Origin of the sequence: Nocardiopsis algeriensis (assembly GCF_014203695.1) — a bacterium.
Taxonomy (GTDB): domain Bacteria; phylum Actinomycetota; class Actinomycetes; order Streptosporangiales; family Streptosporangiaceae; genus Nocardiopsis; species Nocardiopsis algeriensis.
Genome location: NZ_JACHJO010000007.1, coordinates 115344 through 230686, shown reverse-complemented (window position 1 = coordinate 230686; position 115343 = coordinate 115344). Strand labels below are relative to the sequence as shown.

At 71.2% G+C, this 115343-nt stretch carries 95 protein-coding genes and 1 pseudogene (2 of these 96 cut by a window edge); 46 read left to right on the top strand and 50 right to left on the bottom strand.

From position 1 onward, the window contains the following. On the top strand, positions 1–568 hold the end of the coding sequence (gene hrpA, locus FHS13_RS13080; protein WP_184291979.1) for an ATP-dependent RNA helicase HrpA. Its footprint begins 3383 nt before the window's first position; 568 of the gene's 3951 nt are visible here — the last part of the coding sequence; the start codon falls outside the window, past its left edge; the stop codon is at positions 566–568. A 78-nt stretch (positions 569–646) separates the two neighbouring features. Here the strand turns inward: hrpA and FHS13_RS13075 are convergent, their stop codons facing one another. Beyond that, a complete protein-coding gene (locus FHS13_RS13075; RefSeq protein WP_184291977.1) occupies positions 647–1132 on the bottom strand; it encodes a GNAT family N-acetyltransferase in 486 nt (161 codons plus the stop codon). Between the two features lie 7 nt (positions 1133–1139). Then, positions 1140–1412: a type II toxin-antitoxin system TacA family antitoxin gene (locus FHS13_RS13070; RefSeq protein WP_184291975.1), complete on the bottom strand. Its 273-nt coding sequence runs from the start codon at positions 1410–1412 to the stop codon at positions 1140–1142. 223 nt (positions 1413–1635) lie between these two features. On the opposite strand from FHS13_RS13070, the gene FHS13_RS13065 reads away from it, so the two are divergent. The 5 genes from FHS13_RS13065 (at position 1636) to helR (ending at position 7646) form a co-directional block, all read left to right on the top strand. Then, positions 1636–2697: a lactonase family protein gene (locus FHS13_RS13065; RefSeq protein WP_343065012.1), complete on the top strand. Its 1062-nt coding sequence runs from the start codon at positions 1636–1638 to the stop codon at positions 2695–2697. 170 nt (positions 2698–2867) lie between these two features. Continuing rightward, positions 2868–3752 (top strand): Imm49 family immunity protein, encoded by an 885-nt coding sequence (locus tag FHS13_RS13060; protein WP_184291971.1) that lies wholly within the window; start codon positions 2868–2870, stop codon positions 3750–3752. 104 nt (positions 3753–3856) lie between these two features. Further along, positions 3857–4234, top strand: a complete 378-nt coding sequence (locus FHS13_RS13055) for a DUF6507 family protein (protein WP_184291969.1) — start codon at positions 3857–3859, stop codon at positions 4232–4234. A 465-nt stretch (positions 4235–4699) separates the two neighbouring features. Then, the gene (locus tag FHS13_RS13050) at positions 4700–5134 is read left to right on the top strand and encodes an antitoxin YezG family protein (RefSeq protein ID WP_184291967.1); all 435 of its coding nucleotides are present in this window, start codon (positions 4700–4702) and stop codon (positions 5132–5134) included. Between the two features lie 358 nt (positions 5135–5492). After that, the gene (gene helR / locus FHS13_RS13045) at positions 5493–7646 is read left to right on the top strand and encodes an RNA polymerase recycling motor ATPase HelR (protein ID WP_184291965.1); all 2154 of its coding nucleotides are present in this window, start codon (positions 5493–5495) and stop codon (positions 7644–7646) included. A 133-nt stretch (positions 7647–7779) separates the two neighbouring features. Here helR and FHS13_RS13040 read toward each other — a convergent pair whose 3' ends face one another. The 3 genes from FHS13_RS13040 to FHS13_RS13030 are packed head-to-tail and all read right to left on the bottom strand — an operon-like array spanning position 7780 to position 8845. Next, the gene (locus FHS13_RS13040; protein WP_246405266.1) at positions 7780–8118 is read right to left on the bottom strand and encodes a hypothetical protein; all 339 of its coding nucleotides are present in this window, start codon (positions 8116–8118) and stop codon (positions 7780–7782) included. Next, positions 8115–8342, bottom strand: coding sequence for a hypothetical protein (locus FHS13_RS13035; RefSeq protein ID WP_184291963.1), 228 nt, complete (start codon positions 8340–8342; stop codon positions 8115–8117). The genes FHS13_RS13040 and FHS13_RS13035 overlap by 4 nt, the downstream gene beginning before the upstream one ends. Further along, complete coding sequence (locus FHS13_RS13030) at positions 8339–8845, bottom strand: ATP-binding protein (protein WP_184291961.1); 507 nt, start codon at positions 8843–8845, stop codon at positions 8339–8341. Before FHS13_RS13030 ends, FHS13_RS13035 begins: the two co-directional genes overlap by 4 nt. A 218-nt stretch (positions 8846–9063) precedes the next feature. Here FHS13_RS13030 and FHS13_RS13025 point away from each other — a divergent pair, with 218 nt between their 5' ends. The 6 genes from FHS13_RS13025 (at position 9064) to FHS13_RS13000 (ending at position 14066) form a co-directional block, all read left to right on the top strand. Further along, a complete protein-coding gene (locus tag FHS13_RS13025; RefSeq protein WP_343065011.1) occupies positions 9064–9984 on the top strand; it encodes a helix-turn-helix domain-containing protein in 921 nt (306 codons plus the stop codon). Between the two features lie 279 nt (positions 9985–10263). Then, on the top strand, positions 10264–10785 hold the full coding sequence (locus FHS13_RS13020) for a hypothetical protein (RefSeq protein WP_184291959.1): 522 nt from the start codon (positions 10264–10266) through the stop codon (positions 10783–10785). A gap of 315 nt (positions 10786–11100) precedes the next feature. After that, complete coding sequence (locus tag FHS13_RS13015) at positions 11101–11727, top strand: biotin transporter BioY (protein WP_184291957.1); 627 nt, start codon at positions 11101–11103, stop codon at positions 11725–11727. Further along, positions 11727–12407: an energy-coupling factor ABC transporter ATP-binding protein gene (locus FHS13_RS13010; protein WP_184291955.1), complete on the top strand. Its 681-nt coding sequence runs from the start codon at positions 11727–11729 to the stop codon at positions 12405–12407. Before FHS13_RS13015 ends, FHS13_RS13010 begins: the two co-directional genes overlap by 1 nt. Then, a complete protein-coding gene (locus FHS13_RS13005; protein ID WP_184291953.1) occupies positions 12404–13054 on the top strand; it encodes a CbiQ family ECF transporter T component in 651 nt (216 codons plus the stop codon). The genes FHS13_RS13010 and FHS13_RS13005 overlap by 4 nt, the downstream gene beginning before the upstream one ends. A gap of 67 nt (positions 13055–13121) precedes the next feature. Next, a complete protein-coding gene (locus FHS13_RS13000; RefSeq protein ID WP_343065010.1) occupies positions 13122–14066 on the top strand; it encodes a serine hydrolase in 945 nt (314 codons plus the stop codon). A gap of 157 nt (positions 14067–14223) precedes the next feature. On the opposite strand, the gene fabG is transcribed toward FHS13_RS13000, so the two are convergent. Further along, on the bottom strand, positions 14224–14982 hold the full coding sequence (gene fabG / locus FHS13_RS12995; protein ID WP_184291951.1) for a 3-oxoacyl-ACP reductase FabG: 759 nt from the start codon (positions 14980–14982) through the stop codon (positions 14224–14226). A gap of 335 nt (positions 14983–15317) precedes the next feature. Between fabG and FHS13_RS12990 the strand changes: the two genes are divergently transcribed. Then, positions 15318–15815, top strand: a complete 498-nt coding sequence (locus tag FHS13_RS12990; protein ID WP_184292141.1) for an ATP-binding protein — start codon at positions 15318–15320, stop codon at positions 15813–15815. 253 nt (positions 15816–16068) lie between these two features. Continuing rightward, positions 16069–16917 (top strand): annotated as a pseudogene (locus tag FHS13_RS12985) (helix-turn-helix domain-containing protein). A gap of 194 nt (positions 16918–17111) precedes the next feature. Here FHS13_RS12985 and FHS13_RS12980 read toward each other — a convergent pair. The 5 genes from FHS13_RS12980 to FHS13_RS12960 form a co-directional block, all read right to left on the bottom strand. After that, positions 17112–17342, bottom strand: a complete 231-nt coding sequence (locus FHS13_RS12980; protein WP_184291949.1) for a DUF397 domain-containing protein — start codon at positions 17340–17342, stop codon at positions 17112–17114. Between the two features lie 338 nt (positions 17343–17680). Further along, entirely contained in the window at positions 17681–18673 is a 993-nt protein-coding gene (locus tag FHS13_RS12975) for a metal ABC transporter substrate-binding protein (protein ID WP_184291947.1), read from the bottom strand. 91 nt (positions 18674–18764) lie between these two features. After that, positions 18765–19439, bottom strand: a complete 675-nt coding sequence (locus FHS13_RS12970; protein ID WP_184291945.1) for an NAD-binding protein — start codon at positions 19437–19439, stop codon at positions 18765–18767. A 29-nt stretch (positions 19440–19468) separates the two neighbouring features. Next, positions 19469–20908 carry a TrkH family potassium uptake protein gene (locus FHS13_RS12965; protein WP_184291943.1) on the bottom strand — a complete coding sequence of 480 codons (1440 nt, stop codon included), beginning with the start codon at positions 20906–20908 and terminating at the stop codon, positions 19469–19471. Positions 20909–20972: 64 nt separating this feature from the next. Beyond that, positions 20973–21881: a cation diffusion facilitator family transporter gene (locus FHS13_RS12960; RefSeq protein WP_184291941.1), complete on the bottom strand. Its 909-nt coding sequence runs from the start codon at positions 21879–21881 to the stop codon at positions 20973–20975. Between the two features lie 121 nt (positions 21882–22002). Between FHS13_RS12960 and cmtR the strand changes: the two genes are divergently transcribed. The 3 genes from cmtR to FHS13_RS12945 all read left to right on the top strand — a co-directional run bounded on the left by cmtR (position 22003) and on the right by FHS13_RS12945 (position 26282). Beyond that, positions 22003–22368 (top strand): Cd(II)/Pb(II)-sensing metalloregulatory transcriptional regulator CmtR, encoded by a 366-nt coding sequence (cmtR, locus tag FHS13_RS12955; RefSeq protein WP_184291940.1) that lies wholly within the window; start codon positions 22003–22005, stop codon positions 22366–22368. A 364-nt stretch (positions 22369–22732) separates the two neighbouring features. Continuing rightward, complete coding sequence (locus tag FHS13_RS12950; protein WP_184291938.1) at positions 22733–25936, top strand: efflux RND transporter permease subunit; 3204 nt, start codon at positions 22733–22735, stop codon at positions 25934–25936. A 139-nt stretch (positions 25937–26075) separates the two neighbouring features. Then, positions 26076–26282 carry a hypothetical protein gene (locus FHS13_RS12945; protein ID WP_184291936.1) on the top strand — a complete coding sequence of 69 codons (207 nt, stop codon included), beginning with the start codon at positions 26076–26078 and terminating at the stop codon, positions 26280–26282. Positions 26283–26373: 91 nt separating this feature from the next. On the opposite strand, the gene FHS13_RS12940 is transcribed toward FHS13_RS12945, so the two are convergent. Continuing rightward, positions 26374–26841, bottom strand: a complete 468-nt coding sequence (locus tag FHS13_RS12940; protein ID WP_184291934.1) for an ATP-binding protein — start codon at positions 26839–26841, stop codon at positions 26374–26376. 830 nt (positions 26842–27671) lie between these two features. On the opposite strand from FHS13_RS12940, the gene FHS13_RS12935 reads away from it, so the two are divergent. From FHS13_RS12935 to FHS13_RS12915, 5 genes are all read left to right on the top strand, one after another. Next, on the top strand, positions 27672–28652 hold the full coding sequence (locus FHS13_RS12935; protein ID WP_184291932.1) for an ABC transporter permease subunit: 981 nt from the start codon (positions 27672–27674) through the stop codon (positions 28650–28652). An 82-nt stretch (positions 28653–28734) separates the two neighbouring features. Further along, positions 28735–29673, top strand: a complete 939-nt coding sequence (locus FHS13_RS12930; RefSeq protein WP_184291931.1) for an ABC transporter permease — start codon at positions 28735–28737, stop codon at positions 29671–29673. Next, positions 29670–31853 carry a dipeptide ABC transporter ATP-binding protein gene (locus FHS13_RS12925; RefSeq protein WP_184291929.1) on the top strand — a complete coding sequence of 728 codons (2184 nt, stop codon included), beginning with the start codon at positions 29670–29672 and terminating at the stop codon, positions 31851–31853. Before FHS13_RS12930 ends, FHS13_RS12925 begins: the two co-directional genes overlap by 4 nt. Positions 31854–31924: 71 nt before the next feature. Further along, positions 31925–33625 carry an ABC transporter substrate-binding protein gene (locus FHS13_RS12920; RefSeq protein ID WP_184291927.1) on the top strand — a complete coding sequence of 567 codons (1701 nt, stop codon included), beginning with the start codon at positions 31925–31927 and terminating at the stop codon, positions 33623–33625. A gap of 188 nt (positions 33626–33813) precedes the next feature. Next, positions 33814–34890, top strand: a complete 1077-nt coding sequence (locus FHS13_RS12915) for a pectate lyase family protein (RefSeq protein WP_184291925.1) — start codon at positions 33814–33816, stop codon at positions 34888–34890. Between the two features lie 299 nt (positions 34891–35189). Here FHS13_RS12915 and FHS13_RS12910 read toward each other — a convergent pair whose 3' ends face one another. Together FHS13_RS12910 and FHS13_RS12905 are read right to left on the bottom strand one after the other, a co-directional pair. Beyond that, a complete protein-coding gene (locus FHS13_RS12910) occupies positions 35190–36020 on the bottom strand; it encodes a hypothetical protein (RefSeq protein ID WP_184291923.1) in 831 nt (276 codons plus the stop codon). Positions 36021–37101: 1081 nt separating this feature from the next. Beyond that, entirely contained in the window at positions 37102–38169 is a 1068-nt protein-coding gene (locus FHS13_RS12905) for a VldE C-terminal domain-containing protein (protein ID WP_184291921.1), read from the bottom strand. A gap of 250 nt (positions 38170–38419) precedes the next feature. Here FHS13_RS12905 and FHS13_RS12900 point away from each other — a divergent pair, with 250 nt between their 5' ends. Next, positions 38420–39412: a hypothetical protein gene (locus tag FHS13_RS12900; RefSeq protein WP_184291919.1), complete on the top strand. Its 993-nt coding sequence runs from the start codon at positions 38420–38422 to the stop codon at positions 39410–39412. 134 nt (positions 39413–39546) lie between these two features. On the opposite strand, the gene FHS13_RS12895 is transcribed toward FHS13_RS12900, so the two are convergent. From FHS13_RS12895 to FHS13_RS12875, 5 genes are all read right to left on the bottom strand, one after another. Next, positions 39547–41970 (bottom strand): glycosyltransferase, encoded by a 2424-nt coding sequence (locus FHS13_RS12895; RefSeq protein ID WP_184291917.1) that lies wholly within the window; start codon positions 41968–41970, stop codon positions 39547–39549. A 357-nt stretch (positions 41971–42327) separates the two neighbouring features. Further along, the gene (locus FHS13_RS12890; RefSeq protein WP_184291915.1) at positions 42328–43110 is read right to left on the bottom strand and encodes an aggregation-promoting factor C-terminal-like domain-containing protein; all 783 of its coding nucleotides are present in this window, start codon (positions 43108–43110) and stop codon (positions 42328–42330) included. 61 nt (positions 43111–43171) lie between these two features. Next, positions 43172–43699, bottom strand: coding sequence for a hypothetical protein (locus FHS13_RS21500; RefSeq protein ID WP_246405265.1), 528 nt, complete (start codon positions 43697–43699; stop codon positions 43172–43174). Between the two features lie 6 nt (positions 43700–43705). Then, the gene (locus FHS13_RS12880) at positions 43706–44695 is read right to left on the bottom strand and encodes an OmpA family protein (RefSeq protein ID WP_184291913.1); all 990 of its coding nucleotides are present in this window, start codon (positions 44693–44695) and stop codon (positions 43706–43708) included. Positions 44696–44822: 127 nt separating this feature from the next. After that, positions 44823–45038, bottom strand: a complete 216-nt coding sequence (locus FHS13_RS12875) for a hypothetical protein (protein ID WP_184291911.1) — start codon at positions 45036–45038, stop codon at positions 44823–44825. Positions 45039–45522: 484 nt separating this feature from the next. Here FHS13_RS12875 and FHS13_RS12870 point away from each other — a divergent pair, with 484 nt between their 5' ends. Continuing rightward, the gene (locus FHS13_RS12870; protein ID WP_184291909.1) at positions 45523–46620 is read left to right on the top strand and encodes a DUF2207 domain-containing protein; all 1098 of its coding nucleotides are present in this window, start codon (positions 45523–45525) and stop codon (positions 46618–46620) included. Between the two features lie 156 nt (positions 46621–46776). On the opposite strand, the gene FHS13_RS12865 is transcribed toward FHS13_RS12870, so the two are convergent. After that, on the bottom strand, positions 46777–47787 hold the full coding sequence (locus FHS13_RS12865; RefSeq protein ID WP_184291907.1) for an LLM class flavin-dependent oxidoreductase: 1011 nt from the start codon (positions 47785–47787) through the stop codon (positions 46777–46779). 138 nt (positions 47788–47925) lie between these two features. On the opposite strand from FHS13_RS12865, the gene FHS13_RS12860 reads away from it, so the two are divergent. From FHS13_RS12860 to FHS13_RS12845, 4 genes are all read left to right on the top strand, one after another. Continuing rightward, on the top strand, positions 47926–48312 hold the full coding sequence (locus FHS13_RS12860) for an ArsR/SmtB family transcription factor (RefSeq protein WP_184291905.1): 387 nt from the start codon (positions 47926–47928) through the stop codon (positions 48310–48312). A 474-nt stretch (positions 48313–48786) separates the two neighbouring features. Next, positions 48787–50817 (top strand): serine/threonine-protein kinase, encoded by a 2031-nt coding sequence (locus FHS13_RS12855; protein WP_246405264.1) that lies wholly within the window; start codon positions 48787–48789, stop codon positions 50815–50817. Positions 50818–51222: 405 nt separating this feature from the next. Beyond that, entirely contained in the window at positions 51223–52185 is a 963-nt protein-coding gene (locus tag FHS13_RS12850; protein ID WP_343065009.1) for a nitroreductase/quinone reductase family protein, read from the top strand. Positions 52186–52533: 348 nt separating this feature from the next. Beyond that, positions 52534–54309, top strand: a complete 1776-nt coding sequence (locus tag FHS13_RS12845) for a PKD domain-containing protein (protein ID WP_184291901.1) — start codon at positions 52534–52536, stop codon at positions 54307–54309. Positions 54310–54414: 105 nt separating this feature from the next. On the opposite strand, the gene FHS13_RS12840 is transcribed toward FHS13_RS12845, so the two are convergent. From FHS13_RS12840 to FHS13_RS12805, 8 genes are all read right to left on the bottom strand, one after another. Then, a complete protein-coding gene (locus FHS13_RS12840; RefSeq protein ID WP_184291899.1) occupies positions 54415–55326 on the bottom strand; it encodes a type II secretion system F family protein in 912 nt (303 codons plus the stop codon). Positions 55327–55339: 13 nt separating this feature from the next. Beyond that, positions 55340–56272, bottom strand: a complete 933-nt coding sequence (locus FHS13_RS12835; protein ID WP_184291897.1) for a type II secretion system F family protein — start codon at positions 56270–56272, stop codon at positions 55340–55342. A 28-nt stretch (positions 56273–56300) separates the two neighbouring features. After that, complete coding sequence (locus tag FHS13_RS12830; protein WP_184291895.1) at positions 56301–57629, bottom strand: TadA family conjugal transfer-associated ATPase; 1329 nt, start codon at positions 57627–57629, stop codon at positions 56301–56303. 14 nt (positions 57630–57643) lie between these two features. Continuing rightward, positions 57644–58018 carry a TadE/TadG family type IV pilus assembly protein gene (locus FHS13_RS12825; RefSeq protein ID WP_184291893.1) on the bottom strand — a complete coding sequence of 125 codons (375 nt, stop codon included), beginning with the start codon at positions 58016–58018 and terminating at the stop codon, positions 57644–57646. After that, positions 58015–58371, bottom strand: a complete 357-nt coding sequence (locus FHS13_RS12820; RefSeq protein ID WP_343065022.1) for a pilus assembly protein — start codon at positions 58369–58371, stop codon at positions 58015–58017. The genes FHS13_RS12825 and FHS13_RS12820 overlap by 4 nt, the downstream gene beginning before the upstream one ends. Positions 58372–58432: 61 nt before the next feature. Next, entirely contained in the window at positions 58433–59836 is a 1404-nt protein-coding gene (locus tag FHS13_RS12815) for a CpaE/TadZ family protein (RefSeq protein ID WP_184291889.1), read from the bottom strand. A gap of 3 nt (positions 59837–59839) precedes the next feature. Next, positions 59840–60616: a Flp pilus assembly protein CpaB gene (gene cpaB, locus FHS13_RS12810; protein WP_184291887.1), complete on the bottom strand. Its 777-nt coding sequence runs from the start codon at positions 60614–60616 to the stop codon at positions 59840–59842. 58 nt (positions 60617–60674) lie between these two features. Then, positions 60675–61733, bottom strand: a complete 1059-nt coding sequence (locus tag FHS13_RS12805) for a hypothetical protein (RefSeq protein ID WP_246405263.1) — start codon at positions 61731–61733, stop codon at positions 60675–60677. 691 nt (positions 61734–62424) lie between these two features. Here FHS13_RS12805 and FHS13_RS12800 point away from each other — a divergent pair. Both FHS13_RS12800 and FHS13_RS12795 read left to right on the top strand, forming a co-directional pair. After that, positions 62425–62799 carry a DUF1232 domain-containing protein gene (locus FHS13_RS12800; protein WP_184291885.1) on the top strand — a complete coding sequence of 125 codons (375 nt, stop codon included), beginning with the start codon at positions 62425–62427 and terminating at the stop codon, positions 62797–62799. Positions 62800–62967: 168 nt separating this feature from the next. Continuing rightward, positions 62968–63387 (top strand): VOC family protein, encoded by a 420-nt coding sequence (locus tag FHS13_RS12795; protein WP_184291884.1) that lies wholly within the window; start codon positions 62968–62970, stop codon positions 63385–63387. A gap of 12 nt (positions 63388–63399) precedes the next feature. Here the strand turns inward: FHS13_RS12795 and FHS13_RS12790 are convergent, their stop codons facing one another. Next, positions 63400–63810: a YciI family protein gene (locus tag FHS13_RS12790; protein WP_343065007.1), complete on the bottom strand. Its 411-nt coding sequence runs from the start codon at positions 63808–63810 to the stop codon at positions 63400–63402. Between the two features lie 412 nt (positions 63811–64222). Between FHS13_RS12790 and FHS13_RS21495 the strand changes: the two genes are divergently transcribed. After that, positions 64223–64831, top strand: coding sequence for a hypothetical protein (locus FHS13_RS21495; protein ID WP_246405262.1), 609 nt, complete (start codon positions 64223–64225; stop codon positions 64829–64831). A gap of 60 nt (positions 64832–64891) precedes the next feature. Here the strand turns inward: FHS13_RS21495 and FHS13_RS12780 are convergent, their stop codons facing one another. Together FHS13_RS12780 and FHS13_RS21755 are read right to left on the bottom strand one after the other, a co-directional pair. Beyond that, positions 64892–65524, bottom strand: a complete 633-nt coding sequence (locus FHS13_RS12780) for an ATP-binding cassette domain-containing protein (protein ID WP_184291881.1) — start codon at positions 65522–65524, stop codon at positions 64892–64894. A 9-nt stretch (positions 65525–65533) separates the two neighbouring features. Next, a complete protein-coding gene (locus FHS13_RS21755) occupies positions 65534–65659 on the bottom strand; it encodes a hypothetical protein (protein ID WP_281388783.1) in 126 nt (41 codons plus the stop codon). Here FHS13_RS21755 and FHS13_RS21750 point away from each other — a divergent pair. Further along, positions 65658–65786 carry a hypothetical protein gene (locus FHS13_RS21750; RefSeq protein WP_281388782.1) on the top strand — a complete coding sequence of 43 codons (129 nt, stop codon included), beginning with the start codon at positions 65658–65660 and terminating at the stop codon, positions 65784–65786. The two genes, FHS13_RS21755 and FHS13_RS21750, sit on opposite strands and share 2 nt — an antisense overlap. Positions 65787–66010: 224 nt before the next feature. Here the strand turns inward: FHS13_RS21750 and FHS13_RS12775 are convergent, their stop codons facing one another. The 3 genes from FHS13_RS12775 to FHS13_RS12765 form a co-directional block, all read right to left on the bottom strand. Then, positions 66011–66958 carry a hypothetical protein gene (locus FHS13_RS12775; RefSeq protein ID WP_184291879.1) on the bottom strand — a complete coding sequence of 316 codons (948 nt, stop codon included), beginning with the start codon at positions 66956–66958 and terminating at the stop codon, positions 66011–66013. A gap of 28 nt (positions 66959–66986) precedes the next feature. Further along, on the bottom strand, positions 66987–67547 hold the full coding sequence (locus FHS13_RS12770) for a hypothetical protein (protein ID WP_184291877.1): 561 nt from the start codon (positions 67545–67547) through the stop codon (positions 66987–66989). A 203-nt stretch (positions 67548–67750) separates the two neighbouring features. Next, the gene (locus FHS13_RS12765; protein WP_184291876.1) at positions 67751–68299 is read right to left on the bottom strand and encodes a hypothetical protein; all 549 of its coding nucleotides are present in this window, start codon (positions 68297–68299) and stop codon (positions 67751–67753) included. Positions 68300–68510: 211 nt separating this feature from the next. Between FHS13_RS12765 and FHS13_RS12760 the strand changes: the two genes are divergently transcribed. Continuing rightward, positions 68511–68684, top strand: coding sequence for a hypothetical protein (locus FHS13_RS12760; RefSeq protein WP_221442844.1), 174 nt, complete (start codon positions 68511–68513; stop codon positions 68682–68684). A gap of 5 nt (positions 68685–68689) precedes the next feature. Here the strand turns inward: FHS13_RS12760 and FHS13_RS12755 are convergent, their stop codons facing one another. From FHS13_RS12755 to FHS13_RS12720, 8 genes are all read right to left on the bottom strand, one after another. Beyond that, complete coding sequence (locus FHS13_RS12755; protein WP_184291872.1) at positions 68690–68878, bottom strand: hypothetical protein; 189 nt, start codon at positions 68876–68878, stop codon at positions 68690–68692. Then, a complete protein-coding gene (locus FHS13_RS12750) occupies positions 68875–70524 on the bottom strand; it encodes a TRAFAC clade GTPase domain-containing protein (RefSeq protein ID WP_184291870.1) in 1650 nt (549 codons plus the stop codon). The genes FHS13_RS12755 and FHS13_RS12750 overlap by 4 nt, the downstream gene beginning before the upstream one ends. Beyond that, the gene (locus tag FHS13_RS12745) at positions 70521–72944 is read right to left on the bottom strand and encodes a GTPase-associated protein 1-related protein (protein WP_184291868.1); all 2424 of its coding nucleotides are present in this window, start codon (positions 72942–72944) and stop codon (positions 70521–70523) included. The genes FHS13_RS12750 and FHS13_RS12745 overlap by 4 nt, the downstream gene beginning before the upstream one ends. Next, entirely contained in the window at positions 72941–74140 is a 1200-nt protein-coding gene (locus tag FHS13_RS12740; RefSeq protein WP_184291865.1) for a TRAFAC clade GTPase domain-containing protein, read from the bottom strand. Before FHS13_RS12740 ends, FHS13_RS12745 begins: the two co-directional genes overlap by 4 nt. Positions 74141–74339: 199 nt before the next feature. Further along, a complete protein-coding gene (locus FHS13_RS12735; protein WP_184291863.1) occupies positions 74340–77651 on the bottom strand; it encodes a SaeA-related protein in 3312 nt (1103 codons plus the stop codon). 40 nt (positions 77652–77691) lie between these two features. After that, complete coding sequence (locus FHS13_RS12730) at positions 77692–79317, bottom strand: Hsp70 family protein (protein WP_184291861.1); 1626 nt, start codon at positions 79315–79317, stop codon at positions 77692–77694. 13 nt (positions 79318–79330) lie between these two features. Beyond that, complete coding sequence (locus tag FHS13_RS12725; protein ID WP_184291859.1) at positions 79331–79924, bottom strand: nucleotide exchange factor GrpE; 594 nt, start codon at positions 79922–79924, stop codon at positions 79331–79333. A 502-nt stretch (positions 79925–80426) separates the two neighbouring features. Beyond that, positions 80427–82475, bottom strand: coding sequence for an acyltransferase family protein (locus FHS13_RS12720; RefSeq protein ID WP_184291857.1), 2049 nt, complete (start codon positions 82473–82475; stop codon positions 80427–80429). A gap of 260 nt (positions 82476–82735) precedes the next feature. Between FHS13_RS12720 and FHS13_RS12715 the strand changes: the two genes are divergently transcribed. Continuing rightward, complete coding sequence (locus FHS13_RS12715; protein ID WP_184291855.1) at positions 82736–83740, top strand: hypothetical protein; 1005 nt, start codon at positions 82736–82738, stop codon at positions 83738–83740. Between the two features lie 31 nt (positions 83741–83771). Here FHS13_RS12715 and FHS13_RS12710 read toward each other — a convergent pair whose 3' ends face one another. The 4 genes from FHS13_RS12710 to FHS13_RS12695 form a co-directional block, all read right to left on the bottom strand. Continuing rightward, complete coding sequence (locus FHS13_RS12710) at positions 83772–84800, bottom strand: STM4015 family protein (RefSeq protein WP_184291853.1); 1029 nt, start codon at positions 84798–84800, stop codon at positions 83772–83774. Between the two features lie 114 nt (positions 84801–84914). After that, the gene (locus FHS13_RS12705; protein ID WP_184291851.1) at positions 84915–85574 is read right to left on the bottom strand and encodes a response regulator; all 660 of its coding nucleotides are present in this window, start codon (positions 85572–85574) and stop codon (positions 84915–84917) included. Further along, positions 85571–86725, bottom strand: a complete 1155-nt coding sequence (locus FHS13_RS12700; protein WP_184291849.1) for a sensor histidine kinase — start codon at positions 86723–86725, stop codon at positions 85571–85573. Before FHS13_RS12700 ends, FHS13_RS12705 begins: the two co-directional genes overlap by 4 nt. Next, the gene (locus FHS13_RS12695) at positions 86722–87558 is read right to left on the bottom strand and encodes a CPBP family glutamic-type intramembrane protease (protein WP_184291847.1); all 837 of its coding nucleotides are present in this window, start codon (positions 87556–87558) and stop codon (positions 86722–86724) included. Before FHS13_RS12695 ends, FHS13_RS12700 begins: the two co-directional genes overlap by 4 nt. An 828-nt stretch (positions 87559–88386) precedes the next feature. Here FHS13_RS12695 and FHS13_RS12690 point away from each other — a divergent pair. Then, positions 88387–89589, top strand: coding sequence for an alpha/beta hydrolase family protein (locus FHS13_RS12690; protein ID WP_184291845.1), 1203 nt, complete (start codon positions 88387–88389; stop codon positions 89587–89589). 94 nt (positions 89590–89683) lie between these two features. Here FHS13_RS12690 and FHS13_RS12685 read toward each other — a convergent pair whose 3' ends face one another. Then, the gene (locus tag FHS13_RS12685) at positions 89684–90952 is read right to left on the bottom strand and encodes an MFS transporter (RefSeq protein WP_184291843.1); all 1269 of its coding nucleotides are present in this window, start codon (positions 90950–90952) and stop codon (positions 89684–89686) included. 100 nt (positions 90953–91052) lie between these two features. On the opposite strand from FHS13_RS12685, the gene FHS13_RS12680 reads away from it, so the two are divergent. Further along, positions 91053–92063 carry a GlxA family transcriptional regulator gene (locus FHS13_RS12680; protein ID WP_184291841.1) on the top strand — a complete coding sequence of 337 codons (1011 nt, stop codon included), beginning with the start codon at positions 91053–91055 and terminating at the stop codon, positions 92061–92063. A 337-nt stretch (positions 92064–92400) separates the two neighbouring features. Further along, entirely contained in the window at positions 92401–94491 is a 2091-nt protein-coding gene (locus FHS13_RS12675; RefSeq protein WP_184291839.1) for a prolyl oligopeptidase family serine peptidase, read from the top strand. Between the two features lie 68 nt (positions 94492–94559). Here FHS13_RS12675 and FHS13_RS12670 read toward each other — a convergent pair whose 3' ends face one another. Continuing rightward, the gene (locus FHS13_RS12670) at positions 94560–95030 is read right to left on the bottom strand and encodes a DUF6194 family protein (protein ID WP_184291837.1); all 471 of its coding nucleotides are present in this window, start codon (positions 95028–95030) and stop codon (positions 94560–94562) included. Between the two features lie 63 nt (positions 95031–95093). Between FHS13_RS12670 and FHS13_RS12665 the strand changes: the two genes are divergently transcribed. The 6 genes from FHS13_RS12665 (at position 95094) to FHS13_RS12640 (ending at position 109916) form a co-directional block, all read left to right on the top strand. Next, positions 95094–95894, top strand: a complete 801-nt coding sequence (locus tag FHS13_RS12665) for a MerR family transcriptional regulator (RefSeq protein ID WP_343065006.1) — start codon at positions 95094–95096, stop codon at positions 95892–95894. A 7-nt stretch (positions 95895–95901) separates the two neighbouring features. Further along, positions 95902–96942, top strand: coding sequence for an ArsO family NAD(P)H-dependent flavin-containing monooxygenase (locus FHS13_RS12660; protein ID WP_184291835.1), 1041 nt, complete (start codon positions 95902–95904; stop codon positions 96940–96942). A gap of 269 nt (positions 96943–97211) precedes the next feature. Further along, positions 97212–98756: an integrin alpha gene (locus tag FHS13_RS12655; RefSeq protein WP_184291833.1), complete on the top strand. Its 1545-nt coding sequence runs from the start codon at positions 97212–97214 to the stop codon at positions 98754–98756. Positions 98757–98794: 38 nt separating this feature from the next. Next, positions 98795–102364, top strand: coding sequence for a LamG-like jellyroll fold domain-containing protein (locus tag FHS13_RS12650; RefSeq protein WP_184291831.1), 3570 nt, complete (start codon positions 98795–98797; stop codon positions 102362–102364). Positions 102365–102369: 5 nt separating this feature from the next. Continuing rightward, positions 102370–109260: an RHS repeat-associated core domain-containing protein gene (locus FHS13_RS12645; RefSeq protein WP_184291829.1), complete on the top strand. Its 6891-nt coding sequence runs from the start codon at positions 102370–102372 to the stop codon at positions 109258–109260. 11 nt (positions 109261–109271) lie between these two features. Continuing rightward, complete coding sequence (locus FHS13_RS12640) at positions 109272–109916, top strand: hypothetical protein (RefSeq protein ID WP_184291827.1); 645 nt, start codon at positions 109272–109274, stop codon at positions 109914–109916. Positions 109917–110263: 347 nt separating this feature from the next. On the opposite strand, the gene FHS13_RS12635 is transcribed toward FHS13_RS12640, so the two are convergent. Beyond that, positions 110264–111571, bottom strand: a complete 1308-nt coding sequence (locus FHS13_RS12635) for an FAD-dependent oxidoreductase (RefSeq protein ID WP_184291826.1) — start codon at positions 111569–111571, stop codon at positions 110264–110266. Between the two features lie 95 nt (positions 111572–111666). Between FHS13_RS12635 and FHS13_RS12630 the strand changes: the two genes are divergently transcribed. From FHS13_RS12630 to FHS13_RS12620, 3 genes are all read left to right on the top strand, one after another. After that, positions 111667–112506: a helix-turn-helix domain-containing GNAT family N-acetyltransferase gene (locus FHS13_RS12630; protein WP_184291824.1), complete on the top strand. Its 840-nt coding sequence runs from the start codon at positions 111667–111669 to the stop codon at positions 112504–112506. A 132-nt stretch (positions 112507–112638) separates the two neighbouring features. Then, the gene (locus tag FHS13_RS12625) at positions 112639–113559 is read left to right on the top strand and encodes a universal stress protein (protein ID WP_184291822.1); all 921 of its coding nucleotides are present in this window, start codon (positions 112639–112641) and stop codon (positions 113557–113559) included. A 100-nt stretch (positions 113560–113659) separates the two neighbouring features. After that, positions 113660–114937 (top strand): hemolysin family protein, encoded by a 1278-nt coding sequence (locus tag FHS13_RS12620; RefSeq protein ID WP_184291820.1) that lies wholly within the window; start codon positions 113660–113662, stop codon positions 114935–114937. 196 nt (positions 114938–115133) lie between these two features. On the opposite strand, the gene FHS13_RS12615 is transcribed toward FHS13_RS12620, so the two are convergent. Continuing rightward, a protein-coding gene (locus tag FHS13_RS12615; protein WP_221442842.1) for a hypothetical protein crosses the window boundary here: on the bottom strand, positions 115134–115343 show its 3' end. It continues 570 nt past the right edge of the window; the window shows 210 of its 780 coding nt (coding positions 571–780); its start codon lies beyond the right edge, outside the window; its stop codon occupies positions 115134–115136.

The window sequence follows — 115343 nt, the reverse complement described above, 5'->3', positions numbered from 1 at the left end:
CGTCGACCACCTGCTGGAGCGCGAGGGCGGCCCCGTCTGGGACCAGGCCGCCTTCGAGCGCCTGCGCGAGGCCGTGCGCGCCGACCTGGGCGACACCGTCGCCGAGATCCTGCCCAAGGTCGCGCGCGTGCTCGTGCTGTGGCGCAAGGTGTCCAAGAAGGTCAAGGGCACCACGTCCCTGGCCGTCCTGCCCTCGCTCAACGACGTGCAGGGCCAACTCGCCGGCCTGGTCGGCGACGGCTTCGTCACCCGCACCGGCGTGGGGCGCCTGGACGACCTGCACCGCTACCTGCGCGCCGTCGAGCACCGCCTGGACAAGCTGCCGGAGAACCCGCGCCGCGACCAGATCGGCATGTCCAAGGTCGAGCAGATGCGCCAAGCCGTGGCCAAGGCCAAGGGCGGCCTCAAGCCGGGCCGCGAGTCGGACCCCGACGTCGTCGAGCTGCGCTGGATGCTGGAGGAGTACCGCGTCAGCCTCTTCGCCCAGGGCCTGCGCACCGCCTACCCGGTCTCGGACAAGCGCATCATGAAGGCGGTGGAGGCGGTCAGGGCGGCGGACCGGAAGTAGTTCCTGCGGAAACGGGCGCCGCCCCTTGTCCCCGACGGGCCCTTCCCTTGTGTGGGAAGGGCCCGTCCGGCGTCTCCGTCATGCGAGGGTCTTGGCGATGTCGCTCATCTCGCGGTACAGGCGCATACTCCCGGGGATCCCGCGGAACCCGTGCTTCTCGTAGAAGGTGTGCGCGTCCTCGTCCATGGCGTCGACGACGAAGAACCGGACCGCGAAGACCTCGTTTCCCACCAGGGCCCGCTCGAAGGCGTCCACCAGCAGTACGGGGCCGAGCCCCTGCCCCTGGTAGCGGGTGTGCAGCGCCAGCCGTGCCAGCAGCACAGCGGGGATCTTGTGCATGCTGGCCATGGCCATGGCCAGCTCTTCCCTCTCCAGGGTCATGGAGGTGAAGGAATAGTAGGCAGCCACCTCCGTACTGCCCTCCTCACACCAGACGAAGGTGGCGGCGGTGTTGTTGGCCCGCGCGTGCAGCGCGCTCCTGCGGAGCCATGAGTCCAGCTCCTCCTTGCCGCAGGTGAAGGAGTCGGTCCGGTGCTCCTGGTTGAGGGGCCGGCAGACGAACACGGTCGGCTTACCTCTTCACGACGGAGCGGTGCCTGCGCACCGCGGAGGCCAGCTCCTCGATCGGCTGCGCGGGCTCTTCGAGGGACTCGACCATGGCGTCGAAGAACGCTGCGGGGACCGTGGTGGTCCGCTCGCGCTCCATGACCTCCTTGGCCGCCTCCCGGGCTGCCCGGACGACGAACTTGGAAGCGGACTCGTGGCTGATACGGGCTGCCTCGAGAAGCAGGGCTCTGTCCTCGGGCGTGAGACGGACTTCCATCCGCTCTGTGGCAGTGCTCATGGTTTTCAAAGCTCCCGAAAATTTTTTGGGCTTCGCAACCGTCACGCGAGCGTCCTCGGGTAGGTGGCATCGATTGTACGGCACTTGTACGGAACCGGCGAGGACCGACCGCTGAAGCCGGCCCGCTGCGGGTCGGCCTTTCCGGCCCGAACCCCGGACCGGTAGCATGCCGCCCGGTGGTGTAGACCACCGAAGGCACGACCCTCCTGGAAACGAGGCCCCTGTGGACGGACGACGGCTCCTGCTCGTGGGTACCTACACCCCCGACTCCGAACCGCCGGGGGAGGGCGAGGGCATCTACCGGGTGGAGTTCGTCCCGGCCACGGGCGAGCTGGCCACCGCGGCCCTGGCCGCCCGCACCCCGGGACCGTCGTTTCTGGCCTACCGCGCGCACCCGCCCACGGTGTACGCGGTGGGGGAGAAGGCCGAGGGCACCGTCACCGCCTTCCGCGTCGACGGCCGGGGCGAGCTCACCGAACTGGCCGCCGCCTCCACCGGCGGACCCTCGCCCTGCCACGTCCTGGCCCACGGCGACCGGCTGACGGTGAGCAACTACGCCAACGGCGTGGCCGCCGTCTACGACCTGACGGACGAGGGCCTTCCCGGAGAGCGCACGGAGGCCGCCCACAGCGGCACCGGCCCGGTCTCCGACCGCCAGGAGGGCCCCCACGCCCACAGCGCCGCCGCCCCGGACGAGCGCCACGTGCTCGTGGCCGACCTGGGCACCGACGAGCTGCGCGTCCTACGCGACGGCAAGCCTGCCGGAACCGTCGCCCTGCCCCCGGGCACCGGGCCTCGCCACATGGCGGTGGCGGGGGAGTACGTGTACGTCGCCGGCGAGCTCGACTCGCGTGTGCACGTCCTGCGCTGGAACGCGCAGGAGGGCACCGCCGAACACCTGGGCTCGGTCTTCGCCACCGGCGAGGAGGCGGCCGGAAAGAACTTCCCCGCCGAGATCCTCGCTCACGAGGGCCGCGTCTACATGTCCAACCGAGGCGCCGACTCCGTCGCCACCTTCACCGTCCACGACGGCGGCGCCCGCCTGGAGCACACCGCCAACACCCCCGTGGGCGCCTGGCCCCGCAACTTCACCGTCGTGCGCGGCCACCGCGACGAGCCCGACCACCTGGTCGTGGCCGCCCAGAACGGCGACGAACTGCGCTCCCTGCGCATCGACCCGGCCACCGGGGTCCCCGAGGACACGGGCCACCGCCTGGAGATCCCCGTCCCGGTGTGCGTGCTGCCCGTCCCGGTCAGGCGCATCCACCGAGGTGACGAGGGGTAGCGGGGAAAACGTCCCAACGGCGGGCGGTCAGGTGCCGAGTACACCTGACCGCCCGCCGTTCGTGTTGGGATCACCCTCGCCGACAAAAGGTCTGAAGTCACTCATCGAGTGTCGTGGCGCCGCGCTACGGTGCGGTCACAGATCTTCGGTGTTTCAGGGAAGAAGCCTGCGTGAGTGCATACATCGCCCGACATGAGATGGCGCATGGAGTTAGTCAGAAGTACATCGACCATAAGACAGGGCGCCGGAAAGAACTTTTCTCTGAACTGGAGCGGGATTGCTCCAACATCGATTTGGATCTCTTCCCTGTCCGCGACCTGGCCGAGACGATGATTCTGCTGGATCCGCAGGCTGCGATGGTGGAGACGTGGGAGTCGTGGACTGCTGCCATGCAGCTCCATAGCGCGGTGTTCGCTCTTTCCGAGGCGGAGAAGGGTTCTGTGGTCGAGTGCCTGATCGATCACAAGGTGCGTCGGCTCAAGGCTCCGGGGATGCTCTACTGCGCTGATCCCGACAACTGGGAGAATGCCTTCCTCCTGGCGGTGGTGTGCCGTGACAACGCGCGTGCTGAGGCTCTGTGCCGTGTGCCGGTGGAACGTCTGCGGCAAGCAGCCGAGGGCGCGAAGGTGACCTACAACGAGTACACCTACCACTGGATCTCGGCGCTGCAGGCGTATGTGAATGGCACACCGGACCTGGTGGATGAGCTGCGCCGGGCGATGGAGCTGTCGAGCCCGAGCAGGGGCGCTTTCGGCGGGGATGCGCTCGACCTGTTGGCTTTCCCGCCGATGGAGGTCTTCCGGCGTTTGTTGATGGGGGATTCGGACAAGTTCAACGAGGCCCTCGTGTACGCGCTGGAGAGTCACAAGCGCTACTACGACGAGCGCAAGGACGACAACAGAGTCCGGGGTATCGTCCCGCTGTCCCTGTTGGCGTGGGCGTGCTTGGCCTATGACAAGTCCCAGCGGTCGCCGGACTTCCGCCTGGAAGTGGAGTCGGAGTACCTGCCCAAGCACCTGGTGGAGCGCTCCTGGTACGGCGAGTTCCCCGTCTGACCATGTCTGCCCGGCCCCCGGGGCCGGCCCCGCTCCCGCCTCCGTATCCGGTGCGGGGGCAATCCATCCCCTTTTCGTCCGCGACGATGTGAGGAGCCGACCACGTGTCCAGCTGGGACATCAACCCTGTCGATGTGGGCAGTGTCCTGTCCGCGACCGCAGGGCACATCGGTGAGGAGGGCGGTACCGATGGCCTGGTCGGGCACATCAGTGCCATCGAGGAGTGCCTGATGTCGTTGAGCACCGATACCCACAGCACGCCGATCGCCATTGCCCTGGGGGAGTTCGCCGGGCACTACTTCGGGGTCATGGGTGACATGGTCGCCCTGACCTGCAGCGGTATCACGGGTGCCAGCGATGCCACTACCGCCTATGTCAACGGCAACCATGAGATGGCGCTGGAGGCGCAGGAGAACGCCGGTGTGATCCCCGATCCGCCCCCAGCCCCGACCCAGGGCGGCGGACCCAACATGATCCTGTAGCACTTGGCCGCGCTTCGCGGGGACCGCGGAGCCTCGCCGGGCCGGGTTCGGCTCCGCAACCCGGCCCGGCGGTCGCTCTGTCCGGAAGGTGCGCGCTCACAGACCCACCGAGAACGCTGTCGGCCTGATGAGAGGCGCCCTGACCTGGATGATCTTGTACTTATAGCTCGGTTCGATGTTCCAAGCGAGCTATAAGTACACGGTCAGTGTGGTGAGACAGTGAGCCTTCCCGGACGTGGCCCTCGTAGTGCCCGTCCCAGCGGGGCACCCCGGACCCGCCCCAGGAACCGCAGCTCGCCGATGCGGGCGAGGGGCGTCGAATGCCTCGCGTCGCCGCTGCAGTACGCGTACGACAGGTCGGTGCGGGCCATGGGGGCGGGCACCGTAACCCTGCCGTCCAGGTGGGCAGAGCCAGACGTTCGTGCACTACGAGGCCCCCTCGGGGGAGGTAAGAAGGAGAAGCCTGTGGATGCGTCCAGACAGGAAGAATTGATTCGCGAGATGGCTGCGGAGCTCATTGACTCCGTACCCGGCGGCTGGAAGGAAATGAACTACAGGTATGAATATATCGGAGGGGTTGCTGCGAGCGAAAACCTTGTGACTCTCGAAAGCGGGGAGACGGTACGGAAACGCCACCCGGGTTCTGTGAGGGAAAAAGCGAGGTCACTCAAAGAGGGAATGTACCAGGAGGGGAAGGGTACGTGGCTCTCCATGGTGATCAACATAGCCCGGCCTGGGAGATTCAAGGCATCGTTCAATTATGACGGGGAAGTGGGAATCCACCCTCTCCCTGCGGACCCGGGTAGCTATGCCTTAGAGCTGCGGAAGTTTCCTCGCGACCCCGAGTACATGTCTGACTGGCTGCGGGAGAAACTTCGCCAGGCACAGGAAGAGCAGTGATCCTCTGAGGGAAGGTCCACGCTGAGGCCTTCCACCCGGTAGGCGGGCGGGGCGCCGTTCCGGCAGGTCGGTCCCGGCCAGGACACCAACCGGTGGCCGGGTCGTGGACAGCGACCGATCCTGCTGCGGCCCTCGGGAAGAGGAGGGGAAACACCCGCCCTCCATGCACTGCACGGATTTTTCGGGGACATCCCGTCCTGCCGCCGGTACCGCTGCCGTCAGCGGACAAAAAAGAAGAGAGGGTTCTGGACGCCTCTCTCCACTCTCAATCTATAGCGCACACCGGGGCTTGCGGCAAGACCCCCGTCGTACCGCACAATCGTCGACCGTGGCCGGAAAAAATGACACGGGAGACACTGTGAAACCAACGACGGACAGTGCGTTCGACATCCCCGAACGCCTGGCGGCCAAGGCCGATCCCGTGCTGATCGCCGAGGACGAGCGGCACTTCACGGCCATCGCGGAGAGCCTCGAGCAGAGCATTGCCGACCTGTCCGACCGCCTCGATGCCGCACGCAGGACCTCCGGCGGCAACGGCCGTGAGGTCGTGGAACGGGACATGGAGGTCCACCGCCTGACAGCGCGCCTGCGCGCCCTGCGCCGCTTCGGCCTGGACCTGTGTCTCGGCCGCATGGTCGCCACGGGCAACTCCGCGCCCGTGTACATCGGGCGGCTCGGCCTCACCGACGGGGAGGGGCGCCGACTCCTGGTCGACTGGCGCTCCCCGGCGGCGGAACCGTTCTTCGCGGCCACCCATGCCAATCCGATGGGGTTGGCCGGCTGCCGCAGGTACCGCTGGACCCGCGGCCGGGTCAGCGACTACTGGGACGAGGTGTTCACCGAGGACGGGTTCGAGGGGCATGCCGCGCTCGACGACCAGTCCGCCTTCATCGCGAGCCTGGGCGCCCACCGGTCGAGCCGGATGCGCGACGTGCTCGGCACCATCCAGGCCGACCAGGACGCGATCATCCGGGCGGGCTCCCGTGGCACTCTCGTCGTCGACGGCGGGCCGGGAACGGGAAAGACCGTCGTCGCCCTGCACCGCACCGCCCACCTGCTCTACTCCGATCCCCGGCTCGGCCACCGGCGGGGCGGCGTGCTGTTCGTCGGACCGCACCAGCCCTACCTGGCCTATGTCGCCGACGTCCTCCCCAGCCTCGGGGAGGAGGGGGTGCGGACCTGCACCCTGGAGGACCTCGTCCCCGAGGGGTCCTCGGCGGGGGCCGAGAGCGATCCGGACGTGGCCCGCCTGAAGTCGTCCGCAGACCTGGTGAAGGCGATCGAGCCGGCCGTCAGGTTCTACGAGCAGCCGCCCGCCGAGGGGATGACGATCGGGACCGAGTGGGCCGATGTCCGGCTGAGCGCCGAGGACTGGGCCGAGGCGTTCGAGGCGCCCGGGCCGAACACGCCGCACAACGAGGCGCGCGAGCAGATCCTGGAGGAACTGGTCGCGATCCTGGTGGACAAGCACGGCGACGACGGCGACGTTCCGCCCGATCTGCTGCGCAGGTCGCTGATGCGGAGCACGGAACTGCGCGGGGCCCTCTACCGCGCATGGCCGCTGATCGAGGCGACCGACCTCGTCTCGGACCTGTGGACGGTGCCCGCCTACCTGCGCAAGTGTGCCCCCTGGCTCGACCCTGCCGACATCCGCGCGTTGCAGCGCGAGGACGCCCAGGCCTGGACGGTGTCCGACCTGCCGCTCCTGGACGCGGCGCGCCGCCGGCTCGGCGACCCCGAGACGTCACGGCGCAGGCAGCGGCACGACGCTGTCGTCACCGCGGAACGCGAGCGCATGGCCGACGTCATCGACAACCTGCTCGCGGCCGACGACGACGGGGAGGGCGTGGTGACGATGCTGCGCGGCCAGGATCTCCGGGACAGCCTGGTCGACGAGGGCGCGCTCCCCACCGCCGACCCCGACCTGCTCGTCGGCCCGTTCGCACACATCGTCGTGGACGAGGCCCAAGAACTGACCGACGCGCAGTGGCAGATGCTGCTGGCGCGCTGCCCGTCACGGAGCTTCACCATCGTCGGGGACCGCGCCCAGGCCAGATCGGGGTTCGCGGAGTCGTGGGAGGAACGGCTTGAACGGGTCGGGTTCGACCGGATCGAGTCGGCCTCCCTGCGCATCAACTACCGGACACCGGAAGAGGTCATGGCCGAGGCCGAGCCGGTCATCCGGGAGGCGCTTCCGGATGCCAACGTGCCGGTCTCCGTCCGCAGCAGCGGTATCCCGGTCGTGTACGGATCCGTCTCCGAGCTGGGCACGGTCCTCGACACCTGGCTCGCCGGGAACGCCGAGGGCGTCGCCTGCGTCATCGGCGCACCGGAGTTCCGGGCGACGTCCCGGGTCCGGTCGTTGCCCCCGGAGCTGTCGAAGGGGCTGGAGTTCGACCTGGTCGTCCTCGTCGACCCGCAGAAGTTCGGGGAGGGTGTCGAAGGAGCGGTCGACCGCTATGTCGCGATGACCCGTGCGACACAGCGGCTCGTCGTCCTCACCAGCTCCTGACGGTGCCCCGGTCCCGGCAGCCTCGGCCGTCACCGCCACCACCGGCTTTCCCGGCTCCCGGGCGCGCCGGGACACCAGGCGGCCCGGGAGCGCCACCGTCTCCCGGGCCGCAGCGGTCAACCGCTGTCTGCCGTCACGTCCTGACGGCTGCCGTTCCGTGCCAGGCCCGGGAGCCGCGGGGCAGGGGCCTCGGGGACAGGCGCAGGGCTCCGGTCCGCCGGGCCTGGACCAGGCGGGCCAGGGTGGTTTCCGACGGTCGGCTGCTCTGCTCCAGACATTCGATCCTGGCTTCCAGCTCCTGGGCGCTGTCACCGCTCAGGATCACCATCTGCCCGGTGTGCGCCGCCCAGTACTGTCCGGTCGCGTTGCCGTGCCACAGGGTCCAGCCCCGGTGCCGGTACGCGGCTCGCAGGCGGTGCAGCTGGTGGGTGACGGACGTCTTCGGCGCCCGCGTCGTCATGGTCGCGCTCATGCCGCGCCACCCCCGAGAACGCTCAGCGCCTGCCGGAGCTCCTCGGCGCCCTCGCGCACGATCAGCTGGGGCCGACCGCCGGCGGTGGCCGGGTCGCTCGTCGCGATGAAGTAGGAGCGCCCCTGCTCTCCGCTCAGCTCGCAGATCAGGAAGTGGGGGAACTCCTTGCGCAGCCGCACCACGGTCTCGCTGGGCCTGAGGCTGTATCCCTTCACGGCACTCACCGACCGTTCCGGGGGAGGGGGAGGACGTTGTCGAGGACCTCGGGGCTGTCCCAGCGCAGTTCGAAGAACACCCCCGGCCCGTTCACGGACCGGAAGCGCCCCCAGCGGGAGGCGAGCGCGTTCACCAGGAACAGGCCGCGTCCGTTCTCGGCGCCGGCCTCGGGGCTGACGATGCGCAGGGCAGGGGTACGGCGGTAGGCGTCGAGGACCTCCACACGCAGCCACCGGTGGAAGAAGAACACGCGCACGTAGAAGTCGCCGCGGCCGGCGCTGTTGGTGCTGTCGGTGGGAGCGTGGCGGATGTTGTTGGTCGCCAGCTCCGAGAGGAGGAGCAGGGCGTTCGCGGTGGCCTCTTCGGGGGCGCCGGAGACGGTGAGCTTGCGCTCCAGCCAGTCGCGGGCGTCCTTCACGCTCTCGGGCCGTCCGACGAACCGGAAGGAACAGCGCCGCAACGGCAGACGCCGCCGACGCTCGGAGGGAGTAGGAACGGTACGGTTGGACATGGGTCCTCACCTGTCGTCTCAGGTCGGGGGCCAAGGCCCTGGCCGGGTGCGGTAACACCTGGTCAGGGCCGTTTTTTTATGGAAGATGCCCTGCTCCGATGCTCCCTGCCATAGCTCAGGGGAGGAGCGACATCACTGTTAGTATGCATCTCAATGCAGCCACCTGCAAGGCTCTCTAGAAGATTCCTCTAAATCACAACTTGTGAAAAGTTGGCGCCGTGTATTGGTTCAACGACACTGAGGACGTCCATGTCTGCATTGGGAGGTGTCGGGTGGCAGACGCCAGCCCCACGGTTGCGCGCAGAACCCTGGCCAGGTGGTTGCGGCAGCGCAGGGAAGGCGCACGCATCACGGCGGCGAAGGCGGCCGACCACGCAGGCATGCACGCAGGGACACTCAGCCGTATCGAGAGCGGCGTGACGCGGGTCCAACCCGGCTCCGCCCAGCTCCTCATGAAGTTCTACGGAGCGTCGGAAGAGGAGTGCGAGGCAGCTTTTCAGCTGGCCCACACTGCCCGCCGGCGGGGCTGGTGGCGTTCCTACAAGTCGATTCCCGACTGGTTCGAGCCCTACGTGGGACTGGAGACCGAGGCCTCGGTCATCCGCGGCCACCAGGTGGAGGCCATCCCTGCCCTGTTTCAGACGGAGGAGTACGCCCTTGCCCTTGAGGGGGTGGCCGGCGCTTCCTCCTCTGAAGAAGGGGCTCGTGAGCACGCGGCTCTGCTCAAGGCCCGTCAGGAGCGGGTGACCGCGAAGAACCCGCCTGAGCTGTCTGTGGTCCTGAGTGAGGCCGCGCTCCATCGAGAGATCGGTGGAGTCGAGGTCATGGAGGCTCAGCTGAGGCGGCTTCGGGAGTGCTGCGACCTGCCGAACGTGGCATGCCGCGTTCTGCCGTTCACAGCAGGGGCGAACCCGGCCGCCTTCGGCTCGTTCACGGTCTTCTCGTTTCCGGATTCCGGGCTCGATCCGATCACGTATGGCGACGTCGCATACGTGGAGTACGGCCTCGGCGCGCTCTACTTCGAGGATCCGGCCGAGGTCGCCTACTACACGCAGGTCTTCGACGCCCTGAGCGAGAAGGCGCTGGACCCGCAGGCGTCAGCGGCTCTGGTCGAGCGCGCGCTCGCCAAGTACTCCTGAGGCCAGGAGCCCGGGTAGCCGCACCCGTGCGCGCCCTTGCGGACCTCCTCGGGCACGTGCACACCAGCGGCCCGTCCCGCTCCGCGGTCATTCCCCCTGCCGTGATCTTGCTCCTGGTGGTGGTGTCGTCGCTCGGTATCACCGCCACGAGCAAGATCACGGCGGTACGGGCACGGCCCAACTGCACGCCGTCGGGTGGTCGGCGGCCGGTTCCGGCCGCAAGGCCGTTGCGGGGAGGAACCCGGCAGCCGCCTCGACGCCCCGAGCGAAGGAGTCTTGATGAGCAGAACCACCGCGGTCAGCGACCTCGCCGTCCGCATCCATGCGATCGACTGGAGCAGGAACCTCGACCGCACCCGGTCGCGTGTCGCGCTGATGCGCGAGTACCTGCGCCGTGCCGCCGTGTGGACCCGGACCCTGGAGGCGCAGGGCTGGCCGTTCTACGACATCGCCGAGTTCGCCGCGCCCGGAGTGCGCGCCGCGGACGAGGTCGTGAGCGGTGTGCTGGAGAGCCCCGCCCTCGTCCGGCAGTTCTACACCGTCGGCCACACCTGCGTCTGGGCGCTGCACCTGGCCGCGGCCCGGGACGAGGGAGCCGTGCTGCCGGACCTGCCCGACCCGTTCGAGCCGCTGATGCGCATGTACGAACGCGGCGGCGGCTTCGCGCTCTCGACCACGGGCACGATCGATGTCGGCAGAGCGGCCGTCTACCGCGGCACCTTGCTCGACCATCTGGGTGACATCCCCAAGGCACCCGAGAGCGACGCCGAACTGGACGCCCTCGACGCCGCCGGCAGCTGACACGCTCCGGGAGCGTGCCCCCGGCACACCTTCCCCACCGCTTCCACACCACCCCCGCACCCGGGCGGGGGCTCGACCGCCTGTGCCTTCCGCCTGGTCTCCGGGCCCCCGGTCGCCCGCCCGGCCTCCGGGACCGGTCCCCGCGCCCCCGCCGGTCCCGGGCCGCGTTCACCGCCCGGCCTCCGGTGTGACCCGGGTCTCAGGCCGATGTCCACAAACCCGGCCCGCGCGCTTCTGTGCCCCCCGCCCTCCCCCGGGCAGGTGCGCGTCGCCGACAATGGGGATGTTCCGCCCGCCTCACGAGGGGAAACACCCATGCCCACCGCCGGGACGAAGAAGCACGTCAGGTACCGGGGCCTCACCGCCCGCGACCTCGGTCTCATCGCCGTGTTCGCCGCACTGGTCGCGGCCATGAGCGTGGCCGTGGCCATCCCCATCCCGTTCTCGCCGGTGCCGGTCACCCTCCAGACGCTCGGCATCATGCTCGCCCCCGCCCTCCTCGGCTGGAAGCGGGGCGCGCTCGCCGTCGCCGCGTTCCTCGCGCTTGGTCTGGCCGGGCTTCCCCTGTTCGCCGGCGGGCGCGGCGGACTGGCCGTGCTGGCCGGGCCCTCGGCCGGATTCGTCGTCAGCTGGATCTTCGCCGCCCTGGTCATCGGCCTGCTCACCGACCTGATGGTGCGCGGCGGCCGCTACCGCCTCTGGATGGGTCTGGCCATCAACGTCGTCGGCGGCATCCTCGTCATCTACGCCATCGGCGTGCCCTGGATGGCGGTGGCCTTGGGCGACGGCGTCCTGGCCGCCGCCTACTCGATGCTCGTCTTCCTGCCCGGCGACCTGGCCAAGGCCGTCGTGACCGCGCTCATCGCCGCCGCCGTCCACCGCGCCTACCCCCTTCCCCCTGCCGGGCGGCCCGTCCTGGAGGAGAAGGGCGAGTCGGCCTGATGCTGCGCCTCGAAGGGGTGTCCCACTCCTACGGCGACCGCGTCGCGCTGCGCGAGGTCACCCTCGACCTCGCCGAGCACCGCATCGGCGTGATCGGGGCCAACGGATCGGGCAAGTCCACGCTGGCCCGCACCCTCAACGGCCTCGTCGTCCCCGACGAGGGCCGAGTGACGCTGGGGGAGTGGGACACCCGGCGCCACGCCCGGCACATCCGGCGCCGGGTCGGCTTCGTCTTCTCCGACGCGGCCAACCAGATCATCATGCCCACGGTCGCCGAGGACGTCGAGGTGGGCCTGCGCTCCCTCAAGCTGGGCCGCGCCGAGACGGCGCGGCGGGTCGACGCCTATCTGGAGCGCTACGGCCTGGCCGACCACCGCGACCACCCCGCGCACCTCCTGTCCGGCGGGCAGAAGCAGCTGCTGGCGCTGGCCTCGGTCCTGGCCACCGAGCCCCAGGTGCTGGTGTGCGACGAGCCCACCACCCTGCTGGACCTGCGCAACACCCGCATGGTCCACCGGGTCCTGGAGGGGCTGGAGCAGCAGGTCGTCCTGTTCACGCACGACCTCGACCTGCTTCCCGGCTTCGACCGGGTCCTGGTCGTCGACGGCGGGCGCGTGGTCTTCGACGGTCCGCCCGCCGACGCGGTCGGCCACTACACCGAACTGATGGACGCGAGGTGAACACGGTCGGCCTCTACGTCCCCGGCAGCGGCCCCCTCCACCGGGTGCCCGCCGGGGCCAAGATCCTGGTCCTGCTGGCGGTGGGCGTCGCCCTCGTCGCCTTCGCGGACCACCGCGTCGCGGTCGGCGCGCTGGCCGCCGCGATATCGCTTTACCCGGTGGTGGGTCTGCCGCTGCGCCACGCCGGGGGAGTGGTGCGGTCACTGTGGCCGTTCGTGCTGGCCATCGCCCTCTTCCAGACCTTCTTCGGGGACTGGCAGACCGGTCTGCGCCTGGCCGCCCAGCTTTTGGCGCTCGTGCTGCTGGCCAACGCCGTCACGCTCACCACGCGTGTGCGCGAGATGCTCGACCTCTTCGAGCGCGTGTGCCGCCCCCTGTCCCGGATCGGCGTGAACTCCGACCGCGTGGCCCTGGTGCTGGCGCTCACCGTCCGCTCCATCCCGATGGTGGCCGCGGCCTGGCGCGCGGCCCGCGAGGGCTACCGGGCGCGCGGCCTCTCCGGGAGGCCCCACCTGCTCGTGGTGCCGGTGATCGTCCAGCTGCTGCGGATGGCCGAGGCCACGGGTGAGGCGCTGGTGGCTCGCGGCATCGACGAGGACACGCGAGGCGAATACGGTTCCCGTACCGATCGGGTATCGGCTGACTGATTTCGTCCGTTTCGTTGGATAATGGGCCGAGTCCGTTCCCCCGACCGTTCCGCGAGACGGTGATCACGTGCCCCGGCGTTCCTCCACCGCCGCTGCCCTGTCCACCGCGGCCACGGCCGTCGCTCTGTGCCTGGCCATGCTGCTCGGCCTGTCCGGGGCCTCCTCCGCGGCCGGGGTGCCCGAGCCGGCCCCCGAGGCCGCCGTCGCGTTCGCGCCCCCGATGCCCCTTCCCGCCGAACCCGTGGCCGCTCCCGGGAGCTCCGTGCTCACCTCCGCGCAGCGGGACCGGTTGGCCGACCGGGTGGACGCGGCGGGGGAGGGCACCGGCGCCCGCTACGCGATCGCCGTGCAGGACCTGCGCACCGGCACCGCCTTCAGCCACAACTGCCAGGAGCAGTTCGCCACCGCCAGCGTCTCCAAGCTGCTCATCCTGGCGATGCTCCATCTGCACGCCCAGGAGGAGGGGCGCGAGCTCACCGAGGGAGAGCTGTGGCAGGTGGAGCAGATGATCCGCTACAGCGACAACGAGGTCACCAACGGCCTCTACGCGCGCATCGGCTACAACCCCGGCTTCACCGAGGCAGCCGCCCGGTTCGGCCTCACCGGCACCGACCCGCACCCGCGCGCGGTGTGGGGCGGCACCCTGACCACCGCCTGCGACCAGATCCGGCTGCTGCGCGCCCTGTACACCGACGAGGGCCCGCTCACCGCGGACAACCGTGCCCACATCCGCGGACTGATGGAGTCGGTGGCCCCCGAACAGGCCTGGGGTGTCTCGGCCGCGGCGTCGGAGGGCGACACCGTCGGCCTCAAGAACGGCTGGACGCCGCGCGAGTCCGACGGCGGCCTGTGGGCGATCAACAGCGTCGGCTACGTGGCCGGCCCCGACCGCGAGTACCTCGTGGCGGTGCTCTCCGACGGCCACGCGGGCTACGGACCCGGCATCGACCTGGCCGAGGAGCTGATCGGCGCGGTCACCGGAGCCATGGAGGAGCCGGCGGAGATCCCGTGACCGCACGCCGCGGGGGAGCGGCCGCCGGCCGGTTCCCGGAGGGGGCGCCCGGACGGCCCCCTGAAAGCAGTCCGGCGCCGCGGGACATGTCGTCCCCGCGGCGCCGGAGCGGTGTCCGGGAGGAGCGGCGGCCGTCAGGCCACCGGTCCCGGTGGCGTCAGCAAAGCGGGCCGCCGGCCACGTACAGAACCTGGCCGGAGACGAACCCGGCCTCCTCACCGGTGAAGAAGGCGACCGCGTTGGCGATGTCCTCGGGCACGCCCACCCGCTGGACGGGGATCTCGGCGGCCTTGAACGCCTTCATGTCCTCGTACTTGATCCCGATGCGCTCGGCGGTGGCCGCCGTCATGGCGGTCTCGATGAAGCCCGGGGCCACGGCGTTGCAGGTGACGCCGAACTTGCCCAGCTCGATCGCGAGGGTCTTGGTGAAGCCCTGGAGGCCGGCCTTGGCCGCGGAGTAGTTGGCCTGGCCGCGGTTGCCCAGCGCAGAGGAGCTGGACAGGTTGACGATGCGCCCCCACGAGGCCTCGACCATGTGGGACTGGACGGCCCGGCTCATGAGGAAGGCGCCCCGCAGGTGCACACCCATCACGGTGTCCCAGTCGGAGGCCGACATCTTGAACAGAAGGTTGTCGCGGAGCACGCCGGCGTTGTTGACCAGGACGGTGGGCGCCCCCAGCCGCTCGGTGACGGTGTCGACCGCGGCCTTGACCTGGTCCTCGTCGGAGACGTCGCAGCCCACCGCGACGGCGCGGCCGCCGGCGGCGGTGATGCGGTCGACGACCTCCTGGCCGTCGGCCTCCTTCAGGTCCAGTACGGCCACGGCGCGGCCCTCACGCGCCAGGCGCTCGGCAGTGGCGGCGCCGATACCACGGGCCGCTCCCGTCACGATGGCCACACGAGGCGTTGGGGACATGGTGTTACCTCCATTGTTCACGTGGTGGGCGCGAAGAAATCCTAGGACATTCCGACCGGTCGGTAACCCGGCGGGGGTGTGATGGAGGGAGGTTCCCGACATACTCCACCTGCTTCCCGGCGGCGTGACCCGGATTTCGCATGGCGCCGGGTCCGGCTCCCGCGTTTGCCTGCACGGCGCCGGAGGTTGGCCTACGATGTCGGTACAAAGCCAGGATGCACGTGCATTCGATCTGTGCAGAAGCACGGGCTTTATGTGATCCGCGTGTGACATGCGGATGTGCGGTCCCTGCGCGGTACCGGTCGTGCACGGGGCATCGGGGAGGAGTGGAAGGCATGGAGTGCGCGGAGGCGGTGGCGGAGCCGGTCGGGGGCTGGTGGTTCAGCGTTCTGACGCAGGGGTCCCGCCGCTGGAACACGCCTGTCTGCGGTGACCGGCACGATGCCCTCACCTGGACCTTCGAGCCGAAGGCGCACGCGGTCGCCGCGGCACGCGAGATTTCCGGGGCCCTCCTGAGCGAATGGGGGATGGAGCGCCTGTCGAGTGATGTCACCGTCGTGGTTTCCGAATTGGTGACCAATGCGGTCAGGCACGGCAGGCCCCTGCCCTTGACCGGTCACGGTGACGGGGGTATTCAACTCTCGCTCATGCGCAGCGGGGGAGAATTCATCTGCGCCGTTCGCGACGGCGGGGACGGTCTCCCGCGCAGGCGTGAAGCAGATCCGGTCCTGGAAGGCGGTCGCGGGCTTGCCCTCGTGAGTGCTTTCGCGCAAGAGTGGGGAGTGATTCCCACGCCACCGGGCGGAAAGTTCGTTTGGGCGCAATTCGTGTGAGTCGGCGTCTCCGCACCCGCCGGCCGTGCAGCCGCCCTGCGGTCGGACCCCTCCGAGGAGGGGCACCAGGGGTGTAGGAGAAGCGGAAGACACCGGTCCGACGGGGTACCGGATATATCGTGTACACGGATGTCGGTCCATACGGCAAAGGTGTCCCGGGGAACGGGTTACCCTTGTCCGGAAGAATAACAAGGAGGCGGCGAACGTGGATATCGCTCGACTGCGCAAGGGGAGTGGGCCCACAGTGCGTCGCATGCTACTCGGACACGAGCTCCGGAGCCGTCGCGAACAGCGCGGTATCAGTCGTGAGGAAGCGGGGAACCGGATTCGGGCCTCGGCGTCCAAGATCAGCCGGATGGAACTCGGCCGCGTCGGTTTCAAGCTCCGCGATATCGAGGATCTCCTGAAGTTGTACGGCGCCGACCGCCGCACGATCAAGGAAATGCTCGAAGTCGCCAAGGAATCCAACAAGCCGGGGTGGTGGAAGGAGTACGGCGACTCCCTCCACAAGTGGCTGACCCATTACATCGGTTTTGAGGAGGCCGCCGACCAGATTCGCATCTACGAGTCGCAGTTCGTGCCCGGCCTGCTCCAGACCGAGGAGTACGCCCGCGAGGTGATCTTCAACGGCGTGGAGGTCGAGGCCGTCGCCGAGCAACGGCTGGAGGCGCGGCTCAAGAGACAGAGGCGCGTGGAGACCGACGACACCATGCGCATGTGGGTCATCCTCGACTAGGCGGCGGTGCGCCGTCCCATCGGCATCGCCACCAAGGGCCCCGGCGTCATGCGTCGCCAGATCGAGCACCTGATCCGCCTCAGCACGACCAAGGACAACATCACCCTCCAGATCATCCCCTTCGAGGTGGGCGCGCACGCGGCCGAGGCCGGCTCCTTCACCCTGCTGCGCTACTCCGACTACGAGCTCGCGGACATGGTCTACCTGGAGCGCCTGCACGACGGCGAGCTCAACGACAAGCGCTCCGTGGTCGAGGCCTACACCAAGGCCATGACCCGCCTGAGCGTCTCCGCCGCCACCCCCGACGAGACGGTGGAACTGCTCAAAGGCGTCCTCGCCGACCTCCCCCGCTCCGAGAGCACCTGACCCGAACCTCCTCCCGGCGGCCCCGCAGGGCCGCGCCACCCCGAAAGCAAAGGGGCCCGCGACGAAAAAGCGGGCCCCTTCGGCGTTCACCGACCCCGAGAGGGCACAGGGCAGCCGGGTCGGCGCAGGCGGGAGGACCTGCCCCGCGGGCGGTCCTTCCCGCGGATACGGGGGTGATGCCGTGTTCTTCCCGCTCAGCTCAGGAAGTTGTCGAAGTCGCCGTCCTTGGCGCCCAGGATGAGGCAGTCGATCTCCTCCTGGGTGTAGACCAGCGCCGGACCGGACGGGAAGCGTGAGTTGCGCACGGCGATCGCTCCGCTGTCCAGTCGGGCCATCTCCACGCAGGCGCCCTGGGAATTGCTGCGCTTGGCCTTCTGCCAGGCGACACCGGTCAGCTCGGAGGCGCTGATGCCGTTGTGGGCCATGTGTTGCTCCTTCGGATCTCGAGGGGGTGCATGAATGTGCTTCTGCACTGCCATATGCACGTGCATAAGCAATAACGCGGTCCCCAGCATAGCGTGATACCCACCACCTGTAGGAGGGTTTTCGACTCAGAAGCAAGTACGTGACCCAACCGTCTGCGGTCGGTGATGTGGGGGGCTGCGCAAACGGGTTGAACAGGACAAACGGTGCTACGGGAAGTGCGCGAACGGGCCCCTCCGGGGTGGATCGCTCCACCCCGGAGGGGCCCGTTCGCAGGTTCTCTCCGCGCCTGTCGCGGCGAAAGATGCTGAAAGCTATGACAGAGGATGATATAGGGGGTTCAGGAACAGCCCAGTGCCCCGGCCAGCGCCTCCAGGTTGCCCCGCATGACCGACGGGTAGTCGTCACCGGGCGAGTCCTCGGTGATGCCCTCCAAGGGGTCGAGCACCTTCACGTCCGCGCCGGTCTCGGCGGCGATGGTCTCCGCGGTCGAGGCGGGCATGAGCGGCTCGGTGAAGACCGTGTCGATGCCGTGCTCGTCCACCGTGTCGGCGATGGCCGCGATCTGGGAGGGGGCGGGCTCGCCCTCGGGGTCGGTCCCGCTGATCCCGATCTGCTCGAGGTCGTGGCGCTCGGCGAGGTAGTGGAAGGCGCTGTGCCCCACGACGAACTCGCGCCGCTCGCAGGAGGAGAGCCGGTCGTCGTACTCCTGGCCGATCGCCTCCAGCTCCGCGACCACGGCCTCGGCGTTGGCCCGGTAGGCGTCGGCGCCGGCGGGGTGCGCCTCCGCCATCCGGTCGGCCAGCGCCTCGGCGGCCTGGGCCATGAGCTCGGTGTCGAGCCAGAAGTGGGGGTCGTGCGGGCCGTGGTCGTGGCCGCCCTCCTCCTCGTGCCCGTCCTCCTCCTCGTGCCCGTGTTCCTCCCCGCCGTGGTCGTGGCCGTCGTCCCCGGCCGGGTGCAGCTCGACGACGTCGGCGATGTCCAGGGCGCGCTCGCCGCCCTGCTGGGCCACGGCCTCGTCCACCGCGGGCTGGAGGCCCGAGACGAAGAGCGCGATGTCGGCCTCCCCCACGGTGCCGATCTGGCGCCCGGTCAGCTCCAGGTCGTGGGGCTCCGCGCCCGGCTCGGTCAGCTGCGTCACGGCGACGCGGTCCCCGCCCACCTGCCGGGCCAGCCATTCCAGCGGGTAGACGCCGGTCACGACGGTCAGGTCGGTCTCCTCGGGGGAGGGGTTGTCCCCGCCCGCCTGCCCGTCGCCGCTTCCGCAGGCGGTGGCCATCATCAGTACGGCGGCGCCGAGGGCGGCGGTCCGCAGGGTCGTCCCAGTTCGCATGGGTCCATTTTCAGGAAAATGAAAACGGTTGTCAATTTGCCCGCTTGGTCCCGGGATCGCACGGTCGCGGACGCGGGCGGTCCGCCGCCCGTCAGTTGACCTCGGCGAACCGCTCCACGTCCCCCGTGCGCCCCGCCACCACGATCACGTCGCCCTTGTGGAGCACGGTCTCCTCCGTGGCGTAGGTGAACTCCGTGTCGAGCCGCTTGACCGACACCACCGTGATCCCGTACTTCTGCCGGACCCCGGTCTCCCGCAGGGGCCGGCCGATGAGCTCCTTGGGCGCGCGGGTCTTGCCCAGCGAGAAGCCCTCCTCCATCTCCACGTAGTCGAGCATCCGGCCCGAGACCAGGTGGGCCACCCGCTCGCCCATGTCGTGCTCGGGCAGCACCACGTGGTGGGCGCCCACCTGCTCCAGGATGCGCCCGTGGCGGCGGCTGACGGCCTTGGCCCAGATGTCGGGAACCCCCATGTCCACCAGCAGGGACGTCGTCAGGATGCTCTCCTCCAGGTGGGTGCCGATGGCGACCACCGCCCGGTGGAACTGGTTCGCGCCGACCTGGATCAGCGACTCCTCGTCGGTGGCGTCGGCGATGACGGTGTGGGTGAGTGCGTCGGCGTAGGTCTGCACCAGGCGCGGGCTGGAGTCCACGCCCAGCACCTCCCAGCCGTGGTTGACCAGCTCCAGGGCCAGGGAGCTGCCGAAGCGGCCCAGGCCGATCACGAGGATCCTCTTGTCCTTGGCCTTGCTCTGCTGATGGGGCACGGGTGCTCCTCGGGTGTCGTGGGGGCGGGTCAGCCGATGACCGGGCGCGCCTCGGCCAGGTCGTAGCGGCGCTTGCGCTCGCGGAAGGCGATCGCGGTGGCGAAGGTGATGGGCCCGATCCGTCCCGCGATCATGAGGACGGCGAGCAGGAGCTGGGCCCAGGGGGCCAGTACCGGGGTGATGCCCGTCGACAGGCCCACCACACCGACGGCCGAGACCACCTCGAAGAGCACCTCCACGAACGAGAAGGGGGTGGTGTGCATGAACACCACGGTGCTCACCGCGATGAAGGTCATCGACAGGAAGGTCAGACTCAGGGACTGGCGGACCACCTCGTTGGGAAGCCTGCGGCCGAAGACGTGGATGCGGTCGTGGGCCCGCACCTCCGACCACACCACCAGGAAGATCACGGCGAGTGTGCCGACCTTGATGCCTCCGGCGGTGCCGCCGCTGCCGCCGCCGACGAACATCATCATGATCGTCAGCAGCAGTGTCGAGTCGTGCATGGCTCCCGTGTCGACGACGTTGAACCCGCCGCTGCGCGGCATGATGCCGTGGAAGGTGCCGTCGGTGATCCGGGCCCACCAGCCGAGCTCGCCGAGGGTCCGGGGGTTGCTCCACTCCATGAAGACCACCAGAACGATGGTGATCAGGAAGAGGATCGCGCTGGTGGTGACGGTGAGCTTGGTGTGCAGGGTCCAGCGCCGCGGGGTCCGCAGGTGCCGGCGCAGCTCGATGAGGACGGGGAAGCCGATGCCGCCCAGGATCACGGCGCCCGCGAGGGGGAACAGGACGAACGCGTCCCCGGAGAAGCGGGTGAGGCTGTCGCCGTACAGCGACAGTCCCGCGTTGTTGAAGGCCGACACCGCGTGGAACACGGATGAGTACAGGGCCTCGTGGAACGCCATGTCGTAGCCCAGCCACATGCGCGGAAGGACGAGCAGTACCGTGATCCCCTCGATGGCCGCGCACGTCTTGATCACGCGCATCCCGATGCCCGCGGTGTCGCCCATGGCCGGGGACCGGCTCTCGGCCTGCACGCCCAGGTCCATGCGCAGGCTGGAGCGGTGGATGATCGCGGCGCCCATCAGGGAGGCCATGGTCATGATCCCGATGCCGCCCACCTGGATGAGGACGAGGACGACGAGGTGGCCGAAGGCGGTCAGGTCGCGGCCCAGGTCGATCACGCTCAGACCGCACACGGCCAGGGCGGAGGTCGAGGTGAAGAAGGCCTGGACGAAGGTCAGGTCGCCGGCCAGGGGCGTCATCAGCAGCGCGGTCCCGGCCAGGTCCACGGCCAGGAACAGGAGGACGAAGAGCCGCGCCGGCTTCCACCAGCTGTTCTGGCGCACCGGGATGTCCTCGCGCCGCTGCCTGCGGCGCGGCAGCAGCCCCCGCGGACGGAACCCCTTGACGAGGGCGAGGACCCGGGCCGGGTGGGCTCTGGCCAGGTCGAGAACCTGCCTCATGATCGCATCCGCCGATTCGCACGCGCCTTGCTGAACAGACCGATTGTGCCAGCCCCTGGAGAGGTCAGGCGTGGCGGGCGCCCTCGTGGTCGGCGTGGCCGGGCGGTTCCAGCTGCAGGGTGGAGTGTTCGACGTCGAAGTGCCCGGCGAGGCACTCGTGGAGTTCGTCCAGCATGCGGCCGGTGTCGCTCAGGTACTCCTCGGGGACGACCACGTGCGCCGACATCACGGGGACGCCCGAGGTGATGGTCCACACGTGGAGGTCGTGGACGTCGACCACACCGGGGTGTTCGAGCAGGTGCCGCCGTATCTCGGCCAGGTCCACGTCGCTCGGGGCCGCCTCCAGCAGCACGTGGAGCGCCTCGCGCAGCAGCGACCAGGCCCTGGGCACGATGATGGCGGCGATCAGCAGGGAGACGAGGGTGTCGATCCGGTGCCAGCCGGTCAGCCACACGACGAGGCCGCCGGCGATGACGCCGGTGGAGGTGAGCGCGTCGCTGATCACCTCCAGGTAGGCGCCCCGGACGTTGAGGCTCTCCTTGGCTCCCGAGCGCAGGACGAGTGCCGCTGCGATGTTGGCGACCAGGCCGACGGCGGCGACGGCGGCCATGCCGGGGCCCGAGACCTCGGCGGGGGAGCGCAGGCGCTCGAGCGCCTCCACGACGATGAACCCGCACAGGACGAACAGGACGACGGCGTTGGCCGCCGCGGCGAGGATCTCGGCCCGCTGGTAGCCGAACGTCCTCGGTTCCCGGGGCGGGCGGGCCGCGATCCACACGGCGATCAGGGCGAGGGCCACTCCGAACGAGTCGGTGACGGTGTGCCCGGCGTCGGCGAGCAGGGCGAGGCTGTCGCTCAGGGCCGCGCCGATCACCTGCACGACGGCGACGGCGAGCATGAGGCCGAGGACCACCGCGAGGCGTCCCCGGTTGGCCGCTCCCGCGGTGACGGAGTGGTCGTGCCCGGCTCCCATGGTCTCCCCCCGGTGGTGTTCTCCGAAAAAGTTCAGTGCTCACTGTTTGTACAGTGGGCGCTGTCTCTACCCTTTGTACAGCCCATGCTGTCTATACAGCAAACTATGTACAATGGTTTTCATGTTGACCTCCGAGCAGCGGCTCGACGCCATCCACCGCCTCGGCCGAGCCCTGGCAGACCCCACCCGCTCCCGCCTCCTTCTCGCACTCCTCGACGGGCCCAACTACCCCGCAGTGCTCGCCGACCAACTCGGCCTCACCCGGCAGAACGTCTCCAACCACCTCGCCTGCCTGCGCGACTGCGGTCTCGTGCGCACCCAGGCCCGGGGGAGGCAGGTGAGCTACGAGCTCGTGGACGATTCCCTCGTCCACGCCCTCGACGACCTCCTGAACGTGGTGTGGGGCACCACGCGCCCCCATCCTCAGGAAGCCCCGGCCGTACGACTTCGGGAGGAGTCGTACGACTTTGGTCAGGGGTCGCCCTGACGGAAGACTGAAGCGTCCCTGAAAGCCCCCTGAACAGAGGGAGGGTGGGACGGAATCCGATATAACGCGACGTATTGTGGAAAGCGCGCCCGGCGGAGACGGGGACCCGAGACCTCCGCGGGAGGGGCGCGCAGACCGCAGCCCCCACGTCGGGGCCTGCGAGACATCAGCATCGCCGCCACACATCTTCGAGGACCGGTTTCGCGACCGGCCCGACGCGTCCGCACGTCCGGGATATTCCGGACGCGGCACGTCCGTGCGCCGGCCCACGGTCCCAGCGAGCTAGGAGCGAGTTTCCCCTCATGCCCAGATCGGTCACCCAGGCCCCCGGTGCGGGGCCGCACACCGCGGAAGGGACGGCCCGATGAACCGTCTAGCGGTCATGTCACTGAAGAACCGCGCGCTGGTCCTGCTCATCACCCTCGCGGTCCTGTTCTTCGGAAGCCTCGCCGCCACGTCGGCCAAGCGCGAGCTCTTCCCGGACATCTCCCTTCCGATGGTGATGGTCACCGGCACCTACCAGGGCGCATCGCCCCAGGTGGTCCAGAACCAGGTGGCCGAGCCCCTGGAACAGGCCGTCCAAGGTGTCGCCGGCGTCTCCGGCATCACCTCGACCTCCTCCAGCGGCATGGCGCAGGTCATGGTCGAGTTCGACTACGGCAGCGACCAGGACGACCTGGTCCGCAAGACCCAGATCGCCATCGACCAGGTCTCGGGCATGCTCCCCGAGGGCGTCGACACCAGCGTCATGTCCTTCAGCACGGACTCGCTGCCGGTCCTCATGCTCGCCGCCGGCACCGACAGCGGTGACGACCAGTCCATGGTCGAACCGCTGTCGACCCACCTCATCCCCGAGATCGAGTCCGTCGACGGCGTCCGCATGGCCAGCATCACCGGCGCCCGCGACGTCGACGTGGTCGTCACCCCCGACAAGGACGAGCTCGCCGACGCGGGCCTGACCAGCCAGGACGTCACCCAGGCCCTCCAGTCCAGCGGCCTGCTCGTGCCGGGCGGGGACGTCGACTCCGACGGCCGCAGCCTCAACGTCACCACCGGCCAGCAGTACACCTCGATCGAGCAGATCGAGGAGATCTGGCTCCAGCCCTCCGCCCAGGGCGGCGCGGCCGCCGCGGTGCCCGGGATGCCCGCGGCCCCGTCCGAGCCGGTCCAGCTCTCCGAGGTGGCCTCCGTCGAGGCCGTCCAGGACCCCGCCACCACGCTGTCGCGCGTCAACGGCGACCCCAGCATCGGCATCATCGTCATGAAGACCCCCGACGGCAACACCGTCGAGGTCGCCGAGGCCGTCAAGGCCGCCGTCGACGAGCAGTCCGAACTGCTCGACGGCATCGAGCTCACCGTCGTCTTCGACCAGTCGCCCTACATCAACGAGTCCATCCTCGCGATGGCCGAAGAGGGCGGCATGGGGCTGATCGCCGCGGTCCTCGTCATCCTGGTCTTCCTGCTGTCGATCCGATCGACGCTGGTCACCGCGGTGTCCATCCCGGTGTCGGTGCTGATGGCGTTCCTGGGCATGCAGCTGTTCGACTTCTCGCTGAACATGCTCACCCTGGCCGCCATCACCATCTCCATCGGCCGCGTCGTCGACGACTCCATCGTGGTCCTGGAGAACATCCGCCGCCACATGGACTACGGCAAGGAGAGGATGGAGGCGGTGAAGACCGGTGTCCGCGAGGTCGCCGGCGCCGTCGTCTCCTCCACGCTGGCCACCATCGCGGTGTTCCTGCCGATGGCCTTCGTCGGCGGCATGGTCGGCGAGCTGTTCATGCCGTTCGCGGTCACCGCCAGCCTCGCCCTGGCCGCCTCGCTGATCGTCTCGATCACGATCATCCCGGTGCTGTGCTACTGGTTCCTGCGGCCGCGCGAGGTGGGCGACGCCTCCCCCGAGGAGATCCGGCGCGAGCAGGACGAGCGCGAGCGCAAGAGCTGGCTCCAGCGCGCCTACCTGCCGATCATCCGATGGATCACCACCAAGCGCCGGGTCGCCACGATCACCACCCTGGTGGTCTCCGCGGCCCTGCTGGCGGGCACCGTCGTCATGGCGGGCTTCCTCAAGACCGACTGGCTCGGCCAGACGGAGGAGAACTCCTACGCCATCACCCAGGAGCTGGCCCCCGACACCTCGCTGGAGCAGGCCGACGCCGAGGCCGCCAAGGTCGAGGAGGTCATCGGCGGGTTCGCCTGGGTGGAGTCGTACCAGACCAACGTCGGCGGCAACGCGATGAACCCGTTCGGCGGCGGGGGCTCCCAGATCGACTACACGATCACCGCGGACCCCGACACCGACCAGGAGCGCAACCGCGAGGTGCTGCGCGAGGCCCTGGCCGACGTGGACACCGAGTTCGAGCCCACGATGAACGCCTCGGGCATGGCGGCGGGCGGCTCGACCCTGGAGGTCCAGGTCACCGCCGAGGACAACGAGGTGCTGGCCGAGGCCGCCGCCCTGGTGGAGGAGGAGCTGCGCTCGATCGAGGGCGCCTCCGACGTCACCAACAGCGTCGACGAGGCCGAGCCCGCCCTGGAGGTCCAGGTCGACGGGGAGAGCGCGGTCGAGTACGGCCTCAGCGAGGCCGCCGTCGCCCAGCAGGTCGGCAACGCCTTCCGGGGCCAGTCCGTCGGCAGCGTCACCGTCGACGACGCCCGCCGCGACCTGGTGGTCCGCGTCGAGCAGACCCCGCAGACGGTCGAGGAGCTCGAGGAGCTGGCCATCGTCTCGCCCGTCCGCGGCGAGATCGAGCTGGCGGACGTCGCCGAGATCGTGGAGGTCCAGCAGCCTCCGCAGCTGACCCGCATCGACGGCATCACCGCCGCGACCGTCTCGGCCAACCCGACCGCGTCCGACCTGGGCGCCGTCAGCACCGAGATCGTGCTGGCGCTGGAGGACCTGGACCTGCCCCAGGGCGCCACCGCCACCCTGGGAGGCGTCAGCGCCGAGCAGGAGGAGGGCTTCCAGGCCATGTACCTGGCCATGCTGGCCGCGGTGGTCCTCTGCTACCTGATCATGGTCGCCACCTTCAAGAGCCTGATGCAGCCGTTCATGCTGCTGATCTCGATCCCGTTCGCGATCACCGGCTCCCTGGCGCTGCTGCTGATCACCGACACCGCGCTGGGCGTGGCCGGGCTGGTCGGCATGCTGATGCTGATCGGTGTGGTCCTGACCAACGCGATCGTGCTGATGGACCTGATCAACCAGAACCAGAACAACGGGATGCCGCTCAGCGAGGCCATCGTGGACGGTGCCCGCCACCGCCTGCGCCCGATCCTCATGACGGCGATCGCCACCATCGCGGCCCTGACCCCGATGGCGCTGGGCATCACCGGCGGCGGTGCGTTCATCTCCGCGCCGCTGGCGATCGTGGTGATCGGCGGTCTGGTGAGCTCGACCCTGCTGACCCTGGTCGTGGTCCCGGTGCTCTACCAGCTGGTGGAGTGGATGCGCCTGCGTCGCGCCTCCAAGAGCGCCGTCCGCCAGGCCCGGCGCCGCGAGCGCCTGGCCGCCGGGCGCTCGGCCGAGAAGAAGGAGCGCACCGAGGAGGGCGTCAGCTCCTGAGGAAGGTCCGAGAGGCCTTCGGGACCGGAGGAAGGGGCACCCCGCGCACCGCGCGGGGTGCCCCGCCGTCTGTCGGGGTTCGCGTCTTCGCGGAGCGTTGGTTTGGTCTGCCCGTGTGCGGTGGTGCAGGCTGCACCTCATGGCGAACACGCACAAGAGCCTCGACGACTTCGTCCGAGAGGAACTGGGAGAGGAACCCTCCCAGGAAGCGATGGACTATGCGCGCCGGCTCTACGAGCGCTACCGGTTGCCCGCCGACTCCGCCCGCGGCGGGACCGGTGGAAGGGAAGACCCCGGGGACGGCCTTCGGGAAGGACCGCGGGGCAACGACGAGGAGGGCGGCTGAGACCGCTCGGAGCGCCCCCTGCGCGCGGAGGCGGGCGCGTTCGGCCGCAGGCCTGCCGCCGGCGGGGCGGCCGGCGGGACCGGCGGCGGGGTCAGGGGCGCTCCGCGCAGTCCCAGGTCAGTTCGAACCACACCTGGCGTCCCAGGCCGTCGCCCCGGGGCTCGCTGCCCCACTTGCCCGCCAGGGCCTCGACCAGGTCCAGGCCCCGGCCGTGCTCGGAGGTGTCGTAGGGGTCCCGGCGCTGGGGCTCGGGGGTCTCGTGCCTGTTGCCCAGGTCGCGCACCTCCACCCGGGCCCAGCCCGGGGCGAGGTGGACGCAGACCTCGAACTTGCCCGTGTCCCGGCCCGAGGCGCTGTGGGTGATGGCGTTGGTGGCCAGCTCGCTGGTCAGCAGGGTCGCGGTGGTGAGTTCGGGGGAGCCGGCCAGGTGGCGGGCCACGAACCTGCGTGCGTAGGCGATCTGGCTCGGCAGCCCGGGGAACCGGCGTCTGGCGGACACGGATCCGGGAGCGGCCCGGGAGACGTGGGAGATCTCGGGTACGGCTGCGGTGTCACACATGTCTGGGTTCGCTTCCCGGTGTGTTCGCGGCGGGCATGGCAGCTGAGCGCCTGGCCCTCGAGGCGTCCATGCCCGGCGAGCGGGTCACGGCGCGAGGTGGACACACAGGTCGGAGCCCCCTGGGACAGGGAGGGATGCGGTGCTGTGCCGCGGGGCGCGCGGGATGAGGGCGGCGACGAGTGGTGGTGGGGACGACGTGCAGGCCGAAGCGGTTGGTCATGTCTGGTGTCGAATGTGCCCTACGACACTGAAGGGCGTATCCGCGCATAGCATACGCTCCGTGCTTTTCCGTGAACCCGGTCGACCTGGCCTGGACAGGATAACCGTCGCTGAGCTGGATAAAAGGGACTTCCCGCGGGGGTGACCGGTCGGTCGTGCGCGGAGATTCGTGACTGGTGGGGCTCACGGGGTTTGGTAACGATTCCGTAACGCGACTGGGGGATGGGGTCGGGGTGTCCTCTGTCCGCCCAGGGGCGGAGGGGGCGCGTCCGGCGGAAGACTCTGGGGAAAAATGCGGCCACGTCGTACAAATGCCGCAACTGTCAAAAATCCCTTCAGTCGGACAAATGGATAAATTGCTCTCCGCGCTTTCTGCCTAGTTGCCTTTTCTTGATGGACCGGTTATCTTCACGTGCCCTGAGATCCCACAGACTCTAGGAATTCCGGTCACTGTTTTCCCGAAGGCACCGCGCCACCGCGCCCGACCACGGCGGCGGCGGTCGGTGTCCGCCGTGGCTGCGGGTTCGAAGGGCTCGCGGGCGCGGTGCACGGAACCGGCGGCCCCTGTCGGCGACGGCGAGTCCTGTCCGCTGCGAATTCCGGAGACTTCTGTGGGTGCTTTCCTTGCCAGGCGGCTTCTGAACTACGCCGTCCTCGTCTTTCTCGCGACGAGTTTCGCCTATCTCCTCGCGGCCGCGAACCTGGACCCGCGCGGCTATTTCGAGAAGATGCAGCCGCCGCCCACCGACGCCGTCGTCGACGCCCGGCTCGACGCCCTCAACCTCAACGACCGGACCCCGCTGGTCCAGCGGTACGCGACCTGGCTGGGCGGAGTGGCCCAGGGCGACTTCGGCAAGACCATCCAGGGCCGCGACGTCACCCCGCAGATCTGGACCAAGGCCGGGGTCACCCTGCGCCTGGTCACCGTCGCCACCGTCCTCGGCAGCGCCGCCGGCATCGCCGTGGGCGCCTACGCCGCCGTGCGCCAGTACCGGCGCTTCGACAGGATCTCCACGGCCGCGTCGTTCCTCGTGCTGTCGGTTCCCACCGTCGTCATCGCGATCGGCGTCCAGGTCGGGGCGATCGCCCTCAACGACATCCTCGGGTTCCAGCTGCTGCGCTTCTCGGGCGAGTACACGGCGGGCTTCGACGGGACCGGAGGGGAACTGCTGCTCAACCGCGTCCACCACGCCCTCCTGCCGACGTTCGTGCTGGCGGTCGCGCTCTTCGCCGCGTTCGCCCGCTACCAGCGCAACACGATGCTCGACGTCCTGGACGCCGACTTCGTCCGCACCGCCATGGCCAAGGGCCTCACCCGCAGGAAGGCACTGATCAGGCATGCCCTGCGCACCGCGCTCATCCCCACCGCCACCTACTTCGCCTTCACGTTCGGCGTGATGGTCTCGGGCGCGACCTTCACCGAGAAGATCTACGGCTGGCACGGCATGGGCGCCTGGCTCATCGACTCGATCTCCCAGCACGACGTCCACGTGGTCGCCGCCGTCTCCTGCTTCATGGCGGTGACGATCATGGCCGCCTCGCTCCTCTCCGACCTCCTCTACGCCTGGCTCGACCCCAGGGTCCGGGTGTGACCCGGACCCGCCGCCCGACAGCGGCGCGCACCGCGCCGCCGCCCCCGCCCGCCCCCGCGGCCGTCCAGCTGGAGACCACGCCATGAGCACGACCGAGACGAGAGCCGAACCCGCCGGGACCCCCGCCGAGACCCCGGCCGCACCTGCGCCGCCCCGCCGGATCCGGGACGTCGGCCGCCGGCTCCTGGCCACCCCGCGCGTCGTCGCGGGCCTGTCCCTCCTCGCCCTGCTGGTCGCCGCGGCCCTCCTCGGCCCGCTCCTCAGCGGCTGGGAGGTGGGCGAACGCGACTACACCGCACTCCTGGAAGGGCCCTCGGCCGAGCACTGGGCGGGCACCAACCGCACCGGCCAGGACGTGTTCACACAGAGCACCGCGGGCCTGCGCACGTCGATGCTCATCGGCCTGCTGGTCGCCCTGCTCTCCACCGCGGTCGCCGCACTGGTCGGCTCCTTCGCCGGATACCTCGGCAGGTCCGCCGACCGCGCCCTGATGTGGATCGCCGACCTGCTCCTGGTGCTGCCCGGCTTCGTCGTCCTGGCGATCCTGTCCAGGCACTTCGCCGGCGCGGGCGGCTGGTTCGTCCTGGCCGTCCTGCTGTCCGCCTTCAGCTGGATGGTCACCTCCAAGATGGTGCGCGGGGCGACCGTCTCCCTGCGCGAGCGCGAGTACGTCCGGGCCGCCCGCTTCATGGGCGTCCCGCCGTACCGGATCGTCCTGCGGCACATCCTGCCCCACATGTCGTCCCTGCTCATCGCGGACGCCACCATCGCGGTCAGCACCGCGGTCATCGGCGAGACGGCCCTGAGCTACTTCGGCCTGGGCGTGCAGGCACCCGACATCAGCCTCGGCGTGGTCATCGCCGACGGCGCCCGCTTCGCCACCACCGCCTGGTGGATGTTCCTCTTCCCCACCGCACTGCTGGTGGTGCTGGTGCTGGCGGTGAACATGATCGGGGACGGGCTGCGCGACGCCCTCGACCCGCAGTCCGTGTCGCGCCGGCCCCGGAGGAAGCAGCGATGAGCACCGACACGATCGGAAGCACCGGGGCCGCGACCGGCGGACCCTCCGGCGAGACCCCCGTCCTGGAGATCGCCGACCTCACCGTCACCTTCAGGGGACACGGCAGGAACCCCGACGTGTACGCCGTCCGCGGCCTCAGCTGCTCCGTCCGCCGCGGCGAGGTGCTGGGCGTCGTCGGTGAGTCGGGCTCCGGCAAGTCCGCCTCCTTCCTGGCCGTCATGGGGCTGCTGCCCGCGAACGCCGAGGTCACCGGTTCGGTGCGCCTGCACGGCGAGGAGGTCCTGGGCCTGGACGACCGGGCCATGGCGGCCAGGCGCGGCAAGGTCGTCTCCATGGTCTTCCAGGACCCGCTGTCGGGACTGACCCCCGTCCACACCGTCGGCGACCAGATCGCCGAGGCGGTCCTGGTCCACGACCCGGGGAAGGGCCGGGCCGCCGCCGCGAGGCGCGCGGTCGAACTCCTCGACCTCGTCGGCATCCCGGGCCGGCGCCACCGCTCGTTCCCCCACGAGCTCTCGGGAGGCATGCGCCAGCGCGTCCTCATCGCCATGGCGATGGCCAACGACCCCGACGTCATCATCTGCGACGAACCCACCACGGCGCTGGACGCCACCGTCCAGGCGCAGATCCTGGACCTGCTGCGCACCGCCCGGCGCGAGACCGGCGCCGCCGTCGTCCTGGTCACCCACGACCTCGGCGTCGTCGCCGGATGCGCCGACCGGGTCCTGGTCATGTACGCGGGCCGCCCCGTGGAGACCGGCGGCGTCGACCGGATCTACCGCGGCAGCCGCATGCCCTACACCATGGGCCTGCTGGGGGCCGTGCCCCGCCCGGAGCGGGGGCACCGGGGCGCCCTCGTCCCGGTCGGGGGCACCCCGCCGTCCCTGTCCGACCTGCCGCCCGGCTGCTCCTTCGCCCCGCGCTGCCCCCTCGCCCGGGCCGACTGCGAGGCGGCCGAGCCCGAGCTCCTGCCCGTGGACGCGCACCCCCTCGGAAGGACCGGAGCGGACCCGGGGAAGGAGGGCGCGGACCCGGGGAAGGACGGCGCGGAGGCGCACCGGGCCGCGTGCCTCCGCTCGGGGGAGATCGCGGCGCAGGGGTGGACCGCCCGGGACATCTACCCGGTCCCGGAGATCCCCCCGCTGTCCCGGCCGGCGCGCCGCGAGGACCGCCGCGAGGTGCTGCGGGTCGAGGGACTGGTCAAGCACCACCCCCTGACCCGCGGGGCACTGCTCCGGCGCCGGGTCGGCACCGTCCGCGCGGTCGACGGCATCGACCTCGACCTCCGCCAGGGAGAGACCCTGGCCCTGGTCGGCGAGTCCGGCTGCGGCAAGTCCACCGCGCTTCTGGAGATCCTGGGGCTGGAGCAGCCCCAGGGCGGCAGCATCACCGTCATGGGCAGGGACACCGCCCGGCTCTCCCGGAGGGAGCGCTTCGCGCTGCGCCGCGACGTGCAGATCGTCTTCCAGGACCCGATGAGCTCCCTGGACCCGCGCATGACGGCCTTCGACATCATCGCCGAGCCCCTGCGCACCCACGGGGTCCCGTCCGCCGAGACCGCCCGGCGCGTCTTCGAACTGATCGGCATGGTCGGGCTCGACGCCGCGCACGCCGCCCGCTTCCCCGCCGAGTTCTCCGGCGGGCAGCGCCAGCGCATCGGTATCGCCCGCGCCCTGGCCCTGGAACCGGGGCTCCTGGTGCTCGACGAGCCCGTCTCGGCCCTGGACGTGTCCGTCCAGGCGGGCGTGCTCAACCTCCTGCGGGAACTCCAGGCCCGGCTCGGACCGGCCTACCTGTTCGTCTCCCACGACCTGTCGGTGGTACACCACATCGCCGACCGGGTCGCGGTCATGTACCTGGGCCGGATCGTCGAGTCCGGAGACACCGACTCGGTCCACACCCGGCCCGCCCACCCCTACACGCAGGCGCTGATCTCGGCCGTCCCGGTCCCCGACCCGGGGAAGGAGCGCGAGCGCACGCGCATCGTCCTGGAGGGCGATACGCCGAGCCCCGCCGACCCGCCCTCCGGATGCCGGTTCCGCACCAGGTGCCCGAAGTTCGCCGTCCTCCCCCGCACCGAGCGGGAGAGGTGCGAGACCACCGAACCCCCCGTCCGCGCCGTGAACGGGACGGACCATGCCGCGGCCTGCCACTACGCGGAGCCGCGCGAGGCCCTCTGAGCCCGGTGCGGCTCCCGGGCGGTGCCGTCCCGCGCACCGCCCCCGTCCCCGCCCCCACAGGAGGAACCCCCGTGCGTATCGGAAAGGCGTGCCGCCCCGCCCTCGCGGCGGCACTGGTGCTCGCCGCCGTCGGCTGCGGCAGCGGCGGAGAGATGCTGAGCGGCCACGGAGACGCCCTGCCGGCTGCCTCGGACCTCAACCCCGCGCCCCGCGAGGACCTCAGGCGGGGCGGCCGGTTCGTCTGGGCCCTCAGCGAGTACGAGCAGCAGTACAACATGGTCCACGTCCAGGGCAACAAGAGTGACGTCCGCCGGGTCCTGGGCGCGCTCATGCCGAGCGCCACGCGCTTCGACGACAAGGGCGGACACGCCCCGCGCGAGGAGTACGTGCTCGACTACGGCGTCAGCGAGGACGGCCTGGAGGTCTTCTACGAGCTCAACCCCGAGGCGGTCTGGTCCGACGGAGACCCCGTGACCTGGGAGGACTACGAGGCCATGGTGATCACCCGCAAGGGCGAGCGCGAGGGAGACTTCCAGATCGGCTCCGACACCGGCTACGCATGGGTCGAGGAGGTCGTTCCGGGCGACGACGACTTCTCCTTCACCCTGAGGTTCTCCCAGCCCTACGCCGACTGGCCCGCCCTCTTCGACATCGTCTACCCCCAGGAGTACATGGAGGACGAGGAGCTCTTCGCCGAGGGGTACGCCGGGCAGATCCCCGTCACCGCTGGACCCTTCGCCGACGCCGAGTTCGACGACACCGCCCAGCGCGTCACGGTCAGCCGCAACGAGGACTGGTGGGGCGCCCCCGCCGTACTGGACGAGATCGTCTTCGCCAACATCGCCCCCCACGGGCAGGCGACCGCGTTCGGCAACGGGGAGATCGACGGCTTCTACCTGGGCTACGACGCCGCGTCCTACGCGATGCTGAGGGGGACCGAGGGCACCCACTTCACCCGGGCGGTCAACAACGGCCACCGCTTCATCGCGCTCAACGCCGGCAGCGAGATGCTGTCCGACGTCAGGGTGCGCCGGGCCCTCGCCATGGGCATCGACCGCGACATCCTGGCCGAGATCGCGCTCAGCGCCGTGGACTGGCCCGTCACCGGCGAGGTCAACCGGCTCCTGCGCTCCAGCCAGAACGGCTACCGGGACAACAGCGGCGAGATCGGCACCTACGACCCCGAGCGGGCGGGCGAACTGCTCGACGAGGCCGGATGGACCCTGGAGGAGGGCGCCGAGTTCCGCACCGGCGCCGGCGGCGAGACCCTGACCCTGAGCTACGTGGTCTCCGAGGAGATGGAACTGGCCAAGGACGAGGCCGACATCACCCGGGAGATGCTCGCCGACATCGGAGTGGAGGTCGAGATCCAGAGTGTTCCCGGCAACGCCCTGTTCTCCGACTACGTCATCCCCGGCAACTACGAGCTGGCGGCCTTCGTCTTCACCAGCTCCAATCCGTACCCGACCGACGCCCAGAGCACCTACGGAGGACCCTTCGGGGAGAAGGGCGAGGCGTGGGGGAACAACATCAGCTTCCACTCCACGGAGGAGATCAACGAGCTCTTCGACCGGCTGGGCCGGGAGACCGACCCCGAGGAGTACGCCGAGATCGCCAACCGGATCGACGCGCTCCTGTGGGAAGAGGTACTGACCATCCCCCTGTTCGAACGGCCGGGGCTGTACGCCGTGCACGAGGACCTGCGCAACTGGGGCGAGTACGGCCTGGCGGGGGACTACGTCTACGAGGACATCGGCTGGCTCGCGGAGTGACGTCCTGCCCGGTGCGGACGGCGGGGCCGCGGGGCGTCCTCGGCGGTGCCCGCCGACGGGTGCCGACTCGGCCGGGTCCGTGGCCATACCTCGTGTGATGTCTGAAAAGTCGGATCTGAGTTGGGTTCGCGATGCCGACTGTGGCAAGGTCGTGGCGACCCCCTGGCCCGCTCTCTGGAAAGCGTCCGATGAGACTGCGTCCGTTTTTCGCCGCAGGTGCGGCGGTACTGCTCTGCGCCTTCCTGGCCTCCTGCGCGTCCACGGAGGCCGAGGAGGCTCCGCAGGAGGCAGCCGCCGAGCCGCCCTCCCCGGCGGAGGCCTCGCCGACCACGGAAGAGGCCGACGATTCCGGCGCCCCCTCGGACGGGCCCGAGAAGGCGCCCCTGGGTGAACCCGTCGGCTGGGCCGCGGTGCCCCTCGCCACGGACGGCGGGGAGGAACTGCCCGAGCTGTCCGGTGGGGCGGAGGGGGAGACCGTCACCGCCGACAGCGCCGAGGAACTCGCCGAGTACCTGACCGCCGAGGAACCGCTCGTCGTCGAGGTCAGCGGCAGGATCGACCTGGACGGCGACGTGGAGGTCGGCTCCCACAAGACCCTGACCGGGGTCGGGGAGGAGGACGGCGACTGGGCCGAGCTCACCGGGGGAGGCCTGGTGATCGACGGCTCCCGCAACGTCGTCGTCCACAACGTGCTCGTGGAGGCCGAGAAGACCGCGCTGTCCGTGCGCGGCGACTCCTCCTACGTGTGGATCCACGGATCCACCTTCGAGGGGGGCGAGGGCCCCCTCGTCTCGATCACCGGCGGGGCCGATCTGGTCACGCTGTCCTGGAACCACTTCCGCGAGGCGGAATCGGCGCTGGTGATCGGCGGCGAGGACGAGGAGCCCGGGCGTCTGCGCGTGACCGTCCAGCAGAACTACTTCGACGGCACCGCCAGGAACAACCCCCGGGTGCGCAACGCCGCTCAGGTGGACGTGTTCAGCAACTACTTCCGCGCCAACGGCGAGTACGGGGTGCAGTCCGAGTACGGATCCGAGGTGGCGGTGACGGGCAACTACTTCGACGGTGCCAAGAGGTCGGTGACCGTGGACGAGAACAACCCCGGCGACGCGGAGGCGAACGGCAACCTGCTGGTGGACACGGCCCAGCCCGACAACCAGGGAACTGTCGAAGACCCGCCGTACACGGTGTACATGAGTCCCGCGCGCGACATCCCCGACATCATCACCGCCGGCGCGGGCGTCGGCGGCGTGCGCTGGGGCTAGGCCGTGGTGGCCGGATCATCTCGGGCTGCACGGCCGCCAGGCGCCCCCTCGCCGCGTCGGAGAGCTTGCGAAGCCCGCCAGGCTGAGCTGCGCCCTCCGACTTGCGAGGGCACGCCTGGTCGGCCGTTCGCCGGGGATCGGCTCCGCCGATGCGGTGAGAGCCTCCGGACAACACGGCCTCGCCCCTGTTGTCCGGATCATCTCGGACTGCACGGCCTCGGCGTACTCGGCGGATACCCGACCGAGGGGCGGCAGGGGCCCGCAGGGGCTCCCACCGGGGGCTGCCCCAGGGGTACCGCTCAGTCGGCCAGGGTGTACTCGTAGGTCTCGCCGATCCCCTCGGGGGTGTCGTAGGAGAACCGGTGGGGGCGGCCGTCCTCTCCGATCCACAGCTCGAACTCGGCGTCCTCCAGATGGGCCACGACGTTCTCCCCGGTGCGGGAGTCGTAGCTGCCGAACCGGGCCGTGAAGGTCCCCTCGTAGCGGTGGAGCACCGCCCCCGACCCGAGTTCCTCCCGGCCGGCCAGGGAGAGGTCCTCGGAGGAGGCGAGCACCTCCCGCAGCTTGGCCGACCCGAAGTCCGACGAGCACAGGTAGCGGTCGGCCTCCGTGGCCGGGTCCAGCACGCGCAGGCCGCTCCCCGCGGTCATCAGCAGGTTTCCGCCCGCCATCTCGTAGCGGTAGATGTCCAGACCGTCGGGGGCGGTGAAGAAGTGTTCGAACACCGGCTGCCCGGCGGCGTCGTAGCGCACCAGGCCCTCCCCGGGGGCCTGGCCCTCCGCCTCGTCCGGCCCGGGCAGGGGGGCGCCCGTCCTGCCGTGCAGGGAGAAGGAGATCTCGTAGGACCGCGCGCTCTCCAGCAGCGTTGCGGAGGACTCCACGAAGGCGTGGGCGTCCTTCGGGTCGACCGTGTTCCGGGGATGTCCGGCGTGTGAGGGGACGGCCGCGGGGACGGACTCCGAAGCGGGGGCCTCGACGCCCGCTATGGTCAGCCGGGCCACCCCCCAGCCGCTGGCCATCACCGAGAGGGAGGCCAGCACGAGCAGGAGGACGGCCGCCAGACTCGGTTTCCCACCGGGTTGGGGCTGCTCGTTCTCGGGTGCGGTGTCGGGAAGCGAGGGTATCGACACGGCCTCGACCTCGATTCTGCGGCTCGTCGTGCGGCCGCCCCCCCGGAAAGGAGGACGACCGCGGGGGGTACAGGAGCTGAGGGGGTCAGGGGGCGGGGAGCAGGGGGTCGTCGCGGACCGTCGCGGACCGGAATCGGAGTGTTCTGTGTACGGCGTGTACGACGCGGTGACGCAACGTTTCGTTCGATGGTTGCACGCATTCTTCCCTCCCCCGCGTTCACGAGGACGAGGGCCCAGTCGAGGGCGGGCGACTCCAGCATCGGTCCGAGGAACCCGAACGTCCCGGTCCGGGACAGCAGGTGCAGGGTCGCCAGCGAGGCGTTCTCCCACAGCAGGCGCACGGCCACCCGGGCCGCGGGGGTGGCGCTGAAGGTCTCGCTGGCGAAGAGTTCCTGCAGGTCATCCATGTCCAGACGCAGGATCGTGGCCTCCAGGACGTCGGAGTCGAGCAGACCGAGAAGGGACAGGGCGCAGTCCACCTTGCCGAGCGGGTCGGGGGTCGGCAGCCCTTGCGAGCAGCGCAGGACCGCGTCCGCGGCCCGGGCCGGGTCAAGGGTCCCATTGCCCTCGGAATGGCCGGTTGTGGCCCTGCCGCCGTTCGGATTCCGGTCCTCCGGACCGGTGGACAGGATACGGTGGACGGCGGCCGAGAGCTCGCGGGGGAGCCTGTCCACCGGAACGGTCGCCGCGATCAGGGCCGTGGCCATCACGATCACGGCCGTGTACTCCATCAGGGCGCTGCCGCGATCCACGGGCACCTGCCTCGCTCCCTCGGGGCCGCGGGAGCCGGTGCGTGCGGGAGGGCGGTGCGCAGGCACGGCCCGAGGGGGGACCGGCTCGGGCCGGACGAGAGGTGCACGGCCGTGCCGAGGTGTCCGGACCGGGGAGATCCGTCCTCCTCGGGGGCCGACTCGCGCGGTGCGCCCACCGGCAGGTCGCGGCCGGGGAGTCCACGTGCGGCTGGGGGGTGGTGAGAGGCCATGTTCCCAGGTTGGAGCCGCCGCCCCGGTGAGGCAAGGGGGTACCGGGAGCTGTGGAAAACCTGCGGCGGGCCCGGCTTCCGGGCGCGGGCCCCGCGGCGCTACCTCATGGGGCCGGGACCCGCCGCGAGGTGGATGTGGTCGATGTGGTTCTGGGTGTTGCTGCCCCGGTCGCCCATCGACCTCCTGACGCTCTGCCAGGGGCCCACGGGGTTGCCCGCCGTGGCGTTCCAGATGTGCTGCTCGTAGATGATGCCCTTGACACCCAGCTGGTGGGAGTTCTCGATGACCCAGTTGATCACCGTGATCGCGTTGGCGTGCATCTCGTCGCTGGGGACGCCGCCCAGCGGGGCCATCATGTAGTCCACGGCCATGCCGTACCCGTGGTCGCTGGTGGGCTCGTTGCGGTAGCCGCCCGCCTCCAGGTAGAAGCCGCCGAACTGCTCCTGGAGGATCTCGTGCACCCGGCACATCGTCGGGTGGAGCTGTCCGAGTGACGAGCAGTCGACGATGGCTCCTCCTCCGAAGACGACGTCCGGGTCGAAGATGAAGCGCCCCTCCTGGTCGATCAGGTGCACGTCGATCACCCGTCGCGCCTGCTCCACGGAGGAGATGTCGCCGCCCGCGCAGGTGATCATCCCGCCGCTGCGGCCGCACTCGGGAAACTCGGCGATCGCGATGGCCGAGGCGGTCCCCACGACCGTGGCGGTCTCCTCCTCGCTGCCGTCGCAGACCACGTCGCCCCAGTGCCGCGAACCGTCCTCCTCCAGCTCCTTCTGGCAGACGGCCCCGCGCACCTCGACCCGGACGATGTTGCCGTTGCGGCCCATCACGTTGTCGCTGGCGCGGATGTCGGTCAGCACCGCCCCGTTGGCCTTCGCGTACTCCTCGGCGCGGGCGCGTGCGACCTCCTCGTCGTACATCGGCATGGGGAAGTCGCCGACGGCCAGCGACGCGGCAGCCTGGTCCTGCAGGGCGCTCACGGCGGCGAGCGCGGCGGCGTCGGCCGCCGTCTGCACCCGCGAGCGCTGGTCCCCCGCCGCGCCCACGCGGACGAACAGCAGGGTCAGGGCGAGCAGCGCCAGGGTGAGGCCGAACAGCAGCAGGATGCTGGCCTGGCCCTCGTCACGTCGGAAGGAGAGGAGTCGGGGGGTGCGTCGCGGTCCCATACCGGCTTTTCCGTTGGGGGGAGAGCGTCTCTGCGACAGCCTAGCGGGACCGGTTCGGCGGCGGTAGGCCTTGTGCACAAGGTGGATTCCGGCATCGGTTGGGTGACACACGCGGCTTTTTATGGTGTGTGTCCGACAAGACGTGGTGCGGAGAAGGAGGATGGACAACGACCCCCCACCGGCACGGGAGAGCCCGATGCGTTCCGGCTCGGCCGGGAGATCGCGGCCCCACCGACCAGAAGGCGAGAGTATGACCGCCCGCAAAGCGATGACCCCCCGCGAACAGGACGCCTGCCTCCGACGGATCGGAACCGCACTCCTGGCGACCGCCCCCCAGGGGTGGCTCAAACTCCGACTCGTCTACTCGGGGCTGGTCGACTCCGAGGCGATCCACGTCGATGCGCTGATGGAGCACGGCCGCGGCGTCGGCTGCGTTCCCCCGTTCTCCGTCCTGGGTGAGCTGCGCGATCTGCGCGCGGGCATGTTCGCCGAGCGGACCGGTACCTGGTACACGGCCTACTACGAGATGGAGCGCCCCGCCCGCTACCGGGTCCGCTACGACCACGAGAGCGAACCGTACTTCGACGAACCGCGGGGGGAGGACAGCTACCTGCTCGACCTGGAGCACTTCCCGCGCGACCGCGAACACATCCCCGACTGGCTGCTGGAGCGCCTCGACGGCGGCCGCGTGCCCGAGCCGGCGTCGCGGTGGAGCGCCCTGGCCACCTCGCGCCCCTCCCGCAAGGCGCGCATCGCCCCGGGGGAGATGGACCCCGAGGAGGTGATGGACACCATCCAGGAGATCGCGGCCCGTACCACCGCGGCCGTCCGGGGCGAGTGGCGCGAGGTCGTCGTCGAGCACAGGGCGCTGGTGGGGGTGGCGGCCTCCAAGGTGCGGGTGCTGCGGGAGGAGGGCGAGGAGTGGGACCTGCTCCTGCCCGAGGTGGCCCACCTGTTCCGAAGGCTCCGGACGGGCATGTACCACCAGGGCAAGGGGACGTGGTACACCTTCCGCCTCACCGTCAAGGAGTCGCGGGAGATCGGTGTCCACTACGACCTGAGCAACCCGCCCGAGTTCGACGTCGAACCCGACCCGCGCAGCTTCTACCGCGACGCGATGTACTTCCCCCGCAGCGCCGACCACCTCCCCGACTGGCTGCTGGACAAGCTCAGTGCGGCCCAGCGCATCATGCGCGGCACCGGGCCCGGCCGGTCCGGGGCCGACCCCGGAGCGTCCGGGTAGAGCACGGGACGACAGGCGCCGCCCGCCGCGGACGGGGCCGGGGCGACACGCGGGAACCGGGCCGCGGCGGCTCTGCCCACGGGGCACCGCTGCCGCCGCACGGCGGGCAGGGCCGGGCCGGCCCCGCGGCGGGGTCAGCGCAGCCGGCGCCCCACCGCCTCCCACACGTGGACGTCGGCGGCGGTGACCTTCAGGTCCCCGTTGCCCAGCGGTGCGACCGTGACCGACCGGACGTAAGGTCCGTGGTTCCAGCGCCGGGAGGTGTGCTCGGCGACGCCCTTGGCCTTGACCTGGCCCAGGGCGCCCGCCGGTCCGGCCAGGAGGCGCAGCTGCCACGACGCCCGCAGCCCTTCCACCCCCTGGTACTCCCTCCGGCTCAGCAGGGGCAGCACGCCCGACAACCGGTCGCCGTCCGGGGTGAGCGGGTGGCGCTGGCCCGCGCTCGTGCCCCGGATGACCTCGACCGCGCACTCCACCCCCTCGGGCAGGGGCTCGGCCAGGCGGAACACGAACCTCAGCCGATCCCCGCGCCCCACCGGACGCACCCGGACGTCCTCCACCTCCACGGTGAGCGCCAGCGGCGAGGTGACCAGCCCCAACCGGTCGTTGACCGTGTAGTAGGGCCGAACCCGGGAACCGGGCCCGGCGTCGGGGTGCACGTTCTGCGCCGGGTACTCGATGATCTTCTTGTAGCCCACCACCCCCGACAGGTGGCGGCCCACCGTGTGCTCGGTGCCGTCGGAGAGCACCAGCCGCATCTCCCACTTCTCGGAGTCGCCGTGGCGGCCGCGCACGACCGCCTCCGGGTCGACGACCGCGGTGAACAGGCCTCCCTGGGCGACCGGCGCGGAGAACTCGCGCATCGTGTTCGGCGAGCTGCCCAGCCGCACCACCATCCGGGCCCGCGCGTCGGCCTCCTCACGGCCCAGCACGCGCCCCTGGACGGTGATGAGGCCGTCGGCGGACTCCACGTGTTCCACCTCGGCGTGGTGGGGCGACCTGCGCACGTGCAGGAGCAGGTTCCCCTTGGCCGAGCGGCTGGGCAGGACGAGCGACAGCCGGTCGGTGCGCCGGGGAGAGAGCGGAAATCCGTGCTGGTGGATCTCCACGTCGCGCACCGGCGTGGTCCGGTCCCCGTCGATGCGCATCACGTCCCACGTCACCGAGGACAGGAGCTCCTGCGACGCGTCCACCACCACCTGGCCGCGCCAGTCGGGGGCCAGGGTCACGCGCTTGCCCGCACGGACCAGTTCGACGAGGTCGGGCGGCTCGGTGAAGAACAGCGTCACCACGCCGTCCGCGCCGGCCCGCACCCGGCAGGACGGGCGGGTCTCCGGAACCGGTTCGGCGCGCGGCGCGGGCACGTGGACGGCGACGTCGGAGGCGGTGAGCGGGTGCCCCGACAGGTCGGCGAACAGCTCCTCGTGCCGGCGCACGACGTTGACGGGGTCGAAGCGCTCGGAACCGGCGAGCGCGGCCATCGCCATGCGGTGGCGCAGCTGGTCGTCGGCCATCAGCTCGGCCAGCCCCTCGGCGATGCCCGGGACGGACCTGTTGGGCACGAGGAGTCCGTCCTCGCGGTCGCGGATGATGGAGGCGGGTCCGTGGGGGCAGTCGGTGCTCACCACGGGCAGACCCGAGCGCATGGCCTCGACGATGGTCATCCCGAACGGCTCCTCGCTGGAGGTGACCGCCGCGAACGCACCCTGGGCCCAGGCCTCCTCCACGTGGGGGTGGGGGCCCATCAGCCACACACGGTCCTGGAGCCCCAGGGAGGCCACCAGCTTGGCCAGGGCGGCGCGCTTGCTGCCGCGCCCGTAGATGCGCAGCGTCCAGTCGGGGAAGTCCTCGGAGACCGTGGCGAACGCCTGCACGAGCAGGTCGTGGCGCTTGCTGGGGGCGAGCCTGCCCGCCGAGACGATGGTGCGCGAGTTGTGGCCGTGGGTGGTGAAGGGCGGGGCGGGCACGGAGTTGGGGATGGACAGCAGCCGGACCCCGGGCAGGGGCATCTTGCGCCGGTAGGTGCGGGCGTCGGCCTCCGTGACGGTGACGAACGCGTCCAGGCCGGGGTACTCGGCCGCCATCACGCGGCGCAGGGCCTCCGAGTGCTGGTCGTAGGTGAGGTGCTCCTGCCCGACCTTGACGACGCGGTCCGGTGCGGCGCGGGCGATGGCGATGTTCAGACCCGGCCGGGTGCCCACGACCACGTCGGCGTCGGTGGTGGACAGGTACTCCTCGAGGCGCCGGTCGGTCAGGCGGCTGTGCGCGGACCCGCGGGTGTCCTCCGGCGGAAAGAGGACCGGGGGCAGGCCGGCCAGTTCCGAGCCCTCGTACAGGGGGCGACCCTCCGCTCCGGTGCGGCCGTCGTGGTTGCGCACGTCGACGAGCGGCCGCAGGGTGACCCCGGGCGGTACGGGCAGGCTGGGCGTGGCCCGGTGCCGGAACACCGACACGATCTCGACCTCGTGGCGGGCCGAGAGAGCGGCGGCCTGATTGGCGACGGTGCGGATCGTGCCCCCGATGCCGTACATGTCGTTGATCAGATAGGCGATCTTCACAGAGCCCCCGTGTTCTCGGTGCCACCCCGAGCCCCCGCACGGAAACGGCACCGCACCCTCCGGTACCCGCACCGGTCGCTCCCGCGGCCGGAGCTGTGTTTCCCGGCCGCAGGAGCGGTGCAGGAGTGAACAGGCTATGGGTGCATACCGGGCGAAAGTTCTAAATATGGGATTAACTTCCGAAAGGTTTGCCGAAAGCTGCCGGTGCCTTGTGCCGATCCGACGCGAGGGGGGACAGGGCCCCGGGGGACTCCGGTGGGAGACGGTGTCTCCGGGCCGCGGGGGACGGGCCGGTGTCGTGTGGGCCGGTGTCGTGTGGACGGGTCGGGGAAGCGCGGGATGCGGGGCGGCGGGGCGTCAGTAGAAGTGGCCGCCCTGCCAGTAGGACCAGGCCGCGCAGGGGGTGCCGTAGGTGTCGGCGATGTACCCCAGACCCCAGGAGATCTGGACGGAAGGGCTGCCCCGGAAGCCCTGGGGCATGCTGCCGTGGCGGCCGGGCACGAAACCGCTGATGCCGATCGCGCCGTCGTCGGGGTTGGTGAGGGTGTGGTCCCACTGGGAGACGGCGCTCCACAGGTTGCTGAGGCACTGCCACTCGCCCTCGGTCCAACCCCGGTTCTCGGCCATGTTGCGGGCCAGGTTCTGGTTGTCCAGGGCGTTGGGGTTGCCCCGTCCCCATTCGTAGGCCTCGGGTGCCTCGGGCCGGTCGGCGTCGACCCAGGTCTCCTCACCGCACTCGGGCCCCTCGACCAGGCACACCATCTGCCGTACGCCCTCGTTGAAGGTCGAGCTGAGTTCGAGCTGGTAGACCGCGACCATGACCGCGGCGACGAGAAGGGTGACGGCGGCCGTCTCGACGAACCCGGCGCCCCGGTCACGGAGGGCGGGCCGGTCCGGACGGAGCCGGAGGAGGGAGCAGCGGCGGGCGCGGGGGTGCGTGCTGCTGCGGGTGCGTGCGCGGGGAGCGGCGCCGAGGGGTTCGGAGGGGTGCGGGGCACGGGAGGAGAGACGGAAGCCGAGAACCCGCGCCAGTGGTCCACGCACCCGGGGCGGGCCGCTCCGAGCACCGGAACGCCCGGGAGGCCCCGTGGGGGAGGGGCGCCGGGGATCCCCGAGGTCGGGGTACTGGGGGGTGGGCAACGCGGTCTCCTGCGGCGTGTGCGACGAGGTCGTGGTGAGGGTGGCAGGCGGGGTGGGGGAGTCAGGAGATGGGGATGTCTTCGATGGGCTCGAACCTGGGGATCTCTACAGTAATTTCTTCGACTCCTTCAGAAACCGAATAGAGAGACCAATATGCAACCTGTTCCCCTGGTTCCAGGCGCGATTTGAAGTTGGCTGAGGAGTCGCCTGAGCACAGGCATGAGCCAAGGCCGTCCATGATGGGATGGTGTCTGGCTCCCCTGTTTTCATCTATTATGGTGACTCCGGCAAAATTAGCGCCCGAGTATGTATAGGAGCGTCCGGACAGCCAAGTTAGCACTACTCTTTCAGAGCTTGGATTTGCTATACTCCAAGTAATTGAGAGTAGATTCCCTCTCTCGTTAATCTGTGCTTGGTTGATTTCTGCCGTTAAATCCTCTGATTTTTCATGGTTTCCTTTGGCTGCCCCGAGGGATTCGAGATCCTCGGTTCTGGTTTCAGGGGAGGCGGATGCCACTCCAAGTGATACTAAAAGTGACACTACTGCAAAGGATGATATTAGGGGTACTTTTTGTGATATCTTTTTCACAGGCTCCTACTTCTCAAATGTTATGCTGACCCTGCGGTTGCGTTCGCGTCCTTCGTTCGTGCTGTTGTCTGCTATGGGGTCGCTTGATCCGTGGCCTTGGGTTTCGAATGATATCCCAGGCCTAGTTATCATTGTCCTTAGTTCTTCCTCTACTGATGAGGCGCGGTCTTCTGAAAGGGGGATATTTACCGAGTTGCTTCCCCTGTTGTCGGCATGTCCGTCGATTTTGATCGTTTCCCCTGAGGCATCATCAATTTCTGTAGCCACTTGCTCTAGGATGGAGAGAGCGTCGGGGTTTAGGTCCGAGCTATTGGTTTCAAAAAGGACATCCGAAGAAAGTATGATGGTGACTTCGTCGTTGTCCTCTGTGCGCCCTGTTTGGTCGTCGATGTTGTCAGTTATTGTTGTCAGGTCTAAAATTTGTGGCTCTAAGAGATTGCTGTTCTCCATGCTCTCTGATGACGTGCTGATGGGGATATCCATTATGGGCGGGGCCAGGGGGAGGACAACGGTCATGTTGTCCACTTCTTCCGGAGGCTCCGGGTAGGCCACCCACATCTCGGCTGATTGGCCGCCGCCAATCGATCCTTGCAGCGGAGGGGAGCAGAAGCAGTCTCCGTTGCTTTGGTTGTAGCTAATGTATCTTTGCTGGTTTTCTGCATCGATCAGAGATATTTGGCTAGCTGTATTTGATTCACCTTCTTCTGAAAGGCTTCCCCCTAGGGAAAATGGGTTGCTTGAGTTATTTTTAATGTTGATGTTGAGTCTTAATATTTCATTTTCGAGTCTTTCAAGGGCAACTATATCAACCTGAAGTTCGGGGCCGATCGACGTGGTTGTTGTTATAGTCGAAGCGATCGGCTTGAGGAGATGTTCGCTTGGTTCTTCCTGGGGGCCTGTCGTCGGATCTCCAACTGCGCCTGGCCCTTCGTCTGCAGAGGTTCCGGTGCCCCCATCCACCACGCACCCAGGGATGAATAATATGAGAGGAGCCATGAGTGCTCCTCGCGCCAGGGAAATGTGAGTTCTCATGGTGGGAGATCGGCGGGCTTTCTTGTTGGGAGTTTTCTTATTTTTCCTGGCTGGCGCCATTGAATTTGGCCTAGTTTTCTATTTGGTTTCCCTATGGCTGGGGTCCGCTAAGGATATCCGATACGGCTGTCCCGATGGAATCAGTGATGTTGTCGGGAATCCCCAGGGCCCAGATGCCGGCAGCGACAGCCGCGACCAGGATCAGGATTGCCGCGTATTCGACAATCCCCGCGCCCGTGTCGTTCTTCTTCTCGGTGGGGGTGGCCAGGGTGCTCAGCCTCACCCATGCCTTGGTCAGTTGGTCCATGAGGGCAACTCCTGGGGGGATGCAGGGAGGTAGGGGTCCTGGCGGCCACGTCGCTGAACCCGCCGCCGCGAACCGGAGTCCCGGATCGCCTTCGGCCTGCCGACGGATGCACCCTGTGTCTACAGAGGTCCGTCATGTCCAACTATCCGGCACCGCTCCGAGGGTCTACCCGGGCCTGACCGGATGTGGCCACCTTTCTTCACGATGCCCGCCCGCTTCCGCCGGCACACCTTGTCCACAAGCTCCGAAGATCTCTCCGAAAGTCTCGTGAGCACACGCGAACCCCGTCGCGGCAGGCCTTCCCAGGATTCCCCAAACTTCCCGGCAGGGGAACCCCGTGCTGCTGAAACATGGAAACTCGTGACCTTCGGTGCCCGCGCGGTCACCGCCGGGTTCGGTCGCACCCGGGCAGAACCCGGCCCCCGCCGGAGTGATCCCATCCAGAAGAACCCGCCCCGTGTGCCGAGAAGGAACGACGCGACCGATGGACCTGATCCTCCCCCTGCTGTGGGGCCCGGCCATCGCCTACATGGTGGTCCACCCCCTCATTGCCGCCCTGCGCCGCAGCCGTGCCGCCCTCGAGGCCGGGACCGCGGACACGCCCCCTCCCCGAGACATCCCCCGGCCCGAGGAGCTGGAGCCCGCGCAGCTCGGCTACCTCGTCGGCGGCCCCGCCCGGGCCGCCGAGGTCGCCCTCGCGGACGCCTTCCTCGCCCGCCGCGTGCGCATCGACCGGGACAAGGGCACCATCGGCCTCGTCGGAACCTCTCTCTGCTACACGCGTGAGAAGAAGGACCCCCTCCGCCGCGCCCTTGTCGCGTTCTTCCGCAAGCGCGGGTCCGAGGCCGGGGCCGGCACGGTCGTCGCCGCCCTGGTCCGGGGGCAGGGCATGCTCAAGGTCTGGGAGGGCCTGGCCGCGGCGGGGCTCGTCGCGGACTCGCCGGCGCTGCGCACGGCCCTGGCAGCGCGGGCGCGGGTACCGGGGCGGATACGTACGAGGCGTCTCCTGGCCGCGGCCGCGATCGCGGCCGGCGGCGGCCTCCACCTCTTCGCGGGGCCGGGGGCGGTGAGCACGGGGATCCTCGTGGCGGGTGCGGCCGTCCTCGGGCTCCTGGAGGTCGTGCGCGCCGTCATGCGCTCCACCGGCGGGCCCACCCCCGTTCCGCTCACTCCGGCGGGCAGGACGGTCGCGGAGGCCGCCCAGGGCCTGGTACTTCCCGAGGCCGGAACCGACCTGGAGAGCGGTGAGGCCCTGCGCCACGTCGCCGTCTCCGGCTTCGGGGAACTGCGTAGGCACGCGCGTGCCGAGGCGCCTCCCGCAAGGAGGGGGCGCGGCCGGGACCTCGACGGCTCCGACAGCGGGGGAGTCACAGGCCTCGATGCTCCCGCGACCACCGACCGGATCGACCTGGACTCCCTCGGCGAGCTCGCCGACCTGTGCCGGCGCAGTGGTCCGGGGGTCGGGGAAGGGGGCATCCCCGGCTCGGACGGCTGGGGTGGTCCTGCGGAGGGCTCCGGTTCCGGGGGTCTCGGGGACGGAGGCGGCGGGGGAGACAGTGGCGGCGGTGGCGGCGGGGAGTGAGTTTCCGGCGGTCCCGGTTCCTCCGGAGACAGCGAACCGGTTCGGACGTCGCCGCAGACGTCCGAACCGGTCTGCTCCGTGCCCGGGAGACGGCGCCACTGCCTGCCAACAGTGTCGGCGCCGCCACCCTTGTCGTTACCCGGGACGGGCGCGGGATCAGCCTCGGCCGGTGCTGCCGGGCAGCTCCGCGGCCCGGGCCAGCAGCTCGTAGGAGCGCAGACGAGCTTCCTGGTCGTAGATCATCGACGACACCATCACCTCGTCCGCCCCCGTGTCGGTGACGAACAGTTCGAGCTTGCGCCGGACCGTTTCGGGTGATCCCACGAACGAGTAACGAAGCATGTGGTCCAACCGTTCCCGCTCCCCGGGACGCCAGGCGGTGTCCATCGAGTCCACCGGAGGCTGCAGCAGGCCGCGCGCGCCCCGCACGGTTCCCAGGAACGCCTGCTGCATCGTCGTGAACAGGCGCTGGGCCTCCTCGTCGGTGTCGGCGACGAAGGCGTTGGCCCCCAGCATCACGTAGGGCCGGGCGAGCTGTTCCGAGGGCTGGAAGGTCTCGCGGTAGACCCTGACCGCCTCGTACAGGGCGTCGGGCGCGAAGTGGGACGCGAACGAGTAGGGCAGACCGAGGTGGGCGGCCAGCTGGGCGCCGAAGAGGCTGGAACCCAGGATCCACAGCGGCACCCGCAGCCCCTCGCCGGGCACCGCGCGCACGGCCTGGTTCTCCTGGGCGGGCTCGAAGTAGGCCTGGAGCTCCTGCACGTCCCGGGGGAACGACGCCGCCGCGTTGTGGTCGCGCCGCAGCGCCGCCATCGTGCGAGGGTCGGTGCCGGGTGCCCGCCCCAGCCCCAGGTCGATCCGGCCGGGGTAGAGGGACTCCAGGGTTCCGAACTGCTCGGCGATCACCAGCGGGGAGTGGTTGGGCAGCATCACCCCGCCCGCGCCGACGCGGATCGTCGAGGTGCCCTCGGCCACGAACCCCAGTGCCACGGACGTGGCGGCGCTCGCGATGGCCTGCATGTTGTGGTGCTCGGAGAGCCAGAAGCGCGTGTAGCCCAGACGCTCGGCGTGCTGGGCCAGCTCGCGTACGGCCCGCAGCGCCTGGCCGGGGGTGGACCCTTCGGAGACACTGGCGTGGTCGAGCACGGACAGTTTGAACTCGGACATGGGTGGTCGTTCCCTCTCCCCCTGCGTGCTGCTCATCGTTCGATGTTCGACGAACATCGAACAACCAAGCTACACTTCCGGCTGTCACAGGACAAACCGGATGACCCCGCCGGAAGGCGCACGGGAAGGAGGCCCGCCTTGGCCCCCAGGGAGCAGGCGCACCCCCAGCTCGACGAGGTGGAACTGGTCACCGTGCTCGCCGCCATGGCGGAGCCCACCCGCCTGCGGATCGTGCGGATGCTCGCGGAGGGCGAGCGCGCGTGGAGGGACCTCGACCTGCCCATCGCCCAGTCGACCCTCAGCCATCACCTGAAGATCCTGCGCAGGGCGGGCCTGGTGCAGAGCCGCACGGAGGGCACCCGGTGCTTCGTCTCGCTGCGCGGCGCGGAGCTGGAGAACCGCTTCCCGGGGCTGCTGGAGACGGTGCTGGCCTGCCGGGACACCGTGCGCCAGGACGCGTGCGGGTCCGGTACGCCCTCGGACCGGCTCGGAAGTGGGCGAGCGGAGACCGTTCCCCAGGAGTAGGAGTGAGAGGGGAACGGAGCGCCGCCCGCCCGGCAGCGGTCGGTACCCGGTCGGGCCCCGCCGGGGCCCGGAGGGGTTCCGCAGCCCCCACAGTAGGGGACCGGCGGGCACGGCGCGGGTGGTTGCGGCAAGCCGCAGGGAAAAGCGGTGGGGCACAAGCCTCGAAGGGGAGGTAACCGGTGCACCGCGCCCTCCGGAGGAGCGGCGCGTCGCCCCGCCGGAGGCATCCGCCGCCTTCCCGCTCCGGAGTGTTCGAGAGAAGGAGGAGGGAAGAGGCGAGGAGCCGCCTCTCCCCTCCCTTTGCGCACCAGGAGTACGAGGTGCCCCGACCGGCCGCTTCTGTCCGTGTCCGAAACATGCGTCCGGGTGGCACCGGCTATGTCGGGGATGTACTTTCGAAACTCGCCACATTCGCGAGCCTGGGCCGTGAGGAGGACACAGCGCCCCGCCCCAGGAGAGTGGAAAGCCGGCCCCATGCCCCCTGAAGTCGCACTCCCGCCCCACGTCCGTCCTCTCGCCGACAGCGACCCCGTGTGGGTCGGCCCGCACCGGTTGATCGGCCGGCTCGCCGACGCCGGCTCCGGTGTCGTCCACGCCGCCGTGTCACCCCGGGGAGAACCCCTCGCCCTCAGGGTCGCCGGCGTCCGGGAGGTGCCCGGGGCCGGCCGCCGCGGCGAGACCCCCGACACCGGAGGCCTCGTGCTGGGGCCCGTGGACAGCGGTGTCCACCGGGGCCGGCCGTGGGCCGCCGTCGCCTACCGCCCCGCCCCGGACCTGGGTGAACACGTCCGCACACGGGGCGCCCTCGCCGGGAAGGCGCTCCTGGTCCTGGCGGCGGGGACCGCCGAGGCCCTGGCCGTGATGCACGGGACCGACACCGCGCACGGAGACATCGTCCCCGAGAACGTGCTGGTCACCTCCGACGGACCCCGGGTCGTCGACTACGGCATCGCCCGCCGCGTCGACGACGGCACCGCCGCCGAACCCGAGGGCCGCATCGGCTGGCTGGCCCCCGAACGCTACGAGGGGGCGCGGCCCGACCCGCGCTCCGACGTCTTCTCCTGGGCGTGCCTGGTGGCCTACGCCGCGACCGGCCGCGAACCGCTCGGCGGGCGGGCGCCCCTCTACGAGGCGGCCTGGCGGGCGCGGGAACAGGGCGTCGACCTGTCCGCGCTGCCCCCGGACCTGGGGGGCGTGCTGGAGCGCGCACTGGACGCCGACCCCGCCTGCCGCCCCTCCGCGGAGGAGGTGTTCCTGATGTGCCTGCTGCTCCTGGGCGCCGACGAGAGCGCCACCCGCAACACCTGGCCGGAACTGCTGCGCGGCTACACCCGCGCGTTCTGGCCCCGCGTCGACACCCGCTGGCACCAGCCCGAGCGCTGGGTCGCCGCGGCCTACGCGCTCGACGAGGCGGCAGCCGCCGCGGGGGAGTCGGTCTGGGTTCCGGAGAACCGCGTCGCGGTGCAGCACCTGCGCGCCGCCGCTTCTCCCCCGGAGAGCCCGGAGCCGACCCCCGAACCGGCTCCCGAGGAGGACCGGGCGCCCGCCGCGCCCCGCCGGTCCCGCCACCGCAAGACCTCGGCTGCGGGCCGCGTCCTCGTCCTGGGCCTTCTCGGCTGCCTGGGGTTCACCGTTGTCGCGGGCGGCGGCTACGCCCTGTTCGACGCCCTGGCCGAGGACGTCGAACCCGTGTCGCAGACCCCCGAGGAGGAGACCGACGACGCCTCGGGGCCCGACGCCGGCCCCCTGTCCGGAGCCGACCTGGTGGCGGCGTCCGCGGAGCGCCTCCTGGAGGCGCGGTCCCTGGAGATGACCGTCCTCACCCACGCGGGCAACGGCGAGGGCTACGGGCAGCCGCTGCCGGCGGACACCGGCCTCACTCCTACCCTCAACGAACGCATCCTCTACCGGGCCGAGCCCGAGGCGCTGCGCTGGGTCGGCACCGTCAGCGGCTCCCGGGTCAGCGACCTCGCACTGGCCGACGGGCAGCTGCTGCGCGCCGAGGGCACCGCCTGGAACGGCCCCGCCACGTGGGCACCCGCCGGGCCCGAGGCCGACGAGGAGGCCTTCGACCCCGAACAGATCCTCCGGCCGCTCGTCCGCGCCGCCCAGGAGGGCGAGATCACCGCGGAGGAGGAGGCCGTCCACACCGCGCCGGTGCCGGCCCAGGACGCCTACGGCCACCTGGCGGGGGAGGACCCGCCCGACGAGGTGCCCGCGATCCGGATCGAGGGGAGCCTTCCCGCCTCCGACACCGGTACGGAGGCGCGGTTCACGCTCGTGGCCACCGAGGACGGCGTCCCGCTGGCCTTCGCCACCGAGTCCGCGCCGGGCGGACCCCCTCTGGGAGGGCGGCCGCTGGCGGAGGAGCCCCCGGAGGTCTTCCTCGGAGCCTCGCCGGAGTACTGGTACACGCTGTACACGTTCGTGGGCATCGACACGGAGGTGGACCCGGGGATCCCGGCCGTCGAGGACATCGCCGCACACCCCCTCCCCGGGACCTGAGCGCGGCCCCCGGGGCCGGATGCGGCCACTCCTGGATGTGGACGGCATCGGCGCCCCGGGGATACTCTCGACGCCGTGTCACGTACCACCGACCAAGAGCAGTGGGCCGGTCGGCCGGTATGGAGGCACCCTGACATGTCCGGGGAGCGACCTGTGAGCACACACACCGCGCACCGCATCTGAGCACGCCCCGCGCCGGCCCTCCTCCGCAGCCGAGGACCCGCCGAGCGCCTCCGGGGCCCTGACGGGTCCCGTGGAAACCGAATGCTCTGCGGCCTCCCCGCCCTCCCGGCTCCGCCGTGTCCGCGGGCCCTTCGTGTCCTGTGACCCCGACGCCTGCGCGTGCCCGCGCACCGCCGGGGATCCCTCGGGGACGGCCGCACACCGATCACCGAGGAGATTCCTGTGTCCGAAACCAACGCCCGGTCCGGCCCCGGCGACGCACCGCACGTGAGCGACTTCAACCTTCCCGTGGTGGAGGAGTTCCGCGCCAACGGCGGCCGCGTCGGCGGCATGTTCGAGGGGGGCGACCTTCTGCTGCTCACCACGGTCGGCGCCCGCAGCGGCCGTGAGCACACCACGCCGCTCGGCTGGGTCCGCGCCGAGGGACGCCTCCTGGTCGTCGCCTCGGCCGGCGGCTCCGACCGCCACCCCGACTGGTACCGCAACGTGCTCGCCCGGCCGATGGTGCGGGTGGAGCTGGGCAGCGAGGTGTTCGACGCCGTCGCGGTGCCCACCGAGGGGGACGAGCGCGACCGCCTCTTCGCCGCGTGCGTCGAGGCGGCCCCCGGCTACGGCGACTACCAGGCCGGAACGGAGCGGATCCTGCCGGTGGTCGCGCTCGACCGCGTCCACGAGGACGAAGGCGCGAAGGAGGCCGAGAACCTGGCGGAGAAGCTCGTGGAGATCCACCGCTGGCTGCGCGGTCAGCTGGACCGCGTCCGCCAGGAGGCGGACGCCTACCTCGCCGAACGCGACGCGCGGGCCGCCCGGGAGGGCACCGTGCCCCAGCCCGGGCTCACCCTCCAGATCCGCCAGCACTGCCTGGCCTTCTGCGAGTCCCTGCACTTCCACCACACCGGCGAGGAGTCCATGTTCCCCGTCCTGGCGGAGCAGAACCCGCACCTGGCCGACACCCTGCGCCGGCTCTCGGAGGAGCACGTGGTGGTCGACCGCATCCGCCGCGAACTGGAGGCGCTCCTGGGCGAGCTGGCCACCGCCGACCCGGACGCCTTCCGCGCCGAACTGGACCGGATGACCCGGGAACTGGAAGAGCACCTGGACCACGAGGAGGCCACGCTGCTGCCGACGCTGGAAGCCATCCCCTTCCCGCCCGTCACCCCCCACCACCCTCAACCGACGGCCTGACGGCCGCAGCCTTCTTGCCCGTCGCCCACCACCGCCCTCAATCGACGGCCTGACGGCCGTAGCCTTCTTGCCCGTCGCCCACCACCGCCCTCGATCGACGGCCTGACGGCTGCAGCTTTCCCGCCGGTCGGCGCCGGTGCCCCGCCCCGGGGGTCGTCTCCGGGGCGGGGTCCGGGAAGCTCCGGACCGGCCTCGGTAGGTGCTCCACAGCACCTCCGTAGCCCCCTCCCGTATCGGTGAACTTACGTGGCGACCACGTATTGCCGGGACTCCGTCCGCAACGGAAGATGATGCCGGGTGGCCACCCTCCCCCGTCCCCCCGTCGCCCCCCGAAGGGTTCACCGGTACATGCGCAAGAGCACACTGGGCGCGGCCGCAGCGGCCTTCGCCCTGCTGCCCGTCATGCTCGCCCCCCCTGCCCTCGCCGAGGAGGTCCCCGGCTTCCTCGACACCACCGACACCACCGAGCGCACCTACATCGTCGTCCTGGACGAGTCGGCCGCCCCCGACGAGGTCGCCGAACGCAATGACGACGACCCGATCGGCGTCTACGAGCACGCCCTCACCGGCTACGCCGCGGAGATGACCGCCGCCGAGGCCTCCGACCTCCTCCTCGACCCCGACGTCGCCTTCGTCCAGGAGGACCAGCCCGTCCACGCCTTCGACCAGGACGTGCCCGACGGGATCTCCCGCACCTTCGCCCCCGACAACCCGAACCTGGCGATCAACGGCCAGGCCGACTACGTGCCCGACGTCGCCATCGCGGTCCTCGACACCGGCGTCGACGGCTCCCACCCCGACCTCAACGTGGTGGACTCCGTCAACTGCACCAGCGGCACCTGCGTCCCCAACACCGCGAGCGACGGCAACGGGCACGGCACCCACGTCGCCGGCAGCGCCGCCGCCATCGACAACGGAGAGGGCGTCGTCGGCATGGCCCCCGGCGCCGACATCTGGAACGTCCAGGTCCTCAACGCCTCCGGCAGCGGCTCCCTGGCCGGCATCACGGCGGGCGTCGACCACGTGGCGGCCCACGCCGACGAGATCGCCGTCGCCAACATGAGCCTGGGCTGCCAGAACTGCAGCAACCAGGCCCTCGGCCAGGCCATCTCCTCGGCGGTCGACTCGGGCGTCGCCTTCGCGGTCGCCGCGGGCAACAGCGCCACCGACGCGGCGAACTTCTTCCCCGCCAACCACCCCGACGTGCTGACGGTCTCCTCCATGGCCGACTCCGACGGCGCGCCCGGCGGCAACGGCGGCAGCCTCGGCTGCACCGGCGACGCCGACGACACCCTCTCCTACTTCTCCAACTACGGCGCGGTCGTGGAGATCGCGGCCCCCGGATCCTGCATCACCTCCACCCTGCCCGGCGGCGCCTACGGCAGCATGAGCGGCACCTCGATGGCCTCCCCGCACGCCGCGGGCGGCCTGGCCCTCCTCGCCACCGGCGACGCCAGGCCCACCGACCGCAACGGCGTCATGGCCATGTACGACACCCTGGTCACGGCCGGCAACCACGACTGGACCGACGACTCCGGCGACGGCGTCCACGAGCCCCTGCTCGACGTCGGTGACGCCGACCTGTTCCCGGCCGACGGCGACGCCCCGCCGCCCGCCGGTCCGGTCGCCTCCCTCACCCACTCCTGCGACGACACCACGCTGACCTGCGCCTTCGACGGGTCCGCGTCCTCCTCCGGCGGCACGGTCACCGGCTGGTCCTGGGACTTCGGCGACGGCACCACCGGCACCGGCGCCACCGTCGAGCACACCTACGGCGCCGAGGGCGACTACACCGTGACCCTCACCGTCACCGACGACTCGGGCGCCACCGACACCGCCACCGCCGAGATCTCCGTGGGCGCCCCCGACCACACCGGTCCCACGGCCGCCTTCACCGGCAGCTGCTACAGCCTCTTCCGCCTGTGCCAGTTCAACGCCTCCTCCTCCGAGGCCGGGGACGCCCCGATCGCGTCCTACGCGTGGAACTTCGGCGACGGCTCCAGCGGCAGCGGCGCCTCGCCCTGGCACTTCTTCCCGGGTGCCGGGACCTACACCGTGACCCTCACCGTCACCGACACCGAGGGCGCCACCGCCACCGCGACCAGGAACATCACCCTCAGATAGCCCGCGCGAGGGCACCGCGGAGGCGGAGCCCCCGGCTCCGCGCCTCCACACGGAACCCTCTCCTGCCTCGCGGCCCCTCCCCGGCTCTCCGGGGGAGGGGCCGCGTCAGTCGCCCAGGATGACGCCGAGATCGACCTCGGTGCCCAGGAACATCGACCCGACGATGAGCAGCAGCAGCCCCGGCAGCAGCGTCACCGCCGTCACCATCGTCACGCGCGGATTGAGGCGCTGGGCCTTGCGGCGCATGTACTGGGCGTCGGCACGGCGCATGTCCTGGCTGATGTTGACGAGGGTGTCGCTCAGCGGCGCCCCCAGCTCCTCGGCCTGCTGGATCGCCGTCACGAACTTGCTCAGCGACTCGTTGCGGTTGCGGCGGCGCAGCATCTCGAACGCCTCGCGCCGGGGCGTGCCCAGGTCCATCTGCCGCAGGGCGAGCGTGAACTCGTCGGCGAGCACCCCCGGCATCGACTCGGCCACCCGCGACAGCGCCGAGCGGAACGACAGGCCCGCGCTCACCGTCACCGCGAGCACATCCAGGAAGTCGGGCAGCTGCGACTGCACCTTGTCGGCCCGCTCCTGGGTCCGGACGTACAGGTCGAGGTCGGTCAGAGCCGTGAACGCCAGCACGACCAGGCCGATGAGCGGGTTCCCGACCGCGAACATCAGCACACCCACCGCGCCGTACAGCGCGACCTCGCCGACCTTGCGCCGCAGGTAGCGCTCCACGGAGAGACCGTCGGGGCGGCCGGCCGCCTCGATGCGCCGTCCCACCGACACCAGCCGCGCCTCACCCAGCGCCCCCGCCAGCGCGCCCGCGAACGGGCGGCCGATCGCCTCGGTGATCCGGTGCAGGAAGAAGGTCTGCTCCTCCCGCGTCCTGGGCGGGTGCACACCCGTACCGGCCACCCGCAGCCGGGACTGCGACAGCACCAGGTACAGGCCGCGCACGGCCACCGGTACGAGCAGCGCGGCGGCCAGCGACAGCAGGGCCGGGACCAGCAGGGGGAGGGCACTCATCGGGGGGTCGCTCCTACAGGTCGAACTTGGTGATGCGGGACACCAGCGTGAAACCGACGGTGAACAGGGCGGCCACCACCAGCAGCACGGCGATTCCGGCCGCCGACGTGGTCATCGCGCGCATGATGCCCGGCTCGATCGCGTTGATGAGGAACAGGGCGCCCACCGACATGAACCCCAGCGCCCACACGGTGCTCGTGGTCTCGCTGAGGATGGTCTGCACCTCGCGGCGGGTCTCCTTGCGGTTCTCCAGGGTGGTGGAGATGTTGCGCAGCGCCGTGACCAGCGAGCCGCCCGAGCGGGACGACACCACCAGCGTGGACAGCAGCACGCCCAGCTCACGGGAGGGCATCCGCTCGCGCAGGTCCTGCACGGACTCCTCGAAGCTCGCGCCCAGCTTCATCTGCTCGGCCATACGGCCCAGCTCCTCGCCGGCGGGCCCGTCGAGCTCCTCGGCGGCCATCGCCACCGCGGTCGGCAGCGCCAGCCCGGCGGAGGTCGCGTTGCCCAGCACCCGCGCCAGGTCCGGGAGCTGGGCCGTGAACTCCTCGCGGCGCTTGGCCTGGGCGCGGTTGAGGTAGGAGAAGAACAGGAACGCCACCCCGGCCGCCGCCAGCAGCCCGAAGAACGGCGCCAGCACCTGCCAGACCACCACCACCGCCAGCAGCGATCCGCCCGTGAGCCCGACCACGAACGTCGACAGGCGGATCTCGGCGCCCGAGCGGGTGATGCGGCGGTGCAGCCGCGCCCCCCACTGGGTCCGGTGGATCGCCGCGTCCAGCCGCGCCGAGGGGGTGGAGGCCCGGTACTCGGCCTCGGCCAGCGCACTGCGGGAGGCGATCAGGCGCCGCTGCTCGGCGCTGACCGCGAACTCCCACAGCGCCCACAGCACCAGTGCGAGCACCACGGCGAGGCCGCCGAGGATCGCCGCGAACTGCCAGGTCACCGGGTCTCCTTCCGGTCGGGGGCGCGGTTCACCGGACGCCCCGGGGGCCGTGCTCCTCGGGCGCCACACCGAACGCCGCGGGGACGGTCTCGCCCGTGTGGTAGATCCGCTCGGCCACGTACCGGGGGACCGGGAAGTGCAGGAAGCGGCCCTCCACCGAGCGCTGGGGGGTGAAGGGGAGCGACTCGAAGCGCATGACCGGCTCCAGCCGGAACTCCTCCCGGCGCCGCGAGGCCACCACACTGATCTCGTTGACCCGCCGCGACCCGTCCGGCCAGCGGCCCAGGTGCACGATGGCGTCGACCGCGCTGTTGATCTGGTCGCGGATCGCCTCGAAGGGGATGGTCCCCTCGCCCATGCTCGCCAGCGTCTGCAACCGGTGGATGGCGTCGTCGGCCGAGTTGGAGTGCACGGTCGCCAGGGAGCCGTCGTGGCCGGTGTTCATGGCCTGCAGCATGTCGATGGTCTCGGGTCCGCGCACCTCGCCCACGATGATGCGGTCGGGGCGCATCCGCAGCGCGTTGCGCACCAGGTCGCGGATGACGATCGCGCCCTTGCCCTCGATGTTGGGCGGACGCGACTCCAGACGCACCACGTGCTCCTGCATCAGCTGCAGCTCGGCGGAGTCCTCGATGGTGACGATGCGCTCGGTGGAGGGGACGAACGCCGACAGGGCGTTGAGGAACGTCGTCTTGCCGCTGCCGGTACCGCCCGAGACCACGATGTTGAACCGCGAGCGCACCATCGCCGACAGCAGGACACCGGTCGCCGCGTCCAGGCTGCCCATCCGCACGAGTTCCTCGATCGGGTAGGGCTTGGGGAAGCGCCGGATGGTCAGGACCGGGCCCGACAGCGACAGCGGCGGGATGATCACGTTGACCCGCTCGCCGGTGGGCAGGCGCGCGTCCACCATGGGGGAGGACTCGTCCACCCGCCGGTTGACCAGGGACACGATCCGGTCGATGGTCTGGTAGAGCTGCTCCTCGCCGTTGAAGGTGGCGTTGATGCGCTGCATCCGCCCGCCCCGTTCGACGAAGACGTTGTCGGGGCCGTTGACCATGATCTCGGTGACGGTCTCGTCGGCCAGCAGGGGCTCCAGCACGCCCAGGCCGAGCGCCTCGTCGACCACCCGCCGGATGAGCACCGACCGCTCCCGCTCGGAGAGCACGGGGCCCTCGCGGGTGAGGATGTGCCCCACGACCTTCTCCAGCCGGACCCGGCGCTGGGCCAGCGTCAGCCGGGTGAGGTCCTCGAGGTTGATCTCCTCCAGCAGGCGGCGCCGCCAGTGCGTGACGCTTCCGCGGTCGGCGCGCGCCTCGACCGCGCGGTCGTCCTCAAGACGGTCCCTCAGGCCCATACCTGGCTCCCTCCTCACACATTGGGCATCTCCACACGCCGTGTCACGGTCAGGTCGAAGCCCGCGGCGGAGAACACGATCGGCAGCGGATGGGACACCTCCACGTAGAAGCCGCCGCTGCCGTTGGCGCCGCTGGTGACGGTGGCGTCGTCGAGCCAGGACGGCAGCGCCTCGTGCGCGGCCGCCTCCGCGCCCGCCAGTTCCTGGCTCCCCGCCACGCGGGCCCCTGCCCGGGCCGCCGACTCCAGCCGCTCGGCGGCGACGAAGGCCAGGAACGCCTCGATGGCCACGACCGCCGTGAACAGCAGGACGGGAAAGGCGGCGGCGAACTCCAGCAGGGGGCCGCCCCGGTCGCCGTCGCGCCGCCGGACGCGGTGTGCGGCGCTCATCCGACCGAACCCCGCGGCTCCACCTCGGGGACCACCCGCGCCTCCCCGGTGACCCCCCACGGAGTCGACATCCCGGGCAGGAAGACCGGCATGTCCATGGTGACGCGGGCATAGTGCGCCCCGCCGCGCTCGACGACCTCCACCGCCATCACGTCCTCGCCGTCCCACGGGGAGCGGACCCGTTTGCGCGCCTCCTCGTCGATGCGCGCCGCGTCGTCCGGTGTGACCGCCGCCTGCCGCGCCGCCTCCGAGGCGGCGTGCGACGCGTACATGGACGTGATGCCGAGCAGCAGCACCTGCCACACCAGTGCCAGGGACAGCATCAGGAACGGCACCACCGCGGCGAACTCCACGATCACCGCTCCCCGGTCCCCCCGGCGGCGCCGGAGGCGACCGCTTCGGCGCGGGGCGCGTTCAGCGGGGGAAGGCATCGTGGCCTCCCGAGGAGCCGCGGCCGGAGAGGCCCCCGGGCGGCAGGCCCGGCGGCAGGGCGTGGCCGTTGGCGGCGGCCCGCGCCCGGTCGGGGCCGGGGGCGTTGAGGAAGCCCGACACGTCACGGGTGGAGGGCGAGGCGTCCGCGCGGGCGAACCCCCCGAGACCGCCCAGACCGCTCGGCGGTGTGGGAGCGCCGCCCTTGCCGCCGGCCTGCTGGACGGGCGGGCTCAGCAGGTCGAGCTCGGAGGCCAGGCGGGCGAACGCCTTGCGCAGCCCCTCGTCGGTGACCTTGGTGGGGTCGCCGTTGTTCTCCGCCGGCTCCAGCGCCCGGTAGTTGGCCGGGACGGGGGTGCGCAGGACCCGGGTGCCCATCAGCTGCTGCAGGAAGTCCGGCTGGATCTCGTTCTTGCGGCTGTGCCGGGTCATCAGCGCGAACACGTCCTGGCGGGAGCGGATCTGCAGCCGCTCCCACATCGCCATCAGCCGCTGTGCCCCGCGCAGCGCCGGTACGTCCGGGGTGACCGTGACGACCGCCCGGTCAGCCAGCTCGACCGCCATGGCGGTCGCCTCGTTCATGGTGGAGCCGCAGTCGACCACGACCACCTCGTAGCGGGAGCGCAGCGCGCTCAGCACCCGGCGGGCCACGCGCCCGGTCACGTCCTCGCCGCGCTCGCCGTGCTCGGGGGCCAGGAGCACGTGGGGTCCGCGCGGGTCCACGTACAGCGTCTCGGCGAGCATGCCGGGGGTGATCTCGTCGCCCGCGTCGGCGAGGTCCCCGATGGAGCGGCGGTGGCGCAGGTTGAGGAATGCGGGCAGGTCACCGGTCTGCAGGTCCAGGTCGACCAGGCACACCACGCGCTCGGCGGCGGCCGCGGCCAGCGCCAGGTGCACCGCGCAGGTGGTGGCGCCCACGCCGCCCTTGGCGCCGCTGACGGTCAGGACGCGGCCGCGCACCCCCGAGGACGCGGGCAGGTCCAGGGAGGCCGACTCCAGGTGGCGGCGCAGGGTGCGCGACCACTCGGCGGCGCGGGAGACGCGGTTGTCCAGTTCGGCGATCCCCGCGTCGGCGGACAGCACCCCGCGCGCGCCCGCCTCCATGGCCCCGGTGAGCGTGTCGGGGTCCATGGTGGTGGAGACCAGCAGGATCGCCAGCTGCGGATGCCGGTGGGACAGGTCGCGGATCGCGTCGAGCACCGGGGCCGGGCCCAGGTCCTGGTGGACCAGGACGACGTCGAGGTCGGGGAACTCCCCGGCCGCGTCGATGAGCGCCGTCGTGGTGGGCCGCACCGCGACGAGGTCGCTGCCGGGCAGTTCGTCGAAGCGTGCGGCGAGCACCATCTCCGCCTCGGAGGTGGGCATGCCCGCCAGGACTCGGAAGTTCAAGGTCTACCCCCCGTGCGGCGCGAGCCGCGTGTCGCCTGCTGTGCTTCCCTCGTCACCGGATCCGCCGGTGCCGGTGAGGGCCTCGAAGTCCTGGCTGCAGAACTCCGCCTCCCCGGCGGATCCGCCGCCTTCGGCACTCACCAGGGCCAGCCGGAGCTTGGTGGCGAAGTCCTCGGCGTAGGCGAGCTGGAGCGCGGCCTGCGGTTCGAGCCGGAAGGTCACCGGGACGACCCCCGAGACCCCGGTGGTGGTCTCCTGGGTGCGCAGCTCGCCGATGCCGAGCACCTCCACCTCGGTCAGGATGCGCACCGCGCACGCCTGCCCGTGGTCGCGCGCCTCGAAGGTCGCGTAGATGTCCACGAAGGAGCCGCGCCGGACCTTGCCGGCCACACCGGTCTCGGCGTCGACCATGATGGCGACCTCGCGCTCGCCCGAGGTGAGGGTGGGCTGGGGCTGCACCATGCCCTGCTGCAGGTAGGACCCCGCCTTCAGGGCCGTGGCCGCCACCAGCTGCTGGTCGTCGGGCGTCTCGATCAGCGACAGGTCGCTGACGAACACCTCGGGGTCGAAGTAGCGGCCCGGCACCTGCACCCGCTCCACGGACTCCTCGCCGAGGGGCTGGTAGGCCTCGACGTCCTCGGTCAGGCGCAGGACCGTGGCGGAGGCGCCGAGCTGCTCCTCCTGGGACCTGAGGTAGGTGAACACGGAGACGAACACGGCGACGGCGCCGATGGCGGCCAGCGCCATGAGGAGGACACCGCGTCGCTGACGGGGGTTCATAGGGGGTGTTTTCCGTTTCCAGGCTCGTTGCGGGGCACCGCCCGCCCGAGGCGGGGACCTAGAAGGAGTAGGTCCGCGGGGCCTCGGGGCGGGCGCGGCCGTCGGGCGTGCTTGCCTCGTGGTGGTCGGTGGAGGGCGGTCTGTGGACGGTGCCCCAGGGCGGGGTCTCCGGAGGAGGCCGGTGGTCGTGCGGAGGAAGGTCCTCCCGCGAGGCCGGGAGCTCGGGTGCGGTCCGCGGCGCGGGGCGGCGTCCGCCCGGTGCCGCTCCGCCCGGCGGCTGCCGGGTCCGGTGGGGCCGCAGCGGGGTGCGGGCGGTGTCACCGGCGCAGAACGGGCAGGGCCTGGCCGCCATGGGCTCCCCGCACCAGTGGCATTCGGAGGCCCGGACGGCCCCGGCCGCGTAGGCGAGGGCCTGCGGGTGGGCGCTCAGCGCCACGAACTCCACGTACTTGGTGGTGCCCCAGTAGGCGGGGCCCAGAGGCTGGGCGGGCAGGGTCCGGGTGGCGACCGGTTGGATCGCCTGCGGCAGGTGGTCGTCGAAGACCCGGGTGATGCCGGGGTCGGGTGTGGAGCACAGCAGCTGCACCGGCTGCACGGGTCTGAAGGGCAGGTGGTCGGCCACCTCGGCGGGGCGCAGCCTGCTCACCCGGGGGACAGGGGCGCAGTAGGCGAGGAAGGACACCGACGGGGCGAAGGAGCCCATGCTCTGGCGTCGGGAGGTGGGAATGGTCTCCAGGCCCGCCACCGACTTGAGCCAGGCACCGGCGAGCAGGTGCTTGGGCAGTTCGGTGCTGAGCGCGGCGATCATCCCCGGCGGAAGGTAGGGGGCGAGGTAGGCGAGCTGGTCGGCGACCAGGGACAGGGACAGGGGCGAGAGGTCGACGGGTATCCCCGCGATGTGGTCGGTGCACAGGGCGCCGCGTGCGAAGTTGACGGCCCGTTCCGCGTCGGACGAGCGCCAGGAGGGGTAGAGGGCGACGACCTTGCGGCCGGCCTCGACCTGCTCCCTGGCAAAGGCGACGAAGGCGGCGCTGCGTTCGCCGATGCCGTCGCCGAGCATCGCGAACCGCTGCGCCCGGACCTCGCCCACGTGGCCCGTGCTGGGGACGTCCGCCAACAGGGCTACGGCCGTCTCCGACCGTGGTAGGGCTCTGGACACTGGGCAGGCTCCATCGGTTCCGCGCTGGACAGATGCGCCGATCGGCTTTCCCTGGGAAGGGGGGTACTCGGTCGCATCGTAACGAATGTGTGCCGGGCCGCGGGAGGCCTCGTCTGCGCGCCGTGGTCTGCGAGGTCCGCGGTGGTCAGGAAATCTGGGTGCGGGGCCGGAGGCCCTCGGGTTCGCCCCGGGTGCCTACCGGGCAGGCAGAGGAGGAGGACCGCGGTTGGGGAGGGCGGTCCCGGTGAACGGGGGGAACGCGCTCCGTGGCCGCAAGTGGCCAGAGGGTGGACAGATCGACGAACGGCTGGCCTGGGTGCATGTGTCCTCTTCTTCTGCCTCGATGCATGCTGCTTGTCTCCTGCTGCTCTTCCTCCCCTGCTGTCGCGCTCGCCTCTGCTGATACCCATCGGCCGCGAAGACCTATCCCAGAATGCCCGCTGGATCGCCTCGCCACCAGTGCCGTCGGTCGGACTGTGGACAACATCCGGGGCCTGCTGCGGTGCGAGGGGCCCCTGTTCCGGCAGGCAGGGATGTTCCGGGCGCCGTGTTCGCCCCTGCGAGGATTGGCCGGGAATCCCCGGGGAACATTCAGGGGTGGCTTCGCGTCATATCGTGAGAAGCCACGCGCCCCCTGAGGAGTCGAACGATGCGCAAGGAAAACCGTGCTGCGGCCGGTGCCGCCGCCTGGCAGGTCATCCAGAACACCGACAGCCGCATCTCCGTGTGGCAGCGCCTGGCGGCCGTCCCGCGCATGCTCTGGTCCGGGCTGCGCGGCCGCTACCCCGAGCTCGGCAGGTCCAAGCTGATCGGGATGCTCCTGATGGCCGCCTACATCGTCTCGCCGATCGACTTCGTCCCCGAACTCTTCATTCCGCTGCTCGGTCTGGCCGACGACGTCGGTATCGCCGTCTGGCTGGCCACCATGGCCCTGGGCGAGAGCGAGCGCTTTCTCGAGTGGGAGCGCCGCAACCAGGCCCAGCAGGCCTTCCAGCAGGCCAATCCGGACCCCCGCGCCGGGTAGCCCCAGGAGGGACACGCCCCCGGCGCCGGCAGGCGGTAGGACCGGAGGACCGGACGCGACGACAGGGCTCCGCGCAATGTGCGCGGAGCCCTTCGCGCGGAAAAAACCCTTGCCCGGGAGGCTCCGCGGTGGAAGACCGCCGCTGCCCGGACCGGACAGGGGAGCGACATGGACATCGAACTCATCGGCACGGCCTACCTGTGCGAGGACCCGCGTGCGGCCGCCGACTGGTTCGCCGAGCACCTCGGGTTCGAGATCGGCGCCGACCTCGGCTGGTACGCCAACACCCGGCACCCCCGGCACGGGAACCTGTCCCTGGACTTCGTCGGGCGCGATCACGCATCCTCCCCGGAGGGGCTGCGCGGGCGCTCCGTGGCAGGTGCCCTCCTGGCCTTCCTCGTCCCCGACGCCGACGCCGAGGAGAAGCGCCTGCGCGAGGCGGGCCTGCGGATCGTCCTGCCCCTGGTCAGCGAGCCCTGGGGCAGGCGGCGCTTCCAGGTCGCCGGTCCCCAGGGACTGTTCGTGGAGATTCTCCAGAGGGTCGAGCCCGACCCGCGGTGGATGCGCGAGAACGGGCTCGCCGAGTAGCGGTCCGCGTGTTCAGAGGTGCGCGGCGAGCGGGCCCAGCACCGGCGTCCACTCGCGCACCTGCACGTCGGTCACCAGGCCGTTCCGGCGGAAGGGGTCCTGTTCGGTGTGGGCCACCGCGTCCACACGCGTGTCGGCCCGCAACAGCAGCAGCGCACCCGGCTCGTCCTCGGGACCGAACGGACCCGAGCACAGGTTGACGCCCTTCGCCGAGAGTTCGTCGAGGTAGGCGCGGTGCGCGGGCCGGTGCTCGTCGCGTGCGGCGGCGCTGCCCTCGGCATAGACGTAGGTGACGGCGTAGACGGCCATGGCGGCCTCCTCGGTGCTCGGCGGACGGGGGCAGGCGCCGCCACTGTGCCACAGCACCGCCGCCGCGGCGGTGCTCGCCCCCGTGTGTCGGGCCGTGGCGGAGAACCTGCCCACCGAGGTCCGAGTCCCGCACTGCCCCTGGCGCAGCCCCGACCGGAACCCGGGCAGGGCCGGGAACCCCTCTCCGGCTCCCGGCCCCGGGCCGTTGCAGGCGGTCCCAGTGTCTCAGGTCCGTCGCGCGGGTGCCTCGGCCGGTAGGGGACAGGGGCCTGCACCGGGGCGCGGACCCCGTGGCGGCGGGACCGATACGGACCGGGGCGACGCGTACCGAAGTGTGCGGTTCTTCCTCGATCGCGCCCCCGCCGGGGAGCCGTCGAACGAGGACACAGGCCCCTGACCGGCGCGTCACCAGCGACAGAGCACCCGCGACGCATCCACGATACGAAGCGAGCCCGCACGGCGGTGCAGCGCCTTGCGGGCCCCGACCCCGAACGAACCCACAACAGAAAAGGAAGAACGGGATCTGATGTTGCAGACTATCCCCTCTCCCCGCCATCCGGACAAGAATCCGCCGGGGACCCCTCCCTCTCCCGCCCTGCCGCAGTGGCCGGACGACCCCCGGCTGCCCCGCGTGCCCCAGCAGCCGGTTCCGCGCCGGCAGCCGCGTCCGGCCTATCCGGACCTCCCGCTCCAGTTCACCTCCCCGGCGTCCGACGCGGCGCCCCTCCTCGGCCCGGTCTGCCTGGCGGTGTCCGGGCGGCCGGGGCACTGGGAGGTGTGCGGCCACCCGTCCTGCCGGAGCCGCCGCGCCCAGGGCATGCGGCGCCTGGGCGGCCACCGGGCCGAGTACACCCGCGAGCACCTCCAGGCCGCCGCCGTCCAGGAGTCCCACCAGGACCTCGTCGTCTACTACGGAGAGGCCACCCAGTCCTTCTGGGCGGTGACCCCGACCGGACTCGTCGAGGCGCGCGACGTCGACGCACTCCTCCTCGCCCTGCGGCCGCACGCCGCATCGGAGGCCGAGACCGCCTTCGCCCTGGAGCCGGGCACCGCTGCGGAGCTCGATGCCCTTGTCGGCACCGACACCCTCCTGGAGTTCGGGCCCGTCCGCTCCTACGAGAGCGTCCCGGCCTGAACGGCAGGCACGGCGGGGCCCGGGCGAAGGAGCCCGGGCCCCGGTCGGCTCTCGCGGGGACTACACGGCCGCGGTCAGCCGCTGGGTGGAGACGTCGAACACCGCGTCGCAGGAGTCGCGTACGTCGTCGTTGTGGGTGGCGATCACCACCGCACAGCCCTCGCGGGCCATCTCCCGCAGGGTGTCGACGACCATGCGCCCGTTGTCCTCGTCCAGTGCTCCGGTCGGTTCGTCGGCCAGGACCAGCGAGGGCCGCTTGACCATCAGGCGGGCCAGGGCGATGCGCTGCTGCTCGCCGCCGGACATGCGGTGCACCTTCTCCTTCTCGCGTCCGGCCAGGCCGACGCGCTCCAGGGCCCGGGCGTGGAGCTTGCGGTCGCGTCCGGCCACGTCGAGGTTCTCCCTGATGGTGGCGTTCTCCATCAGGGCGTAGTTCTGGAACAGATAGCCCAGGTGCGCGCGGCGGAAGCGGCGCCTGCCCCCGGCTCCGAGGCGGGTGATCCTCGTGCCGTCGTGGAGGATGTCGCCGCTGCTCGGCTTCTCGAGGAGTCCGAGGCAGTTGAGCAAGGTGGTCTTGCCCGAGCCGGAGGGGCCGACGAGGGCGAGCATCTCCCCGGTGGGGACGGTCAGGTCGACGTCCTGCCACAGGGTGCGCTCACCGAAGGACTTGGTCAGTTGGAGGGTGCGGATCACGGGGGCTCCTTAAGCCTGGGAGGCGCCTTCACGGACGATGCGGCGGTGGAAGGACACCAGTGTGACGAGGATGATCGAGAGGGAGACCAGGGCGATCCCGGCAGCGTGGAAAGGTTCGGCCCCGGTGGTGTTCATGGCTTCGACGGGAACCATGGGCAGGGCCGGATCGTCGAGTGCGGCCAGGGTGGTGACGGTGTCCCAGGTGGCCCAGCCGGTGAACGCGGCCGCGATGAGTACCTCGACGGTCAGCAGCCGCCGGTGAGTGGCGATGAAGGATCATCGCCGTGTAGGCGAAGGAAAGGATCCGGTTGGGCATGGTTCTCTATTGGGGGGGGGGGTGGGGGTGCTGGGGTGTCCGTCGGCGACGGTACGGACGGTTTCCCTGGTCAGCGGTGACCCGGTGCCGCCGTGTGAGACGCGGCGCGGTGGCGCCCGACGTGCCGCGGTATCCCCGGAAGCGCGGGGGTTCGGCTCCGCATGCTCTTCCTAACCGACGGCCTCGCGCCACCACCAGTGGTGCGGTGGCATACCGGGCGGGACCGCGTTCGGTGACCCCTTGACACCGGAGAGCCGGTAGCGGAGTTCTTCGTCGATCTCCTCGACGTCTTCCCGGTCCACCAGCGAGAACGCCGCGCCGCCGAGATGGTTCTCGAACAGGTTCTCCAGCACGGAGCGGTGGAAGCACGCCGTGTACCACCTGTCCTCCAGATCGGAGGTGGCGTGCTCATGTGCGGTCCAGGCGTAGTCGTCGAGCTCACGCCGGCGCGCGGTGACGCGTTCGGTGACCGCCGAGCGGTATCCGGGGCCGATGCCCTCGCCGCCTTGGACGGTGGCGAGCAGAAGCGCGGTGAGGGAGCGGTCGAGGGGAATAGCGTCATGCTGTAGTTCACGCAGAGCCGCGTCGAACAGTTCATGGCTGCCTGCCTGTCGGCCGTGGACAGGCCGGACGGGCGGAGACGGCCATCGGTGCTCCTCCAACCACACGCTTCCGTCGGGTTCGACCCGGACGGTGGCGGACAGGGTGACGGTGAACAGGCCGCCTTCGGAAAACTGCCGGTGGAATTCCAGGATGCGGTGGTTGCCGTGGGGAACGCGGCGGTCCGCTGTCAGTTCCCCCTCGCGCAGTGTCCGCGATGCGGCTTGGTAGAGGGCAGAGAGCTCTTCGGTGTCGGAACGCTCGCCGGTCGGCAGGTCGCCGTGGTAGCGCTTGGCCTGGGTGACGGCGAGGACGGGGTGGTCGTAGGTGATGCTGTCCGCGGACGCGCGCAGGGCATCGACGAGTCCGTCTCGAGAAAGACCGGGGGAAAGACGGATGCCGGTGCGCTCCACGCGTGCGGCCTCGGCGAGGTCGGCCTCCAGCCGGCGCTGTACGAGGCCGGGGTCGGCGGCCAGGCGCTCCGCTGCCTTCTCCTGCGGTGTGGGGTTCTCGTTCATGCGTACTCCGGGTGGTGGGGGGAGGGGTTCAGGGTTCGAGTTCTTCGTAGTGGCGGCGGTACCAGCGTTCTGCCTCGCTCATGTCTTGCTTTTTGGGGGCTCGCCACCACCAGTGTGAGTCGGGAACCCAGTCGGGGATTTCGTGCTCGCGTATGGGCGGGGCGTCCTCGGCGACCTCCCTGATGTCATCGTCGATGGACTCCATGTCCTCGACCAGGTGGGGGAGGCTGATCTCCTTCCAGGGGACGAAGTGGTCGTTGAGTATCTGCAGAGTGCTTCGGTAGACGCAGGCCCTCTCGTATCCCTCCATTCTCCCGCGCCCTACGTAGATGCCGCATGTGAGCATGTATCTGTCCAAGTGATTTTTGGTGTTGGGGAGGTTGAAGAGTTCCCTCAGCTCACCCTTTTGGTCGGCGAACCTTGGGCTTTCATTGTTTTCTTTGGTGAGGAGTTCGCTGACCCATATAAGTAAATTCATTGCTTGCCTTGTGCTCCCTTCCCATTTGTTTTCTTCTCCCTCCTTGAGGATGGTTTTGACTCTTTCCAGTAGTATCCAGGGGTCGTGGATTTCGAAGTCTTCAAGGGCCATGTTCGGTCTCCTGGTCGGTTTGGTTGAAGATTGCTGTGATGATGTTCGGGTTTCTTTGAAGGAGAAAGATCTCCTCTGGTCAGGGGGTTCCCCCTTTTGTCGGTGTCATTCGTTTTGCGTGGGTCCCCGTCTGTGCTGTACGAGGCCGGGGGTTCCGCGTGATCCTCTCCTGGGTGTGGGGTTCTTGCTCGGTTGGTGGGGGTTCAGGGTTCGAGTTCTTCGTAGTGGCGGCGGTACCAGCGTTCTGCCTCGCTCATGTCTTGCTTTTTGGGGGCTCGCCACCACCAGTGTGAGTCGGGAACCCAGTTGGGTATTTCGTGCTCGCGTATGGGCGGGGCGTCCTCGGCGACCTCCCTGATGTCATCGTCGATGGACTCCATGTCCTCGACCAGATGGGGGAGGTCGATCTCTTCCCAGGGGACGAAGTGGTCGTTGAGTATCTGCAGAGTGCTCCGGTAATCGCAAGTCTGCTCATATCCATCCATTCTTCCGCGCCCCAAGTAAATATCGAGCTGAATCGTAAAGCGATGGAGATGTTTCTTTGTGCTGGGAAGGTTGAACAGGGAGGTCAAGTCCTTCTTGAAGTCTAGGAACCGTGGGTCGGAGAAGTTTTTTTCCTGCAAGATCCCCTTGAGTAAAACTAGTAGCCCTAGTGCCCTTTCTGTTTCTGCCTGTGTCTCTTTTTTGAGTACTTGCTTCACCCTTTCTGCCATGGCCCAAGGGTCTTTTATTTCGAAATCTTCAGAGATCATGTGAGGTTTGCTCTTTTTGGTTGAAGGGTATCGTGGCGAAAGTCGAGTCCAGTTTCGGGTAGAGAACCCCCCTCAAGATATATAGTTCTTCCCACCCTGTCGATCTCATGTATTCTTTCTGTTCTCATCATTGGCCTGCCTGCCACTGATTTTCCGTGCCCTCACCTGCTGAAATCCGTTCAAACATCTCTCGGCCCTGGTGCCACTCCTCATGGTGCTGCGGGAGGGTGGGAGGTACGGCGTCCGGCGGCTCCTGGGCATGGCGGTCGGCGCGGACGGCCGACGGGCCGTCTGGTACCCCCTGGCAGGGGGCGACGGAACAGCGCGCCGGCGGGCCGTCAGCGTGCAGATGCGCCATCTGGCCGCGGTTCCGCCCCGGCCCTGAGGACGTCAGTCCGCCGCGGCGATGCGGGACAGGGCGTAGGACCACACCTGGTCGACCAGGGTGAAGCCGGCCCAGGCCAGGGCCGCGACCGCGGCCAGGGTCAGGGCGCCGGCGAGGGCGAACACCGTGCCGGCCAGGGCGTGGCGCACGGTGCGGTGATCAGGGCCCCGGCCGGTGGGCGCGCCGCCGTTCACAGGGGCCTCCTCAGTGCGGGTTCGGCCGGAGCGCGCCCGGTGGCGGGCGGCCGGGACGCCAGGGCGGCCGGCGCGGCGTCCTCGCGGTCCAGGATCCAGCGCAGCAGGACGCGCAGGCTCTCGTCGACCGCGCCGTCGGGGCCGGTGACGGCCGAGGTGAGCAGCACCCGCACCTGGCCGAAATCGGCCTCGGCGGCCGTGAGCAGGTTGCCCAGCCCCAGGGTGTCGCGTGCCCACTCCTGGACCGGGGCCGGGCCCGGATGGAGCGCGGTGCCCCGCAGGAGGTCGCCGCGCGTGACCACCACCGCCAGCCGGGTGCCTCTGCGGCCCCGGCCCAGGATGCGCTGCTGGCGCTGGATCTCGTCGCGCACCGCCCCGTAGGCCAGTTCGGGGTCGCGGGTGTGTGAGCGCTCCCGGGCCAGGAGCTCGCGCTCGGCCGGGCTCAGCGAACGCCACACCGCCTCGATCCCCAGCGGATCCACCGCGAGCACGAATGTGGTGGCCTGCCCCAGGTAGGTCAGTTCCTCGGCGGTCGCCGAGCGGTTGAACCGCTCCCCGGCGGCGTCGAACAGGTGCATCACCAGGGCACTGCGCCCCGAACCCATGCGCAGCGTCACCCCGCGCACCTTGCGCCCCGGAGGTGTGGGCCGGGTCCGGTGGCCGGGGGAGAGCGCCCGCGCCCCCTCGCGCAGCCGGTGCCCCGCCTCCTCGCCGACCGCCTCCACCCAGGTGTCCCCCGAACTCCGCGCGGCCTGCTCCAGGGCCAGGTGCAGACCCGCCATCAGCCGGGTCTTGCCCGCACCCGTGCCGCCGAACAGGGGGAGGAGGAACTCGTGCGCCTCGCCCGGGCGGTGCTCCAGCGGACGAGCGCAATGGGGGCACAGCGCCTCCGTGTCGGCCGAGCCCAGCATGAGCAGCGTCGGCATCTCCTGGCCGCACAGGCACGTGCGCACCAGCAGCCCCCGCGCCCCGGGGCGCACGGACCGGTGGCGCCTGCCGCAGCGCCCGCAGCGGTAGGCCGGGTACCGCAGGTGCCGGTAGCAGTCGGGGCACACCATGCGCACGCCGCGTCCCGCCCGCAGCGACGTGTCGGCCGCGCGCAACGCGCCCGCCACCGCCCAGGCCGCCGCCGTGTATCCCGCCACGACCGACGCGTGCAGCAGGAAGTGGGGTGCCAGCAGCGCGCCCCACACGGAGGTGCCCTCCCCGGTCCGGCGCACGATGTCGTACAGGTCCCACCAGGCCGGGCCGCCGTGGTATCCGCGATGGGCGGGGTCGTCGCGGCCCTCGGGCACCGGCTCCTCCCGGTGGCCGCCCTCGACCATCACCCGGTACGTCTCACGCAGGTACACCCAGGTGAGCACGCACAGCCCCACCGACAGGCCGGTGGCACCGGCGATCGCCACCAGGCTCACCGCCGCGGCCAGGATCCACCAGCGGAAGACGACCGCGACGGCGATCAGTACCGCCGCCCCCGCCGCCGCCGTCACCGCGGCGGCAGGCCGCGCCGCCCCGGCATCGGCGCCCAGGACACGCCGCCGGGCGCCGGGCCGACCGCTCTCGGCGGCCGCCCCGAACGGGGCGCGCGCACCGGGACCCGGCGGGATCCGCCCCGGGAGGCCGCCGCCTCGGCAGGGAACTCTCACACGCGCCTCCCGACCCAGCGGGAGAACAGGTGACCGCTCGGCGCGCGCCACTCCTGCACCCAGGTGTCGAAGCCGGCCGCCTCCTCACGCGGCAGCTTTCTGCGCACACCCGCCACGTGGCGCCGCCGCCACGTGGCCAGCGCCGGGGAGAGCACCTCCCGCTCCAGGCTCAGGGCCCGGCCGCCGCGCTCGCCGACCAGGCGGGCCACGCGGTACACGCGGGCCGCCGTCCCGGTGTCGGGGCTCTCGCCCTCCAGCCTGACGGCCGCCGCCGACCGGTAGGCGGAGAAGACCCCGTCGGGGCACTCCCGCAGCGCCTCCGCGACCCTGAGCGGATCGTCCCAGTTCAGGAGCAGGTCGGCCACCGTGCGCCGGGCCATCTCGGCCGCAGCGGGGTGCACCCCCGGCAGCACCCGGTACACCGGCTCCAGCAGCCGGGGGCCGTGCTCGGTGCCGCTGCGGCGCACCTCGGCCAACTGGGAGGCCACCATCGCCCAGTCGCCCACCACGCCCAGCGCCTCCTCCGGAAGACGGTCGCCCATCCAGTGGCGCGAGACCTCCTCGACCAGTTCGTGCCAGTCCCTCTCGCCGCCCGGCGGGGGCACGGCCACCAGCGCCCGCGCCACCCACTCGCCCGCCTCCGGGCACACCCGGGGCCCCGGCCGCAGCCCGCGCAGGGTGAGCAGTGCGGCCCGGGGGCCGTGGCCGGGCCCCCACACCCGCACGAGGAGGTCGGCGTCCAGGTCGTGCCCGGCGATGCCCGGGGCACCCGCGGCACGCCCTTCCCCGCGCACCGCCATCACCGCCGCCAGCAGGCGCACCGGGTCGGAGCGGTCGTCGGTGCCCAGCAGGCGCAGTTCGCGCAGCAGCGCACCCGAGCCGCCGCGATCGCCGGAGAACAGGGCGCCCGCCGGACCGGCGGCCAGCACGGCCAGCCGCTCGCGGGGCAGGGCGCAGAGACGCTCGGCCGCGCCGCGCCGCATCTCCGGGTGCGTGCCCAGCAGGGCCGCCACCGCAGGGGAGGGGACGGCACCTGGGGCGGCGGCCAGCAGCGGGGCGACGGTGTCGCGTCCGTAGCGCTCCAGGCTGACCGCGGGCGGCACCAGCCCGCCCGCCCGCGCCCAGTCGAGCAGTTCCACCACCCGTTCCGGCCGCAGCGGGCCGCGCGTGTCCTCCAGCAGCGCGGAGATGCGCCCCCGCACGGCCGTGCGCACCGGTTCGGAGCGCAGCGGCGCCACCGGCGGGGCGGCCGTCCCCGCGGCGACGGCGTCCAGGCTGCGGCGGGCCAGCATGCGCTCCAGGCGTTCGGTGACCGGCGCCGAGCCCGACCGGTGCGCGACCTTCTGCAGGTCGGCCAGCGCCCGGTCGTCGAGTTCGGAGGAGCCCGTGTCCAGGATCCGCGACACCAGCGCGGCGGTATCGGCCGGGGCCAGCCGCTCCACCGCCTCCGCCAGCCACGCGCGTACCGCCCGTACCTCCCGCGGGCCCTGCTCGGCGCCGCCGCGCAGCGCGGTCGCGGCCAGGACCGGGTACCAGTCGGCGAGGGAGGTCTCCCGGCCCGAGGCGTGCCGGGCACAGGCCCGCCACAGGTCCGCGGCCTTCACCGGTCCCGTGCGCACGAGCCTGGTCGCCACCGCCCAGGCCTCGGCCGAGGGCCGGGGAAGGGTGTCCGCGGAGGCGGACTCCGGGTCCACGACGGTGAACCGGCCGCGCAGGGTGTCGGTGTCGGTCCCGGGCGCGACACCGACCACGTGCACGGGCGTCTCGTCGGGGTCGGCGCTGTAGGTGGCGAAGGACAGCGCCCGGGCCCGCCCGGGCGGCAGCAGGTGCGCCAGGGCCGCCACCCAGTGGGCGACCGCCTCGCTGCCGGCCACCAGGACCAGCGGCCGGCCGCCGCCCACCGCGCCGTCCGCGGCCGCCAGCAGCGCCGCCACCAGTTCGGGCGGCCGGCGGTGCAGCCAGGCGTGCGTGCGGGAGCGGTCCAGGGGGCCGACGCGGACCTCCAGGCCCGGCAGGTCGGGAGCGGCCACCGGCGCCGACACCCAGAAGTCCGCCCCCCACAGCTCGGCGGGCAGCGGACCGCACGCCCCCACCAGGCTGTGCACGAAGTAGTTGCCCGGCCGCCCCGACGGGTCGTCCCCGCACGAGACCACCCTGCTCAGCACCGGGACCCCGCCCAGGTCCGGCGAGTAGCAGAGGTTGACCGGGTGCTCCTCGACCCGGTCGGGAGCCAGGGTGCGCGGGGGCTCGTAGACGGTGAACCGCTCGACCTCGCGCAGCACCCGCGGGTCGACACCGGGCGTGGCCGCGTTGAACTGGTACCCGGCGTAGCCCGACAGCCCGCGCTCGCACGAGGTGTAGTAGAGCTGGGCGTAGCCCATCGGCGTGTCCTTCGGTCGGATCTGGGACGGCCCGGTCACGCGCCCTCCCGGGAGGGGACGACACCGAACTCGCTGAGCATCCACAGGAAGGGGTCGGCCACCCGGTAAGGGCGCACACCGCCCTGGACGCGGTTGTCGGCGTCGGGGGTGTGGCCCAGGGCCGACACCCCGAAGTAGCGCGCGTTGGCGTAGTGGTTGGCGACGTGGCCGTCGATCCCGCCTCCGTCCCAGCGGTCCAGCAGCTGGCGGATCTGGGCGTGCACGTCCTGGCTGTCGGACTCGTCGAAGTAGGGCGCCGTGGGCTGGGGCCTGCGCAGCGGGGAACCGGCGTCCAGCTGTTCGAGGAAGGCGTCGAGCTTGGTCAGGCACACCGCGATCGGCACCCGGATCAGACGGGACGAGCCCTCCTTGCGCAGCAGCAGATCGGTGACCCGGCCCAGCATGTCCAGCGGGAGGTTCTCCGCGCCGCCGGGGGCGGGCATGCGGGTCCCGGCGGCGGCGGCCTCGCGCGCACCGCGCATCTGCAGGGGGTCCAGGAGCAGGATCACGCCGTCGGCGTTGTTGAGGTAGCGCAGGTTCTCCTCGACGCTGGCGTCGGAGGTGAGGTCCTCGCCCGCGGTGTCGAAGAACGACAGCAGCGTGTGGTGCGGCCGCCTGCCGGTGAGGCCGCGCCGCTGAGTGGTGAAGCGGAACACCAGGGGCTCGCGGGCCACCCCGGCGCGGCGGGTGGCGCCCAGCAGGCGCGCTCCGTCGTAGAGGGGGGACTCGTAGTCGGCGCGGAACCGGTGGCGGGTGTGGTCGTCGGAACCGCCCACCGACGCCTGGAAGCGCGAGCCCACCCGGTTCATCAACTCGTGGATGAGCACCGTCATGAACACGGTCTTGCCGGCGTCGCGGGCCCCGACCAGCGCGATGAGGCGGCTGCGGATCCGGCCGAAGTTCACCGGCAGCTGGGCGTGGCAGGTGGCGCACACCTGCTTGCCGGTGGTGGCCGAGCACCCCGGACAGCGGGCCTGGGCGCGGCGGCCGTCGGCGGTGAACACCGGCGGCAGGTGCTCGCGCCTGCCCAGGTGGGCGCGGAGCGCGGGGTCCTCCGCGGGTTCGCACGCCCGGCCGTCGGGACCGGGGCGGCCGGTGCACCGGAAGCGGATCTCGCGTTCGGCGAACCGGGAGTAGCAGTAGGGGCACACGAGGCGGTCGCCGCGCAGCGCCAGCGGGGGCTTGGGCAGGGTCACCGCTCCTCCTGGAGGACGCACCGGACCCCGGGCCGGGGCGGAGCGTCTCCGGCCCTCCGGCGCGTGCGGCGGGGAACCGGGGCGCGGGGCGAGGGCCGAGCCGGTACGGCGGACCCCCGCTCCCCGGGAGGGCGGGGCCGGGTGCGGCACGGGCGGGCGCGGACCCGGACGTTCACCCGGTGGCCGGGCGGGGGAGTTCTCACAGGCGCAGTTCCTTCACGGACGGCTGGCGGAGGCGTACACCCGGGGTGTCCCCGCCGACGGGAAAGCACATGAGCCACCCCGAGCGCGGCGGCCGGACCCGCAGGGAGACCTGTTCGCCCGCCTCCAGGTGCCGGGCGGGGAACACGGCCAGGACCCGGCCCTGGCCCGGGCCGTGCGGCTGGACGGCGCCCTCGGCGTGGACGACGGCGATCTCGGGCGCGGCGCAGGCGGACTCGGCGGTCAGGCTCACCCGCCGCTCCCGGCGCAGCAGGCCGACCGGTGCGATCCGGTAGGCGAGCACGCTCCATCCCGGCACGGTCGTCACGGCCGGGACACCGGCGGCCTCGCCGGTACCGGTGGTGGCGAGCGTGCGCACGGCCACGCGCACGGAGCCGGTGCCCATGGGGGCCTCGAAGCCGCCGTCCGACTCGTACCGGAGGCGGGTGCACACCCGCCGGCCCAGCTCCTCGCCGCTCTCGTCCGAGCACCACGACACAGCGGCGGTGGCGGCGCCGTCGGGCCAGGTCCACCCCAGCCGCACCACGCCGTCGAACCGCTCGGCACGGAGCCCCGCCACGGGCGGGACCGCGACCACCCGCACCCGTGCCCCGGCCACGGCCCGGTCCCCGGCCAGGGTCACCGCGAGCACGTGGTGGGCCCCCGGCTCCAGCACCACCGGAGCGGACACGACCCGGTCCACCGCATCGGCACCGACCCGGCCGCGGGGCGTGTGCCCTGCGGGGGCACCGTCGGGGCCGGCGTCCCCGGGCGCGGCTGCGTCCTCCGGGGCCTTTTCCGGCCCGGTGCCGGACACGGGGCGGGTGCGTTCTCCTGCGGGGCCGGCGTGACCGGTCCGCAGCGGCACGGGTGCTGCCTCCTCCACCGGGGTGCCGCCGACCGGTGCGGTGAGGCAGCTCCCCGCCGTCCCGGAGCTGCCGGGGCCCCGATCGTGCACGTGCCCGGAGGCGGTGCCGGCACGGCGCTCGCCGCCGCGCCCGGGAGGCGCGGTCACCGGGACGGCGCTCGGTTCCCCGACGGCCGCGGCGGCGCGGCCGTCCTCCCCGGACATCTCCGCCGGGGGGCCGCCGGGTCGGGACGCGGCCGGGTGGCCGCTGCCGAGCGCGCGGACGCCTTCCGCCCCGAAGGCGTCCGCGTCGTCCGCGTCGTCTGCGCCCGCATCTGTCGCAGGCCCGCCGACCTCCGGGAAAGGAGCGCGTGCCCGTGCCGAAGGCGTGCCCATCGCGGCCCCGGCGCCTGCCGGGCCGGCGGCCTCCGCGGGTACCCGGGGAGCCCCGGCGTCCTCGTCGGCCCGGGGCAGGGGAACACCGTCCGGGGCGGGGAGGCCGTGCGCGGGCGGGGCGGTGTCCGCCGGGACGGCGGCGGGGAGCAGCTCGCGGCCGTAGACGGCGAGGTCGGACAGGGGGACCGCGGCGCCCTCGGGCCACGGGGGCGGCTCGGCGGCGGCACGCAGCACGACGCGGCCGTGCGGCGGGCGGGTCCACTCGGCGACGAAACCGCTGTCGCCGGGCACCACCCGCAGGACGTCGACCGGAACCGGGGCAGGACCCGGGACCACGCGCCGGATCGTGCCGGCCGACCCGCGGGCGTGGCCGCTGGAGGTCAGGTACACCGCCCGGATCCGGTAGAAGTACTCGGTGCCGGAGCGCACCCCCGTGTCGCGGAACCCCGTGCCGTCGTTGGGCACGCGCACCACGTCGCCGCCCGGACGGGGCGGGGCTCCCTCGCCGCGCACCACCTCCACGCTCACCGCCTCGGGCGGTACACGCCAGGTCGCGGTCACCGCGTCCTCCCCGGTGTGCACCAGCAGGTCGCCGACCTCCGGGGTGAGCATCACCGGCGGTGTGATCACGGGCTCCGACACCGCCCTTCCGCAGCGGACCGCCGCCACCGCGTAGCGGACCTCGGCCCCCACCGGAATTCCGGTGTCGGTCAGCGAGGTCCCCGACAGCTCGCCCAGCGGCACCTCGCGGGCACCCGGCCCCCGGCCGATCCGGCGGGCCACGCGGTAGCTGATCCGGCCCGCAAGGCTCGGGCTGGGCTGCCAGGACACCACCGCGCCGTGCTCGCCGGTGTCGGCGGTGGCGGCGCGCGGCGGCAGCGGCTCCACCTCGCCCAGGCGCGCGGGGATCTCGTCGTCGTCGGCGGCCAGGCGCGCGGCGGTGTCCAGCGCGCGGGCCGCCGCCTCGGGATCGCCTCCGCGGAGCTCGCGGTCGGCCTCGCGAAGCAGGTCCTCCACCCGGCGCACCCGCTCGCGCACCAGCTCGGCCAGGCCGTGGTCGCGGGGCAGGTCCGCCGCGGCGGCCTGCGCCCGGCGCAGGCGGTCGGCACCCAGCAGCTCGCGCACCTCGTGCTCGGCCCGCGCCGTGCCGCCGGAGCCGGCCGCGGCGGTCGAGCGCCGCACCGACGCGGCCAGCAGCAGCGCCTCCTGATCGGCCAGCCCCCGGTGGATCCAGGGCCGGGCCAGCCCCTTCTCGCCCAGGGCGCCGGGGCGTTCCCGAAGGTCGCCCACCACCTCCCACAGCACGAGCGCGTCGCGGGCCGGGGGACCCTCGCACGAGCGCAGGATGCTCAGCACGTTCTCGGCCGCGGCCTTGCCCTCGGTCATCGGTTCCACCTGGATGCGGCGCACGGCCGCGGCCAGGGCCTCGTCGTCCAGGACGGTGCCGTCGCGCAGGCGGAAGCCCTCCAGGAGGGTGAAGCCGCGTGCCAGCCGCTCGGAGCCGAACACCACCGCCGGGGAGAAGGCGGCCCCGCAGGTGCGCAGGTTGTCGCGCAGGGTCCGGAAGGTGCGCACCGGCGGTGACAGCGGCAGCTGCGGCAGCTGCTCGACCACCCGCACGCCCCGCTCACCCAGGACGCGTTCGGCGGTCTCCTCGTTCACCCCCACCGAGCGCGCCATCGCCTGGAAGACCTGCCGCTCCAGGACGGAGGTGCTGAGACCGCCCGCGATGTCGGACCACTCGGTGAGGGCACGGCCGGCCGCCTCGGCCCGTACCCGGTGGAAGTGCCCGTGGGTGAGCACGCCCTCGCGCTCCAGGCGCTCGTGTGCCGCCACCAGGTCCACCAGTACCTTGCGCAGGCTGCGGCGGCGGCTCTGCATGCCCCGCCAGTAGGTGCACACCGCCGCCACGTGCGCACGGAACGCCTCCGGGTCGGCGCCGAGCCTGCGTTCCAGGCCCGGCCCGATGCCGTAGCGCACGAACAGGTCCTCGGGCGGGCCGCCGGTGCGCGCCGCCGTGAGCACCTCTTCCTCGTAGCGCTGCCGTTCCCGGGCGTCCCAGGGCATCGTGCCCGCAGCTCCCTCCGTGGGTGGTCCGTCCGGCCGGTCAGCCGGAGGTGCGTATCATCGCGACGGCCTCGCGCGCCTCGCGGACGTCGTCGTGGCTCATCCCGCCGATCTGGACGTCGAAGCGGATCTCCTTGCCGCTGCCGGGGTCCCAGCCGCGCACCCGCAGCAGACCGGTCTCGCCGAGGCGGAACTCGATCCGGAAGGGCGTGCCCGCCGGTCCCTTGGGCAGCCCGGTGAGCAGGGCGTCGCCGATGCGGACGTTGTGCTCCAGCTCCTCGGAGGCCACCGAGCCCGCCTGCTCCCAGACGTCGATCTCCACCTGTTCCTGGTCCGGCCAGACGGTCGCGAACCCGTCCTCGACCGTGACCGGCAGCGGGGTGTTGGCCTCGATGAGGTGGCTGATGTACTGGCGGGCGCGGCCGGGGTCGGTGGCGAACAGCGGGTCGGTGCTGTCGGTGGCCTTGACGCCGAACGCCCGCGGGGACACGCTCGTGACGGTCTTGGCGGCGAGCTGCTCGACCTGTGCGCGGGTGATGCCCAGGGCCGCGCCGACCTCCTCCGCCCGCCGGGCGCGGTCGGTCGGCCCCGACACGTCCATGACGTTCTTGACCTGGCGGACCATGGCGAACAGCGCGGCCCCCTTGGCCACCGCCAGGTCGGGTTCGTGCAGGTGGGGGTCGAACCCGAAGCGTTCGCGCAGGGAGCGCGACACCGCGGGCATGCGGGTCATGCCGCCCACCAGCAGGACGTCGTCGAAGGAGTCCACCCCGCGTTCGCGCGCCATGGCGACGGTGCGCTCGGTGATGGTGAGGGTGCGCTCCAGGAGGTCGGAGGTGAGTGCCTCGAAGTCGCCCCGGGTCAGCTCCACCCGCACCGCCTCCCCGCCGAAGCGCAGGTTGTGGCGGGCGTGCTCACGGATGCTCAGCGACCGTTTGACCTGCTCTGCGGCGGCGGCCACGTCCTGCAGGAACTGCTCGTCGGCGCTCGGGTCGGGGCTGGGATGCAGGTCGGTGAACCGCTCCAGCATCAGGTCGGCGAGCTTCTCGTCCCAGTCGGCGCCGCCGAGCCGGTGGTCGCCGTCGGTGCACACCACCCGTACGTCGTTGTCCTCCACCCGGATGACGGTGGTGTCGAAGGTGCCCCCGCCCAGGTCGTAGACGAGCAGGTGGCGCACGCCCGCGCTGCTGTCCAGGCTCTGGTAGTGCAGGGCGGCGGCGACCGGCTCGGGCACGATGTCCAGCACGTTGAGCCCGGCGATCTGCCCGGCGCGGCGGGTGGCCTCCTTCTCGTGGATGCCGAAGTAGGCGGGCACCGTGATGACGACGTCCTCGACGGTGCTGCGGTCGTGCTCCCCGGCGGCGCGGGCCAGCTCGCGCAGGATGAGCGCGGAGACCGACTCGGGGGTGTGGCGCCGGCCGTGGAACTCGTAGTCCGCGGAGGCGCCCATCTGCCGCTTGACCAGGGACACGACCAGGTCGGGGTAGAGGAGGGCGGTGTTCTTGGCCTCCTCGCCGACCACCACGTTGCGGGCGGACTCGAAGTAGACCACGGAGGGGGTGGTGTCGTTGCCCACGGCGTTCTTGGCGATCGCGGCGCGACCCGTGTCGTCCACCGAGGCCACGCACGAGTAGGTGGTGCCAAGGTCGATTCCGTATGTGGTCATGTGCCTTTCCTGCTCACGGCTGGGCGGGTTCGACATGGCGGTAGAAGTGGGCCTGGACCCTGCGTCTGACCCGTCCCGTGGCGGTGTCGCGGAAACCGGGGGAGACGACGCGGGCGATGGTGCCCGACCGCGCGGGGTCGGGGTCGCTCACGGTGGACAGGGGGCGGTGCAGATCGGCGCGGAAGGGGTCGCCGACCCCGGCCTCCACGGGCTCGACACCGACCCGCTCCAGGGCGAGGAGGGCGTCGTCGGCCAGGCTCCCCAGCAGGGCGGCCAGCCGCTGCTCGCCGCGGTCGCGCAGGCCGTCGGCCTCGCGGGAGAGCTGCTCGTACAGGCGGATGAGATCGGAGATGACGGGATCCAGGAGGGCGCGCCGGTCGCCCGCCCTGAGCTCCTGGTTCTCGGCGTGCAGGCGGTCGATGACCGCCTCTCGGTGGCGGGCGCGTTCGTCGAGGGCGGCCAGGTGTGTGCCGAGGGCGGCCATGTGCGCCTCCAGGGAGGCCAGGCGCAGGTCGGGGGGAAGGGGAGGAGCGGGATGTCCGTCGGGCCGGGATCCGGGAGCCGCCGACTCCTCGACGGGCTCGGGAGGACCGCCGTGTGCCGTCATCGGTGCCGCCTTTCACCGCAGTTCTTCTTGTGGCGCTACCGGTTCTGCCCAAAGAGCATACTCCGGAGGAACCCTTCGAAAAAGGCGGACGCATCGCCGGTGAATAACCTGCTCGGTGCGGTGGTCATTCACCTGCTTTTGTTCTGTGCAGAGGTTTTTCGGGGCCTGTCCGAAACCGGTGTGCCTGGTGCGTCGGCGGCGGGAAGGGCGTCCAGCAGCGGGAAGGGCGCGGGTTCGGCGCCGGGGACTGTGGCCGGTGCGCCGCGGAGGGAAGCCGTGGCGGATGTGCGGAGGCGGGCGCGCGGCGGATTTCTGTCCTGGAATCTCCGAATGTGCCATGCGGGGCCAAACTTGCCCAGAAAAGGACAATTTTATTTCTGGTGTGCGGCAGGGAAGTCCGTATATGCAAAATGGGATGGAACAAAAACGGGACCCGCCCCGGCGGCGCACACCGCGGGACAGGCCCCGGCACCTGCGGACACAGGACGCCCGGGGCGGCGGTTCAGGCCCGGAGCCCGTCCATGCGCCGGCCCAGCTCCTCGGAGAGCAGGGACACGTACGTGCTGGTGATGTGCCCCGAGTCGCGGTAGACGATCACGTTGCCGATCACCGCGGGGCACTCGCCGCGGGCGCAGAACAGGTCGCTCATGTCCACCAGGAACGCCTTCCCCGGCAACTGCGCGACGACCTCCTCCTGCGGGTCCTCGCGTTCGAACGCCTGCTCCTGCGGGACCGCGCACTCCTCCGGGCCGCCGGATCCGGCCACGCACTCGACCACGTCCCTCCTCTGGCGCGGGGTGTCGCGCACGGCGACGATCCGGTCCGTCACCTCCGCCACCTCCCGCCACAGGGTGAGCATGCCCTCGGCCATCAGCTCGGCCCCCTCCTCGGGGCTCTCCGCGCCGACCGGCCGCGCGGCCGTGGAGGAACTGGTCACCACGGTGTCGGGCCGCAGCTCGGCCAGCTCGCCGACCACGGCGCGGTTCCACGTACGGCACTCCTCGTACTCCCCGCCCCCGGCGTCCTCGACCGCGGTGTCGGTGAACGCACAGGAGGACTTGGTGTACAGGACCAGGCGCCAGCCGCGCTCCTCCCCGAGCTCCAGGAGCGCGGTCACCCACTGGGCGCTGTGCGAGTCGCCCACCACGGCGACGGTCTCGCGGGCGTCCTCGTCGCCGTACACGCACGGGTCACCCGGATCGGTGGCCGGGGGCGGGGCCTGGCAGCCGTCGCCGTACAGGACCGGCGCGTCCTCCTCGGCATCGATCGGCGACGGGTAGAGCGGCCCCTCGACCGAGGCCCGGTCCAGCGCCTCGGGGCCCACGTGGACCCGCGGGTCGAAACCGACGGACCGGACCTGGTCCACACGCACGTACAGCACCGCGCCGACCGCGGCCACGGCCAGCACGCCCGCCACGGCCCCGGCGGCCGCACCGCGCCCGCTCCGGATCAGCCCCCGCTCGCGCACCGGGTCCTCCACCCACACCTTGGTGGCCCACGCCATCAGCACCGAGAGACCGCCCACCGCGACCGCGCCGAGGAGGCCGAGCCGGTCCGTGCCGGCGAGCACCAGGGCGAACACGGTCAGCGGCCAGTGCCACAGGTACAGCGAGTACGACACGTCACCTCCCCAGCGGGCCGGGGCCGTACTCAGCAGGGCCGACGCCGACAGGCGGCTCCGGGACTCCTCGGCGGCGATCACCGCGGCGCCGCCCAGGACCGGCAGCAGGGCGGTCCAGCCCGGGAACGGGGTGGCGCCGCCGTAGAGCAGCGCGGAGGCCGCGATCGCGGCCAATCCCAGCCACCCCAGCGGCAGGCGCAGGCGCTCCGGCAGGCTCCCGCGGGCCAGGGCGATAGCGAGCAGGCCGCCCACGGCCAACTCCCAGGCGCGCGTGACCGGCAGGAAGTACGCGGAGGACTCGCCGGCCATCGCCACCGAGCAGGCCAGCGACGCGACCAACAGGGCGCCCAGCAGCACCGCCAGCATTCCGCTGCCCGCCCGCCACCGGCGCCGGCACAGGGCCCACAGCACGAACAGGAGCGGCCACACCAGGTAGAACTGCTCCTCCACCGAGAGCGACCAGAAGTGCTGCACCGGGCTCGGCGGGGCCTCGGCGGCCAGGTAGTCCACCGACTGCCGCGCCAGGTAGAGGTTCTCCACGTACGCGGCCGAGGCGACCAGCTGCCACATGGTGTCGGTCAGGCGCGTCACCGGCAGGACGGCGAGGGACACCGCCCCCGTCACCACCAGGACGGCGGTGGCGGCGGGCAGCAGGCGCCGCACCCGGCGCACGTAGAAGCCCCGGACCGAGACACGGCCCCCCGCCACCGCCTCCCGGTACAGCTGCGAGGTGATGAGGAAGCCCGAGATCACGAAGAAGACGTCGACGCCGACGTAGCCTCCGGGAAGCAGGCCGGGATCGAGATGGTGGACGAGGACCAGGAGGACGGCGACGGCGCGCAGACCCTGGACCTCGGGCCGGAAGCGGCGCTGCGCGCCAGGGGCCCGGACGGCCGGGGCGCGGTCACCGGAAGCGGCGGTGGACTGCATCGGGCGGACTCCGCAGGAGACGGGGACAGGATGCGGTTCGTACATTTTGTTGCCCCCGGCGCGCCCGCGACGCGGTAAAAGGCGGCACGACAGGCGCTGTTCGGCCGAAGACAAGCGCCGGGACACCTTTCCTTGGCCACAAGTTCGCCCGACCCCCGGCATATCGGTGCGTGCGCTCCAGATGTCCGGCAGACTGGTTCTGCGGAGAACGTCCGGCCCACGCCACACCCCCCTCCGCGCCCTGAAGGCAGGCCCGTCCCGTGGCCGCGCGCGAGAGGAGGCCCACAGTCACCCCCGTCACCCTCCCGCGGGTCGTCCTGGCCGCCCTCGCCGTGGCGCTCGTCCCGGCCGCGCTCTACCCCCTGACCGGCCCCTGGGGCCTGCTGTGGGTCCCCCTCGTCCTGCTGGTCGGCGGCGCCGTGCTGCTCGGACGCCTGCACCGCCGCGCCCCCGAACCGCCCCCCGCGGAGGAGAAGGAGACCCGCCCCGCGCCGATGGGCAACGGCAGGCGCCTGCGGACCGTCTCCCTGCCCAGCGCCGCTGCCGACTACGACCTCCAGTTCTCCGCGGTGGTCCACTGGCGCTGGTCCGGCCACGTCGACCTGCGCCTGCGCAACCCCGCAGGCCCGGCCGCGCTCGCGGTCGTCCAGCGCGCGGCGGAGCTGGCACGGAAGACCGACCCCGCCGACGAGGGCATGGCCGAGTGCGAGCTGGCCGCCCGCCTGGCGGTGGAGACCGCCGTCATCGGCAGCGGCATCGTGGTGTGGGCGGAAGAGGTGAGCCTGTGCCTGGCCGAGGGCGACGCCGCACGGCTGCGCCAGATGGCGGACCTGCGCAAGGACCGCGAGCTGCGCGAGGCGATCCGCATCGCCGAGGTGGAGCTGTCGGAGGCGTTCGCCTCCGTGGGCGGACCGGCCGACGAGCTGCTCGGCGACCTGGAACCGCTGGACGACGAGGCGGACCCCCTGCCGGGGCCGGGAAGCGACGTCGACAGCGAGGGATACGAGAGTTATTGGTGGCCCGCCGACGAGGGCGGGGACGGCCACGACTCCGCCGAACGCGACGTGCAGGTGGCCATCCTGCGGGGCATGATCGACTCCCTGGACGAGGGCCCGCGCCGGGCCTCGTTCGCCCGCGACCAGATGCGCGTCCTGGAGAGCGGCGGCTTCGACGAGGTCGCCCGCCGCGTCCGCGCGATGTACCCCGACGCCGGGGAACGTGAGGACGAGGGCAGCGAGGGCGAGGACTCCCGCGCCGACCGCTGAGCGGCCGTGCGCGGGAGGCGCTCGGGCAGGGCTACTCCGCCGCCGCGGTGTAGTAGTGCCAGGTGCCCTCCGCGCCTTCTCCGTGTCCGGGGTAGTAGGAGGGCTCCAGCCGCTCGGACAGGTCGGTCTCGACACCGAGCCCGGCGAACACGGCCCGCACCCGCTCCTCCGTCTCCTCGCTCAGGTAGTGGTGGTGCAGGTCGAGCCGGCGCAGACCCGCGAAGGCCGCAGCCCGGTCCACGAGCTCCTGACCGCCCTTGTCGGTGAGGATGCCCAGCGACAGGTCGAGGACCTCCAGACGGTCGATGACGGGCGCGTCGGCCAGTACGCCGATCCATTCGTCCAGCTTCTCGGCGTTGCGCACCCCCAGGTACCTCAGCCGGGGAAACGCCTCGCCGGAGAGCACCGGCGCCAGATCCGCCGGCGAGGTGTCGCCGCGGTAGTCCTCGACACCCAGCCACAGCTCCAGGTGCTCCAGCGCGGGCAGGCCCGAGGAGGCCACCTCGCGCGTGACCTCGGCGGGCAGGCCGCCGCTCTCGATGGTGAGGGAGCGCAGCGAAGTGTGCGAGGGCACGTGCAGGCCGAGCCTGCCGCCTCCCAGCCCGCCGGCGGCGCCTTTCACCGACAGTTCCTCCAGGCGGGGGAAGGCGGCCACGAGCGGGGCCAGGTCGGGCTGGTCGATCCAGGAGAGCTCGCACTCCTCGAAGTCGATGTCGCCGACGAAGAGGAAGCGCAGGTTCGGCAGCGCGCCGGCGTTCTCGGCCAGCAGCTCCACGGGCTCGTACAGGCCCTCGTCGGCGGAGTCGAACCAGTCGCCGACCACCAGCGCCCTCACGTGCTCGGCGCCCACCTCGGACAGGAAGCGGGCGAAGTAGCCGGCGGAGTCCTCGTCCCATCCGACGTCCCCTCCCCGGCGCAGCCGCCAGGCGACGGAGGGCGGCGCGGACCGGTCCCCGCCGGCCTCCTGGACCCGCTGGAGCCGCCGGCGCCATTCCTGATCGGTCCTGTCGAAGGGGAACTCGATCACGGGCAGGCCCGCGAACTCGGTGAGGTGGGGCACGGGGACTCCCTTTCCGGGGGTTTCGGGGGGATGCCCCCCGATTCTGGCAGTCCCCGCGGACAGAAACGGGACACGGCCGGACGGAACCCGGGCCCTCCCCGGTGCTGCGGCGCCTCAGGTCACCAGGCCGTGGCGGTAGGCGTAGACGACCGCCTGGACGCGGTCGCGGAGCGCGAGCTTGGAGAGGATGCGCGACACGAAGGTCTTGACGGTCTCCTGGCTGATCAGGAGGGTCCCCGCGATCTCCTTGTTGGAGAGTCCGTCCGCGATGAGGCGGAGGACCTCCAGCTCGCGGGGGGTCAGCGGGGTGTCGTTCGAGGTCTCCTCCGCGGGCCGGATCCGGGCGGCGTACATCCCCACGAGTTGGCGTGTCACCTCGGGTGCCAGCAGGGCCGCGCCCGAGGCCACGGTCCGGATCCCGTGGAGCAGCTGGGACGGTGGTGCGTCCTTGAGCAGGAACCCGCTCGCCCCCGCGCGCAGCGCCTCGTAGACGTACTCGTCCAGGTTGAACGTCGTCACCACGAGCACCTTGACGGGATGCGGGACCCCGGCGCCGGCCAGCAGGCGGGTGGCCTCGATGCCGTCGAGCACCGGCATGCGCACGTCCATCACCACGACGTCCGGGCGCAGCCGGCGGCCGAGGTCGGCCGCGGCCTGCCCGTCCCCGCACTCGCCCACCACCTCGAGGTCGGGCTGGGCGTCGATGATCGTCGTCAGCCCGGTGCGGATCAGCATCTGGTCGTCGCAGACCAGGACCCGGATCGGCGCGGTCACGGCCGGCCCTCCACGGGGATGCGGGCTCGCACGGCGAATCCTCCGTCCGCACGCCGACCCGCGGTGAAGTCGCCGCCCAGGGCGTCGACCCGTTCACGCAGCCCCGCCAGGCCCCGTCCGCTCCCGGCGGGGGACCCGGCCGGCGTGCCGGGACCGTCCGTGCCCACCTCCACGGTGATCTCTTCCTCCCCGTGGTGCACCTCGACCGAGGTGGGGCTGCCGTGCGCGTGCTTGAGGGCGTTCGTCAGGGCCTCCTGCACGACCCGGTGGGCCACGAACCCGGCGCTGCCGGCCGAGTCCGCCGGGGTGCCCTCCTCGACGAACTCCACCGGCTGACCGGCCCGGCGGGTCTGCTCCACGAGGGGAAGGATCCTGCCCGCCATCGGCGTTGCGGTCTCGGCGCCGTGGTCGGGGTTGAGCAGGTCGAGCAGGTGCCGCAGATCGCTGATGGCCTGCCGGCCGGTGTCGGTGACGGCGCTCAGGGATTGGTCGAGGCGGTCGGGCGCGGCGGTCAGGTACCGTGCCGCCTCGGCCTGCACGACCATCGCCGTCACGTGGTGGGTCACGACGTCGTGGAGCTCGCGGGCGATACGGGTCCGCTCGGCGGTCCGGGTGTCCTCGGCGACCCGGCGGCGGCGCTCGGCCTCCGCGGCCCTGACCGAGCGCAGCCACGTCCCGAGGACCCACGCCAGGACCAGCGCGATGTAGAACATCACGAACCCGGCCGGCGTCTCGCCCGAGCCGAACCGGAAGAGCACGAGCGCCAGCGGCACGTACGCCAGGGAGAGCAGCAGAGTGGTGGCGCCCCGGTACCGCTCCAGACGGAACCCCGCGTTCAGCAGCGCGACGGGAAGCGCGGTGCCCGCGAGCGAGTGGTAGCCCTGGAGCTGGTCGACGGTGAAGCCGAGCACCACCAGGACGAGGCAGAGAAGGGGCCACCGCCGGCTCACGGCGAGAGGAAGGCACTGGAGGGCGATCGCCACGACGGCGAGCGCGTCGAAGGGGCGGTCCGGCATCCCGCCGAGCTGCGTGCCGTTGTTGTGGAGCGCCGGCAGGAACGACGCGACCAGGAGCAGCAGCGCCAGGGGGAAGGGCCAGGCCGTGCCGCCGAACCGGCGCCACGGCTCGGGGATCCGCAGACGGTCGATCATTGGGGAAGTGTAGTGGCGGCGGCGACCCGGTCGGCGCGCCGGCGCCGGGGCACCATGTGGCCGCGGCGGTGGGCCAGCCACAGGAACGCGACCGTCATCAGCGTGCAGAACAGCACCGTGTACAGGCTTCCCTCCGGGCCGAAGTCGCCGCCGGTGATCAGTACCGGTCCCGACGAGGTGGCGTCCAGCAGCCCCTGCGGGGTGTTGTTGCCCGAGACCTCGGTGCTGAAGATGCCGGCCGCGGCGAAGTTCCAGCCGAAGTGCAGGCCGATCGGAAGCCACAGGTTGCGGGTGGCGATGTAGGCGGCGGCGAGCATGCCCCCGCCGGTGATCGCGATGGCGAGGGCGCCCCACAGGCCGGCGTTCGGGTTGAACACGTGCGCCAGACCGAACAGCGCACCGGTCAGCGCCAGCGCGATCCAGGTGCCGGTGCGTTCCTCGATGATCCGGAACAGGACGCCGCGGAACAGCAGCTCCTCGGTCACGGAGGCGGCGGCCATGAATCCGAACAGCCCCACCGCGCCCGTCACCGAGCCCAGGCCGTGGATCTCGTAGCCCCCCAGGAGCGCGATGCCGATGATGACCGCGCCGAACAGCGCGACGCCGAGCAGCGTCCCCCGGCCGGTCGCGGCCGCCGCGCCCTCGCGGGCGATCTCCACCGGGGAGCGCTTCTCGGTCCGGCGCACCACCCATCCGTAGGCGAGGATCGCGAGCACGGACGTCAGGAGACCGAGGGCAAGTGTCAACCACGGGTTGTCCTGCACCGCGGCCACGGCCTGGCTGCCGATCAGAGAAACGGCCGCGACGGCCGCGAGTTGCCATACCAGTCTCACGAGAGCTCCTTCTGCGAATCCGCGAGCGGGGTGCCGCGGACGTGTCGAAACACTACGGAGAGAGCAGCCCGGAGTCGTCACCATGCGGTGGACACTTGCGCGTAGCTCGCACGGGGGACAGGTACCGCGGGACGGTGCGGAGCGGCCCCGCGCGGCGAGGCGGAGGAAGGCGGAACGGGCGGAGGGCGCTGTCGCTCCGTGTCCCGGCGGCGTCCCGGTGCCGCGCCGGGGCTCGGTCCTCGCCGTCCGCGGCGCGGGAGTTCCTCCCGCCGCCGGGTGGCCCGGCCGGGCGCCCCTGGTGGAATCGGCCCCCTCAAGCAGTTTCCACCAGGGGCGGGTCGCGGCTTCCCCCGGCGCCGCTACCACCACTGTGTAGCACCATTGGCGGGGGCAGGGAACCGAAATCGGAAATGACTTTGTCCCCGGACATGGATTGGGGGAATAACAACCGTTTTGCGCCAAGGGGCGCCGACGTGAGCCCCTGGCCAGGAGGTTTTCTCCGGGTCCGGAGGTGCGCGGGCCTCCGGGTCCCGGCCGGAAAGCACCTCTGCGGTCGGCGGCTATTTCGGCGAAATCCTGCCGTATCGGCGGAATCCGGATGCGGCAAAAGCGCGGGGCAGGCATTTTCGGGCAAGATATCCGGCCCCGATCCCCGCGACACCGCCGCAGGGCGAGTCCGGTACCGCCGTCCACCGCACGCGGGTGCCTTCCTCCGACCCCCCCGACGGTTCCGGGGGTTTTCCTCACCCCACACCCGGGGGCGATCCCCATGGTGCCGCCCTTTCCTCCTTCCTAGGGTTGCCGGTGACCGCGACAGAAAGGGAAGACATGTCCCACGCACCGCACGGTGGAAGCCGCGCCCGCACCGGTACGGCGCTCGCAGCGGCCGCGGCCCTGGCCCTGCCCGTCCTCACGGGAGGCCCCGCCGCGCCGGCCGCCGCCGCACCGGCTCCGGCCGGCGAGCTGCGGGCCGCTCTGCCCGAGCCCACAGGGGACCGCCCGGTCGGCAGGACCACCCTGCACCTGGTGGACGAGGAACGCGAGGACATCTGGGTCGGCGGACCCCGCGAGCTGATGGTGACCCTCTGGTACCCGGCCCGCGCCGACGCGGGGCGGACCGCGCCGTACATGACCGAGGCCGAGTCGGCCGCCATGGTGGCGGCACTCGGTCTGGACCTGCCCTCCGACACCATGCACAGCCGGGTGCGCACCCATTCCCGCCTGGACATGCCGCCCGCGCGCACCCGGAACGGCTTCCCGCTTATCGTGCTCTCGCCCGGGGCCGGGCACAACCGGATCGAGCTGTCCTCACTGGCCGAGGAGCTGGCCGCCCACGGCTTCGTGGTGGCGGGTGTGGACCACGCACACGAGGCCGCGCCCGTGGAGTTCCCCGGCGGGGTGATCACCGCATGCCCCGGGTGCACCAGCGGAAGGTGGGCCGAGGGCACGGAGAACCGGGCCGAGGACGTGTCCTTCCTCCTGGACCGGCTCACCGGACCGGACCCGGCCTGGCGCTGGTCGCACGTGATCGACGCCTCCCGGATCGGGATGGCCGGGCACTCCTGGGGCGGCGCGGCCACCGCCGAGACGCTGCGCGTCGAGGACCGGGTGGACGCCGGGATCAACTTCGACGGCCCCTTCTACCCGGCCGCGGCGGGCGAGGGGCTGGACAAACCGCTGGCCCTGATCGAGAACGACCAGGGCAACGAGTGGGAGGGGGTGGAGGAGATCTGGCCGCGCCTGGAGGGATGGCGGCAGTGGATCAGGCTCGACGGGTCCGGCCACTCCAACAGCATCGACAGGGGCGTGCTGGCGGAGCAGTTCGGCCTGAGGGGCGTGTTCACCGAGCAGCAGTGGCGCAACCTGTACGGCGACCTGCCGACCGACCGCGGCCTGGAACTGGTGCGCGCCTACAGCGTGGCGTTCTTCGACCACCACCTGCGCGGTGGCGACCAGCCCCTGCTGGAGGACCCCGAGAGCTTCCACCCCGAGCTGGTCGTGGTGGAGCCCGAGGAGGAACGGACGGGGTGACGACGCCGAAGACGCCGGGGCGCACCGCCGAGGCGGCGCGCCCCGGCCGACCGGCGCGGGCCTTCCGGGGTGCGGCCGCGGGGCCGTTGCGGGGTCAGCCGCCCCCGTCACCTTCCGGTACGAGATCGTCCTGCCTCGCGGCGCCCGCCTCCTCCGGCGGCGTGCGCTCCACCCGCAGGGACAGGAGCGCCGCGCCGAAGCTGAGCACACCGGCGATGTACCAGGCGGGTGCGTAGTCGTGGAAGCTGTCGCGGATCATGCCGGCCGCGGTGGCCGAGACACTGGCGCCGATCTGGTGCGCGGCGAAGACCCACCCGAAGACGATCGGCGCGGACATCCCGAAATGCTCCCGGCACAGGGCGATGGTCGGCGGCACCGTCGCGATGAAGTCCAGGCCGTAGAAGATGACGAACAGGATCATGAACCCGGTGATCCGCTCGTCGAACAGCTGGGGCAGGACGAGCAGCGAGAGAGCGCGCAGCGAGTAGAAGACGGCCAGCAGGACCCGGGGGTCGATGCGGTCCGTGAGCCACCCGGACAGGATCGTGCCGACGAGGTCGAAGACACCGATCAGGGCGAGCAGGCCCGCTGCGGCCACGGTGGGCATGCCGTGGTCGTGGGCGGCGGGGATGAAGTGGGTGGCGACCAGGCCGTTGGTGGTGGCGCCGCAGATGGCGAAACCGGCGGCGAGGAGCCAGAAGGCCCTGGTCCGGGCGGCGTTCCTCAGCCCGTCGACGGCAAGCCTCGCGGCATTGCCCGCAGGAGGGGGCGGCGGCACGATCTCGTTCGCGCCGTACGGCGGGATCCCCGAGTCGGCGGGGTGTTCACGGAAGAACAGCAGGACCATCGGAACCGTGGCCAGGGCCACGAGGGACACCACGACCGCAGCGGTCCGCCATCCGCCCTCCGACTCGGTCAGCGACGCCACCAGGGGCAGGAACACCAGCGAACCGGTCGCGCCGCCGGCCGAGAGGATGCCGCTGACCAGGCCCTGGTGCCTGCTGAACCAGCGGGTGCTGATGACGGCCACGAACCCCAGTGAGATCGAGCCGGCTCCCAGGCCCACCAGTACACCCCAGAGCAGCACGAGCTGCCAGGCCGCCGTCATGAGGACGGTCGCCCCGCTGCCCAGCGCGATCAGTGCCATCGCGCCGGCCGTCACCCTGCGGACGCCGAAACGCTCCATCAGGGCGGCGGCGAACGGGGCGGTGACACCGTACAGCGCGAGGTTGACCGACATGGCGAAGCCGATGGTGCCGGTCGACCACCCGAACTCCTCCTGGAGCGGGTCCACCAGCGCCCCTGGGGTGGCCCGGAAGCCCGCTGCGCCGACGAGCGCGACAAAGCCGATTCCGGCGATCATCCACGGTAGTACATGCTTGTTTCTCACCACCCGGCAAGGATGCGCGATACGCCCCGCCGGGAGGAGGGGATACAGAGCCATCTTGTGTAAGAATCGGGCCATGAGCCGCCCCCACCGGATCTCCGTGCTCGCCCTGGACGGGGTGGTCGCCTTCGATCTCGGCATGCCGGCGCAGATCTTCCACGCGGCCTTCGACGACCAGGACCAGCGGTTCTACCGGGTGCGGGTCTGCACCCCCGGAGGCCGTCCCGTGCGCAGCAACGCGGGGTTCACCGTCACCCCGGAGGGCGGCCTGGAACTGCTGGCGGAGGCGGACACGGTCCTCGTGGCCGGCGTGCACCACGACGCGCCCGTGATGACCGAGGGGATCCTGGACGAACCGGTGCGGAACGCCCTTCTGGCGGCGGTCCGGAACGGCACACGGACCATGTCCATCTGCACGGGGGCGTTCGCCCTGGCCGCGGCGGGCCTGCTGGACGGGCTCCGGGCCACCACGCACTGGGCGCACGCCGACAACTTCCGCCGTCTGTTCCCGCGCGTCGACCTCGACCCGGACGTGCTGTTCGTCGACGAGGGCCGCATCCTCACCTCGGCGGGTGTGGGGGCAGGCGTCGACCTCTGCCTGCAGGTCGTGCGGGACGACCACGGCAGCGGGGTCGCGAACATGGCGGCGCGCCGGTGCGTCGTACCGCCGTGGCGCCCCGGGGGCCAGTCGCAGTACATCGTGCGCCCGGTCCCGGAGGCGGCCGACACCTCCCTCGCCGAGGTCCGCGCATGGGCGTCGGAGCGCCTGCACGAGCCGCTGGACCTGCGTACGCTCGCCGCGCGCGCCCGGATGAGCACGCGCACGTTCACCCGCCGCTTCCGCGAGGAGACCGGGCTGAGCCCCAAGCAGTGGATCACACAGCAGCGCGTCGACCAGGCCCGGCATCTGCTGGAGACCACCGACCTGGGCATCGACCACGTGGCGCACCGCTCGGGCTTCGGCACCGGAGCAGCGCTGCGCCGGCAGATGAGCACGACGCTGGGCGTGGCCCCCAGTACCTATCGCACCACGTTCCGGTCGGCGGACCGGACCCTGCCGCGCTCCGGCGGCGACCGGGTCCTGTGACGTCCGGCGCCGGGGACCCGCCGTGTGCGGCTTCGGCAGCGGCCGGAGGAGAGCGATGGTGCATATGCCCTGTTCAGAGGGGTGAGAGCTCGGTTCCCGGCCTTGCCGTCACCCTTCCTTCCGTGCATACTGAAAGTGACTGTGTGATTCCTTGCTGTGATTGGAGCGCGTCATGACCGAACTTCCCGGCATTCTCCTCATTCTCTCCGACGAGATCATCGACCTGGAGGACTGGCGCACGGCGCTGGTCGCCGGTGACGAGGACTGACCTTCCTCCGACACCCCGACGGGCCCCCGGACACCCGGGGGCCCGTTCCCGACTCCCCCGAAGAGAACCATGTCCAGCGCACCCCCGCACCCCCGCACCGACGGCGTCCCCGCGCGCCGGGACGCCGTCGTCGAACACCCGCACGGCTACGCCGTCACCGACCCCTACCGCTGGCTGGAAGACGGCCGCAGCCCCGAGTGCGCCGCCTGGCTGGAGGCCCAGGAGCGGATGTTCGCCGAAGCCGCCGCCTCCTGGCCCCACCGCGCCGCCTGGCGGGAACTGCTGGAGGAGGCGGCCGCCGTGACGGTCGACTCGCCACCGGTGTGGCGGCGCGGGCGCCGGTTCCGCCTCCGCACCACCCCGGGACGCCAGCTGCCCGCACTGGCGGTCACCGAGCCCGGCGGGCCCTCCCGGACCCTGCTGGACCCCCTCGCCGAGGACGCCTCCGGAGCCGTGACCCTCGACGCCTGGCGCCCCTCGCCCGGCGGGAACCTGCTCGCCTACCAGATGTCCCACCAGGGCGACGAACGGCCGAGGCTGCGGGTCCTCGACGTCGCCTCGGGCCGCGTGGTGGACGGGCCGCTGGAGACCGGACGCGTGACCCCCGTGGCATGGCTGGGCGACACCGCCTTCTGCTACGTCTCGGCCTCCGGCAACGGCGGCCGTCGACTGCGGCTGCACCGCATCGGAACCGACCCCGGACACGACCCGGTCCTGTTCACCACCGACCTGCCCCAGCTCTCCGTCACCGCGGACCCCTCCGGGCGCCGCCTCGCGGTGAGCGAGGCACCCGGGGCCACCTCCGGCAACCGCCTGTGGCTCGCCGACCTCCGCGACGGACCCGCGGAGGAGCCGCGCTTCCTCCCCGTCTTCGACGGCACCGACCGGAGCACCCGCGCGCTGCTGAAGTTCGCCCCCGGCGGACGGATCCACGCCGTCACCGACGACGGGGCGCCCTTCGGACGCCTGTGCGCCGTCGACCCGGCCGCACCGCACTCCCGCGACTGGGAGACCGTCATCGCGGAGGAGCCGGGCAGCGTCCTGTACTCCTGCGCCGCACTCACCGACCCCGACGGCGGCGGACTGCGCCTGCTGGTCGCCCGCACCCGCCGCGGCCTGAGCACCCTGCGGCTGCACGCCGCCGACGGCAGCCCCCTGGCCGAGGTGGCCACCCCCGGACCGGGACACGTCTCCAGGCTCACCGCACCCCCCGAAGGCGCACCCAGCGCCTGGTTCACCTACACCGACTTCACCACCCCGCCCCAGGTCCACCGCTTCGACCTGCGCGGACGGCGCTGCGTCCCCGACCCCGAGGAGCCGGCGCGCACACCGGACCGGCCGGCGGCCGGGAAGCGGCCCCGGGTCGAGCAGGTCACCTACACCTCCGACGACGGAACCCCGGTGCGCATGCACCTGGTCACCCCGCCCGGCCGCACCGGGCCGCTGCCCACCCTGCTCACCGCCTACGGCGGCTTCGGAGCCTCCACCCCGCCCACCTACTCCCCGTCCGTCGCGGCCTGGGTCGCCGCGGGTGGCGCCTACGCGATCGCGAGCGTGCGCGGCGGCGGCGAGGAGGGCACTGGCTGGCACGCCGCCGGCAGGGGCGCCGGCAAACCCAACGCCGTCACCGACCTCCTCGCGGCCGCCCGGTGGCTCATCGGCCAGGGCCGGACCGGCCCCGACCGGCTGGCGATCCGCGGCTCCTCCCACAGCGGGTTCATGGTCGCCGCCGCCCTCACCCGGGAACCGGGGCTGTTCGCGGCCGCGGTGTGCTCGGACCCGGTCACCGACATGCTCCGCTACCACCTGTTCGGACTCGGCCGCCTGTGGACCGAGGAGTTCGGCACCGCCGAGGACCCCGACCAGTGCGCCGTCCTGCTCGGTTACTCGCCCTACCACCGGGTCCGGGCCGGCACGCCCTACCCCGCGGTGCTGCTGACCTGCCCCCGCGTGGACCCGCGGGTGGACTCCCTGCACGCCCGCAAGATGACCGCGGCCCTCCAGCACGCCACCACCTCGGGCCGTCCGGTGGTGCTGCGCTGCGAGAGCGGCGTCGGCCACGGCCCGCGCTCCCTGGACCGGGGCCTCGGACTGCAGACCGACGTCCTCGCCTTCTGCGCCGCCCACACCGGCCTGACCCCCGGCGACGCCTCCCGCTGAAACACTGCGGCAGAGGCCCGCCGGCGCTCGCCGGACCTCTGCCGCGGCGGGCAGGCGACCGGCGCGGATCAGCCGGACGCCCCCGAACGGCGCTCGTGGCGGGCGCGGGCCAGGCGGTGGGCCTCGGCCAGCAGCTCCCGGACCGCCTCCGCCGTGCGCGGACCGGGGTTGGTCACCGCGAGCCAACCCAGGCTCCCGTAGACGGGATGCGCGACCACGGTGTCCTCGGCGACCGGGCCGGTACCGGAGACGTGCTCGCGCGGCTCGCAGCCGACCCAGCGGACGAAGGCCGCCCTTCCCGCCGCTACGTTGACCCGGAAGGCACCCGGCCGATCCAGCCGGGACTCCTCGTCACCCGGATAGTCCTTGGTCACGATCGTCGCGAAGGGCTGGGTCGCCTGCGGCACGGTCCCGTCGGGGGAGTGGTAGAAGAAGGTGTCGCCCCAGCCGATCTCCGGCGAACCGTCGCCGGGACCGGGCCTGAGGGTCAGGACCCCGTCGAGGGCGTCCACGAAACTGATGATCTCTTCCTCGGTCATGTGCTCCAGCGTTTCATTAAAGTGCTTGTGGAGACCCCGGCGCCGAGGAAGAGGAGGTTCGAGGTGGGAACCCTCAACTCGCCGCCCATGCGCACCGTCGACGTCGCGCGGCGCGCCGGATACTCGGTGCAGCAGGTGCGCAACCTCGAACGCGACGGAGCGCTGCCGCCGACCGGAAGAACGGCGGCCGGATACCGGGTCTACGGCGAGGCGCACCTGCGTTCCGCGCTGGCCTACCGGGCACTGGCGGCCGGTGCGGGCCCGGTCGAGGCCAAGCGGATCCTGCGCACCGTGCACCGGCGCCCCGCCCCGGAGGCACTGGCACTCCTCGACGCGGTGCACGCCGAACTCGACGCGCAGCGCCGACTGCTGGCACGCGCCCGGGAAGCGGTCGAGGCGATCTCGGCCGAACCGATCGCGGACGTGCGCGCCTCCGACGCCATGGGGGTCTCGGAACTCGCCGCCGCACTGGGAGTGCGCACCTCGACGCTGCGGCACTGGGACGCCGAGGGCCTCGCCGTCCCCGACCGCCTGCCCCCGAGGGGGACGCGGCGCTATTCCCCCGCCCAGGTCCGGGACGCCCGCATCGTCCACCAGCTGCGCACGGCCGGGTACCGTGTCGACGCCCTCCGGGACCTGATGCCCCACGTGCGCGGCGGCCGCCGGCAGGCGGACGTCCGGGCCGCCTTGGAGACCCGGGAAGCCGCCATCGCGGCCCGCTCACGGGCCCTCCTCGACGCGGCAGCCGAACTCGGCGCCCTGCTCCGGAGCACCGAGGCCCCGGGTACGGGCACCAAGGAGAAGGGTCCGAAGGGACGGAACCGAGGAGAACGGGTGCGCGGTGCGCCGACCCCGCGCGGATGAGGAGAACATGGACGAGCACGAGGTCGACGTCGCGGTCGTCGGCGGAGGACAGTCCGGACTGGCCGCCGGGTACTACCTGCGGCGCGCGAAGGCGGACTTCGTGATCCTGGACGGCCGGGAAGAACCCGGCGGGGCCTGGAACGACTACTGGGACTCGCTGCGGCTGTTCTCCCCGGCCGGGCACAGCATGCTGCCCGGCTGGTGGATGCCCGAGGAACCCGGCCGCGAGTACCCGAGCGCACGCCACGTGGTCCGGTACCTGACCGAGTACGAACGCCGCTACGAACTGCCCGTGCGCCGCCCCGTCCGCGTCGAGCGCGTCGAGCGGGACGGCCCGCGCCTGCGCGTGGTCGCGGACACGGGAACCTGGCTCGCCCGGCGCGTCATCAGCGCCACCGGCACCTGGGACGCGCCCCACGTCCCTGACCTGCCCGGCCGCGACCTGTTCGAGGGACACCAGATGCACACCGCCGACTACCGCGACCCCGACGCCCTGGCCGGACAGCGCGTCGTTGTCGTGGGCGGCGGCAACTCCGCCGCCCAGATCCTGGCCGAGCTCTCCGAGACGGCGCGGACCACCTGGACAACCCTGCGCCCGCCCCGGTTCCTGCCCGACCACCTCGACGGGCGCGCGCTGTTCGCCGTCGCCACCCGCGCCCTGCGCGAGGGCGGAGGGGTGGGCGAACTCGGCGACATCGTGGCGGTGCCCCCGGTACGCGAGGCCCGCGCACGCGGCGCCCTCGACGCCCGGCCGATGTTCGACCGCCTCACCCGCACCGGGGTGGCCTGGGACGACGGCACCTCCCTGGACTGCGACACCGTCCTGTGGTGCACGGGCTTTCGGCCGGCCCTGGACCACCTGGCCCCGCTGGACGTGGCCGACGAGCACGGCCGCATCCCCCTGGACGGCAACCGCGCAGCCGCGGAGCCGCGCCTGTCCTTGATCGGCTACGGCGACTGGACCGGCGCGGCCTCGGCCACCCTCATCGGCGCCGGCCGCACCGCCAAGGCCGCGGTCGCTCAAGCCCTGGAGGGCCTCGACCGCTGAGACGGCGTTTTCGGCCCCTGAAGGTGCGTTCAGGACAAGGCGAGCGGTCGGGTAACGGTCTTCATGTTTTGCTTCTGAAGGGTGTGGCCGCATGCGGCCACGGCACTGTTGGTGCAGGCTGTGTCATATACCGGTGACGCTTTGTGTGTATGAGGGGTGGTTTTCGGTCTTTCGGGCTTTGTGGGGTTGAAGGTGATCATTACTGTGCTGCGTGTCCTGAGCCGAAGAGACGCGGTTCCACCCAGAACTGACAGACAGGCATCCCCCACATGCGTCGCCCCCTGCCCCGTGCGGCGGCAGCCGCCACAGCTGCCGTACTCGCCGCCCTGCTGCCGGTCTCGGCCTCCGCCGATCCGCGCCCCTCCTCCCTCCCGTCCTGTGAGGGTGGCACCAATCCGGAATCCGACTTCGACGGCGACGGGATCCCCGATCTGGTTGTGGGGGACCCCGACGCCGCAGTCGGCGGAGCGGAGAGGGCAGGGCGCATCACCGTGGTCTACGGGGGAGAGACCGAGACCACGGTCCTGGAACAGGGCCAGGGAGCTGTCCCAGGCAAACCGGAGGACGGAGACCGCTTCGGGGAGGTCCTGGACACCTTTGACCACGACCAGGACGGCTGCACCGACCTCGTTGTCGGCCTCCCCTTCGAAACGGTCAACGGCCGAGCCGAGGCAGGCATGGTCATGATCATTTACGGCAGCGCCCTGGGCCTCGGCTGGAGTGCTCCGACCGAGGTCTGGACCCAGGACACTCCCGGATTCGGAGGCGGCCCCGAGGCCGGGGACTGGTTCGGACACTCCGTCGCCGCGGGCCACACGCTCTCCGGCGAGCCTTACATGGTGATCGGCATTCCCGGAGAGTCGGTCGGCACCACGGAAAAGGCCGGCTACGTCCAGTACGTGCGCGGGAACGCCATGGCTGCCTTCCATCAAAACACGGACGGCATTCCGGGGGAGGCGGAGGCCCAGGACCGCTACGGGTACGAAGTGGCGGCCAACGGCACCCACATCGTGGTAGGCGCACCCGGGGAGGCCATCGGAGAAGAGGACTACGCCGGCGGTGTCAACTTCTTCTCCCACACGATGGTCGACGGCCGCCCCCGTTACCTGAGGACCTTCAACCAGGGTTCCACCATCACCGGACTCTCCGGTGACATCGTAGAAGCCGGTGATCGCACCGGGACTTCGATCGACATGATCGACGTAATCCCCTCGGAGGGAACCGACCCCGAGAGCCTGATCGCAATCAGCTCACCCGGCGAGGACCTCGGCACCACGTCCCGAGAGGTGCAGGACACCGGTTTCGTCCACGTCTTCCGGATGAAGGCCGACGCCACGCTGGAGCAGATTTACGAGGCGGACCTCGGCAGTACCGACGCCGACGCACGCCAGGACGGCGCTTTCTTCGGCCAGCGGGTCCGACTGGTCGACACCGCACCTGGAAGCCCTGCCACCGGCACCTCGGTGAAGCTGGTCGTGGGAGCTCCCGGTCACGGCACCGGCAGTGAGCGCGCATCAGGCCTGATCCAGGTGCACCACCCCCTGGGCGGCGATCCCTCGCAGAGCTTCGACGTCGCGCGTGCCGACCACACCGCGCTGGGACCGGCCGTTCCCGGCGCCTACCTCGGCATGTCCTTCAGCGTCACCGCCGACAACCTCTACGTTGCCACGGCCTTCGACGACGGCGACCCCGGAGCGGTGCACGCAGCCCCGTGGAACGGTCTGGAAACCGGCAGCGCCGACTGGCGAACCTGGCGGCCGGGTCAGGACGGGGTTCCAGAAGGAGGACGCGCTTTCGGCGCAGGCCTTCTCTGACCCCCGCACTCACCCCGTATCCCCCGGAAGGATCCCCCGTGTCCACCCACGGTTCTTCGGCCATGCCCCGCTCCCGTACCTCCAGGTTGCCCCGGAGGCTCCTGGCCTCACTGTCCACCGTCGTCCTCATCACCGCCCTGGGCGTCGCCCTGCCGATCGCGGACACCGGCGGTGGCGACGCCGCGCACGCGGAGGAGGAGCCGACCGCGATGACCGAGGCCGGGGCCGCCGAACTCGCCGCCGAGCGGGGCGAGCGTGTGGAGGTCACCGGCCTGCGGGAGGAGCGCCGCACGGTCTACGCCGACCCCGATGGGACCTTCACCGCCCTCGAACATGTCAACCCCGTACGGGTCATGCAGAACGGCGAGTGGGTCGAGCCCGAGGCTGCACTCGTCCACCGTGAGGACGGCACCATCACACCCCGGGCCGCCACGATGGGGCTGAGCCTCTCCGCGGGCGGCGACGCACCGCTGGCCACACTGACCCGTGCGGGCAAGGAGCTGTCGATCAGTTGGCCGGGCACCCTTCCCGAACCGGAACTGGACGGTGACGAGGCCCGCTACACGTCGGTGCTGCCCGACGTGGACCTGATCGTGCGTGCGGAGGTGGACGGCTTCTCCCACCTGCTCGTGGTGCACACCCCCGAGGCTGCAGCTGATCCCGGGCTCGCCGAACTGCGTCTCGCTCTGGAAACCACGGGACTGGAGGTCACTTCGGGGGACGAAGGGGCCCTAGCCGCGATCGATACAGGCGCGGGCGGAACCGTTTTCGAGGCGCCCCAACCCCTCATGTGGGACTCCGGAACGGCCGCAGAGGACGGAGCAGAGTCCTCCGACACGGCCGCGGGTGACTCGGTGCGACTCCTGACCGAAGACGAGGGCGCACCGCAGCAGAACGGCGCGACCGCGGACGAGGACCCCGAAGAAGGGCCGCTGGAGTCCTCCCGCATCTCCTCCGTGGGCGTGACCCTGGAGGAGGGAGCCCTCGTGCTGCGCCCCGACCAGGCGATGATCGGGGACGAGGACACCGCCTACCCCCTCTACATCGACCCCGTGTGGAAGACCTCCACCCTGTCGGCGTGGGCGATGGTCTCCTCCGGATACTCCGGCACTTCCTTCTGGAAGTTCTCGGGGAAGGACCACGAGGGAGTGGGCCGCTGCCCGCAGCTGTCCGGAGACCCCTTCTACTGCAACGGTGCGGGCGTCAAGCGCCTCTTCTACCGCATCCCCACCACGGCCTACCACGGCAGGCAAATTCTGTCGGCCGAGCTCGCCGTGACCATGTACCACAGCTACAACTCCACCGGATACCCCGTCCAGGCCTACCGGACCGGCAGCTTCAGCAGCTCCACCAAGTGGAGCAATCAGCCCTCGTGGTCGCAGCGACAGGACACCAAGAGCCCCACCAAGCCCACCGCATCCTGCACCGCCACCAATCAGAACGTGCGCTTCGACGTCAGCGGCGCGGTCGGGGACGCCGCCGCGAACAAGTGGAAGACCACCTCCTTCGGCCTCCGCGCCGGCGACGAATCCACCCACGTGCAGTGGAAGCGCTTCTGCGACAACGCCCAGCTGGAGGTCCGCTACAACACCGCACCCGACACCCCCCAGCAGTCGAGACTGCAGATGTCCCCCGGCGGCGCCTGCATCGGCGGAGACAAGCGCCCTTACGTCGACGAGGCCCCCCGCCTCACGGCCTACCTGCGTGACAAGGACCACTCCAGCTCCAACACGGAGAAGCTCAAGGCGCAGTTCCGCGTCTTCTGGACCGATGCCTCGGGTGCCGAGCAGGAGCTGACCCACACCACCTCCATGAAGGCCTCGGGGTCCTATTTCCACTACCAGGTGCCCGACAGCATTCCCGAGGGGACCGTGATCGCCTGGATCGTGCGTGCCTCGGACGGACACGCCTGGAGCCCCTGGAGCTGGGACGGGGCGCAGACACGCTGCCAGTTCGTCTACGACTCCACCGCACCCGAGGAACCCGAGATCGCCTCCGAGGACTTTCCCGCCGACGACGAGTGGCACGACGGCGTGGGCACCTACGGCACCTTCACCGTCAGCTCCGACTCCTCTGACGTGGTCGAGTACCGCTACGGGATCAACAAGGACCCCTCGCCGGGCAACACACTGACCCCCGACGCCGACGGCAGGGCGACCCTCACCTGGACCCCTGAGCACGACGGTCCGCACAGCCTCTACGTCGAGGCCGTGGACCGGGCCGGCAAGACCAGCACCCGCGCCAACCACCTCTTCCTGGTGCAGAGCGGACGATCCGCCGTCGGCCAGTGGGCCATGAGCGAGGACGAGACCGCCGACGCCGCCGCGGACGCCTCCGAAAACGGAAACACCGCCGCTGCGGGAAGCGGCGCGACCTTCGGCATCCAGGGTCCCGGCGGCACCGGAAGCCTGGCCGTCGCGCTGGACGGCACCTCCGGCGCCTACCTGGCCCCCGACGCGCACCTGGTCGACACCACCGGGCTGTTCTCGGCGACCGCCTGGGCCCGTGTGGACGACCTGGAACGAGATCAGGCGGTCCTGTCCCAGGACGGGACCGGCGAACCCGGATTCGTCCTGGGCTACGACGCCTCCGACCGGGCCTGGCGCCTGTCCTTCCCCGAGGCCGACATGTACGCGCTGGGGGAGTGGGGCGTCTCCGCGGACGCACCCGTCGCCGAGGGGCAGTGGACCCACCTGGCTCTCGTCCATGACTCCCACCTCAACACGTCGCGCCTGTACGTCAACGGTGCCCTGAGTGGAACCGTGACCCGCGACACGGTCTGGCCTGCCCGCGGCGATGTGCAGATCGGCCGCTCGGTGACCCGCAGCGGGTACGAGCGCCACCTGCACGGCGCGCTCTCCGACGTCCGCGTCTTCGACCGCATCGTCACAGCCGAGGAGATCGGCGCCCTGCGCGCCCTGCCGGTGGACCGAACCGGTTACTGGCCCTTCACCACTGCCGCGGACGGAACCAGCCCCGAGGCCGCCGGAGGCGCCCCCATGGTCCTGGCGGGCGACGCGTCCGTCCACCTGTCCGACCCCTGGACCGGTGACAGTGCCCTCGTGGGTGAGGGCCACCTCCAGCTCGACGGCGACGAGGACCACGCGAGCGCCCAGGCCGGTACCGCACACGGAAGCTTCACCGTCAGCGTTCGCGCGCGCCTGGCCTCGGCCGAGCCGAGCCGGTCGATGACGGTCCTGTCCATGCCGGGAGAGCACCACAGCCTCTTCGACATCCGATACGGAGCCGACAGCGGACGCTGGGAGATCGAGCTGGCCCACGAGGACACCGACACCCCCGAGACGACCGTCCTGACCGCGGCCGACACCGCACCCAGTTCCGAGAACCGCGGCGACCATCTCGCGCTCGTGTACGACGCCTTCGCCCGCGAGGTGCGCCTGTACGTCAACGGGGCGCACGCCCAGACCCAGCCCTACTCCCACGCCTGGACCGCACCCGGCCCGGTCAGCGGCGGCCGCGCGCTCCTCGGCGGCGAGTGGGAGCAGTACTTCTCCGGTGCCCTCGACGACGTCCGCCTGTACGCGGGCGCTGCTGACGCCACCCTCGTCTCCGCACTCAGCCGAACCACCGAAACCCCGGAGCTGTGATCGGCATGCCCTCCACCACCGACTCCCCCGAGACCCCGGAGCAGGACGCGCCGGCACCGCGTACCCGGAGAGTTCCCCTGAACCGGGCCCTGCTGTGCGCACTCGCCACGGCCATGGCCGCGGTCATGATCGTGACCCTCCTGCAGACGGTGGACTTCCCCGCCTGGATGCGGGACAGGGACACCCCCGGTATGCAGGAGCTCCCCGACCCGGTGGCGGGAACCACCGGTGAGGTGGCACCCCCCGAACTGAGCGAGGAGCTGACCGAGGCGATCGCCGAGGCGCCGCAGGTGTCGTGGCCGGCCGCAGCCCGCGAGACCGTCGAGGTCCGCGAGGCCGCCGACCCCGACGACATGCAAGACGTCGGCGGACTGCCGGTCCAGATCGTCGCCGAGGGCGGCGGCAACGCGGACGTGGAGGTGCTCGACCCGGCCGAGGCCCGAGAGGCGGACCTGGGCGGTCTCCTCATCCGGGTGACCGCCGAGGGCGAGGCCGAGCTGCACGTCGACCACTCGAAGTTCGCCGACGCCTACGGCGGCTCCTACGGGGACCGGCTGTCCCTGTGGCGCTTGCCCGACTGCTTCCTCACCGACCCCGGTGACCCCGAGTGCCGCACCCCTCTGGACACGCGACCGGTGCGGACCGGAGACCCCGCCGTCACCGCTGCCGTGTTCACCCCCGGAGCCGGCAGCACGAGCACCGCCGACGAGTCCCGGGCCCCCGGCACGACCGCTCCGCCCGCCGAGCCCTCCGCAGCCTCCACCGGAGTGTTCCTCCTGGTAGCAGGCCCCTCCTCCGGCAGCGGGAACTTCGGAGCCACGCCCCTCCAGCCCTCCTCCACCTGGAGCGTCTCGGAGTCCTCGGGCGTCTTCTCCTGGTCCTACCCCCTGGACCCGGTTCCCGTGCCCTCCGAGCTGATGCCGCACGTGGCGCTGGACTACTCCTCCCAGAGCGTGGACGGCCGTACCAGCGCCACCAACAACCAGGGCACGTGGATCGGCGAGGGCTTCTCCTACGAGCCGGGCTACATCGAACGCTCCTACAAGGCCTGCTCCGATGACGGCCACAAGTCCAAGAGCGACCAGTGCTGGGGCAACGACAACGCCACCCTGATGCTCAACGGCCTCTCCGGACGCCTGGTCAAGGACGACGACACCGGACAGTGGCACCTGGAGTCTGACGACGGCTCCAAGATCGAGCGCCGCACCGGGGCCGAGAACGGTGACGACAACGGCGAATACTGGGTGGTCACCACCACCGAGGGCATCAAGTACCACTTCGGCCGCCACCGCCTTCCCGGCTGGAGCACCGGGGACGAGGTCACCCACTCCACCTGGACCACCCCGATCTTCGGTGACGACTCCGGTGAACCGTGCCACGAGGACACCTTCGCCGAATCGTGGTGCCAGCAGGCCTGGCGCTGGAACCTCGACTACGTCGAGGACCCGCACGGCAACGTGATGACCTACTTCTACGGCAAGGAGACCAACCACTACGCCCGCGACGGCAGGACCGACCGGAACGGGACCGCCTACACCCGCGGCGGCTACCTCAAGCGCGTCGACTACGGCCAGCGCGCCGGCGAGGTCTACAGCGAGGACGCCCCCGCCCGGGTCGTTTTCGACACCGCAGAGCGCTGCCTGCCCACCGACGGGTTCGACTGCGACGCCGACGAGTTCGACGAGGACAACGCCCGCCACTGGCCGGACGTGCCCTACGACCTCCACTGCGAGAAGGACAGCAAGTGCGACTGGTCGCAGACCGCGCCGTCTTTCTGGACCCGCAAGCGCCTGGAGTCGATCCGCACCCAGTACAACACCGGTGACGGCTACCGGACGGTGGACAGCTGGAAGCTCACCCACCTGTTCACCGACAACGGTGACGGCTCGCGGACGCTGTGGCTGTCGGAGATCACCCAGACCGGGCACGACGGTGACGAGAAGCTGAGCCTGCCCTCTGTCCGACTCGACGGCATCCAGCTGCCCAACCGCATCGACAAGCCGGGCGACGACATCCAGCCCCTGGTGCGCTTCCGCCTCGCGACCGTCCACACCGAGACCGGCGGCCAGATCGACGTCAACTACACCGGCGGCGAGTGCACCCATGACGACCTGCCCACCGAGGGCAGGCAGACAGGGCGCTGCTACCCGGTCAAATGGAACCCACCCGGTGCCGAAGACCCCATCACCGACTGGTTCCACAAGTACGTGGTCGAAGAGGTCGTCGAGAGCGACCGCACCGGCGGCTCCCCCGACCAGGTCACCCGGTACGAGTACGTCGGCGACGCCGGCTGGCGCCGCGACGAGCCCAACGGCCTGACCGACAAGAAGTACCTCACCTGGGGCCAGTGGCGCGGCTACGAGACCGTCCGCGTCCGCACCGGCGACGGCCAGGACATGCCCACCCGCACCGACCACACGTTCATGCGGGGCCTGCACGGCGGCGAGAAGGCCGGCGGCGGCACCGTCTCGGCCACGGTCACCGACTCCACCGGCAAGGAGTACACCGACCACGACCAGCTGTCAGGGCACCAGCTGGAGGAGATCACCTACGACGGCGACGAGATCGTCGACAAGACCGTCTCCGAACCCTGGCGGCACGTGACCGCCACCCGCACGGAGAGCTGGGGCACCGTACACGCCGCGCTCACCAACACCAGGACCGAGCGCAGCTTCACCGCCCTGGCCGACGGCAGCTGGCAGGAGACCCGCACCACCACCACGTTCGACACCCGCAACGGGCGTGTCGAGCAGGTGGACGACCTGGGCGACGTCTCCACCTCCGACGACGACGTGTGCACGCGCACCACCTACGCCGACAACACCGGCGCGCACATGTTCGTGCACATCTCCCGCGTGGAGAGCGTGTCGGTTCGCTGCTCGGAGACCGCCGGCGCCGACGACCTGATCTCCGATGTGCGGCGCCACTACGACGGCGGAGGCTTCGGCAAGGCGCCCACCAAGGGCGACGTCACCACCGTGGAGGAGTTCAACGGCCTCGCCGACGACGGCAGCCGCCGCTACAGCACCGTTCAGACCGCAGCCTACGACAAGTACGGCATGGTCACGGAGGTCGCCGACGCCGAGGGCCTGGTCACCGAGGCAACCGAATACACCTTCGAGAACGGCCTGGTCACCGAGGTCTCCGCGACCAACGCCCTGGGGCACACCACCGTCACCCACGTCGACCCCGCCCGCGGCCTGGTGTACGCCGAGATCGACGCCAACGGACGCAGGACGGACGCCACCCACGACGCGCTGGGGCGTACGACCGCGGTCTGGTACCCCGACCGGCCCAAGGACCGGGACATGACCCCGAACACGAAGTTCGGGTACACGATGACCGACGACGCCCCGGTGTCAGTCTCCACCCAGACCCTGCGCAACGACGGCTCCTACGACACCGCCTACCAGATCTACGACGGCTTCCTGCGCGAGAGGCAGGTCCAGGCACCCGGGCCCGACGGCGGACGCCTGGTCGCCGACACCTTCCACAACGGCATCGGCGAGGTCGCCAAGACCAACACGGCCTACTACGCCCTGGGCGAGCCCAGCGGGGAACTCCTCGTCGTCCGCAACGGCGACGTCCCCTCCCAGACCGTCTACGAGTACGACGGCGCGGGCCGCCTCATCGCAGGCATCGAACGCGTCGCCGGCGACGAGGTGTGGCGCACCGAGATCGCCCACGAGGGCGACCGCGTCTCCACGACGCCGCCCGAGGGCGGGGTTCCGACCACGGTCGTCCACAACGCACGCGGACAGAAGGTGGAGCAGCGCCAGTACAAGGGGGACACCCCCACCGGCGACTACGTCTCCACCCGCTACACCTACACCCCCAGCGGTCACCTGGAGTCGGTGACCACCCCAGCCGGCGGTGAGTGGCGCTACGAGTACGACCACCGCGGTCGCCAGATCTCGGTCCAGGACCCTGACACCGGCACCAGCACCAGCGTCTACGACGACCTCGACCAGCTGGTCTCCACGACCGACGCCGACGGGAACACGCTCTCCTACGTCTACGACGACCTCGGACGTGTCCTGGAGACCTGGGAGGGCGAGCCCGGACAGGGCACCAAGCTGTCCTCCTACCAGTACGACACCAGGTTCAAGGGGCAGCTGTTCCTCCAGACCCGGCACACCCCCGACGGCGACTTCCGCATCGGGATCACCGGGCAGGACCGGCTCTACCGCCCCACCAACATCCTCTACGGGATCCCCGCATCCCAAGGGGCCCTGGCCGGCAACTACGAGTTCTCCATCAGCTACAACATCGACGGCAGCGTGCAGGGCACGGGTATGCCCGCCGCCGGCGGACTTCCGGCCGAGGCGCTGACCATCGGCTACGACGACCTCGGTCGGCCCACCACGCTGGACGGCAGGTCCTCCTACGTCACCAGGACGGACTACAACCAGCTCGGCCTGCCCATGCAGATCGAGCTGAGGGCCGGCGGACCCAAGGCCTGGATCACCCACGAGTACGAGAAGGGCACCTACCGCCTGCTCGGCACCCGGGTGGACCGCCAGGGCGGCAGCGGACCGCTGCTCGACACCAGGTACGACTACGACGACGCCGGCAACATCCTGTCCATCTCCGACTCCCCAGGCAGCGGCGACGAGCACACGCAGTGCTTCGCCTATGACGGTCTGCTCCAGCTCACCGAGGCCTGGACGGTGCCGCAGGTCGGCTCCTCGGCCTGTGAGTCGGCGCCCTCCGCCCACACCGTGGGCGGGCCCGACGCCTACTGGCACAGCTACGAGTACGACGCGGCCGGCAACCGCCTGAGCGAGGTCCTGCACGACACGACCGGAACCTCAACCGACGTCGTGCGCACCTACTCCTACCCGGAACAGGGCGAGGGGCAGCCCAACACCGTCCGCCAGGTGGTCGAGCAGACCCCGCAGGGGGACCGGCTCTCGACCTACGAGTACGACGCGGCCGGCAACACGGTCGTCCGCGATCACGCGGGCGACCGCCAGGAGCTGGACTGGAACCCCGAGGGGCGCCTGGACAGTGTCGTCGGCGGCGACGGCACCACATCGTTCGTCTACAGTGCCGACGGCGAGCGCCTGATGCGCTCCACCCCGCAGGACGACACCCTCTACCTGCCGGGCATGGAACTGCGCGCCGACAAGCTCACCGGCCAGGTCGAGGCCACCCGCTACTACGACCACGCCGGCCAGACCGTGGCGCTGCGCACCCCCGGCGGCGTGGAGCTGCTGGCCTCCGACCATCAGGGCACCGGCCAGGTGGCCATGGACGCCGCCTCCGAGGTGTTCGTCCGCCGCTACCTGACCCCCTTCGGTGAGGAACGCGGCGGCTCGGGCCAGGACTGGCCCGACGACAAGGGCTTCCTGGGCAAGACGGTGGACCGCTCCACCGGTCTGGTCCTGGTGGGTGCGCGCGAGTACGACCCGGCGCTGGGCCGCTTCGTCTCGCCCGACCCGGTCATGGACCTGAGCGATCCGCTGCAGCTCAACGGATACGCCTACGCCAACAACAGCCCGGTGACCTTCGACGACCCCTCGGGCCTGTTCCTCAACAAGATCAAGAACAAGGTCAAGTCCGGCTACAACAAAGTCAAGAACAAGGTCAAGTCGGGCTACAACAAGGCCAAGACGTGGGTCAAGAAGAACAAGAGCACCATCGTCTCGGTGGGTGTGGGCATCGCCGTGGGCGTGGGCTGCACCGCCCTGACCGGTGGTGCAGGCGCACTGGGGTGCGCTGCACTCTCGGGCGCGGTCGCCTCGCTGGTCCAGTACGGGATGAGTACACCGCGTAACCAGTGGTCCTGGAGAGGCGCAGCCTCCTCGGCCTTCATCGGAGCTGCCACCGGCGCGATCGGTGGTGCGATCGGTGCACGGATCGGCGGAGCGGCGGCCAGCCGCATTTCAGCCTGGACCGGAGGTTCGGGCATTCGCGCAGGCGCGGCGAACGCGATCCGCGTCGCACCCAAACCGAGACCTACACCGCCCAAACCCCCGGTTGCGACCCCGGTGTCGCGGCCCACGACCACGGGCAGCTCCAGTGGCCGGAGCAGTTGCAACAGCTTCGTTCCCGGCACGGGTGTGGTGATGGCCGACGGTTCCACCAGGGCGATCGAGAAGGTCCGGGTCGGCGACCGCGTCCTGGCCACCGACCCGGAGACGGGCGAGCAGGGCGAGCGCACGGTGGTGGCGACCATCGTGGGCGAGGGTGAGAAGACCCTGGTGGAGATCACCGTGGACGCCACCACGGGGCGTGAGGCGCCGGAGGACGGCGAGTCGGCGGGATCGGAGAGCGCGTCGGAGGTTCCCGGTCCGGTGGCGGTCGGTGATGTGATCGTGGCGACCGACGAACACCCGTTCTGGGCCCCCGAACTGGGCTTGTGGGTGAACGCGATCGACCTGGCCCCCGGGATATGGCTGCAGACCTCTGCGGGCACGTGGGTGCAGGTCACGGCGGTCGATGCCACCAGCGAGCCGGCCATGGTCCACAACCTGACCGTTGAGGATCTCCACACCTACTATGCGGCTTCAGGGTCGCTGGACGTCCTTAGCCACAACTCCAAGTGCCCCGTGAGCGGCATAGACCATGGTGATATAGGTGAGTTTGCAACACGCAGGCGCCTTGAATCTGAAGGGTTTAGCCCCATTTTTTCGGAGGTAAACTTCCTTGACAGGTCGGGTCTGACGTTCCGTGCGGATTTTGTGGCCAGGGCTTCCAATGGACAATGGAGGGCTATCGAGGTGAAGACGGGGACTAGGCCGACTATTTCGGGGAATCAGCAAGCAGGTTATCCTGCTCTGGAGAGCATTGGGGCAAAATTGAATACCACAAAGATGGAACCCTTCTTCAGGAAGGGAGATATGGTCAAAATGCCGGTTGATATCGATATTTGGGGGTGTTCGTATTGCTAGGAGGGGCAGTCATGGAAAAGGTTGACCGATGCTTGGTTCAGGGGGGATGGGAAAAAGAGGGTGATGACGGTCCTTCCTATGTGAAAAACGGTCCCGGGGGTGCTGTTTATAGCCTTGGCCTGTGTGTTTCTCTGAGGGAGTCATGGGTTCTTTTCCTCCCTGCGCTGGGTGTGGCTTTTCCGGAAGTCGGGAATTTGTACGATCAGTTCTTTGGTTCTTCTTCTAGGAGATCTGATGGTGGGGGGTCTCCTTCTGTGGCGAGCAGCCTGGTGGAGATTTTGGGTAGCAAACCCTCTGCTCCGATTTCGCATGACAGGTGGATGATTTGGAAAGGTGAAAATTTCTCTCCCAAGGTTGACCTTCTTTGTGCAGATATAGAATTTGCCGAAACAAGATTTCTTGCCAAGTTTAGGAATATTGATGACGTTGCGAATTTTTTGGAGGGGATGGAGCTTGATTTTTCTCAGAATTGCCACCTTGCTTTGATTCAAGCGCTCCAAGGAAGGATGGGTGAAGCTGTTGTTTCCTTGGGGGACTGTGTGAGGAAGTTGGAAGATTCACCTCTGGTTGCCGAACAGGCGTGGAGATTCATCGATTCGTTCATTGAATATTTTTCTGTCAAGAGGGAAAGCGTCCCATTTCTGGGGGTCGGCTGATTGCGCGACGGCGGCCAGGGCCTGCTCGCGGACCGTAAGCGTTCAGAGGGTGGGTGCGTGCTGGTCAGGCCGATAAGGGAATGGGAGGCATCCACAGAGGTGATCTCAGTGACGCCTGGTTCCCCGTCTCGGATAGGCGTCATGGCTACGAAGGTCCTATCCCAGCCGACTGCTCGCCGGGGTACGCGCCCCTCGTCTGCGCGAACTGACCGGGCCCGATCCCGACCGGGTGTCGAGCGGCAAACACAGTGAAACCGGCCGCCCCCCGATCGGCTCCCCGCCAGATGCGGCGAGCCGCTGCCGGACCTCCGGATCCCGGCAGGGGAAGGAGTCGGCAGCGGCGAAGGTCAGAGGGCCGGCCCGGTCGGTGCCTCACAGCAGCCGCCCTCCGAAGCCGCCTCCGGCTCGTCGAACAGGCCCGAGCCGCCGCACACGCCCGTCTCGGGCAGGGTGAGCTCCAGCCGGGCCGCCGCCTCGGTGTCCCCCGCCAGGTGGGCGGCGATGCTGCGCACCTGCTCGTAGCCGGTCAGGGCCAGGAACGTGGGGGCGCGGCCGTAGGACTTCATCCCCGCGAGGAAGAACCCCTCCTCCGGGTGGGAGAGCTCCCGGAAACCGTGCGGGTACACGGTTCCGCACGAGTGGACGTTGGGATCGATGAGCGGGGCGAGCTCCACCGGTGCCTGGAGCACGGCGTCCAGGCCCAGGCGGATCTCCGACAGCGGCGACAGGTCGGGGCGGAACCCCGTCAGTGCGACTACCTCGTCCACCGGGTCCAGGGCACGTCCCTCCGCGTCCACCAGAACGATCCGACCGCCCCGCTCCCGGACCTCGGCGGTGCGGAAACCGGTGACGACCTCGATGTGTCCGGCCTCCACCGCGGCCCGGGCCCGCTGTCCCAAGGCACCGCGCGCGGCGAGCTGGTCGGCCGCGCCGCCGCCGAAGGCGTCGCCCACATCTCCGCGGCGCAGCACCCACACGGCGCGGGTGCGCGGCTCCTCCTCGGCCAGCCGCGCGAGGGCGACCAGGGCGGTGAGCGCCGAGTGCCCCCGGCCCGCGATCGCGGTGGTGCGGCCCGCGTACCGGGCGCGCACGGCCGGGTCGGCCAGATCGGGGACGCGGTAGGAGATGCGCCCGGCCGCCGCCTCCTCGCCCAGGGCGGGCAGGCCGTCACCTCCCAGCGGGTTCGGTGAACCCCAGGTACCGGAGGCGTCGACGACGGCGCGCGCCAGGATCCGCTCCTCCCCGGCGGCGGTGCGCACCCGCACGGTGAACGGCTGCTCCCCGCGCCCGGCGTCCACCACGCGGTCCCGGCCCCGGCGGCTGACACCGGTCACCTCGGCGCCGAAGCGCGCCCGGTCGCCGAGCGCCTCGGCGAGCGGGGCCAGGTAGGAGTCGATCCACTCGCGCCCGGTCGGGTGGCCGCCGTCGGCGGGGCGTCGCCACCCGGTAGCCGCGAGCAGCTTCTCGGCCGCGGGGTCCACCAGATCGCGCCACATCGAGAACAGGCGCACGTGCCCCCACTCGCCGACGGCCGCGCCCGCGCCGGCCCCTCGCTCCAGCACCAGGACCGGAAGGCCGTACTCGGCCAGCTCCGCCGCCGCCGCGAGTCCCACGGGGCCGGCGCCGATCACCACGACCGGGTTCTCCTGCGTCATGACGCACATCCTTTCATCGACTGGCGTCTATGGAGTGAGAATGTATCGATGAATGTCGATGGACGCAACCATAGATCGTCGTCGATAATGGAGGCATGACCCTGACCTCGCCCGAACACGGCAACCGCCCACTCCCCGCCTCCGACGCGCAGACCTACGCCGCCTGGTTCGCCTGCCTGGCCGAACCCATGCGCGTACGCATCCTGCACGCCGTCGCCACCAGCGCCGGATCCATCGCCGTGGGAGAGCTCGCCGACCTGGTGGGCGTCCGCCAACCCACCGTCTCCCACCACCTGCGCAAGCTCGCCGAGGCCGGCTTCGTGACCCTCACCAAGGCGGGCACCTCCACCCGGGTCGAGGTGAACCCCGCCTGCTGCACCGGCCTGCCCCACGCCGCCGACGCCGTGATGGGCGTCCTCGACGCGCGCCCCTGCTGCCCCACCGACCTGCCCGCCGACGTGAACACCCGCGCCATGGACGATGCGGACCTGCCCGAGGTCCGCCGGATCTACGCCGAGGGCATCGCCACCGGCAACGCCACCTTCGAGACCGAGGTGCCCGACACCGAGGCGCTGAAGGACAAGTGGCTGCCCGGCCACCGCTGGGTCGCCGAGACCGAGGGGAAGGTGGTGGGATGGGCCGCCGCCGCCCCCGTCTCCGCGCGCACGGCCTACGCCGGAGTGGCCGAGACCTCCGTGTACGTCGCCGAGAGCGCACGGGGCAGAGGCGTGGGCAAGGCCCTCCTGCACCGGCAGGTCACCGAGGCCGACACCGGAGGGCTGTGGACCCTCCAGAACTCGATCTTCCCCGAGAACCGAGCCAGTATCGCCCTGCACCACCAGGCCGGCTTCCGCACCGTCGGCGTGCGCGAGCGCATCGCCTGCCACCACGGCACCTGGCGCGACACCGTCCTGCTGGAGCGCCGCCGCCCCTGACCCCCGGCCGCCCTCCGGCGACACGTCCCCTGCGGTTAAGCGTTCGTGAAACACCTGGTCACGGCGGGTTTCCCTCGGCCCGTGCGCGGAAGACCGTGCATACGGTGCACACCACCCTGACCAGGAGCTGAGATGGCCGACGACACGGCCGACCCCGCGAAGGTGATCGTCGGAGTGGACGGCACGGCCTCCTCCCGAGCACCGCTGTCCTGGGCCGCTGGAGAGGCCGCCCGGCGGGGACCGCCCCTCACCGTGATCCACGCCGTGCCAGCCCTGCCGGCAAGAGTGAGAAGCGCCGTCCCCTTCGGAGCGAGCACCGAACCCGCGGAACAGGTCCTCGACGACGCCGCCCGACACGTGCGCGCCCTCCGCCCCCGGGTCCCGGTGGACACCCTCCTGACCTCCGAGAGACCCGCATCGGCCCTGATACGCCGCTCCGGCCCCGAGGACCTGATCGTGGTCGGCTCCCGCGGACTGGGCGCGGTGGGCTCGGCCGTGCGGGGATCGGTCGGCGTCCGGCTGGCCGCCCGCGCCCCCTGCCCCGTCGTCGTGGTCCACGGCTCGGAGAAGGACCCCGCGGCCGAACCGCGGCGGATCGCCGTGGGCGTGGACGGCTCCGAGGAGTCACGGCAGGCGCTGGCGTTCGCCCTGGAGGAGGCGGCCGAGTGCGGCGAGGCCTCCCTGGCGGTGGTCAACAGCGAGGAGCCCCCCACCCCCTTCGCCTCCCAGGCCCTGGTCACCCAGGGGTGGCACCCGCCCGAGAGGCTCGTCGAACAGCTCTCGGAGGAACTGGTCGCCGACATGCTCACCCAGGTCGGCAGACCCGGCGCCGCCGACGTCGACGTCACGGTGCTGTCCACCCGGGAGACCCCGGTGCAGGCGCTGCTGGCCGAGGCGCGCCGCGCCGACCTGGTGGTCCTCGGCTCCCGGGGCCGAGGAAGCCTGCGCGGACTCCTCCTGGGCTCGGTGAGCCAGGACGTGCTCCACCACGCCGCCGTCCCCGTCGCGATGGTCTCCCGCAACTGCGCACAGGCAGCGGTGCACCGGCCCTGAACGCGGCCGTGCGTGATTCGGCCGAGACACGGCGGGAAGGTGGCACAGGTCGGAAAAGCACGCACACGGGACCCCTACGGCATCGGAGACGACAGCACCCATGGAGAGTTACGGGGTACAACTCGGCCTCGTCCTTGTCCTCGTCCTCGCCAACGCCCTGTTCGCGGGCAGCGAGATCGCCCTGGTGACACTGAGGGAGGGACAGATCAAGCAACTGGCGGCACGGGGACCAGGAGGCCGGGCGGTGGCCCGCCTGGCCCAGGACCCCAACCGGTTCCTGGCCACCATCCAGATCGGCATCACCCTCGCCGGCTTCCTCGCCTCGGCCACCGCCGCCGTGTCCCTGGCCCAGCCCCTCATCGAACCGCTGGGCTTCCTCGGATCCGCCGCCGGCCCCGTCGCCGTCGTCCTCGTCACCATGGTGCTCTCGTTCCTCACCCTGGTGTTCGGCGAACTGGCCCCCAAGCGCATCGCCATGCAGCGGGCCGAGGCCTGGTCACTGCTGGTCGCCCGGCCGCTGAACCTGCTCGCCACGATCTCCCGGCCGGTGGTGTGGCTGCTGAGCGTCTCCACCGACCTGGTGGTGCGCCTGACCGGCGGCGACCCCTCCGCATCCCGTGAGGAGGTCGGCGAGGAGGAATTGCGGGACATGCTCGCCACCCAGCGCGGGATGACCAGCGAGCAGCGCACCATCATCTCCGGAGCCTTCGAGATCGACGACCGGCGCCTGCGCCAGGTCGTCGTCCCCCGCGGCGAGGTGTTCACCATCCTCGCGCGCACCCCCGCCGACGAGGCCGCACACCTGCTCGCCGAACACGGCCACTCCCGGGCACCGGTGGTGGCCGACGACGACCTCGACGACGTGGTCGGCGTCGTGCACTGGTCCGACCTCGTACGCGGACAGGGCAGCGCCGGAGACCTGGCCCGCGAACCGCTCCTGCTGCCCGACTCGCTGGTGGTGTCGCTGGCCCTGCGCCGGATGATCGGCGACCACCAGCAGCTGGGCGTGGTCGTCAACGAGATGGGCGGCATCGACGGCATCGTGAGCCTGGAGGACCTGCTGGAGGAGATCGTCGGCGAGATCTACGACGAGACCGACTCCGACGTGCGCGGAGCGGTCCGCCACGACGACGGCTCCCTCACCCTGCCCGGCACCTACCCGGTGCACGACCTGCCCGACGTCGACGTCCATCTCACCGACCCTCCCGAGGGCGACTACGTCACCGTCGCGGGCCTGGTCATCGCCGTCCTGGGACACATCCCCAAGAGACCGGGGGAGCGGGTGACCCTCGGCGACTGGACGGCCAGGGTCGACCAGACCAACGGGCGCACCGTCACCGAGGTCACCCTGCGCCCGGTACCGGCGGAGGAGCACTGACGGCGCCTGCCTGACAGGGCCTGCCCGCCGGAGCCCGGCGAACGGACGTCCCACGGCTGGAACCGGACAGCGCGGCCCACCGCAGGGCCGGGCCGCCGGACTCCTCGGTCCCGCCGGAGCCCCGACCGGACACGAGGCGCCCCGACAGGTGTCCGGGAACGGAACACCTGCCGGGACATCTCCGGCGGGAACGGACTCAGCCCTGATCGGCCAGCCATTCCTGGCAGTGCTCGCGGAACCACGAGAGCACCCCCAGAACCTGTTGCCCTCCCTCGCCCACCAGCGCACTCATCCGGAAGCTCGGACGGCGGTCGAGCGCGTCCTCGGGCAGGTCGATCCCCGGAACGGTGTTGAACCGGTCGAGCAGCTCGCGGCGCATCTCCACCCTGTCGAACGGCGGCCGGCT

Coding starts and splice junctions, on each gene's coding strand:
- FHS13_RS12770 (WP_184291877.1), bottom strand. CDS start 67,547: ATGGCCCTTGAAGACTTCGAAATCCACGACCCCTGGATACTACTGGAA.
- FHS13_RS12930 (WP_184291931.1), top strand. CDS start 28,735: ATGAGCACGACCGAGACGAGAGCCGAACCCGCCGGGACCCCCGCCGAG.
- FHS13_RS12875 (WP_184291911.1), bottom strand. CDS start 45,038: ATGGACCAACTGACCAAGGCATGGGTGAGGCTGAGCACCCTGGCCACC.
- FHS13_RS12730 (WP_184291861.1), bottom strand. CDS start 79,317: ATGACCACATACGGAATCGACCTTGGCACCACCTACTCGTGCGTGGCC.
- FHS13_RS12800 (WP_184291885.1), top strand. CDS start 62,425: ATGCGCAAGGAAAACCGTGCTGCGGCCGGTGCCGCCGCCTGGCAGGTC.
- FHS13_RS12620 (WP_184291820.1), top strand. CDS start 113,660: ATGGAGAGTTACGGGGTACAACTCGGCCTCGTCCTTGTCCTCGTCCTC.
- FHS13_RS12725 (WP_184291859.1), bottom strand. CDS start 79,924: ATGACGGCACACGGCGGTCCTCCCGAGCCCGTCGAGGAGTCGGCGGCT.
- FHS13_RS21495 (WP_246405262.1), top strand. CDS start 64,223: ATGTTGCAGACTATCCCCTCTCCCCGCCATCCGGACAAGAATCCGCCG.
- FHS13_RS12865 (WP_184291907.1), bottom strand. CDS start 47,787: ATGTCCGAGTTCAAACTGTCCGTGCTCGACCACGCCAGTGTCTCCGAA.
- fabG (WP_184291951.1), bottom strand. CDS start 14,982: ATGTCCCCAACGCCTCGTGTGGCCATCGTGACGGGAGCGGCCCGTGGT.
- FHS13_RS13070 (WP_184291975.1), bottom strand. CDS start 1,412: ATGAGCACTGCCACAGAGCGGATGGAAGTCCGTCTCACGCCCGAGGAC.
- cmtR (WP_184291940.1), top strand. CDS start 22,003: ATGTTGACCTCCGAGCAGCGGCTCGACGCCATCCACCGCCTCGGCCGA.
- FHS13_RS12720 (WP_184291857.1), bottom strand. CDS start 82,475: ATGCAGTCCACCGCCGCTTCCGGTGACCGCGCCCCGGCCGTCCGGGCC.
- FHS13_RS12760 (WP_221442844.1), top strand. CDS start 68,511: ATGGTGCTGCGGGAGGGTGGGAGGTACGGCGTCCGGCGGCTCCTGGGC.
- FHS13_RS12640 (WP_184291827.1), top strand. CDS start 109,272: ATGGAAAAGGTTGACCGATGCTTGGTTCAGGGGGGATGGGAAAAAGAG.
- FHS13_RS12765 (WP_184291876.1), bottom strand. CDS start 68,299: ATGATCTCTGAAGATTTCGAAATAAAAGACCCTTGGGCCATGGCAGAA.
- FHS13_RS12840 (WP_184291899.1), bottom strand. CDS start 55,326: ATGAGTGCCCTCCCCCTGCTGGTCCCGGCCCTGCTGTCGCTGGCCGCC.
- FHS13_RS12795 (WP_184291884.1), top strand. CDS start 62,968: ATGGACATCGAACTCATCGGCACGGCCTACCTGTGCGAGGACCCGCGT.
- FHS13_RS12735 (WP_184291863.1), bottom strand. CDS start 77,651: ATGCCCTGGGACGCCCGGGAACGGCAGCGCTACGAGGAAGAGGTGCTC.
- FHS13_RS13040 (WP_246405266.1), bottom strand. CDS start 8,118: ATGAGCGCGACCATGACGACGCGGGCGCCGAAGACGTCCGTCACCCAC.
- FHS13_RS12660 (WP_184291835.1), top strand. CDS start 95,902: ATGGACGAGCACGAGGTCGACGTCGCGGTCGTCGGCGGAGGACAGTCC.
- FHS13_RS12845 (WP_184291901.1), top strand. CDS start 52,534: ATGCGCAAGAGCACACTGGGCGCGGCCGCAGCGGCCTTCGCCCTGCTG.
- FHS13_RS12700 (WP_184291849.1), bottom strand. CDS start 86,725: ATGATCGACCGTCTGCGGATCCCCGAGCCGTGGCGCCGGTTCGGCGGC.
- FHS13_RS12775 (WP_184291879.1), bottom strand. CDS start 66,958: ATGAACGAGAACCCCACACCGCAGGAGAAGGCAGCGGAGCGCCTGGCC.
- FHS13_RS12960 (WP_184291941.1), bottom strand. CDS start 21,881: ATGGGAGCCGGGCACGACCACTCCGTCACCGCGGGAGCGGCCAACCGG.
- FHS13_RS13020 (WP_184291959.1), top strand. CDS start 10,264: ATGAGCAGAACCACCGCGGTCAGCGACCTCGCCGTCCGCATCCATGCG.
- FHS13_RS12630 (WP_184291824.1), top strand. CDS start 111,667: ATGACCCTGACCTCGCCCGAACACGGCAACCGCCCACTCCCCGCCTCC.
- FHS13_RS21750 (WP_281388782.1), top strand. CDS start 65,658: ATGGCTTCGACGGGAACCATGGGCAGGGCCGGATCGTCGAGTGCGGCC.
- FHS13_RS13010 (WP_184291955.1), top strand. CDS start 11,727: ATGCTGCGCCTCGAAGGGGTGTCCCACTCCTACGGCGACCGCGTCGCG.
- FHS13_RS21755 (WP_281388783.1), bottom strand. CDS start 65,659: ATGAACACCACCGGGGCCGAACCTTTCCACGCTGCCGGGATCGCCCTG.
- FHS13_RS12675 (WP_184291839.1), top strand. CDS start 92,401: ATGTCCAGCGCACCCCCGCACCCCCGCACCGACGGCGTCCCCGCGCGC.
- FHS13_RS12900 (WP_184291919.1), top strand. CDS start 38,420: ATGACCGCCCGCAAAGCGATGACCCCCCGCGAACAGGACGCCTGCCTC.
- FHS13_RS12940 (WP_184291934.1), bottom strand. CDS start 26,841: ATGTGTGACACCGCAGCCGTACCCGAGATCTCCCACGTCTCCCGGGCC.
- FHS13_RS12975 (WP_184291947.1), bottom strand. CDS start 18,673: ATGCGAACTGGGACGACCCTGCGGACCGCCGCCCTCGGCGCCGCCGTA.
- FHS13_RS13015 (WP_184291957.1), top strand. CDS start 11,101: ATGCCCACCGCCGGGACGAAGAAGCACGTCAGGTACCGGGGCCTCACC.
- FHS13_RS12855 (WP_246405264.1), top strand. CDS start 48,787: ATGCCCCCTGAAGTCGCACTCCCGCCCCACGTCCGTCCTCTCGCCGAC.
- FHS13_RS12965 (WP_184291943.1), bottom strand. CDS start 20,908: ATGAGGCAGGTTCTCGACCTGGCCAGAGCCCACCCGGCCCGGGTCCTC.
- FHS13_RS12830 (WP_184291895.1), bottom strand. CDS start 57,629: ATGGGCCTGAGGGACCGTCTTGAGGACGACCGCGCGGTCGAGGCGCGC.
- cpaB (WP_184291887.1), bottom strand. CDS start 60,616: ATGAACCCCCGTCAGCGACGCGGTGTCCTCCTCATGGCGCTGGCCGCC.
- FHS13_RS12915 (WP_184291925.1), top strand. CDS start 33,814: ATGAGACTGCGTCCGTTTTTCGCCGCAGGTGCGGCGGTACTGCTCTGC.
- FHS13_RS12925 (WP_184291929.1), top strand. CDS start 29,670: ATGAGCACCGACACGATCGGAAGCACCGGGGCCGCGACCGGCGGACCC.
- FHS13_RS12825 (WP_184291893.1), bottom strand. CDS start 58,018: ATGAGCGCCGCACACCGCGTCCGGCGGCGCGACGGCGACCGGGGCGGC.
- FHS13_RS12870 (WP_184291909.1), top strand. CDS start 45,523: ATGGACCTGATCCTCCCCCTGCTGTGGGGCCCGGCCATCGCCTACATG.
- FHS13_RS12945 (WP_184291936.1), top strand. CDS start 26,076: ATGGCGAACACGCACAAGAGCCTCGACGACTTCGTCCGAGAGGAACTG.
- FHS13_RS12685 (WP_184291843.1), bottom strand. CDS start 90,952: ATGATCGCCGGAATCGGCTTTGTCGCGCTCGTCGGCGCAGCGGGCTTC.
- FHS13_RS12905 (WP_184291921.1), bottom strand. CDS start 38,169: ATGGGACCGCGACGCACCCCCCGACTCCTCTCCTTCCGACGTGACGAG.
- FHS13_RS12670 (WP_184291837.1), bottom strand. CDS start 95,030: ATGACCGAGGAAGAGATCATCAGTTTCGTGGACGCCCTCGACGGGGTC.
- FHS13_RS12635 (WP_184291826.1), bottom strand. CDS start 111,571: ATGACGCAGGAGAACCCGGTCGTGGTGATCGGCGCCGGCCCCGTGGGA.
- FHS13_RS13030 (WP_184291961.1), bottom strand. CDS start 8,845: ATGTCCAACCGTACCGTTCCTACTCCCTCCGAGCGTCGGCGGCGTCTG.
- FHS13_RS12655 (WP_184291833.1), top strand. CDS start 97,212: ATGCGTCGCCCCCTGCCCCGTGCGGCGGCAGCCGCCACAGCTGCCGTA.
- FHS13_RS12690 (WP_184291845.1), top strand. CDS start 88,387: ATGTCCCACGCACCGCACGGTGGAAGCCGCGCCCGCACCGGTACGGCG.
- FHS13_RS12980 (WP_184291949.1), bottom strand. CDS start 17,342: ATGGCCCACAACGGCATCAGCGCCTCCGAGCTGACCGGTGTCGCCTGG.
- FHS13_RS12990 (WP_184292141.1), top strand. CDS start 15,318: ATGGAGTGCGCGGAGGCGGTGGCGGAGCCGGTCGGGGGCTGGTGGTTC.
- FHS13_RS12880 (WP_184291913.1), bottom strand. CDS start 44,695: ATGGCTCCTCTCATATTATTCATCCCTGGGTGCGTGGTGGATGGGGGC.
- FHS13_RS12645 (WP_184291829.1), top strand. CDS start 102,370: ATGCCCTCCACCACCGACTCCCCCGAGACCCCGGAGCAGGACGCGCCG.
- FHS13_RS12680 (WP_184291841.1), top strand. CDS start 91,053: ATGAGCCGCCCCCACCGGATCTCCGTGCTCGCCCTGGACGGGGTGGTC.
- FHS13_RS12625 (WP_184291822.1), top strand. CDS start 112,639: ATGGCCGACGACACGGCCGACCCCGCGAAGGTGATCGTCGGAGTGGAC.
- FHS13_RS12950 (WP_184291938.1), top strand. CDS start 22,733: ATGAACCGTCTAGCGGTCATGTCACTGAAGAACCGCGCGCTGGTCCTG.